The organism is Blautia sp. AM29-29, assembly GCF_003480555.1.
Taxonomy (GTDB): Bacteria; Bacillota; Clostridia; order Lachnospirales; family Lachnospiraceae; genus Fusicatenibacter; species Fusicatenibacter saccharivorans.
The window spans coordinates 420-115,762 of the sequence record NZ_QUJD01000006.1; the positions used below are offsets into that span (position 1 = coordinate 420).

The 115,343-nt window shown below is 48.3% G+C and carries 100 protein-coding genes, 1 riboswitch and 1 other annotated feature (1 of these 102 only partly in view); of the genes, 19 read left to right on the forward strand and 81 right to left on the reverse strand.

Features of this window, described 5'->3' with window-relative positions:
- The 4 genes from tnpA to DW769_RS05510 all read right to left on the reverse strand — a co-directional run.
- Positions 1 to 218 (reverse strand): IS200/IS605 family transposase (gene tnpA, locus DW769_RS05495; protein WP_243105419.1); only part of this gene is annotated, 218 nt, incomplete at its 3' end.
- A 185-nt stretch (positions 219 to 403) separates the two neighbouring features.
- Positions 404 to 778, reverse strand: a complete 375-nt coding sequence (gene rplL / locus DW769_RS05500) for a 50S ribosomal protein L7/L12 (protein ID WP_022462823.1) — start codon at positions 776 to 778, stop codon at positions 404 to 406.
- A 71-nt stretch (positions 779 to 849) separates the two neighbouring features.
- Positions 850 to 1,359: a 50S ribosomal protein L10 gene (rplJ, locus tag DW769_RS05505; RefSeq protein ID WP_055227784.1), complete on the reverse strand. Its 510-nt coding sequence runs from the start codon at positions 1,357 to 1,359 to the stop codon at positions 850 to 852.
- Positions 1,360 to 1,396: 37 nt separating this feature from the next.
- Positions 1,397 to 1,541, reverse strand: a sequence feature (ribosomal protein L10 leader region).
- A 566-nt stretch (positions 1,542 to 2,107) separates the two neighbouring features.
- Positions 2,108 to 3,664 carry a DUF5605 domain-containing protein gene (locus DW769_RS05510; protein WP_118750076.1) on the reverse strand — a complete coding sequence of 519 codons (1,557 nt, stop codon included), beginning with the start codon at positions 3,662 to 3,664 and terminating at the stop codon, positions 2,108 to 2,110.
- Positions 3,665 to 3,962: 298 nt separating this feature from the next.
- Between DW769_RS05510 and DW769_RS05520 the strand changes: the two genes are divergently transcribed.
- Positions 3,963 to 5,678 carry a sensor histidine kinase gene (locus tag DW769_RS05520; RefSeq protein ID WP_158579797.1) on the forward strand — a complete coding sequence of 572 codons (1,716 nt, stop codon included), beginning with the start codon at positions 3,963 to 3,965 and terminating at the stop codon, positions 5,676 to 5,678.
- A 35-nt stretch (positions 5,679 to 5,713) separates the two neighbouring features.
- The gene (locus tag DW769_RS05525; RefSeq protein WP_158579798.1) at positions 5,714 to 7,294 is read left to right on the forward strand and encodes a response regulator transcription factor; all 1,581 of its coding nucleotides are present in this window, start codon (positions 5,714 to 5,716) and stop codon (positions 7,292 to 7,294) included.
- A gap of 65 nt (positions 7,295 to 7,359) precedes the next feature.
- Here DW769_RS05525 and DW769_RS05530 read toward each other — a convergent pair whose 3' ends face one another.
- The 5 genes from DW769_RS05530 to DW769_RS05550 form a co-directional block, all read right to left on the reverse strand.
- Entirely contained in the window at positions 7,360 to 8,259 is a 900-nt protein-coding gene (locus DW769_RS05530) for a carbohydrate ABC transporter permease (RefSeq protein ID WP_055266923.1), read from the reverse strand.
- A 10-nt stretch (positions 8,260 to 8,269) separates the two neighbouring features.
- Positions 8,270 to 9,208, reverse strand: a complete 939-nt coding sequence (locus tag DW769_RS05535; protein ID WP_117510352.1) for an ABC transporter permease — start codon at positions 9,206 to 9,208, stop codon at positions 8,270 to 8,272.
- A gap of 136 nt (positions 9,209 to 9,344) precedes the next feature.
- On the reverse strand, positions 9,345 to 10,895 hold the full coding sequence (locus DW769_RS05540; RefSeq protein WP_158555026.1) for an ABC transporter substrate-binding protein: 1,551 nt from the start codon (positions 10,893 to 10,895) through the stop codon (positions 9,345 to 9,347).
- A gap of 175 nt (positions 10,896 to 11,070) precedes the next feature.
- Positions 11,071 to 12,684 (reverse strand): apiosidase-like domain-containing protein, encoded by a 1,614-nt coding sequence (locus tag DW769_RS05545; protein ID WP_118750080.1) that lies wholly within the window; start codon positions 12,682 to 12,684, stop codon positions 11,071 to 11,073.
- Between the two features lie 97 nt (positions 12,685 to 12,781).
- Positions 12,782 to 14,245 carry an alpha/beta hydrolase domain-containing protein gene (locus tag DW769_RS05550; protein ID WP_055266997.1) on the reverse strand — a complete coding sequence of 488 codons (1,464 nt, stop codon included), beginning with the start codon at positions 14,243 to 14,245 and terminating at the stop codon, positions 12,782 to 12,784.
- A 388-nt stretch (positions 14,246 to 14,633) separates the two neighbouring features.
- On the opposite strand from DW769_RS05550, the gene DW769_RS05555 reads away from it, so the two are divergent.
- Positions 14,634 to 15,905, forward strand: coding sequence for a prolyl oligopeptidase family serine peptidase (locus tag DW769_RS05555; protein WP_118750081.1), 1,272 nt, complete (start codon positions 14,634 to 14,636; stop codon positions 15,903 to 15,905).
- A 185-nt stretch (positions 15,906 to 16,090) separates the two neighbouring features.
- Here DW769_RS05555 and DW769_RS05560 read toward each other — a convergent pair whose 3' ends face one another.
- The 7 genes from DW769_RS05560 to trkA form a co-directional block, all read right to left on the reverse strand.
- Positions 16,091 to 17,878, reverse strand: a complete 1,788-nt coding sequence (locus DW769_RS05560) for a glycoside hydrolase family 2 protein (RefSeq protein ID WP_118750082.1) — start codon at positions 17,876 to 17,878, stop codon at positions 16,091 to 16,093.
- A gap of 195 nt (positions 17,879 to 18,073) precedes the next feature.
- Complete coding sequence (locus tag DW769_RS05565; protein ID WP_118750083.1) at positions 18,074 to 18,286, reverse strand: small, acid-soluble spore protein, alpha/beta type; 213 nt, start codon at positions 18,284 to 18,286, stop codon at positions 18,074 to 18,076.
- A gap of 306 nt (positions 18,287 to 18,592) precedes the next feature.
- The gene (locus tag DW769_RS05570; protein WP_055227790.1) at positions 18,593 to 18,877 is read right to left on the reverse strand and encodes an HPr family phosphocarrier protein; all 285 of its coding nucleotides are present in this window, start codon (positions 18,875 to 18,877) and stop codon (positions 18,593 to 18,595) included.
- A 175-nt stretch (positions 18,878 to 19,052) separates the two neighbouring features.
- Entirely contained in the window at positions 19,053 to 20,429 is a 1,377-nt protein-coding gene (locus tag DW769_RS05575; protein ID WP_117812991.1) for an MATE family efflux transporter, read from the reverse strand.
- A 160-nt stretch (positions 20,430 to 20,589) separates the two neighbouring features.
- Positions 20,590 to 21,669 (reverse strand): histidinol-phosphate transaminase, encoded by a 1,080-nt coding sequence (hisC, locus tag DW769_RS05580; RefSeq protein ID WP_055266909.1) that lies wholly within the window; start codon positions 21,667 to 21,669, stop codon positions 20,590 to 20,592.
- A 160-nt stretch (positions 21,670 to 21,829) separates the two neighbouring features.
- A complete protein-coding gene (locus tag DW769_RS05585; protein WP_118750084.1) occupies positions 21,830 to 23,272 on the reverse strand; it encodes a TrkH family potassium uptake protein in 1,443 nt (480 codons plus the stop codon).
- 15 nt (positions 23,273 to 23,287) lie between these two features.
- Positions 23,288 to 24,718 (reverse strand): Trk system potassium transporter TrkA, encoded by a 1,431-nt coding sequence (gene trkA, locus DW769_RS05590; protein ID WP_256359696.1) that lies wholly within the window; start codon positions 24,716 to 24,718, stop codon positions 23,288 to 23,290.
- A 114-nt stretch (positions 24,719 to 24,832) separates the two neighbouring features.
- Between trkA and DW769_RS05595 the strand changes: the two genes are divergently transcribed.
- Positions 24,833 to 26,656, forward strand: coding sequence for a S8 family peptidase (locus DW769_RS05595; RefSeq protein WP_118750085.1), 1,824 nt, complete (start codon positions 24,833 to 24,835; stop codon positions 26,654 to 26,656).
- Between the two features lie 209 nt (positions 26,657 to 26,865).
- Here the strand turns inward: DW769_RS05595 and DW769_RS05600 are convergent, their stop codons facing one another.
- The 4 genes from DW769_RS05600 to DW769_RS17245 all read right to left on the reverse strand — a co-directional run bounded on the left by DW769_RS05600 (position 26,866) and on the right by DW769_RS17245 (position 29,185).
- Complete coding sequence (locus tag DW769_RS05600) at positions 26,866 to 28,005, reverse strand: type II toxin-antitoxin system HipA family toxin (protein ID WP_055227801.1); 1,140 nt, start codon at positions 28,003 to 28,005, stop codon at positions 26,866 to 26,868.
- Positions 27,992 to 28,270: a helix-turn-helix domain-containing protein gene (locus DW769_RS05605; RefSeq protein WP_055227803.1), complete on the reverse strand. Its 279-nt coding sequence runs from the start codon at positions 28,268 to 28,270 to the stop codon at positions 27,992 to 27,994. The genes DW769_RS05600 and DW769_RS05605 overlap by 14 nt, the downstream gene beginning before the upstream one ends.
- Positions 28,271 to 28,628: 358 nt before the next feature.
- Positions 28,629 to 29,021 carry a VOC family protein gene (locus DW769_RS05610; protein WP_055227805.1) on the reverse strand — a complete coding sequence of 131 codons (393 nt, stop codon included), beginning with the start codon at positions 29,019 to 29,021 and terminating at the stop codon, positions 28,629 to 28,631.
- Positions 29,012 to 29,185 carry a DUF6783 domain-containing protein gene (locus DW769_RS17245; RefSeq protein WP_334294725.1) on the reverse strand — a complete coding sequence of 58 codons (174 nt, stop codon included), beginning with the start codon at positions 29,183 to 29,185 and terminating at the stop codon, positions 29,012 to 29,014. Before DW769_RS17245 ends, DW769_RS05610 begins: the two co-directional genes overlap by 10 nt.
- Between DW769_RS17245 and DW769_RS17250 the strand changes: the two genes are divergently transcribed.
- Positions 29,105 to 29,317 carry a DUF6783 domain-containing protein gene (locus tag DW769_RS17250; protein WP_334294724.1) on the forward strand — a complete coding sequence of 71 codons (213 nt, stop codon included), beginning with the start codon at positions 29,105 to 29,107 and terminating at the stop codon, positions 29,315 to 29,317. The two genes, DW769_RS17245 and DW769_RS17250, sit on opposite strands and share 81 nt — an antisense overlap.
- A gap of 39 nt (positions 29,318 to 29,356) precedes the next feature.
- On the opposite strand, the gene DW769_RS05620 is transcribed toward DW769_RS17250, so the two are convergent.
- The 4 genes from DW769_RS05620 to DW769_RS05635 all read right to left on the reverse strand — a co-directional run bounded on the left by DW769_RS05620 (position 29,357) and on the right by DW769_RS05635 (position 35,995).
- Positions 29,357 to 32,377, reverse strand: coding sequence for a YfhO family protein (locus DW769_RS05620; protein ID WP_118750086.1), 3,021 nt, complete (start codon positions 32,375 to 32,377; stop codon positions 29,357 to 29,359).
- Positions 32,374 to 33,465, reverse strand: coding sequence for a glycosyltransferase family 2 protein (locus DW769_RS05625; protein WP_118595911.1), 1,092 nt, complete (start codon positions 33,463 to 33,465; stop codon positions 32,374 to 32,376). Before DW769_RS05625 ends, DW769_RS05620 begins: the two co-directional genes overlap by 4 nt.
- A gap of 90 nt (positions 33,466 to 33,555) precedes the next feature.
- Positions 33,556 to 35,316 carry a sensor histidine kinase gene (locus tag DW769_RS05630; RefSeq protein ID WP_118595912.1) on the reverse strand — a complete coding sequence of 587 codons (1,761 nt, stop codon included), beginning with the start codon at positions 35,314 to 35,316 and terminating at the stop codon, positions 33,556 to 33,558.
- Positions 35,282 to 35,995: a response regulator transcription factor gene (locus DW769_RS05635; RefSeq protein ID WP_118595913.1), complete on the reverse strand. Its 714-nt coding sequence runs from the start codon at positions 35,993 to 35,995 to the stop codon at positions 35,282 to 35,284. Before DW769_RS05635 ends, DW769_RS05630 begins: the two co-directional genes overlap by 35 nt.
- Before the next feature lie 364 nt (positions 35,996 to 36,359).
- Here DW769_RS05635 and DW769_RS05640 point away from each other — a divergent pair, with 364 nt between their 5' ends.
- The 6 genes from DW769_RS05640 (at position 36,360) to DW769_RS05665 (ending at position 44,222) form a co-directional block, all read left to right on the forward strand.
- Complete coding sequence (locus tag DW769_RS05640; protein ID WP_118595914.1) at positions 36,360 to 37,295, forward strand: ABC transporter permease; 936 nt, start codon at positions 36,360 to 36,362, stop codon at positions 37,293 to 37,295.
- A 12-nt stretch (positions 37,296 to 37,307) separates the two neighbouring features.
- Positions 37,308 to 38,171 carry a carbohydrate ABC transporter permease gene (locus tag DW769_RS05645; protein ID WP_117510366.1) on the forward strand — a complete coding sequence of 288 codons (864 nt, stop codon included), beginning with the start codon at positions 37,308 to 37,310 and terminating at the stop codon, positions 38,169 to 38,171.
- 102 nt (positions 38,172 to 38,273) lie between these two features.
- Entirely contained in the window at positions 38,274 to 39,992 is a 1,719-nt protein-coding gene (locus tag DW769_RS05650) for an extracellular solute-binding protein (RefSeq protein WP_117804646.1), read from the forward strand.
- 203 nt (positions 39,993 to 40,195) lie between these two features.
- Complete coding sequence (locus DW769_RS05655) at positions 40,196 to 43,159, forward strand: beta-glucosidase (RefSeq protein WP_118750087.1); 2,964 nt, start codon at positions 40,196 to 40,198, stop codon at positions 43,157 to 43,159.
- Positions 43,160 to 43,237: 78 nt separating this feature from the next.
- Positions 43,238 to 43,366, forward strand: a riboswitch (FMN riboswitch).
- On the forward strand, positions 43,351 to 43,584 hold the full coding sequence (locus DW769_RS16380) for a hypothetical protein (protein ID WP_158579799.1): 234 nt from the start codon (positions 43,351 to 43,353) through the stop codon (positions 43,582 to 43,584). (Overlaps the previous riboswitch by 16 nt.)
- Complete coding sequence (locus tag DW769_RS05665; protein ID WP_022461231.1) at positions 43,581 to 44,222, forward strand: ECF transporter S component; 642 nt, start codon at positions 43,581 to 43,583, stop codon at positions 44,220 to 44,222. The genes DW769_RS16380 and DW769_RS05665 overlap by 4 nt, the downstream gene beginning before the upstream one ends.
- 288 nt (positions 44,223 to 44,510) lie before the next feature.
- On the opposite strand, the gene DW769_RS05675 is transcribed toward DW769_RS05665, so the two are convergent.
- The 15 genes from DW769_RS05675 to DW769_RS05750 all read right to left on the reverse strand — a co-directional run bounded on the left by DW769_RS05675 (position 44,511) and on the right by DW769_RS05750 (position 65,230).
- Positions 44,511 to 46,232 carry a putative ABC transporter permease subunit gene (locus DW769_RS05675; protein WP_118666711.1) on the reverse strand — a complete coding sequence of 574 codons (1,722 nt, stop codon included), beginning with the start codon at positions 46,230 to 46,232 and terminating at the stop codon, positions 44,511 to 44,513.
- Positions 46,225 to 46,950, reverse strand: coding sequence for an ABC transporter ATP-binding protein (locus tag DW769_RS05680; protein WP_055221955.1), 726 nt, complete (start codon positions 46,948 to 46,950; stop codon positions 46,225 to 46,227). The genes DW769_RS05675 and DW769_RS05680 overlap by 8 nt, the downstream gene beginning before the upstream one ends.
- Before the next feature lie 380 nt (positions 46,951 to 47,330).
- A complete protein-coding gene (locus DW769_RS05685; protein ID WP_118750089.1) occupies positions 47,331 to 48,638 on the reverse strand; it encodes an alpha-L-fucosidase in 1,308 nt (435 codons plus the stop codon).
- A gap of 117 nt (positions 48,639 to 48,755) precedes the next feature.
- Positions 48,756 to 50,126, reverse strand: a complete 1,371-nt coding sequence (locus tag DW769_RS05690; RefSeq protein ID WP_117812975.1) for an MATE family efflux transporter — start codon at positions 50,124 to 50,126, stop codon at positions 48,756 to 48,758.
- Positions 50,127 to 50,326: 200 nt separating this feature from the next.
- A complete protein-coding gene (gene bglX / locus DW769_RS05695; RefSeq protein ID WP_117812974.1) occupies positions 50,327 to 52,546 on the reverse strand; it encodes a beta-glucosidase BglX in 2,220 nt (739 codons plus the stop codon).
- 247 nt (positions 52,547 to 52,793) lie between these two features.
- Complete coding sequence (locus tag DW769_RS05700) at positions 52,794 to 54,389, reverse strand: response regulator transcription factor (RefSeq protein ID WP_118750090.1); 1,596 nt, start codon at positions 54,387 to 54,389, stop codon at positions 52,794 to 52,796.
- Complete coding sequence (locus tag DW769_RS05705; protein ID WP_118750139.1) at positions 54,367 to 56,109, reverse strand: sensor histidine kinase; 1,743 nt, start codon at positions 56,107 to 56,109, stop codon at positions 54,367 to 54,369. Before DW769_RS05705 ends, DW769_RS05700 begins: the two co-directional genes overlap by 23 nt.
- A gap of 191 nt (positions 56,110 to 56,300) precedes the next feature.
- Entirely contained in the window at positions 56,301 to 57,203 is a 903-nt protein-coding gene (locus DW769_RS05710) for a carbohydrate ABC transporter permease (protein ID WP_118750091.1), read from the reverse strand.
- Between the two features lie 12 nt (positions 57,204 to 57,215).
- On the reverse strand, positions 57,216 to 58,154 hold the full coding sequence (locus tag DW769_RS05715) for an ABC transporter permease (RefSeq protein WP_117804655.1): 939 nt from the start codon (positions 58,152 to 58,154) through the stop codon (positions 57,216 to 57,218).
- A 151-nt stretch (positions 58,155 to 58,305) separates the two neighbouring features.
- A complete protein-coding gene (locus DW769_RS05720) occupies positions 58,306 to 59,829 on the reverse strand; it encodes an ABC transporter substrate-binding protein (protein WP_117804656.1) in 1,524 nt (507 codons plus the stop codon).
- 142 nt (positions 59,830 to 59,971) lie between these two features.
- On the reverse strand, positions 59,972 to 61,762 hold the full coding sequence (locus tag DW769_RS05725) for an ABC transporter ATP-binding protein (protein ID WP_118640575.1): 1,791 nt from the start codon (positions 61,760 to 61,762) through the stop codon (positions 59,972 to 59,974).
- Entirely contained in the window at positions 61,734 to 63,050 is a 1,317-nt protein-coding gene (locus DW769_RS05730) for a nucleotidyltransferase domain-containing protein (RefSeq protein WP_118640576.1), read from the reverse strand. Before DW769_RS05730 ends, DW769_RS05725 begins: the two co-directional genes overlap by 29 nt.
- A complete protein-coding gene (locus tag DW769_RS05735) occupies positions 63,047 to 63,538 on the reverse strand; it encodes a S24/S26 family peptidase (protein ID WP_118640577.1) in 492 nt (163 codons plus the stop codon). The genes DW769_RS05730 and DW769_RS05735 overlap by 4 nt, the downstream gene beginning before the upstream one ends.
- Positions 63,535 to 64,458 carry a hypothetical protein gene (locus DW769_RS05740; protein ID WP_118640578.1) on the reverse strand — a complete coding sequence of 308 codons (924 nt, stop codon included), beginning with the start codon at positions 64,456 to 64,458 and terminating at the stop codon, positions 63,535 to 63,537. Before DW769_RS05740 ends, DW769_RS05735 begins: the two co-directional genes overlap by 4 nt.
- Positions 64,459 to 64,735: 277 nt before the next feature.
- Complete coding sequence (locus DW769_RS05750; RefSeq protein ID WP_256372477.1) at positions 64,736 to 65,230, reverse strand: AAA family ATPase; 495 nt, start codon at positions 65,228 to 65,230, stop codon at positions 64,736 to 64,738.
- A 205-nt stretch (positions 65,231 to 65,435) separates the two neighbouring features.
- Here DW769_RS05750 and DW769_RS05755 point away from each other — a divergent pair, with 205 nt between their 5' ends.
- The 3 genes from DW769_RS05755 to DW769_RS05765 all read left to right on the forward strand — a co-directional run bounded on the left by DW769_RS05755 (position 65,436) and on the right by DW769_RS05765 (position 67,420).
- A complete protein-coding gene (locus tag DW769_RS05755; protein ID WP_022462364.1) occupies positions 65,436 to 65,774 on the forward strand; it encodes a PqqD family protein in 339 nt (112 codons plus the stop codon).
- On the forward strand, positions 65,771 to 66,178 hold the full coding sequence (locus tag DW769_RS05760; protein ID WP_118640580.1) for a hypothetical protein: 408 nt from the start codon (positions 65,771 to 65,773) through the stop codon (positions 66,176 to 66,178). Before DW769_RS05755 ends, DW769_RS05760 begins: the two co-directional genes overlap by 4 nt.
- Positions 66,179 to 66,298: 120 nt before the next feature.
- A complete protein-coding gene (locus DW769_RS05765; protein WP_118640581.1) occupies positions 66,299 to 67,420 on the forward strand; it encodes a radical SAM protein in 1,122 nt (373 codons plus the stop codon).
- A gap of 63 nt (positions 67,421 to 67,483) precedes the next feature.
- Here the strand turns inward: DW769_RS05765 and DW769_RS05770 are convergent, their stop codons facing one another.
- The 19 genes from DW769_RS05770 to DW769_RS05855 form a co-directional block, all read right to left on the reverse strand.
- Entirely contained in the window at positions 67,484 to 68,041 is a 558-nt protein-coding gene (locus tag DW769_RS05770) for a glycoside hydrolase family 95-like protein (RefSeq protein ID WP_330425658.1), read from the reverse strand.
- Positions 68,042 to 68,132: 91 nt separating this feature from the next.
- Positions 68,133 to 70,310 (reverse strand): glycoside hydrolase family 3 C-terminal domain-containing protein, encoded by a 2,178-nt coding sequence (locus DW769_RS05775; protein ID WP_305764453.1) that lies wholly within the window; start codon positions 70,308 to 70,310, stop codon positions 68,133 to 68,135.
- Between the two features lie 199 nt (positions 70,311 to 70,509).
- On the reverse strand, positions 70,510 to 71,115 hold the full coding sequence (locus DW769_RS05780) for a type IV toxin-antitoxin system AbiEi family antitoxin domain-containing protein (RefSeq protein ID WP_022462444.1): 606 nt from the start codon (positions 71,113 to 71,115) through the stop codon (positions 70,510 to 70,512).
- 316 nt (positions 71,116 to 71,431) lie between these two features.
- On the reverse strand, positions 71,432 to 72,511 hold the full coding sequence (gene hisC / locus DW769_RS05785) for a histidinol-phosphate transaminase (RefSeq protein ID WP_158579800.1): 1,080 nt from the start codon (positions 72,509 to 72,511) through the stop codon (positions 71,432 to 71,434).
- A 122-nt stretch (positions 72,512 to 72,633) separates the two neighbouring features.
- Positions 72,634 to 74,298 carry a peptide ABC transporter substrate-binding protein gene (locus tag DW769_RS05790; protein WP_118640583.1) on the reverse strand — a complete coding sequence of 555 codons (1,665 nt, stop codon included), beginning with the start codon at positions 74,296 to 74,298 and terminating at the stop codon, positions 72,634 to 72,636.
- 92 nt (positions 74,299 to 74,390) lie between these two features.
- Positions 74,391 to 75,416 (reverse strand): ABC transporter ATP-binding protein, encoded by a 1,026-nt coding sequence (locus tag DW769_RS05795; RefSeq protein WP_118640584.1) that lies wholly within the window; start codon positions 75,414 to 75,416, stop codon positions 74,391 to 74,393.
- The gene (locus DW769_RS05800; protein WP_118640585.1) at positions 75,409 to 76,452 is read right to left on the reverse strand and encodes an ABC transporter ATP-binding protein; all 1,044 of its coding nucleotides are present in this window, start codon (positions 76,450 to 76,452) and stop codon (positions 75,409 to 75,411) included. The genes DW769_RS05795 and DW769_RS05800 overlap by 8 nt, the downstream gene beginning before the upstream one ends.
- Positions 76,453 to 76,457: 5 nt before the next feature.
- A complete protein-coding gene (locus DW769_RS16560; RefSeq protein WP_118601125.1) occupies positions 76,458 to 77,363 on the reverse strand; it encodes an ABC transporter permease in 906 nt (301 codons plus the stop codon).
- A 12-nt stretch (positions 77,364 to 77,375) separates the two neighbouring features.
- Positions 77,376 to 78,290 (reverse strand): ABC transporter permease, encoded by a 915-nt coding sequence (locus DW769_RS16565; protein ID WP_199688474.1) that lies wholly within the window; start codon positions 78,288 to 78,290, stop codon positions 77,376 to 77,378.
- A gap of 96 nt (positions 78,291 to 78,386) precedes the next feature.
- On the reverse strand, positions 78,387 to 78,725 hold the full coding sequence (locus DW769_RS05810; protein ID WP_118640586.1) for a P-II family nitrogen regulator: 339 nt from the start codon (positions 78,723 to 78,725) through the stop codon (positions 78,387 to 78,389).
- A gap of 30 nt (positions 78,726 to 78,755) precedes the next feature.
- Positions 78,756 to 79,970 (reverse strand): ammonium transporter, encoded by a 1,215-nt coding sequence (locus DW769_RS05815; protein WP_055227847.1) that lies wholly within the window; start codon positions 79,968 to 79,970, stop codon positions 78,756 to 78,758.
- 87 nt (positions 79,971 to 80,057) lie between these two features.
- The gene (locus tag DW769_RS05820; RefSeq protein WP_055221847.1) at positions 80,058 to 80,396 is read right to left on the reverse strand and encodes a P-II family nitrogen regulator; all 339 of its coding nucleotides are present in this window, start codon (positions 80,394 to 80,396) and stop codon (positions 80,058 to 80,060) included.
- A 226-nt stretch (positions 80,397 to 80,622) separates the two neighbouring features.
- Positions 80,623 to 81,657: a 2-hydroxyacid dehydrogenase gene (locus DW769_RS05825; protein ID WP_118750092.1), complete on the reverse strand. Its 1,035-nt coding sequence runs from the start codon at positions 81,655 to 81,657 to the stop codon at positions 80,623 to 80,625.
- Between the two features lie 88 nt (positions 81,658 to 81,745).
- Positions 81,746 to 83,119 (reverse strand): MATE family efflux transporter, encoded by a 1,374-nt coding sequence (locus DW769_RS05830; protein ID WP_118697341.1) that lies wholly within the window; start codon positions 83,117 to 83,119, stop codon positions 81,746 to 81,748.
- A 683-nt stretch (positions 83,120 to 83,802) separates the two neighbouring features.
- Positions 83,803 to 84,072, reverse strand: a complete 270-nt coding sequence (locus DW769_RS05835; RefSeq protein WP_022462435.1) for a hypothetical protein — start codon at positions 84,070 to 84,072, stop codon at positions 83,803 to 83,805.
- Positions 84,073 to 84,988: 916 nt separating this feature from the next.
- Positions 84,989 to 86,146: an FprA family A-type flavoprotein gene (locus DW769_RS05840; RefSeq protein ID WP_118640593.1), complete on the reverse strand. Its 1,158-nt coding sequence runs from the start codon at positions 86,144 to 86,146 to the stop codon at positions 84,989 to 84,991.
- A gap of 355 nt (positions 86,147 to 86,501) precedes the next feature.
- Entirely contained in the window at positions 86,502 to 87,569 is a 1,068-nt protein-coding gene (locus DW769_RS05845) for a helix-turn-helix domain-containing protein (protein WP_118697313.1), read from the reverse strand.
- A gap of 187 nt (positions 87,570 to 87,756) precedes the next feature.
- Positions 87,757 to 88,683 (reverse strand): YjiH family protein, encoded by a 927-nt coding sequence (locus DW769_RS05850; RefSeq protein WP_243105420.1) that lies wholly within the window; start codon positions 88,681 to 88,683, stop codon positions 87,757 to 87,759.
- 87 nt (positions 88,684 to 88,770) lie between these two features.
- Positions 88,771 to 89,013 carry a hypothetical protein gene (locus DW769_RS05855; protein WP_118750094.1) on the reverse strand — a complete coding sequence of 81 codons (243 nt, stop codon included), beginning with the start codon at positions 89,011 to 89,013 and terminating at the stop codon, positions 88,771 to 88,773.
- 12 nt (positions 89,014 to 89,025) lie between these two features.
- On the opposite strand from DW769_RS05855, the gene DW769_RS05860 reads away from it, so the two are divergent.
- Positions 89,026 to 89,331: a GyrI-like domain-containing protein gene (locus DW769_RS05860; RefSeq protein ID WP_118750095.1), complete on the forward strand. Its 306-nt coding sequence runs from the start codon at positions 89,026 to 89,028 to the stop codon at positions 89,329 to 89,331.
- A gap of 160 nt (positions 89,332 to 89,491) precedes the next feature.
- Here the strand turns inward: DW769_RS05860 and DW769_RS05865 are convergent, their stop codons facing one another.
- The 16 genes from DW769_RS05865 to DW769_RS05940 form a co-directional block, all read right to left on the reverse strand.
- The gene (locus tag DW769_RS05865; RefSeq protein ID WP_118750096.1) at positions 89,492 to 90,361 is read right to left on the reverse strand and encodes an aldo/keto reductase; all 870 of its coding nucleotides are present in this window, start codon (positions 90,359 to 90,361) and stop codon (positions 89,492 to 89,494) included.
- 72 nt (positions 90,362 to 90,433) lie between these two features.
- Positions 90,434 to 91,276 carry an aldo/keto reductase gene (locus tag DW769_RS05870; protein ID WP_330425653.1) on the reverse strand — a complete coding sequence of 281 codons (843 nt, stop codon included), beginning with the start codon at positions 91,274 to 91,276 and terminating at the stop codon, positions 90,434 to 90,436.
- 229 nt (positions 91,277 to 91,505) lie between these two features.
- Positions 91,506 to 93,092: an AAA family ATPase gene (locus DW769_RS05875; protein WP_117510976.1), complete on the reverse strand. Its 1,587-nt coding sequence runs from the start codon at positions 93,090 to 93,092 to the stop codon at positions 91,506 to 91,508.
- A 168-nt stretch (positions 93,093 to 93,260) separates the two neighbouring features.
- The gene (locus DW769_RS05880; RefSeq protein ID WP_118750098.1) at positions 93,261 to 94,103 is read right to left on the reverse strand and encodes an alpha/beta hydrolase; all 843 of its coding nucleotides are present in this window, start codon (positions 94,101 to 94,103) and stop codon (positions 93,261 to 93,263) included.
- A 72-nt stretch (positions 94,104 to 94,175) separates the two neighbouring features.
- Positions 94,176 to 94,784 carry a bifunctional phosphoserine phosphatase/homoserine phosphotransferase ThrH gene (thrH, locus tag DW769_RS05885; protein WP_055221182.1) on the reverse strand — a complete coding sequence of 203 codons (609 nt, stop codon included), beginning with the start codon at positions 94,782 to 94,784 and terminating at the stop codon, positions 94,176 to 94,178.
- A gap of 280 nt (positions 94,785 to 95,064) precedes the next feature.
- Positions 95,065 to 96,249 carry a MalY/PatB family protein gene (locus tag DW769_RS05890; RefSeq protein ID WP_118750099.1) on the reverse strand — a complete coding sequence of 395 codons (1,185 nt, stop codon included), beginning with the start codon at positions 96,247 to 96,249 and terminating at the stop codon, positions 95,065 to 95,067.
- Positions 96,230 to 97,408, reverse strand: a complete 1,179-nt coding sequence (locus tag DW769_RS05895) for a trans-sulfuration enzyme family protein (protein WP_118750100.1) — start codon at positions 97,406 to 97,408, stop codon at positions 96,230 to 96,232. The genes DW769_RS05890 and DW769_RS05895 overlap by 20 nt, the downstream gene beginning before the upstream one ends.
- 201 nt (positions 97,409 to 97,609) lie before the next feature.
- Positions 97,610 to 98,371: an endonuclease/exonuclease/phosphatase family protein gene (locus DW769_RS05900; RefSeq protein WP_118750101.1), complete on the reverse strand. Its 762-nt coding sequence runs from the start codon at positions 98,369 to 98,371 to the stop codon at positions 97,610 to 97,612.
- A 35-nt stretch (positions 98,372 to 98,406) separates the two neighbouring features.
- Positions 98,407 to 98,988, reverse strand: a complete 582-nt coding sequence (locus DW769_RS05905) for a hypothetical protein (protein ID WP_147398849.1) — start codon at positions 98,986 to 98,988, stop codon at positions 98,407 to 98,409.
- 171 nt (positions 98,989 to 99,159) lie between these two features.
- Positions 99,160 to 100,902 (reverse strand): dihydroxy-acid dehydratase, encoded by a 1,743-nt coding sequence (ilvD, locus tag DW769_RS05910; RefSeq protein ID WP_118750103.1) that lies wholly within the window; start codon positions 100,900 to 100,902, stop codon positions 99,160 to 99,162.
- Between the two features lie 139 nt (positions 100,903 to 101,041).
- Positions 101,042 to 101,935 carry an ABC transporter permease gene (locus tag DW769_RS05915; protein ID WP_118750104.1) on the reverse strand — a complete coding sequence of 298 codons (894 nt, stop codon included), beginning with the start codon at positions 101,933 to 101,935 and terminating at the stop codon, positions 101,042 to 101,044.
- A complete protein-coding gene (locus DW769_RS05920) occupies positions 101,932 to 102,939 on the reverse strand; it encodes an ABC transporter permease (protein WP_118750105.1) in 1,008 nt (335 codons plus the stop codon). The genes DW769_RS05915 and DW769_RS05920 overlap by 4 nt, the downstream gene beginning before the upstream one ends.
- A complete protein-coding gene (locus tag DW769_RS05925; RefSeq protein WP_117801889.1) occupies positions 102,936 to 103,841 on the reverse strand; it encodes an ATP-binding cassette domain-containing protein in 906 nt (301 codons plus the stop codon). The genes DW769_RS05920 and DW769_RS05925 overlap by 4 nt, the downstream gene beginning before the upstream one ends.
- Complete coding sequence (locus DW769_RS05930; protein ID WP_118750140.1) at positions 103,831 to 104,847, reverse strand: ABC transporter ATP-binding protein; 1,017 nt, start codon at positions 104,845 to 104,847, stop codon at positions 103,831 to 103,833. Before DW769_RS05930 ends, DW769_RS05925 begins: the two co-directional genes overlap by 11 nt.
- Before the next feature lie 64 nt (positions 104,848 to 104,911).
- Positions 104,912 to 106,513, reverse strand: coding sequence for an ABC transporter substrate-binding protein (locus DW769_RS05935; RefSeq protein WP_199688475.1), 1,602 nt, complete (start codon positions 106,511 to 106,513; stop codon positions 104,912 to 104,914).
- A gap of 219 nt (positions 106,514 to 106,732) precedes the next feature.
- The gene (locus DW769_RS05940) at positions 106,733 to 107,206 is read right to left on the reverse strand and encodes a hypothetical protein (protein WP_118750106.1); all 474 of its coding nucleotides are present in this window, start codon (positions 107,204 to 107,206) and stop codon (positions 106,733 to 106,735) included.
- Between the two features lie 226 nt (positions 107,207 to 107,432).
- Between DW769_RS05940 and DW769_RS17255 the strand changes: the two genes are divergently transcribed.
- The 3 genes from DW769_RS17255 (at position 107,433) to DW769_RS05955 (ending at position 108,507) form a co-directional block, all read left to right on the forward strand.
- Positions 107,433 to 107,615: a FeoA family protein gene (locus DW769_RS17255; protein WP_117801888.1), complete on the forward strand. Its 183-nt coding sequence runs from the start codon at positions 107,433 to 107,435 to the stop codon at positions 107,613 to 107,615.
- Positions 107,564 to 107,986 carry an EAL domain-containing protein gene (locus DW769_RS05950; RefSeq protein WP_279220880.1) on the forward strand — a complete coding sequence of 141 codons (423 nt, stop codon included), beginning with the start codon at positions 107,564 to 107,566 and terminating at the stop codon, positions 107,984 to 107,986. The genes DW769_RS17255 and DW769_RS05950 overlap by 52 nt, the downstream gene beginning before the upstream one ends.
- A gap of 101 nt (positions 107,987 to 108,087) precedes the next feature.
- Complete coding sequence (locus tag DW769_RS05955) at positions 108,088 to 108,507, forward strand: MerR family transcriptional regulator (protein ID WP_330421837.1); 420 nt, start codon at positions 108,088 to 108,090, stop codon at positions 108,505 to 108,507.
- 44 nt (positions 108,508 to 108,551) lie between these two features.
- Here DW769_RS05955 and DW769_RS05960 read toward each other — a convergent pair whose 3' ends face one another.
- From DW769_RS05960 to DW769_RS05980, 5 genes are all read right to left on the reverse strand, one after another.
- Positions 108,552 to 108,815, reverse strand: coding sequence for a hypothetical protein (locus DW769_RS05960; RefSeq protein WP_118697306.1), 264 nt, complete (start codon positions 108,813 to 108,815; stop codon positions 108,552 to 108,554).
- Positions 108,816 to 108,877: 62 nt separating this feature from the next.
- The gene (locus DW769_RS05965) at positions 108,878 to 109,783 is read right to left on the reverse strand and encodes an SIR2 family NAD-dependent protein deacylase (protein ID WP_243105428.1); all 906 of its coding nucleotides are present in this window, start codon (positions 109,781 to 109,783) and stop codon (positions 108,878 to 108,880) included.
- Positions 109,784 to 109,835: 52 nt separating this feature from the next.
- Complete coding sequence (locus DW769_RS05970; protein WP_118601282.1) at positions 109,836 to 110,618, reverse strand: protein-ADP-ribose hydrolase; 783 nt, start codon at positions 110,616 to 110,618, stop codon at positions 109,836 to 109,838.
- A gap of 79 nt (positions 110,619 to 110,697) precedes the next feature.
- Positions 110,698 to 111,309 (reverse strand): pyridoxamine 5'-phosphate oxidase family protein, encoded by a 612-nt coding sequence (locus tag DW769_RS05975; protein WP_117801883.1) that lies wholly within the window; start codon positions 111,307 to 111,309, stop codon positions 110,698 to 110,700.
- A 46-nt stretch (positions 111,310 to 111,355) separates the two neighbouring features.
- Entirely contained in the window at positions 111,356 to 111,751 is a 396-nt protein-coding gene (locus DW769_RS05980; protein WP_117801882.1) for a pyridoxamine 5'-phosphate oxidase family protein, read from the reverse strand.
- 338 nt (positions 111,752 to 112,089) lie between these two features.
- Here DW769_RS05980 and DW769_RS05990 point away from each other — a divergent pair, with 338 nt between their 5' ends.
- On the forward strand, positions 112,090 to 112,458 hold the full coding sequence (locus DW769_RS05990) for a winged helix-turn-helix transcriptional regulator (protein WP_118750108.1): 369 nt from the start codon (positions 112,090 to 112,092) through the stop codon (positions 112,456 to 112,458).
- 67 nt (positions 112,459 to 112,525) lie between these two features.
- Here DW769_RS05990 and DW769_RS05995 read toward each other — a convergent pair whose 3' ends face one another.
- Both DW769_RS05995 and DW769_RS06000 read right to left on the reverse strand, forming a co-directional pair.
- Positions 112,526 to 114,571, reverse strand: coding sequence for a beta-galactosidase (locus tag DW769_RS05995; RefSeq protein ID WP_118595793.1), 2,046 nt, complete (start codon positions 114,569 to 114,571; stop codon positions 112,526 to 112,528).
- An 18-nt stretch (positions 114,572 to 114,589) separates the two neighbouring features.
- Positions 114,590 to 115,343, reverse strand: the 3' portion of a protein-coding gene (locus DW769_RS06000) for a glycoside hydrolase family 2 TIM barrel-domain containing protein (RefSeq protein ID WP_118666674.1). It continues 2,285 nt past the right edge of the window; 754 of the gene's 3,039 nt are visible here — the last part of the coding sequence; the start codon falls outside the window, past its right edge; its stop codon occupies positions 114,590 to 114,592.

The following is a 115,343-nucleotide window of genomic DNA, read 5'->3' on the forward strand; positions in this document are numbered from 1 at the left end:
CAATCTACAAGCAGATGAATATGATCCGGCCTAACCTCCATGGCCAGGATTTGAAATTTATATTCCTGTGCAAGACTTTCCAGCATTTCTTTGCATTCCACATCAATTCCGTCTTTTAAAACCTTTTTTCTGTACTTTGTACACCAGACCAGATGATACTGCAGAGAGTACACATATCCTCTACCATAGGAAAGACCATTTTTATTAATTGTAAACATATCTTTCTTCATAAAAATAGTATACCATATGCATAGGAATATATCAAACATTTGTTCCTTTTTTTGGTGCGAATTTTGCGCGTCTAACTCATCACTGAAGTAACGAGAATGCGACGCGCAGTTTTCAAAAAAACGCACGGCAGGAAATCCCGCCGTGCGTCCATAGATTCTGATTTACGCTTAAATTATTTAAGAGTAACTTTAGCGCCTTCAGCCTCAAGTTTAGTTTTGAGCTCTTCAGCTTCTGCTTTGGAAGCACCCTCTTTGAGGACTTTCGGAGCACCGTCAACTACTTCTTTAGCTTCTTTCAGGCCAAGTCCTGTAGCTTCACGTACAACTTTGATAACTTTAACTTTGTTCGGGCCAACCTCTGTCAGCTCTACGTCGAACTCGTCTTTCTCCTCAGCTGCTGCTGCATCGCCTGCTGCTGCTGCAACTACAACGCCTGCTGCTGCGGATACGCCGAACTCTTCCTCACATGCTTTTACAAGATCGTTTAACTCTAATACAGATAACTCTTTGATAGCGTCAATAAACTCTGCGGTTGTTAACTTTGCCATTTTATTTTCCTCCTTGGATATTTTCTGAATAATGTTCTCAGGCTGCGTATTTCACGCTGCCCGCTTGAGGCTTAGGCCTCTGCTGCGCCACCTTTGGACTCTGCGATCTGGTTGAGGACGCGAGCCAGGTTTGCGATCGGGGACTGGATGCTTCCAAGCAGTTTGCCAAGAAGTTCTTCTCTTGACGGAACGTTTGCCAGTGCTTCCATTCCAGCTTTGTCGTAGTAGTTTCCTTCTACAACACCAGAAACCATCTCCAGCTTCGGAGCGGTTTTTGCAAATTTAGCGATGATTCTTGCCGGAGCTGTTGCATCGTCCTTGCTGATTGCGATAGCGTTTGTGCCATCCAGGTCTTTGGTAAGAGACTCGAAAGCAGTACCAGCGAATGCACGTTTCATCATTGTATTTTTGTATACTTTGTAATGAACGCCTGCTTCTCTTAACTCTTTACGCAGCTGAGTATCCTGAGCAACGGTTAATCCGCTGTAGTTTACCAGCAGCACGCACTGTGCGCCTTCTACCTGTGCGCTGATCTCTTCCAGGACCGGCTTCTTCAGATCGATTTTTGCATTGATTGCCATGATTGCACCTCCTTGTAGTATTTCGTACCTACGCTTTGGAAGTATAAAAAAAGCTCTTCGCGAAGATTGGCGAAGAGATCTCAAAATTCCATAACATGAACCTTGTGTAACTTCTCCTCGGCAGGCGTTTGAAACTTACGCCTTGCGGCACCTGCTGTCTTCGGCGTGATACAGATGGTATATTATCATATGTGATGAGGGTTGTCAAGATCAAAATAAACTTTTTTCATATTTGTGCAACTTCATCGTTACTGTTCACTCAGCAGTGAAACACCTGCTGTTTCGCTGCGTAAGAAAGTGATTCAGGAGTGAGCAGCCCTCCTTTTGCGAAGCAAAACTTTAAATGAGGGCTGCGAATGTTACAGTTCGCAGGGAATCTGTGAACTGTAACACTTCATCAAAATATACGTTCTGTTTTTTCAAACCGTTTCTACACATATCATGTTATACTTATTTTGTTGTCTCACCTACACCAAGGCAACTTGGAAAGGAGGTGACGTTGTTGGAGCCTATTACTTCGCTTATTGTTTCCGTTATGGCAGGTGTGATTTGCCACCTCATCTGCAAATGGTTGGACGAAAACGATTAGAAGGACAACCAGCCCAAAAGTTTAAGCCGCTTTACGGAATAGAAAAACCCGGAGACTGCCATCTCCGGGGTTTTCGTTGTTGAAACCTTTTAGCTTCGCTTTGCCTACGGCAAGTATATCATATGCAGAACCGAATTTCAAGATTCCTCTCCCACATTTTTATTTCACTTTCACCAGTCGCACAGCCATATACGGTCTTGACGGCATGTCGATCGTGAATTCTCCGCTGTGGCGGCCTGCCGGGGTGATGGTCATGTTCCAGGTGTCGATGACTTCCACATCAAACTCCTGGCCTTCCGGCATGTGGAACGGGCGACGGCATGGGCGGTTGGCTCCGAAATAGTACATGATACAGTCTTTTCTCGGATGGCTTGCGCCGTTCGTGCAGCAAGTCTCATCAAAGAATGCCGGAAGCGGCTCCATATAGCCCCCGTTTTCTTCCATAATATCCAGCAGGAACTGGATTCGCGCCGGGCTTCCGCCCTTCAGCTCTCCGCCGTGTGACCACCAGATCACACCGTTTTCATTTTCATACGTCTCGCCGTGCTGGCCATATCCACCTCTGGTATATGCCTCCCAGAACCGGCGTGTCATCTCCTCGCCGCTGATATTTCCCCAGCCGAACGGAAGATTTCCTTCATATGCAATCTCATCGAGTACGCACGGTTTTCCATACTGCGGGCGCCAGATTTCCACATTTTCTGCGGTACGGTACAGATCGATTCTCTGCAGACTGCAGTGCGTGATCCATCCCCTGGAATGATCGTACATGGTCATACAGTTGTGAATGGAGCGCAGATGGCGGTACGGATCCTGACGGCAGACGGTTTCTGCATTGGACTCCCACTCGGATACCGGTTTCCAGCGGAACAGGTCAAATTCATTTGCCATAGCCCACCATACATTGTGGTATGCACTGAAACGGTTGACAACGTATCTTAAATAAAAGTTCTGCTGCTCCAGATTCATGCGGGAATAGCCCCAGCGGTCGTACGGATGGAACAGAATCAGATCGGCCTGGATTCCCATGGTGCCAAGGCGTGCGATCGTGTTTTCAATGTGTTCAAAATAAGAAGGATTCGGACGGGTATAATCCCATACTTCATCCGGGTTTTCGATCATGGCATCAATGCCGCCGAACATATTGCGCGGCGCTTTTTCCAGCTTCTCTGTCCCAAAGTCAGACGGAGACCACGGAGAATTTTCACGAATTTCAAACGGATACTGTGCCGGCTCTTTTAAATTGTAGACATAGTGCTTCGGGAAAACGCAGAAGCGGATCTTATTAAACGGAGAAGCAGCAAGGCTTTCATACGTTTTCTCCTGAGTCTCCTTACTCTGCAGCTCCCACACATAGCAGGTCGTACCGCACGGGTAGTATTCCTTTCCGTCATCGTAAGCAAAATGGTAGGTGTTTGCTACCCGAACCGGACCGTGGCAGTTTTCATCGGCTGCGCTGACCTCCACCGTCACCTTCGCCTCATCGCCCCAGCTTGTTACTGCGGTAATCTCATACGTTCCTTCGCAGGATGGCATAAAGCGCAGTTTGTATACGCCGTTTCCATCATAAAAGCCCTCGGCACGCTTTTCCTCTGCCTGGCCTGCCATCGTTCCTTTCACCCACTGCTCCGCAAACGGATTTCCCTCGGACGGTCCCCGGAAAACCAGTTCTGCAATTCCATATCGTTTTACATATTCGGTATAAGACTGTAACATACGTTCCACCTTTCTAAAATAAGTATTGCTTCGTATCGTGATAATTTAATTTTACTAAATGTATTTTGAATAGTCAATCTTTTTAAATTAAATTTTTAAACAATAATTCAGTTATTTTTTTATCACTTTTGCCGATATCTATTTCTTTTTTCCTTGTATTTATTGACGTTTTTTCACTTTTATTGTAAACTTTCCCATAGAGTCTGCCGGACCTTTTGCTGAACAGTTCCGGCATTTTCTTTTTATCTGGCCCAAAATTCAGCATATATCTAACATGTACAGGAGAGGAGATGGTCCTTTGAAAAAACGCTTTTCCAAAATTTCCATACACTCACTTGGTTTTCGTATTTTTGTTCTGCTTGCAGTCATGATCGTCCTTTTTTGCGCGCTTGTCGCGTACAACAACACAGCCGCTTTCGGTCTGATGCTTGAGCGGATCCATGAGAACTCGGAAAATACACTGGTTCTGTACCAGAAAAGCCTGGATGAAAATCTTTCCCGCACGGAAACCTACCTCTATGTTTTCGCATTAAATGATGCCGATCTTCTTTCCCTCCGCGCAGCAGAACCACAGACAACCAACTGGTATATCACATTAAACCGAATCAAAAAAAGCTTTGAAAACGCAACGCCAAACTATACCGTAGACGGCTTTTTCTGCTATCAGGAAGCCACAGATGCCCTGGTCCTCTATGACCAGACCACCAACCCGACACCGTTCCTCTGGAACTATATCCGTGAAATCGCCAAAACAGAGGATCCGTCCTCTGTATGGAATCTCAACGAAATCAACGGGAAATATTACCTTGTCCGTATTCTGAGCCTGAACGGATATCTGCTCGGCGCGTACATTTCCACGGATACACTCCTTGGCACTCTGGTCGATACAAAAACGCAGGACAGTCTTCTGTATTTTTCCGATGGTCCCCTTCTTCTGCGCACCCCGTCAAACGATGTCTGCCTGGAGGCTCCCCGCTTGAAATGGCGACGATATCCTTCCTACGACATTGATGGAACCTCCTGGATGGCTGTTTCACATGAACTGAACGAAACACCGCTGTCGCTGACCCTGCTTTTAAAGGCTTCGGAATACACCAAATATCAGAGCAGCTTTTATCTTCTCGCCCTGATCGTTTCGCTCGGTCTGTTCGTAATCTGGCTGCTCCTGTCTGCTTCCCTGCACCGCTGGGTTCTTCACCCGGTTCACATGCTGACGCATGCGCTGGAACAGCTCCGCGGCGGTGATCTCAAGGTGCGGATTCCGGATGACGCTATGCTCGACGAATTCCGGAAAATGACGACCGCTTTCAACGATATGGTCGAAGAGATCGATGATCTGAAAATCGCGAATTACGAAAAACAGCTCGCCCGTCAGAAGCTGGAAGCGCTTTACCTGAAGCAGCAGATCACGCCGCATTTTATGATCAACTGCCTGAACACCATTTATCAGCTGACTGAAAATAACCATGCGGACCTGGCACGGCAGATGCTTCAGAACCTGAGTGTACATCTGCGCTATACGCTTTCCTCCGGCCAGACCGTCTCGCTTTTAGAAGAGCTAAACCTTGTAAAAAACTACGTGGAGCTTTCCTCCATCCGCTATCCCGGCGCGCTGCGCCTGCTCCCTTCCTGCGAAGAATCGCTGCACAATGCAACGGTTGTGCCGCTTATGCTCCTGAACTTTGTGGAAAACACGATCAAATATGAGGTCGTTATGGGGAAAGTGCTGAACATGCATATCGATATCACCGCGCAGGAAGAAAATCAGTGCACCCGTCTTCATATCTGTATCTGGGATACCGGACGCGGTTTTTCCGAGGATATACTTGCCGTGATGCAAAAGCTTGATACCTATGTAAACTCCGAGCAGGAACACATCGGCATCACAAATGTGGTGCTCCGCCTCCGCCAGATTTTTCCCGACGCGGCTTTTGCTTTTGGCAACCGCCCCGGCGCAGGCGCTCAGATTACCATTGATTTTCCTTACGTTCCCTTTTTCCGCATCGACGGATAACCGGAACAGCTAAAAATATGTTTTGGGAGGTTATTATGAACCTGTTAATTGTAGACGATGAATATTATACCGTCGAAAGCATCTCCAACAAAATCCGCACACTACGCCCGGACTTTTTTGAGATTTTCTGTGCCTACAATCTGACGCAGGCATTGGAAGCCTTTTCCGCGCATCCGATTGATCTGATGATCTGTGATATCGAGATGCCCGGCGGTTCCGGCCTCGAACTGCTGGACCAGATCCGCCAGGCACACTACGAAACCGTCTGCATTTTTCTGACCGCCTATGCAAAATTTGAATATATTTCCCGCGCTATGAAGCTTTCCAGCAGTGACTATCTGTTGAAGCCGCTGGACGACCATGCTCTTCTGGAAGCTCTTGACAAAGCCTGTGCGCAATGTGAAAAGCAGCAAAAGGACCGCGTCAACACCCTTCATGCCAATTACTGGAAGGAAAGTGAGCTCCCGCTTGCGGAACAGTTCTTCCTCGACCTGTTAAATGGCAGTATTTCCTCTGCTCCTTCCGAAGTGATGGATGAAATCCGCTATCGCCGTCTGAATGTCGAACTGATTCATCAGCCCTTCTGTCCGCTTCTGATCCAGACCGGACAAAAGAGTGTTTTTGCAGCATCTGATAACCGCACACTATATGAATTTGCCTTAAAAAATATTGCCCGGGAATATTTTTTCGAACCCGGCGAGCTGCCGCTGACGATCCGTGTGCTTGATGGTTTTTATCTTCTGCTTCTCCCGGCCTCCACACACTCTCGGGACGCCGTGATTGGCCGATGTCGTCAGGCCCTGACCGACTTTGTGACACACTTTCCGTTCTCGATCAACTTTTTCGTTGATCAGAAGGTCTGTCTCCCGGAAGACCTGCGAAAAGCTTTTCTTTCCATGAAAGCCTTCGCCGGAAAGAACGTCACCTACGAAAATCACGTTTTCGATCTTGCCGCTGAAACCGAAGCTCCTGTTCAGACGCCTTTTCAGCCGATTCCATCTGACCGCTGGTCCGATCTTCTCACATCCGGAAAAACGGAACAGCTTCAGATTGAGGTTTTCGCTTTCTTAAATCAGACGAAAAGCTCCGGCACTGCTACACGGGAATTTCTGACCGGCTTTTACTATCAGTTCCTGCAGCTGCTGTTCCGCCAGATGGATCATCCGGGCAGCGAAGACGAAGCCTTCCGCCGCCAGATTACCGTTGCTTCCCCGGAGCAGACCTTCTCCTCGTTTGGTGCTTTACGAGAATGGATTTCCAACAGTCTTCTGCTGTTCATACAAAGCCGTCAGGCAGCCGCTTCCCAGGACACGGCTGTTGCCACCGTGAAAGCATATATCGAATCGCACCTCTCCGACGAGCTGGATCGCGATACGCTTGCAGCCATGGTATACCTGAACGCCGATTATCTGTCCCATCTCTTCAAAAAAGACACGGGAAGTTCTCTCATCAACTACGTCATCGATCGCCGGATTGCGCGCTCCAAGGAGCTTCTCGCAAAGGGCGAAATGAGCATCCGCGACATTGCCATCACCTGCGGCTTTCAGAATATTTCGTACTTCTCCCGCCAGTTCAAAAAATCGACGGGCATGACACCGCGGCAGTTTAAAAATTAAAAAAATCCGGTTTTCCTTTTGCATATCGGAAAGCCGGATTTTTGGGAGTCACTCACATTTTTTTGTCAGCCCTTCACGCCGCCAAGGGTAATACCTTTTACAAAGTTTTTCTGAATGAACGGATAAATGATCATGATCGGCAGAATACCAAGAGCTGCCATCGCCATACGAACCGTTCCGGATGGAATCTGGGAGAGACCTTCGCCTGCCTGCGCCATGTTGTTGGCATTCTGCGTCAGTGCCTGAATATTCTGCATCAGACGGTTCAGCAGGTTCTGGATACTGTAAAGATCCGTTCTCTTTGTCAGATAGATATAACCATTGTTCCAGTCGTTCCAGTAAGCGATACCGGAGAACATGGCGACGGTGGTAATAATCGGCTTGGACAGCGGAATTGCGATCTTCCACATAGTCTGGAACTCGTTTGCACCGTCAATATAGGCAGCCTCGAGAATTTCATCCGGCACACCGGTGACAAAGTAGCTCTTCATCAGAAGAACGTTGAATGCGCTCATCATCAGAGACGGAACCAGCAGTCCGAAGAATGTATCTTTCACATGAAATACGGTTGTGTAGTTGATATAGGTCGGTACAAGGCCTCCGTTGAACAGCATGGTAAAGAACACCAGAAAGGTCAGGACATTTCGTCCCGGCAGACCTTTTTTCGAAAGACCGTAGGCCAGACAGGTTGTCAGGGCAAGGCTGCAGACAACGCCGGTTGCGGTCAGGATAAAGGACATTCCGTAGGCTTTGATTACCATGGAGCTGCTGGATGTGAATACCCACTCATAAGCGTAGGTACTCCACTTTTCCGGCAGGAAAGAGTAGCCATTCTGTAACAGGGTTGCATTGTCAGTCAATGAGGAAATGAACATCAGCAGAATCGGAATGATCGCGAGCAGTGTCAGGATTGTCATGATCAGATGGCCGAAAAAGCTATAAATTTTATCTTCTCTTGTTTTCATATCGTTCCTCCTAGATCAGCGCGCTGTCGCGGTCAATTTTACGTACCAGCAGGTTGGCGCCAAGCACCAGAATAAATCCTACGATCGACTGGTAAACCCCTGCTGCGGCAGACATCGAAACATTGCCCATCTGAAGCAGTCCGCGGTATACGTAGGTATCAATTGTGTTTGTTGTGGAATACAAAGCTCCCTGGTTCATCGGCACCTGATAAAAGAGACCGAAGTCAGAGTAGAAAATTCTTCCGATTGCCATCATGGTCAGCATGATAATGGTCGGACGCAAAAGCGGCAAGGTAATATATTTGATCTGCTGCCATCTCGTTGCACCATCGATCTTGGCTGACTCATAGAAGGATTTATCAAATCCCATCAGTGTTGCCAGATACACAATACAGTTGTAGCCAACCGACTTCCATGCACTGACAAAAACCAGGATAAACGGCCAGTATTTCGGTTCCGAATACCAGGAAACCGGATCTTTTCCCAGCGCCTTTAAAATCGTGTTGTTAATGAATCCGTTTTCTACACTGAAGAATGCAAAAACAAGATATCCGATGATAACGGTGGAAAGGAGGTTCGGAAGAAGGATTGCACTCTGGTAAACTTTCTTCCGTTTTCCTTCCAGTTCACTCAAGACAATAGCTACTGCGATTGCCAGTGTTGTATTGATTACAATGAAGGCTACGTTGTAGAGAATCGTATTTCGTGTAATAACAAAGGCATCGCTTGTCGTAAACAGATATTCAAAGTTTTTCAGTCCTACCCATGGACTTCCGTAGATGCCTTTTCCGGCATTGTACTGTTTGAATGCAATCACAAGACCCGGCAGAGGCATGTAATTGTTGATAAACAGATAAATGAGACCCGGCAGCATCAGAATATAGATCGGCAGAAAACGTACAAATGTTTTTCGTCTTTTCTGGCTCTTCTGACTTTTCACTCTTGCCATGTTTTTCCTTCTCCTTTTTTCTTATCCGCAGCCGGTCCCAAAGCGTTCCGGTTTTGACAGATTTTTCTCTTCTTACAACCTGCGCCGTCCTGTTTTTGGGACGGCGCAGTCATTTTTTGATCTAAATTCTTAAACTTTATTTGTTTGCTTCCTGCCACGCTGCAAGCTGTGCCTTTTTCTCGTCGATAATCTTCTGGAGGCCTGCAGTCATCATCTTATCATTCATTTCGGCAATTCCGGTCTCCGGGTCTACAAAGCCGTACTCTACGCTGGTCTGATACTCGTTGTATACGTTCTGTACTGCTGTGAGCTCGTTTGCCACATTTGTGCTGTCAAAGGAGAAACCGCTTGCTTTGGAAACCTTTGCATTGGTGTTAAACTCTTTCATCTCTGTCCACAGATCCGGATCATTTCCTTCCCATACATGGGTCAGGAACTGGTTCGGCATCATCCATCCCATAGAATGATTCCATCCGGAGTTGGATGCATCTACACCGTCTGCATAAGTAGCAAGTCCGTCATCGCCAATTTTATAATGTGTTCCCTCGATGCCCCATGCCAGAAGGTTTGCGATATCGGCATTTGTGTAGCACTCATTCAGGAATTTCATGGCTGCTTCTTTATGCTGTGCAGAGATCGGAATGGTCCAAGGCATACTAGCCACAGATGTGGAACTGATATAGTCATCCAGTGTCTGGAAGATGGTCATATCGCGACCGGTCAGTGTAGTCTCCTGCGCTTTGATGCCAGGCTTTCCGCCTGTGGTATAGCTCATCAGAGTTCCGGCTTTTACAAGCTCTCCGACTGCTGTTGTATCGGTCGATGCATCGGCACTGATATAGCCTTTCTGATTGTAGTCATACAGTCTTGCACAATAATCCTTGTAGAAATCGCTCTCAAAGAGATTTACAACATCAAGGTTCTGGCCATAGTCAAGCAGCACACCGAACACATTTCCTCCAAGGGAGTCTACGTTAGAGAACTGCGACATAGAACCTGTTGTCGGACGATAAACCTCTTTGTCCGGATACTTCTCATGCAGCTGTGCATAAATGTCATTTAATTCATCCAGACTGATTTTTACGATCTCATCGTCTGTGTTTGCTTCGTAGCCAATACCATCGAGATACTCGGTTGCGATCGCTGCGCATCCACGTCCCTGTGCAATGTCTCGGTTACTTGGAAGTCCATATAAAACTCCGTTTACACGGCAGGCATCTACATTTTCCTGTCCAACCGCATCAATAATTCCCTGTCCGTAAGTCTGAATCAGATCATTTTCTTCCAGGTCGGAGAGGTATCCCTGCTGAATTCCGGTTGCATATGGGAAACCTACACATGCAAGTACATCAATTTCCTCATTTGCGGAAAGCGCCAGCGTCGTGTTCTGGTTAAAGGAACCGTAATCAGTAATGGAAAGCTCAATTTCAACACCAATCTTATCTCTTGTGATATCATTGATGGCTTCCTGTACTTTCTCCGTATCTGCCGGAGCACCCGTCCAGGTCGGGAAGCTTACGATGATTTTTTCCACTTCTCCGCTTCCGTTCTCTGCTGTACTGGATGCGGTACTCTTATCCTTAGAATCTGTCTTTCCGGAATCTGAACTTCCGCCGCTGCTTCCGCATGCGGCCATGGAGCATGCCATAATGGATGCCATGAAAATCGCTGCTACTTTCTTTTTCATTCTTTCGTCCTCGCTTTTTATCTTTTTGTCTTGCTGCTTTATTTCGTTTCTGAGTTTCGGCCGTGACTCATTTGATGATCTTATTATATCTGCTTTCTTACCTCCAAAAAAGAACAATCCTGCGATGAATTTGCACTTTTCTGCGGTTTCTTTCCGCATTTTGTATAGTTTATGATCACTTTTCAGTTTTTTCTATGCATTCTGCTATCAGCACCCAGTCTCCCGCCGCTGGTTTCTTTGGCATAATGCACGACTTTCCACGCACTTCCACCTGGATTTCTGCTTTTTCTGTCTGTCCCGTTCTCGGATCAAACCAGGAAATTGCATAGATTCCGTCGCAAAGGCCCGCGAGCGGTGTACTCATGCCATCCATCTCTCCGTAATAAATCAGTGCTCTCGTTTTATCCCGGCTGATCGTGGCAGCCGCAAGCTTATTGGCAAACGGGCTGATACTCTCCTCTGCTTCTGCCAGATCGTAAGGCACCATCTCCTCAAAATGATGTTCTTCATAGAAACGTTTCAGATATCCCATCTGTGCGCCTCCGGGGCCGTCAATGGCTTTCGCCCAGGTGATGCCAAATTTGTTGAATGCATTAAAATCCGGGTTGATGTCACTTACCTCCCAGATATTATCCCAGATTCCCTGCGCACCGTACGTATAGCCGCAGCCGCCGGTCTGGACTGCCATATATGCCACGCGGCGCAGCATTGCATCGGTGCAGAGCCGGGTTCCGTTTTCTTCCAGTGTGGAACAGTATTCATACAGGGACTCGCCTTCGATGAATGGTTTTGTTCCGTGTTCCTTCCGATAGGCACGGTACCAGGACGGATTGATCGGGAAATCGCCGTGTCCGGCCTGATTCAGCACAAAATCAAACCACGATTCGTCATAATAGTAATCTGCAAACGGACGCTCATTCGTATAATGTGCGGTCTGCAGTGTTCCATATCCGTCCATTTTTTCCACATACTTTGCGACCTCGCGCCAGCCTTTGATGGCTGTTTCCCGCGGCTTTCCCGGGAAGTAGCCTGCCACTTCGCCTGACAGCGTCCACACAACCGGAAGGGCACCATAGCGGGCAATGATATAGCGTGCCAGATGTTTCTGGTGCTCCACGCCCTGCTCGATCGAGCCGGACCAGGCAAAACCGAGCGCGTTGATAAAGCCGAGGTCAGCGAGATACTGCATGCGGCGGTCGAGTTCGTTCTGGTAAAATGCCACATCTGGCACATCATCTGTGGCATCCGTTTTCCAGTAACGGCTCTTGTGCTCCTTCCAGCTGTCGCTTCGAAGGTTCGTCTGATAAACGTTATAACCCTGCTCCTTCCTGCGGTCCGCCATGCCGCGGAACATGCTCGTCATCTGCGGATGGTTCGACTCGTCCCACCGCTCACCAAAGGCAAATGCCCAGTGCGTATCACCGAGCCAGAAAAACGGTGTTCCGTCTGCATACGTCAGATATCTTCCTGATGGATGCACTTTCAGGAATCCGTGCCGATAAATGGCAAGATCTCCTTCGTATGGAATACATTCGATCGTTCCCTGCACTCCGGAAAGTCCCGTCTCCTCCGGTGCTTCCAGCCTATAACTCCACATTCCGGTTTCGGTCGGCGCAAAGGCAATCCGATAGGTATTTCCGCCGTCCCAGTATGCTTCTCTTCTGATCCTTCTTCCCGACGGTCCCGTAAAAATACTCCAAATGGAAACATCGAGGAATGGATTGTCGTATGTTTTCTTGCTCTCAAATGATAAAATAATTTGTCGCCACTGTTCTGCTTTCATCCCCATTTTATTTTCTCCTTTATCTGCGCAGAGCGCGCCCGGTTTTTTTCGGGCACGCTCCTCGAATCTGATTTTACCGTAACTGTTTATTGTTTATTGTTTTTTATTCCAGTCCGCGTTTCTTTGCAAGCTGCACGGCAATCTCAACCAGCTCCGCCGCATCCTCGCGGCAGACAAAGCCTTTCGTTACCTGCTCTTTCGTGTTTTTCTCCGCCATTTCCCGGTAATGTGCCAATGTTCCGTACAGCTCTTTTATCATTTCTTTCGAAAACGCCTGCTGATAACCGAACAATCCTTCCTTTTCCGATTCCGGATCCAGGAAATTCTGGCCTTTTTCAATGTCGCTGGTATTGCTGTATCTTCCGGTTGGGTAGTCAAGGAGGCAGGTACGCAGTCCACCGATCGTATTTCCGAACGCATCCTTTTTGTTTTCTCCGTCGCTGTCAACCGCAATCCGGTCACAGTGCGCCGGAGCTGCGCCTGTCCGTACCCAGGTAAAGAGATTCCGAAATGCTGCCGCAAAAAGAATCTGGGACGGATAGTCGTTTCCTTCCTCATTTTTTCCCATATAGAATGGCAGATGGTTGATCCGCACCAGATCCGGATCGTTCTGATAGTAATTCACGTAGCTATAGGAAGTGTCATGGCTTGCACCCGTCACATCATACTGGCGGAACAGGAACTCCGGATCATCGCTGTCCTGCTGGGCAATGCGCCATGCTTCCATTCTTCCGTTTTCACTCTCCGTCTGTACAGCGATAAACGGCTCGCGCGCCTTTTCCACACGTGTCAGACTGTAATGGTACGGAGTCATGGTTTCATACTGGTTGACCGGAATACCAAGGGAATGGACTCCTCCTCCGGAAAGGTAACCATTAAATACACACGCACCGCGTGCCACCTCCGGACGATACGCAAAGCTGTTCAGATAGCGGAACAGATACGAACCCGACTGTGACCAGCCCGTCAAATAGACGTATTCTCTCTTATATTCCCGAATCGGATTCTGCTCCTCATCGCCGCGCAGCAGCCACGCCAGGTCTGTCAGCATATCCCAGAAAAGACCCGTTTCGTAATCATGATTCAGATCGCCGAGTCCGCCTGTGACCTGCAGTCGCTCCGAGAACGGCACATCCGGCGTCGGGTTAGCCCAGGAAAGACAGCCGTAACGCTTTTCATCAAACTCTACCATTTTTGCGATCGTATTCGGTTTGCTTGTGATTCCCACATAGATATCTCCGTCCCGCACAAATTTCTTCCAGCCGAGAATCCACATGCGGTCAATCTCCATAAAACTCGTTGGATTGATGATCTCCACTACAACGTTTCCGCTGCATTTTGCAGTGTCCTGCGGTGCGCGGACAATGATGCGGTTTGTATACGGCGCATCCGCAGTGCGCACACGGACGCCGCCGCGCTCGTCGGCTGTCTCGTAGACATTTGCCGTTCCATACATATAATATTCCTTCTCCACATAGCCGCGCTCCGACAGCTTCAGGTAACGCTCCGCACTGGCAAACGGATAGCTTTCTTTCGTTACCGGAATCTCCTCTAGTCTTGTAATCATCTCGTAAAACCTCCCTTTTTCCTTGTATGATTTTATTATTCCATACGGCTCCAATACGAAAAACAACGATTCTGCTGTTTTTTGACACTTTTCTGCTGTTTCTGTTTCGATCAGACTTTTTCCGTTCCGGAAACAAAAACACAGAAAAAGCATCTCCGTGCAAATTTATCTCTGATTTGTACTTTTTCTTTCGGAATGTCTGTAGTAGACTGGTATTGTAGGGCAGAAAAAATCTATCATTCCCAATACCGTCTTTTCTGCCCATGCAAACAACTGTACTCTCAAGCTTTTTCTGTACCTGATTTTGTGAGATGATTTTTGTCAGTCGCAAAAGCAAGTGCAGAAAGACTCTGAGCGTACATTCCGTACCAAAGGAGGGTTTTTACAAATGAACGGAACTTATTATACCATTACCGAAGTTTTTGATTTCGGTCCGCATATTTCGAAAGTAATTCTGGATTATGGCAAAAGCATGAAGGGTGCGGTCCCATCTCCGGAGCAGTTTACGGTACACGTTACCCGCACTTCCACCGAGGGTGAGGACTTTGTCTGGCCGAATTTTATGGGCGACAAACCGGATGACTCGATGGACGGAACCCGCCGCGTTTCGAACGTTTACGTTTCTGACAAAACCGGTGCACCGTGCGAGGACGGCACCTGCCTGACGCTGGAGCTGCCGTGTTTTATCATGGAAGGAATCGGCTCGATCATCAAATTCAATGGTAATTTTAATGTATTTGTCAAAGTCGCTTACGATGTGACACAAGTCTCTGAAATTGCAACAGACGATGGTGCCATTTCTCCGCAGATGTTCGACGTAGACGGCGGAAACCGCGTCATCTACGGTGAATGGCTCAAAGAAGACCGCTACGAGGATCCGCAGATTCCGCTCTCTTACGTTTACTACGAGCCGGAAATGGATGCGGATGAGAAAATCCCGCTGATCATCTGGCTGCACGGCGCAGGTGAGGGCGGACAGGAACCGCCGATTGCAGCAATCGGAAATAAAGTTGTAAACCTAATTTCCCCAAAGGTTCAGAAAATTTTCGGCGGCAAGACCTACCTGCTCGCTCCACAGGCGCCAACCATGTGGATGGATGACGGAAGCGGAGAATATACCAAAGACGGTTCTTCCAAATATACCGAAGTTCTCGATGCCCTGATCGGTGCTTTCGTGGATGCCCATCCGCAGATCGACCGCTCCCGCATTTACATCGGCGGCTGCTCCAACGGCGGCTTTATGACCATGAAACAGATCATTTTCAACCCGTCCCGCTACGCTGCCGCATATCCGGTCTGCGAGGCTCTGGCGGATGCATTTATCTCCGATGAAGACATCCTGAAGCTCAAAGATCTGCCGATCTGGTTTACACACGCAAAAACCGACCCGGTTGTCGTTCCGGATGATTTTGTCGTTCCGACCTATGAACGTCTGGCAAAGGTCAATCCGAATGCACACTTCACCTACTGGGACAAGGTACTCGATCACACTGGAACACAGAAAAACGCGGATGGCACCCCATTCGAATACATCGGCCACTGGTCCTGGATTCCGATGCTGAACGATGAGTGTGTCCTCGATTACGACGGAAAACCGGTTATAACAGACGGAAAAGAGACTCCGATTCTGGAGTGGATGGCTGCACAGAAAAAAGCATAACACAGCACTTGCCGGATTCTCCGCCTACGGCGGATTGTTGCAGTGAAAAAAACAGATGGTATGAAATCGGACTTCAAAGCTGATTTCATACCATCTGTTTTTGTCTGTTCTTGTCTTTTTTTCTCTGTTCCGTTTGATATCATCAACCGTGCAAGTCGGCTGATCTTTTTGAAAAGCTCTTGCCCCTACTGTTCTTTTCTTTTCAGCTCTTCATAAAATTTCTGCAGCACATAAAATGCCGGTTTGCGGTACTTTTTGTCCTCAGAGAGCAGCCCCTTCCGGTTATAATATTTCTGGATCAGGCTTGTTCTGCGCGGGCAGCGGAAGTCGTAGAGAATCCAGGGGGTCATGCCCTTGATGTAGTCAATGTTCCGCAGCGTTGCAATCTGTTTTTCGTACACATCCGCCTGGCACTCCTCGGTTCCTTTGTCCGAGATGGTTCCATGGTGATGCGGCAGCGCGTCTGCGCCGAACTCCGTTACGATAACCGGCTTGTCCGGCTGGCTGTTTTCCATCAGTGCCGGCAGCATCGCAAAATCCGGGGTGTACCAGCCGCAGTACTCGTTGATGCCGATGATGTCAAGGTATTCCATCAGACGGTCCTCAATCTTATTTTTCGTAGCATTAACCAGGCAGGCCGCAGACACCATTCGCGTCTCATCCTCCCGATGCGCGCACTCTGCCAGTGCGCTCATGAATTTCAGCCGTTCATCCGTATCGGCATTCTCATTTCCGACAGACCAGATGATCACGCTCGCGCGGTTCCAGTCACGGTTGATGAGTTCGCGGAGCTGATTCTGGGCATCCTCATATGTTTTTTCACGTTCAAAACGAATTGCCCAGTAAACCGGAATTTCCTCCCACAAAAGAAGCCCAAGCTCGTCGGCGAGTTTTGCCATTTCTTCGTTATGCGGGTAATGTGCAAGGCGCATGAAGTTGCATCCCATTTCTTTCGCAATGCGGATATTTTCGATCCGTTCCTCTCTTGTCAGGCCTTTTCCGTTTTCCACGCTGTCTTCGTGGCAACTGATACCACGCAGGAAAACGGGCTCTCCGTTCAGCAGAATATCTCTGCCGTTCACGCGAATTTCACGAAAGCCGACCCGATCGCTGACGGTATCGGTTCCACAGGTTACTTTTACATCATACAGCTTCGGTTTTTCCGGTGTCCAAAGCTCCGGTTTTGCATCAAAAACAACTTCTCCGGCTCCGTTTTCCAGCTGGATTTCCCGGCTCACGCCAAGCTCCTCGATGACAAGCTCTGCCTTGGCTGTGATTTTTTCCGACAGTGTCACTTTCGCCATAACATGTCCAAATGTTCCGTCCGGCACAAGCGCAATTTTAAAAGTTTTGATATGGCATTTCGGAACACGGATCAGTGCGATATCGCGGTATACGCCGCAGTAGTTGAACCAGTCGGTATTCTCGGTCGGCACCTGCTCCGGCCGTCTCGTTCCGTCAACAGCAAGCACGATGCGGTTCTCCGCTTTCAGGTATTCTGTGATATTCCAGAACGCCGGTGTCGATCCGCCGCGATGCATACCGACGTATTTTCCGTTTAAGAAAACGCGGCACAGATAATTGGCTGCGCCCACCTTCAGAAAGACTGTTTCCTCTCTTTCTGCGATATAGGAAAATTTTCTCGTAAAGACCATGCTTCCCTCATACAGGAGATACATCGGATCGATGGTATTCCAGCTGCACGGAAGCTGCATCACCGGCCACTCGTCAAAGGAATAGTCGATTGGCACAGTGAAGCCTTTTTCGTCGCGGTATCTCTCTTTGTACCATTTCTGGCGCAGACAGGTATCGTACTGATCGACTGCATAATGCCAGCCGCCGTTCAGCAGCTCCTCTCTTCTTCCCCCTTCAAATATCATCGTGTCCACTGTGGCAAATCCCGTTTCGTACTGTTCGGTATAATCCTCGAGATGGATATCCGACATATACTTTTTCTCTTTTTTTGCTTCCATAAACTTTTCCCTCACTTCTCCAAACGATCCGAAACACGCTCTGCGAGTTTCTCAGGGTATCGCGGCAGTCGCCGGGTCTCATGCAGGCACGGACTTTGGCGCGGCACCACCCATTCCTTGTTTTTATTATAACGCTTTCACAGGAAAAATCTATGGTTAAAACTGTTGAGGATATTGCAAAAATTGCGGTACCGCTTATTTTTCTTCGTTTTCGTTCTTTCCTTCCGCCGCCATCTGCCGCTTTCTCCGTGTCACAAGGCCACCGATCCGTCCCGTTTCTTTTGCCGTGAGTGATCGCCAGCCGTCATTCAGCACGCGGTCTAAAAGACCCAGCTCGTCCGCAATTTCGTATTTCATTTTTTCCTTCTCCGTCATATGCTCCAGATCGATTTTTTTCTGCTTCGCCATTTTGTTCTACACTCCTTTTCTCTGCATTTTTGCTTTATCCAGAGTGTAGACACTTTTTTCCGGCCTTATACCTCCTGTTGTCAAACGGCTATGAGCAATCCGCTTCGCTGCTTGCTCATAGCCGAAGAGCTGCTTCGCAGCTTATCTTTTCATCCCTGCTTTCGAAATTCCCCCCCCCCGAAGGCAGGGATCTTTTATCTGCCGCCACAAAAAAACCTCGCTTTTTGAAATACGGTCCGGTTTCCCATTCCGTTTTTTCAAAAAGCGAGGTCCTTTTCTTTATTTCTATTCTATGTTCTTATCTCCTCACTCCGGCGTCTCTCCGAGCCCGCTTTTAATTGCGGCAACAGCCGCCCGAAGTGCCTCCTCTTCATCCTCCCCGCTGCTGCAGATCTCAATGGTTTCTCCCTGCTTGATTCCTGCAGCTACGATACTCAAAATACTCTTTAAATTAACCGTTCCCTGCATCCCGTTGTTTTCATAGGTAAACGACATGGAAGATTTGTACCGGCTTACACTGTTTGACAAATTTACCGCGTTTAAAAGATGCAGACCTGACGGATTGACAATCGTTACTTTTTCACTTACCATCTTACGTTCCACCTGTCTTTCCTTTGTAATCCGCTCATTTTTCTTTGAAAAATGGCTACTTACTCATTTTTTGCCGTGTCCCGAGTTCAAAAATCCTCCTGCATCGGTTTTTTGACCTTTTGACACTGATATTTTCATGATAGCACAGTTTTGTTAATACAGTTTGAACATTCTGTTAGATACTCCTCAATTCTTTCCTCTTACTCAGCTGACTGAAGAACAGGTAATAAATAAAGTACGCAATCGTTGTGATCACCCACGACAGCGGATAGCAGAAGGCCGCTCCTTTTAAGGAGTGGAAATGCGGCAAAACCGCCGTCATCCACACGATACGTACTCCGCAGATTCCTATTCCGGTGATAAACATCGGAATCCATGCATCTCCGACACCACGGAGTGCACCGGAAAGGATTTCGATGGAAATATAGGTGAAGAAGGTCGGAACCAGGAAATGGATCAGTCCGTGACAGATTTCACGCACCGCCGTATCTGTGGTAAACAGAGAAATCAGTGTATCACCGATAAACCACATAAACACAACCATCAGACCCGTCATCAGGAATGCCATGATCATGCTGGTGCGCACACCGCGGTGTACACGATCCATCTTTTTCGCACCGTAGTTCTGACCGACAAAGGTTGTCGCCGCAATACCGAGCGCATTGATCATCATCCAGAAAAGACCGTCCACCTTTCCGTAAGCCGCCCACGCAGCCACATTGTTGGTTCCCAGCGAGTTGACAGCAGACTGAATAATCACGTTCGATACCGAGTACAGAATTGACTGTACGCCTGCCGGAAAACCAATGCGGATAATCCGTTTGAGCATAATCCAGTCAATGCTGATTTTCCGCAGATGAAGCCGGTAAATGTCTCTGGTCCGCATCAGAGAGCCCATAACAAGAACCGCACTGATGATCTGAGACAGAATGGTCGCAAGCGCCGCGCCCATAACACCCATCTGCAAACCGACAACAAATAAAAAGTCAAGCGCGATATTGGTCATACAGCAGATGATCAGATACAGCAGCGGACGTTTCGAATCGCCGACCGCACGCAGAATACCGGAACCCATGTTGTAAATCAGGTTTCCGATGGTTCCAAGAAAATAAACACGCATATAAATCAGCGCATGATTTACAACATCATCCGGCGTGTTCATCAGATCGAGCATCCATCTCGAACAGCCAATGCCGACTACTGTCAGCACAATACCTCCGAGAATGGAAAAGGCAATGGAAGTGTGCACTGCCCACTGCACCTTGTCCTCTTTATTGGCTCCGTAATGCTGTGAAATAACAACCGTCGCACCACTCGAAAGGCCGACGAAAAATCCGACCAGCAGATTGATCAGCGTACCTGTCGTTCCGCCGACCGCCGCAAGTGCCTGTTTTCCGAGAAAGTGTCCGACAATCATGGCATCTGCCGTGTTGTAAAGCTGTTGGAAAAACGTTCCGAACAGAATCGGCAGGAAAAAGATCAGAATCTGCTGCCAGATAACACCTTCCGTAATCTGATTTACCTTTACTACTTCTTTCTTCTCTTTGTTCATACCCAAATACCTTCTAAAACTGCCGCCGGATCTCATGGCTGATTCCGACGGCAGTCCCCCTTTAAAATTTTCTTCTGCTCCTCTGCAGATACTCTTCTTCTGTTTTATATTTTCAGCTGCTTCATCCCTCTTGGCAAGCGGATATTTGCAATCCGCTTCGCTACTTGCTTGATTCGGTTAAGTAATCTTTCAAAAAATCAAACAGCGTCTGCATTTCTTCCCGCGTGCCAATCGTAATACGCAGATAATTGTCAATGCGGGGTTTCTCAAAATACCGCACATAAATATGGCGTTCCCGGAGTGCCTGAAAAATCTTCCCGGCCGGTACGCTTTTGTGTGTTGCGAAAATAAAGTTCGATTTCGAATCCTCGAAAGAAAATCCAAGCTTTTTCAGCTCCTCCTTCGACCATTCTCGCGTTTCCATCACTTTTTTCACCGTCTTGCGGAAATATTCCACATCGCGGATCGCTGCGGCTCCGGCGGCGATTGTGGTCTGATTCATGGTGTAGGAATTGAATGAATATTTCACATCGTTCAGATACGAAATCATCTTCTCATTTCCGATTGCATAGCCGATGCGCATGCCGGCAAGCGAACGGGATTTTGATGTTGTCTGCACAACCAGCAGATTTTCATATTTTTCCAGCAGCGGCTGCGCAGTGGCTGCTCCGAAATCCACATATGCCTCATCCACAATTACAACCACATCCGGGTTGTTCTGTAATATCGATTCGATCGCAGAAAGCGAAAGCTCCACACCCGTCGGTGCATTCGGGTTCGGGAACACAATTCCGCCATTTGGATGGTTCTCTGCAAAATACTGCTCCGGCACAATGCAGAAATTTTCATCGAGCGGAATCTGCTCGTACGGAATGCGGAATTCCTCCGCCCAGACATCGTAGAAGGAATACGTAATGTCCGGGAAAAGAATCGGTTTGTCAGAGTTAAAATACGTCATAAACGCCATCGCCAGAACATCATCCGAACCAACGCCGACAAAAACCTGCTTCGGGCTTACGTGGTAGACATCCGCAATCGCCTGCACCAGTTCTGCCGCGGTCGGATCCGGATAGAGACGGAGGGTATCCTCTTCTGCTACCCGTCTGATCGCCTCTGCGGCTTTTGGTGACGGCGGATACGGATTCTCATTCGTATTCAGCTTAATCATGTCAGCCTCATGCGGCTGTTCACCCGGTACATACGGCACAACTTTTCTTACATTCTTTTCCCAGTTACTCATAAGTTCCTTCCTTTCTGCCTGTGATCAGGAAATGCACCCTGACTTTATTCCGTCTTTCTGTTTTTTTGGAAACCCTGTGAATCGTAACCATTTTTTCTTTTCCTTCTGCCCCGGCAGTTCCCCGCCAATGCGAAGTCCCTTTTCTTCCCGGTGAACCGCTTTATCCTCTCTTCTTCCAAGTAGACGGATAGAAAAGGATCAGCATCGGAAACAGTTCCAGACGGCCTGCCAGCATATCGAAAATCAGAATCAGCTTGGAAACCGGACTGTATCCGAAAAAGTTACTGGTCGGTCCTACCTGGTCAAGACCAGGTCCGATGTTGTTCAGTGTTGCGGCAACTGCCGTGAAGTTTGTCTCGAAGGAAAATCCATCAATACTGATGATCAGCATGGAAAAGCTGTAGATCACCAGATAAACAATCAAAAATACGTTGATCGCCCGCAGAACCTCATGCTCTACCGGGTGATCGTCGAAACGGATGCGTTTGATACTGCGCGGATGTACGATCGAACCAAGCTCTTTTTTCACGGTTTTTAAGAGGATCAGGATTCGCGAAACCTTGATTCCGCCTCCCGTTGAACCGGCACAGGCTCCGATGAACATCAGCATCACCAGAATACATTTTGACAGCTCCGGCCAGAGGTCAAAGTCCGTCGTGGAATAACCCGTTGTCGTGATAATCGATCCGACCTGGAAAAAGGCGGTCCGTACTGTCTCACCGATGGAATGGTACATCGGATAGGTATTCCAGGAAATCACGCCTCCTGCCAGAAGGATAATCAGGAAATACGCTCTTACCTCCTGGGACGAAATGGCGGCCTTTCCCTTTTTGCAAAGCATCAGATAATAAAAGTTAAAATTCACACCGAACGCAATCATGGCGATTGTCAGAATCCACTGCTGCAGTGGTGTGTACACTGCACAACTGCTGTTCAACACGGCAAAACCTCCTGTTCCGGCAGCTCCCATGGCGAGTGTGACAGAATCAAATGTCTTCATGCCGGAAAGCAGCAGGGCAGCAATGGTAAAAAGTGTCATGCCAAGATAAATCTGATACAGAATTTTAGCGGTTCCGCGCACTCTCGGAACAAATTTGGAAACGGTCGGTCCCGGGCTCTCTGCCTTCATCAGGTTCATGACGGAACCGCCCTTCATCGGAAGCAATGCAAGAATGAACACAAGAACGCCCATACCGCCAATCCAGTGGGAAAAGCTTCTCCAGAACAGGCTGGCGTGTGAAAGGGCTTCCACATCACTCAAAATGCTGGCTCCTGTCGTTGTAAAACCGGAAACGATCTCAAACAGCGCATTGATATAAAACGGAATTTCCCCCGTAATTACAAACGGCACCGCTCCGAAAACACCAAGGACAACCCAGCTTAACGAAACGCAGACAAATCCGTCGCGGGAATAGATTTCCATATTGGACGGTTTTCTGAAGCAGAGGATCAGACCGGCCGCAATGCAGAGCAGTCCCCAGATAAGATACGCAAAGCCTGTCTTTTCCTGATACATGGCTCCGACCAGCGCCGGAAACAGCATCAGCATACCTTCCACTTTCAGCACCCAGCTGATGACAAAACGAATCATTTTATAGTTCATAATCCGCTTCCCCCGTTACTCTGCCAGAATCTCATGGATATCCTGAAGACCGGTTTCCGTTGTTACGATAATGACGGAATCTCCTGCCTCAAAGGAATCCTGTCCACCCGGAATGATGACCTTTCCCTGTCTGTTAATCGCTGCTACCAGAAGGTTTGGCCGTGTTTTCATATCCTGCAGACGGATGCCGATCATACGGCAATTCTGGTTCACGATAAACTCAAGAGCCTCCACACGGTCTTCCATCAGCTTATACAGCGTCTCAACGTTGCTTCCGATGGAGTTTTTCATTGCCCGGACATACTGCAGAATGTACTCTGCGGTGATGTGTTTCGGGTAGATCAGGCTGTCCAGGTTCAGGCTGTGGATAACATCATTAAATTCCAGATGGTTGATTTTCGTTACAACCTTTGAGGATACCTTCTCTTTCGCATACAGCGACAGAATGATGTTTTCCTCATCCATATCGGTGCAGGCCACAAAGGAATCCATATTCTGGATGCGCTCCTCTTTTAAGAGCTCCTGGTCACTTCCGTCACCGTAAATAACGGTTGCATCTGGCAGTGCTTCGCTTAAAACCTCACAGCGATCCTTATTTTTCTCGATAATCTTGACATCGACGTTCATATTTGCCAGTGATTTTGCGAGATAATACGTAATTTCACCGCCGCCAACAATCATCGTATTGTGTACCTTGTTTGTATGAACACCGATTTTCTTAAACAGGCTCTCTGCGTTCTGCGGTGTGGTAATGATGGAAAGGCTGTCTTTTGCCTGGATCACAAAATTTCCATCCGGTATGTAAACCTCGCCGTTTCGCTCAACAGCACAGACCAGCAGACTGTACTGAAGCGCTCCGGCCAGCTCACGCAGCGACATATGGACAATTTTCGATGTTTCCGGCACTTTAAAGCGCAGCATTTCGATTCTTCCGCGGGAAAAGCTGTCGATCTCAATCGCAGATGGGAACCGCAGCAGTCTTGCCATTTCCATGGCGGCCGCGTGCTCCGGGTTGATGATCATGGACAGACCCAGCTTTTTACGGATAAATTCTCTCTCCTCCCGATACATCGGATTTCGAACTCTGGCGATGGTGTGACAGTCTGCTGCCTGTTTGGCGATGACACAACAAAGCAGGTTCATTTCATCACTTTTGGTTACGGCAATCATCAGATCCGCATGCTCAATATCCGCCTCCTGAAGCACCTGATAGCTTGCTCCGTTTCCTACAATTCCCATAACGTCATAGGTGTTGGAGACGTTGCGGACGACAATACTGTCTGTGTCGATGACCGTCACAAGGTTGTCCTCGCGGCTCAGCTGGGCGGTCAGTGCGGCTCCGACTTTTCCGCAGCCCACAATGATAATTTTCATGTTCTCTCCCTTCAATGCAAAAGCATTTCGCGTAAAATAGTAAAGACCCGCCAGGCGGCATCGTAAAACCATTTTTCGATGCACTCCAAAAAGCAGATCTGTACCCCTATTGTACGATGGCGATTATATCATATTTCCAGGAAAAGCGGAATAGATTTTAACAACATTTTGGACGGAGTTTTTGTAATGATTGATCAAAAAAGGGAAAACCTGTTGAACCTTGCGCTGGCCGCAACGGAAGTCGAACGGCGGCGTGTGCCGGAGCTTTCGGCAGGTTATAACTCTTACAGCAAAACATGGGAAGTAATTGTACAGTATCAGGGAGACCTGGCTTTTCTGGAGGAGCAGGGAGTTCGTGTGACGCTGCTGCTGTTTTCGTATGCCATTCTTCTGGTTCCGGAGTCCCTGATGGATTACGTGACAGGACTGCCGCAGATTACCTATCTGGAGAAACCGAAATTACTTTATTTCGCAGATGCATTTGTGCGGAGCATATCCTGTATTACGCCTGTGCAGGAGGGGGTTATGGGTCTGTCTGGGAATGGGGTGCTGCTTGCATGCATTGATTCAGGCGTGGACTATGCGCATCCTGATTTCTGCGCACCGGACGGGACAAGCCGAATTGCAATTTTATGGGATCAGACGATTCCGGGGAATCCTCCGATGGGGTATGCTCTTGGGTCGGTATATACACGGCAGCAGATCAATGAGGCACTTGCATCTTCTACGCCGGAAGAACGGTTTGCCCTCGTGCCGTCCCGCGATGTGACGGGGCATGGGACAGCGGTGCTCGGAATCGCAGCGGGAAATGGGAGATCCTCGGCAGATGCGGCCATGCGGGGCGTGGCACCGGAAGCAACACTCGTGGTCGTAAAGCTTGGGAATCCTGATCCGGCGGATCTGCCGCGGACATCGCAATTGCTGCAGGCGGTAGATTTCTGCGTAAGATATGCACTTCTGGTGGAGCGGCCGCTTGTGATTAATTTGAGCTTCGGGAATAATTACGGTTCGCACAGCGGGGATTCCTTACTTGAAACGTATTTGAATGCAGTGTCAAATTTAGGGCAGAACGTGATCTGTATCGGGGCAGGAAATGAAGGGGATACCGGACGCCATTATACCGGGAACCTAAAGTCGGACCGCAAGTCGTCCGGTCAGACGCAAACAGTCCGTCCGACATCTGATCCGGCTGCGACGTCTGCGGTCTCGGCAACGGCTGACCGCGCTGTCTCCGTTGAATTTCAGGTCGGTGCTTATGAATCCTCGTTCAGTCTCCAGATCTGGAAGGTTTATGGGGATGAAATCTCGATCGAACTGATTTCCCCCGGCGGCATCCGCTCCGGCACGCTCTCTCCTGTCCTCGGCACGGCGCGTCTGACGCTTGGTCCGACAGAACTTCTCCTGTTTTATGGCATGCCATCCCCCTACAGCCAAGCGCAGGAAATTTACCTGACCTTTCAAGGCGCAGGAAACCATCTGTCCGTCGAAAACGGCATCTGGACCTTGCGTCTCACCCCCGGCCGCCTGATCTCCGGTTCCTTTGACCTCTGGCTTCCCGGCGGAAACGCCGTCGGTTCACAGACACGCTTCTTCTCCCCCACTGCCGACACCACACTCACCATCCCTTCCACCGCCCGCTCCGCCATCACGGTCGGTGCCTACGATCCCCGCCTTTCCTCCTATGCCAGCTTCTCCGGCCGCGGCTATACCCGTATTCTCCACGAAATTAAACCTGATCTCGCCGCCCCGGGTGTCAATATCCCAGCTCCCCGTTCCGGCGGCGGCTATGCTTCCTTCACCGGCACCTCGTTTGCCACGCCTTTTGTATCGGGAAGCGCCGCGCTTATGATGGAATGGGGCATTCTGCGCGGAAATGACCCGTTTTTATATGGCGAAAAACTGAAAGCTTATCTCATTGCAGGCGCAAAACCCATCGCATCCGAGAGCGAATACCCGAACCGGCGGGTGGGATGGGGACGACTTTGTTTAGAAAGTAGCCTGCCAGATTAAAGTTATTGAAGGATTCGATAGAAGAAATAAAAGCGCAATGTAAAGAGTTAAACGACAAATGAGACATATTTTTATCTCTGTACTATCTTGTACCTTGCTACGAAAATAAAACTCGTAGCAAGGTACTTATAGTGTTCATTTGTCGGGCAACTCTTTTTTATTTAACTGTTAATAACTTGCTGTTTAAAATTTTTTGAATGCAAAGAGAATCACTTACCCAAAAGATATTCTTCCAACATTTCCTTTACTTTTTTCTCAATTTCGTCTATGATCTCTTCACACCTTGTCTTTTTCATCCCTGCACCAGTTCCTACCGCCAGTAACTCTTTTCTGCCTGGATTTCTTCCATTTCCATCTACTGACGTAGTATGTTCGCCATAATACGTATTACTGTAAGTAAGATCATATGCCGGACTTAAATGCCATTTATCTTCGTCTGCTTCGTACAAATACGTGAAGTTCTTCGAATGATCATCTCTGTTATGTGCAAAAACATTGAAACACATTCGGCGGAACATATTTTCAACATCTTCATCGCAATTGCGTGTCATGATTTTTGTCAGTTTCATTAATCCATGATAGTCCAGACTTGGCTGCTCAAAATCCAATTCCAGAATTGCAGCTGTCGTCAACATGTGCACTTTCTTTTTCCCTTTCAAACAGTTTCTCCTGTCAAACCTTTTAGTTCCAAAATATCCTTTACATTTTTCTGATGGAAACAATCTCGTTTCACTCATCATAATTCCGCAGGCCTTGGCACAGCAGGAATAGTCATATTCCATTTTTCCTGCATCTTTTCCGTCCACATGCGCTGGAAATTTGATAATCCATTCTTCATTATCAATGGTTGTCATGATTTTAGGTCTTGCTCCGCCGCTGGTACCTCCCAGCAGATACAATTCGTCCAGTTTATCCGAATACTCTGTATTCAGTATCTTTTGACACTCTTCCGCCAGTTTGTCCAGATCTGCACTGCTCTGCTCCTCTGGAAAATTCTTTTCCGGGTGATATGTCAACGCTCCCATCCCCGATGTGCCCACAATCGCCAGACGATCCAGTACGGTCAGTTCATCCGGATTTTGTTTATGTGCCCGTAACAGGCGATCCAACAGTAATCTGCCCCAATGATCTGGAAGACTGTCCGCAAAAACCCCAAATAATCCTTCAAAATGATCCTTAACTGGAACAAATACCTGTTTTTGCAAAGGCAATGAAAATGGGTTGATCGAAAATCCGGTTTCCAGCCATTCATCACTGTACTGAAATGCCACTTTGTGGTCTGCCGTCATAGCTAATGTTCCCACCGTTTGATCCTCATAACACACCTGCAGTACTTTATCTTGTTTCATTGATAACCTCCTGAATATCTTTATACGGTACCTGCGTGAAAATATTTCTGAGCTCATCTGCAAGATCCAGTGCGATTGCAATTTTCGTTAAAGATAACAGGGAAATTTGTCCTGTCGTTTCGAATCTTTTGATTGAGCCGTAACTCACTCCGCTTATAGATGCTAATTTTTCCTGCGTAATTGAACGTCTCTTTCTGATTTTTCTCACTCGCTGCGCAAGTTTTTGATCCAGTTCTTCCGGAGTTTCCCATATAAATTGTTCCATTTTTTCCCCTTCTTGTTACAGATTATATGTTATCTAAAATATCCTGTTTTTATTCAAAACAGATTATATATTATCTATTCTATTTTACCACTCACGTGCAGAAAGCACAATGATTTCCTGCCCTGTTTCCATAAAAACTCCACCCCGTTTTTGTAACTGCAGATAAATTTTGCATCTCCTTTACTCTATAGGGATAATTTGCGCTTTTTTGACTATCCGGTAGTATTTGTTTCAGAGTAAGTAAAAAAGCCTCTGCCGGGCAAAAATTTTGCTTTCCGGCAGAGGCTTTGCTGGTCAAACGGATATTCATGCAAGCATGATTCGCGATTTTTCTTCCATTTCGCATGGCTTGGAATCGTTACAAATACTGGCTGAATTCCACTTTTTCTTTATTTGGTCCTTCGATCGTGAAGAAACGGACGCCATTTTCCCAGAACGGAAGGAAATGTACTTCATCCTGCGTCGTATTCAGACCGGCCCCGGTAATCATTTCGTGAACCTTTTCAATATTCTTTACGTCAATCGCCACATGGTCGATTGCTCCGGGTTTCAGTGCTGCAGCTTTGTTTTCGTACGTTTCGATCACAAGTGTTCCAAGCTTTAAGAATGCCACTTTCTCATCCGCCGCCTCATTTACGGTGCGGAATGCAATTTCAAATCCAAGCTTTTCATAAAACGCAATCGTCATCTCAATATCGTTGGTCGGAATACCGACATGCTGGATTCCATTTAACTGCTCTCTTAATTCCATTTCTTATCCCCCAGTCTTTTTTCTACCTGTGCCAGATCCGGCATGGCCGGAATAGAGCGTGTCTGAAAAAGGCTTTTCGTGAACTGCGAGTCCCAGTTCGTGGGAGATTTTATCCGAATAAGGGCGGCGTAGCGGGCTACGGCAACCGAATGAGGGTAAAATATACCGCAAAGTGGGGCTTGCAGATTGCGGAAATGATTTTTCAGACACGCTCTAGCACCTTTTTTCTCCACACAAAGGCTTGCAACGGCGTTTCCAAAACGGGCAAACGCTGCCAGTTCTTCCTGCGGCTGTAAAGATATGCTCCATTCCACCAAGCGTCACTACAACTATTTTTACACTCTGATGATATAATATTTCCGCTGTTTTTGCAACATTTTGCTCTCTCCTGCCCGTTCGCTGCCGTTTTGCTGTTTCTTTTTTTCACAGATCACAAGGATGAGTGCCAGCATTCCTCCCATCAGGCTGCACCAACTGCCAGCCGCCCGTCCGGGCGCATGGTACACAAGAACAACTTTGTGCTCGCCTGATGGGATTTTTGCGCCGAGAAATGCCGTGTTTGCGCGGAACAGCAGTGTTTCTTTCCCATCCACTTTCAGCACAAAATTTTCATCGTATGGAATGCTGGTGATGAGGTATCCGTCTCTTTCCGCGGAAACCACGCCTGTGATGCCGTCGCCGCCGTATGTTGCTGTTGTTCCGCCAATCAGGGTAACCGCCTGACTGTACAGCTGCTCCGTTTTTTCCAACGGCTGTGCCATACCAGTCCATGTCTCAAAATTTTTCAGGATATAATGGCCTTTTCCCATCCGAATGAATACGGTTCCATCTTCTTTCATCGTTACAAGATAGTTAAACTGTGTATTCCCATTGGCATACGTATGGTTGATGCCGGTCAGGCGGTTGGTCTGGCCGTTGATGCGGATAAACATATCATGACTCGCTTTCTGATTCTCCACCTCGAAAGAAACGGCGAGCAGCGTCGCTCCCTCTGCGGTACCCGGCAGCGTTGCTGAGACGGTCACGGATTTTTTCGTCTCAATCTCATATCCGTCCGCTGTCTTCTGAATGCGCAGATCTTCCTGATCAGTCTCTGGAATTTCAAGGTTCACTTTCTGAAAACAACTGTGAAACAGGGGTCCTACAGAACCATTCTTTGTATCTGAATCTGCAGCGGCTCTGAAATTATCCACAGATTCCGCCGATTTTTCCTGATCCGGGATTGCCGCTGTTGTCTTCCGCATTTCCTGATCCGGGATCACGGCTGCCGTCTCCAGTATTTCCTGGTTCCGCGGATAAGGTAATGATTTGTATTCCGTCTCGGAAACCACCTGGTCTGTCACGTAGGCAACCGGCGCTGCGGATATGGCACGATAAACCTGAAAGTCCCCGTAATCCCGGTACAGTTCATACCCCTCCGGCCGTGTTTCTGCCAGAATATATTTCACTCCCATGAGCTGCCAGAACAGCGGATCATCGGAAACCGTCTGCATCATGCGGTTGCGGAAGGCTTCATTAATCCCATACGTCTCGTCCCGGAATTTCTTATATTCTGCATTGTATGCCGAGGAATAAATCGTCGAAACATTCTGTCCAATATCCCATATCCGGTTGACGTTCGCAAGGTTCTGTCCGCCGTCTCCATACTGCTCCATACGGTACCAGCCGGGATCCTCCGCACGGATCTCGCGGATTGCCGCTGCAATCTTGCTGTCCGTCAGAGCTTCATACGTTTTACGCGGGATCATCACATGCTTTTCCTGATTGATTGCTTTTCCGGCAAATGCAAGAATCACAGCACTAAAGACGAGCGGCAGAAACGGAAGCTCTCTGCCCCGCAGCCGTTTTTTTGCCGGAAACCACCGCCATGCCAGATAGCACGCAGTCACACAAATCACATCCAGTATGCCGAGATGCCAGTATGGTTCAAAGTATGTCTCTTGCTTTGCATTCCACATCAGAATCAGAACTATGAGGTACGGAAGCAATTCTCGCAGCTCTGTCATGACTTTGCGCTTAAAATTCCCGGTGCTTCGATTTTTTCCACACTCCCGCTTCCGGACAAGCTGGTTTTCCACATAAAGCCCGACTTCTGCACAGAGGACCGGAAGAAACGGGATGAATACTTTATCTTTGCTGTACAGGCCGCCGTTCAGCAGATAGCCGAACAGGGGAATACAAAAGAATACCAGCAAAAGGAAGGACAACAGTTTCTCACGCAACCGGCTCTTTCCGATCACTCTGCCCAAAAGCGCCACCCCCGCAAATGCGGAGAGGCCAATGCCGTACGGCGTGTAGCAGAGACGCAGGATCAGAAACTGCGGTTTCCACATCGCCGGATCGGTAAAAAGTCCTGCGATGCCGCCCGCTGCGGTGCCGCGTCCGCCCTCGCCGCTGCCGCCGAACAAGGCGGCAGCCGATGGGATCAGCAGAATACCGGAAAGAAGGATTCCTGCGAGGACCGGAAGCGCAAAGCGGATTGCTGCGCCAAAAAAGCTCCGCAAACCCACCAAGGTTTCACCCGTTCCGGCAGATTTTTCACCTGCCCTCTGCTTTTTCTCTGCCCCGGCCTTTTGATTCCGCGACACTTTTCGATTCTCCTGTTCCGCTTCATACGCAGCATTTTCTGTACCGCATTTCAAATACTCCGTCACCGCATACGCCGTGAGCGCAAGCAGCCCGCCGACAGAAAAATAAAAGCTGGTCAGAATCATCCCAAGAACGGAAAGAATCAGAAGACCGCTCTTTCTCTTCTGAAAATGGCGGTCCACGCCCCGCAGAGCCAGCAGCAGAAACGGCATATAATCGACAAACATAAGCTGATTATAGGAATGATATAGAAGTGCGGTAGAACACGTAAAGAAAAGTGATGTAAAAAGACAGTTGCCGTAATGCAGACCCTTTTTGCTGATCCATTGATAAAAAAGCACTGCATCCGCCGCATACAGCAGCGCGGAGGAACCCATCACCCACAGGTCCATCGGGATGAACGGGAAAAGGTAGGATAACAGCATGGTCGGACTCAGCAGTCCGTAGTAGGCAAAATGGTAAATATTCTGACCTCCTCCCAGATTCCATGCGAAATCCGGGAAGAGGTTTCCGGTCGCGTAAAACCGCTTCCGGAAGTAATCGGCAAGGGTGCTGTGCTGGCTGATCCAGTCAATCGAGGAGCCGAATACGCCGTATTGCAGGACGAACAGCCGGCACAAAAGCAAAGAAAAGAAAAACAGACCAGCCGCCGTAAAATCCTTTCCGGTAAGACCTTCCAAGAAGCCGTTCCGCCGTCCTTTCGGCTGGCCTTTCTTTTTCCGTGATTTTCCCGGCTCTCTTATTTCCTTTAAGATTTCCTTTTTCATGCCCGGATTTCTCCTCTTTCAGACGCATGGCGTTTGTCGGCATACTCTGGAAAATACACGTTTTTCTTTTCTGCCGTATGGGTATCTTTTCTTCTCTTTGCAGCACTCTCCTGCTTTTTCACCGGCTGCACACTGTGCATCTTGACCGTCTCTTCACTCGTCTCCTTTAAGAGATAGATCGGACGGTGCTTTGTTTCAAGATATGTCTTGGAAAGATAAATGCCTACAATGCCCGTGCAGAAAAGCTGTACACCGCTCACCAGAAAAAGGATGCATGCCATCGACGGCCAGCCCGCAACGGGATCGCCAAACAGCAGCGTTCTTCCGATGATGAACACGATCAGAATCATAGAAATCAGGAAAAAAAGCACGCCCATGACAGATGCAAGTGACAGCGGGGCTACGGAAAAACCTGTGATGCCGTCGATTGAGTACGCGAGGAGCTTTCGAAGTGGCCACTTTGATGTTCCGGCGCAGCGGTCCTCGTGCTCAAATTCCAGCCATTCTGTGTGAAAACCGACCCATCCGAAAATCCCTTTGGAAAAGCGGTTGTACTCACTCATTTCCAGCACGGCATCCACCATTTTGCGGCTCATCAGACGGTAGTCCCGTGCACCGCTTACAATCTCTGTTCTGGAAAGGCGGTTGATCACACCGTAGAAGGCATTTGATAAGAAGGATTTGATTTTTCCCTCGCCCTCCCGTGAACTGCGGCGTGCCGCTACACAGTCACAGGTGCCGCTCTGCAGCATCGCGTACATTTTCGGAAGAAGGGACGGCGGATCCTGAAGGTCGACATCCATCACCGTTACGTAATCGCCTTTGGCCGCCTGCAGTCCGGCGTACATGGCTGCCTCTTTTCCGAAATTTCTCGAAAACGAGAGGTAACGGCAGCGCATATCCTTCTGCGCAAGCCGGCGCATCTCAAACAGGCTGTGATCCTTCGAGCCGTCGTCAACAAAGATCAGCTCGAACTGAACCTTCTGCTGTTCTTCCATCTCATCCATCTGACGTACCATCGTCTCGTAGTAAACCGGAATTGCTTCCTCTTCGTTGTAGCATGGTATGATAATACTGATTGTCTCCATTTTTTTCCTCCCGGGGATTACATACTCTCTCAGAATCCTTCTGCAGATCCTTCCTGCTGCAATCCCGCTTCTGTCTCATTCTTATGCAAGTCAGGTTTTTGTGGCTGTTTCTCCCGCTGCAGAATCCTCGCCTGCCTCCGGGAAACGCAGGATGACTTTAAACAGATCGCCGTCTGCCGCAAGCTCCATGCGGCCGCCCATGTTGGCCGTGTAGCTTGATGCAATCGCAAGGCCAAGGCCGTGCCCCTCGCTCGTCCGTGATTCGTCGCCGCGCACAAAGCGTTCCATCATTTCCTCCGCTTCAAAATTCATCTCATAGGCGGAAATGTTTTTCATCGTCACGAAAATCTCCCCTTTTTCCTTCCCTGCGTCAATGTAAACTCTCGTTCCGCCCAGGCTGTATTTCAGGATATTTTCCACGAGGTTTTGTATCACGCGGTACATTTTCCCATTATCCCCAAGGAACGGCAGTGGCTCATCTCCGAGCGCCGTGCGGAACGACAGATTGCTCTGCGCAATCGCATCGTCCATATCGGCGAGGGTCTGCTCGATCAACCGTTTCATATCCATTTTTTCCATCTGGAATTTTTCGGTTCCGCTTGTCGATTTGGAGAGCTCGAAGAGGCTTTGGATCATCTCCTTTAGCTGTTCCTGTTTCACAGAAATCACTTCGACGTAATCCTGTGCCGCCGGTGTCAGATCCTCTTTTTTCAGAAGATCCGTATAGCCGACCATCGAGGTGAGCGGTGTTTTCAGATCGTGCGATACATTGGTAATCAGGTCAATTTTGAGACGCTCCGCCTGCATCTGTTTTTCTACGCTCTTCTGCATAGCGCTCTCAATATTTTCCAGCTCTGCAAACGCCGGATACAGCAGGGATTTTTCGGATATTTCATGGATCCGGCTTTCCATGCTGCCTTCTGCCATCGTATGGATCTGTTCCATCAAAAGGCCCATCTCCCGGTTCAGGCGACTGCGGTATGTTTTCCAGGCAAACAGAATTAAAATCAGCGTGGTCAGCCCGAGAAGAATGACAAACAGCACCTCGCCATCCATTCCGTTTATCAGTCCGGTGATCATGGTAATCACGATTAGAAGTTCCGCAATCAGTGCCACACGGAACGGCCATTTACTCTGACCGGCAAGCTGCCGTTCCAGGCTGGTCCGATCTCTGTAACGCTTCCTTTCTCTGCAAAAAAAGGACATTTCTCTCAGTTGTTTCTTTTCATAGCGACAGACAAGAATGCCGGCACTGAGAAGGAAAACGCCACAGATTCCAAAAAACAGAAGACCTGTCTGCACACACTCTATTACAGTACCCCATTCGGCAACAATGCGGTATCTGGCATAGCTGTGCCGGAGCGGCTGAAGCCATCCGAAAAAAGCAAATCCTCCGACAAGAACCAGAAGCTCATTTGGCACCTTTTCGGATTTTTTCAGAAACAGCTGCTCTTTCTCTGCTTCCGCAGCGGCTCTTGCCTCAAACTGCATCTGCCGGGATTTTTCTATTTCATCTGTCTCGGACTTATCTGCGGCTGCCCCTTCGCTGCTTTTTGCTGTTTTTCCCGCTTTTTCCGGTTCGCTGCCGGCAAAAGCAGTCATTTTCGAGTTCCCGGTATTTTTTCGGAATTTCCATACCAGATACAAGGCTGCGGCTATGCCCAAAACGCCGACTACCGTCACTCCAATGCCGATACCCCATTCGATGTTGCGCCACATTCCCCATTCGAATTCACTGGCCCATTTCCGCAGAAGCCTTCCGCACAAAATCAGTACCATAGCAAGATCGAGAAGCATCCACAGCAGGATGCGTTTTTCAGTCTCCGTTAATTTTTTCAATTTTGTATCCAATTCCCCACACCACCTTTAAATATTTTGGATTTTTCGGCGTAATTTCGATTTTCTCACGAATGCGCCGGATATGAACCATGACGGTATTTTCTACGCTGTAAGCATCCTCCTGCCAGACCTGGCTGTAGATTTCTTCGGCTGAGAATACATAGCCGGGATGCTCCATCAGAAGCTCCATAATTTTGTACTCGGTTGCGGTCAGGCGAACAGGTTCACCGTCCACCAGGAGTTCTTTGGTGTTCCGGTTCAGCAGCAGACCGCCGTTTTTCAGGATATCCTGGCTTTGTGTGGTTCCGTTTGCGGCGCCTAAGGAGAAGTAACGGCGGAGCTGGGATTTAACACGGGCCATGAGTTCGGCGGTATTATACGGCTTTGTCACGTAATCATCGGCGCCCATCGAAAGTCCGATGACTTTATCGCTCTCTTCGGTTTTCGCGGAAAGCATGATAATCGGGATGTTGTTTTTTTCTCTTATTTTCATCAGGGCGGAAAGGCCGTTCATTTTGGGCATCATGACATCGAGCAGGATCAGATGGATCTGTTCGGTCATGAGGATGTCGAGTGCCTCCATGCCGTTGTAGGCTTTTTTTACCCTGTAGCCTTCCAGTTCTAATAGTTTGCCGAGAGATCTTACGATTTCCCGGTCGTCGTCTACGACTAATATGTTGTATTGGCTCATCTCGTTTTTCCCCTCTTGGTTCTATGGTGTTTATCATAGCAGAGAAAACGGAGATTATTTGGATAAAAAACTGACATTTTTCTTAAAATGTAATCCCCCATTACGTTTTCCTGCTTTTTTTACAAAAAAAAACACTGATTGGTAGAATTGTAAGCTGGTGTAAAAAATAAAAACAAACGCATATAAATTAGTAAAAATGCCTGCCATAGCAACTGAAAATGTGGAAAAAGATAAAAAAAGTCAATATAAGTGGACAAAATACACAATATCAAACGGGGATTTTATTTGATATAGTGTAAACATCACAAATAATCAAAGAAAATGCGTAATAAAAACGCACAAAACAACGGAAAGGATGGGGAGTATGGCGAAGGAAAAAATGAAAAAGAAAAAAGGAGAGAAAATTACCCCTGCAATCTTGTGGAAACAGCGTTGGCTGCTTGTGATGTCAGTACCATTTGTAGTCTGGCTGATTATCTTCAAGTACATTCCACTGTGGGGATGGACCATGGCATTTCAGGAGGTAAAACCTGCGACATTTGCACTTCCGATCTGGGAGAGAACCTGGGTTGGATTTCAAAATTTTACAGATGCATTCAAAGACCGTCTGTTCACACAGACATTAATCAACACATTGGGAGTAAGCTTCCTTGACATCGCGGTTGGAACGATCGCAGCAATCGCATTTGCGGTTCTTCTGAACGAGATGTTCTTTATGAAGTTCAAAAAAGTAACGCAGACCATTTCTTATCTGCCGCACTTTGTATCCTGGGTTATTATTGCAAGTATTGCAAAGAATATTTTCAACGACGGCGGTGTTGTTGACAGTATCTTCGGCAAGAACCTGCACCTGATGAGTTCCAACTCACCGCTTATCTGGGTAACCATTATCCTGATTAACTGCTGGAAAGAGGTTGGCTGGAACGCAATTATTTATCTGTCCGCCATGGCAGGTATTGATCCTGGTCTTTACGAGGCCGCTGATATGGACGGTGCAAGCCGTCTGCAGAAGATCTGGCACATCACTCTGCCGGGTATCCGACCGACCATCATCGTACTGCTGATTATGAGTATCGGTGGCGCCCTGAACGTAGGTATGGAGCGTCAGATGCTTCTTAGTAACCCGCTGGTTGAGGATCACACGATGGTACTTTCCTGGTTCTCTTATAAGAGAGGTATCGGAAACAGCAACTACGGTCTTGGTACCGCAATCGGTGTATTCCAGTCTGCAGTCAGCGTTACCCTGCTGCTGATCGCCAATAAGATTGCCGGTCTGGTAGGCGAAGATAAACTTATGTAGGAGGACGCGAATATGAACAAGAAAGCAAAAAAATTTGACTACGTACTGGCGGTAATCTTCGTATTCCTCGTCATCATCACCATTTATCCGTTCCTGAACGTACTGGCGATTTCGTTCAACGATTCTACGGATACCATTAAGAATGTAAACTTCATCATTCCGAGAAAGTTTACATTAAGCAACTATAAATATGTATTTAAAGACGGCGGCATTGCAATGCCGGCTGTGATTTCTGTAACAAGAACCATCATCGGAACAATCGTAGGTATTGTATGTACCTCGATGGTTGCTTACACATTAAGCCGCAGAGACTTCGTACTCCGCAAACCATTCCAGCTTCTGTTCGTTGTTACCATGTATGTCGGTGGCGGAATGATTCCGGAATACCTTCTGATTATCCGTACCTTAAAGCTGGGCAATAACTTCATGGTATACATTCTGCCTGGTCTGATGTGGGTTTATAATATGATTCTGGTCCGCTCTTATATCGACGGACTGCCGATGGCTCTGCAGGAGGCAGCAAAGCTCGACGGAGCAAACGATTTTCAGATCTGGTATAAAGTCGTTATGCCGCTTTGTAAACCGGTTATCGCAACCGTAGGTCTGTACTATGCAGTAGGTCAGTGGAACTCCTTCATGGATACTTACCTGTATGCGAAAAAACTCCCGACTCTGCAGTACAAACTGTATGAGATTATGAACCAGGCGACCATGAAAATGGACGTTCATGCAGGAACCAATGTACAGACGGCCGTAACACCAATGTCCGTACGTATGGCCGTAACGATTGTAGCAACTGTGCCGATCGTTATTGTATATCCGTTCCTTCAGAAATACTTTATCGGCGGTATGACACTTGGTTCTGTTAAAGACTGATAAAAAACAGTATTAAAAAATTTTTAGAAAAAGATGATGTTTATTCCTGCCAGGCGAAAGCAAGAGTGCAGGATGACATAAACCATTTTAAGGAGGGCTTTTATGAAAAGAAAAGTAGTATCACTCATGTTAGTATCTGCTATGGTGGCCGGAATGCTCGCAGGATGCGGTTCCGACAGTGGCAGCAGCAAGGGAGGATCCAGCACAGAGACTGGATCAGCGGCAGAGGCAAGTTCTTCAGGCGAGACAGCAGATGATGCAGATGACAAATCTCCGATTACCTTTGAGTATTTTAACGCTGATGGTAAAAACGGCAACTGGGATAACCCGGTAGCAAAAGCAATCACAGAGGCAACAGGCGTTACACTGGATGTTTCCTATCCGGTAGCATCCCAGGGTGATGCAAAAGAAGATATTGCGCTGATGATCGCAAATGATGAGTATCCGGACATGATTTATGCAAAAGGCTCAGCAACGGATTTGTATCAGGCAGGCGCGCTGATTGATATGACAGACCTGATTGAAAAATATGGTCCAAACATCAAAAAAATGTACGGAGCAGAGATGGAAAAACTGAAATGGAGCCAGGATGATCCTGGAATCTATCAGCTTTCCTACGCAGGTGTAAACCAGAAAACCCTGACAACAGGCGGAAGCTGCCAGATTCAGTGGGCTGCATTAAAAGAGAACGATTATAAATATCCGAAGACACTGGATGAGTATGAAAAAATGATCAAGAGCTATCTTGCAGCACATCCAAAAACAGAAGATGGTCTGGATATGATCGGTATCACCATGAGTGCTTCTGACTGGCACTGGATGATTACCCTTGGAAACCCGGCAGGACTGATCGCTGATGCATCCCCGGATAATGGACAGTGGATTATTGACGACGAGTACAACGTACATTACAAACATGTAACAGATGAAGAGAAAGAATACTTCAAATGGCTGTGCCGTATGTACAACGAAGGTATCCTGGATCCGAACTTTGCAACGCAGACAGATGATGACTATATTGCAAAAGTTGCCAGCGGCCGTGTTGTTGCCATCACCGATGCTGAGTGGCATTACAGCCAGTGCGAAGCTACTCTGGTAGCAGACGGAAAAGTAGATCAGACTTATGTTGGACTTCCTGTAACCTTAAGAGAAGATCAGGTAGAAAAAGCCCTTCTGTATCAGGGAACTACCGTTGGCTGGGGTATTGGAATTACCAAGAGCTGTGAAGATCCGGTTCGTGCCATCAAATTCCTTGACTATCTGTGCTCCGATGAAGGACAGATCCTGTATCACTGGGGTATTGAAGGCGAGAACTACTTCCTTGATGATGATGGACAGCCATATCGTACTGACGAAGAAGTAGCAAAAGCTCAGTCTGATCCGGATTATGCAAAGAACACCGGTATTGACAACTACACTGGATTCCCGATCTACGGAACAGGTTCCTACTCTGAAGACGGATTCCCATACACTCCAACTACCAAAGAGTCTGTTATTGCAAACTACAATACAGCAGAAAAAGAAGGATGCGAAGCGATGGGATTTGAAATGCTGACCGACATGTTTGCACAGCCGGAGGAGTTTGACCTTCTTCCATACTCTGCACTGTGGGCATATCAGCAGCCACAGGAACTGGCTGAGAAACAGACTATTCTGGATGAAATTGCATGGCCAGGACTGGTTAAGTGCGTAACTGGTACAGAAGATGAGTTTGATGCAAACTGGGAGAGCATGGTACAGGAGCTGACAGACAATGGTCTGGCAGATGCAGAAGAAGCTATGACAGAGTTCCTTGCTACCAAACTTGTTGATGTAGAGTAAGTAAAGCAAAAACATAAAAACATAAGGTTTTGCCGTTGAACGGAAGGCGGCACAAAAACATGGTCTGATATTATTAAATGTCAGGCCATGTTTTAAAATACAGCGACAGTAATGGGAAATGTGAAACATTGTAAAAAGATAACAGTATATGGAAAATCTGCAAACAATTTCATGAGACAAAATCATCGGGAGGTTTTTGGAAAATGACAGAAAAGAAGGAGTTTCAGGTAAACAAAAACACACCGTTCTGGGATGCATCACTGACGGATCAGGAAAGAATCGACTGGCTGTTAAAAGAAATGACGGTCGAAGAAAAACTGGGATACCTCGCCAGCTCTTCCCCGGATCTGCCGCGCCTTGGCATTCCGGGTGTCTCTGTGGGCGGTGAGGCGGCACACGGCGTTGAGGGCAGAAACGATCAGAACGGTCTTGGAAAACCGGATGTGACAACATCCTTCCCACAGCCGATCGGTATGAGTGCATCCTGGGATCCGGAGCTGATCAGACAGGCCGGTGAAATAACAGGAACCGAGGCGCGCGTCGTATGGCACCGCCATGAGGGCCATGGACTCAGCAGATGGGCTCCGACCGTTGATCTTGAGCGCGATCCGAGATGGGGAAGAAACGAAGAAGGTTACGGAGAGGATCCTGTGCTGACCGGAAAAATGGCCGGTGCTTATATCCGGGGAATGCAGGGCGATGATCCGAAGTATCTGCGCTGTGCAGCGACCTTAAAGCATTTCTATGGAAACAACACGGAGGTCGGCCGCGGATGGAAAAATTCTTCCATTGACCCGCGGAACAAATATGAGCTGTATCTGGAGCCATTCCGCAGATGTATTGAGGACGGCGGCGCAGAGGGCATTATGACGGCATATAACAAGATCAACGGAACGATCGGTATCCTGAATCCGGAAGTGACCGATATTCTGAAAAAACAGTACGGTCTCCGTCACGTTGTCAGCGACGGCGGTGCGATGGGACTTGTCGTGAATCTGCATCACTATTTCGGACAGCATGCGGAGACGATCGCAACGGCGCTGAAAGCCGGTGTGGATGCCATGTCTGACGATCCGCGTATGGTAGAGCAGGCGGCACGCGAGGCATATGAGCTTGGCATTCTGAAAGAAGAGGATATGGACCGCTCTATTCGCTGTATGATGGAGACGAAGCTTCGTCTCGGCGTTTATGATCGGGAAAATCTGAATCCGTATGACCGTGTGACCGAGGACGATATCGATTCCCCGAAGGCACGTGAAATCTGTAAAGAGCTGAGCCGCGAATCGATCGTACTTCTGAAAAATGAGAACGGAGCGCTGCCACTTGACAAAGCCCTGAAAGCAGAAGATATTGCCATTGTCGGACCGCTTGGTGATGCATGGTATCAGGACTGGTACGGCGGAACGGCACCATACCGCACAACCTTCCTGCAGGGGATGGAAGTACTGAAGCAGGAGAACATTACATTCGCGGATGGTCTGGATCGCGTTGTTTTCCGCTGTGATGGAAAAAGTCTTGCCGTAGCAGAAGACGGAACACTTCAGATGGCAGATGAGCCAGATGTGTTTATCAAGGAATACTGGGGTGAGGGAAGCTATACGTTCAAGAGTGTCCGTACCGGAAAATACCTCGGCGCAAGACTCTCAGAGTCGCAGGGAGAAAAGCCGAAAATGGGACAGATTGCGGCAGACCGGGAGGAAGCCTTCGACTGGTTCGTGATGGAGATTTTCCACGTGGAGCCACAGGAGGATGGCAGCGTTGTGCTGACCAACCGTTTCCATTACCCGGTTTATAAGGATGCAGAGGGATTTTTCTCCTTTGAGCAGACGGAGGGAATTCCGATTACGATGGAGGTTGTCGAAAACGGAATTGAAAAAGCAGTTGCTGCAGTCCGGGGCAAAAAGCAGGTTTTGCTTGCGCTCGGCTGTAACTCCGTGATCAATGCGAAAGAGGAGATCGACCGCAACACACTGGAGCTGCCAGAGGAGCAGGAGATGCTGCTTGACCGGATCGCAGAGGTCAATCCGAATACCGTTCTGGTGCTGTTTACGAATTATCCGTACACACTTCAGAAAGCGATGGAAAAACTGCCGGCGATCATCATGTCTGCAACGGGAAGCCAGGATATGGGAAGCGCAATGGCAGAGGCTGTGCTTGGAATCTATGCACCGGCCGGCCGTCTGAATATGACCTGGTATGAGAGTATCGATCAGCTGCCGGACATTGACGATTACGACATCATCAAAGGAAAAAGAACGTACCGCTATTTCGACGGGAAGGAATTGTATCCATTCGGCTATGGCCTGACGTATACCACATTTGCGTATGAGAACTATAAGATTTCCTTAAAAGATGACCGTCTGCTGCAGATCTCTCTCGATGTGAGAAATACGGGCGCTACCGCAAGCGACGAGGTCGTCCAGATCTACGGTTCCGCTCTGGAATCCTGCGTAAAGAAACCAATCTGCCAGCTGCTTGATTTTGTCCGTGTGAAAAACATTGCCCCGGGCGAGACGAGACACATCGCACTGGAAATCCCGGTGGAGGAGCTTCGCTTCTACGATGTCATCAGCCGCAGACTGATGGTAGAAGAAGGAACGTATGAAATCTATGCGGGCGCATCCTGCAAGGATAAAGCCGTTTCCGCAGAAATCTTTATTCCGGGCGGAAAAAGGGGAGTACGCGATCTGAGTGCATTTACCGCGGCAGACCACTACGATGATTACGAGAACATGTATCTGACGGAAGGCCACTTCAATTTCAAGGCAGTCCGCGTGCAGGATGAGACGAAAGAAGGTGTTCTCGTTTACCGTGACTGTGATCTTTCCGATGCTGCTGTTCTGGCGCTTCATGTGAAGAGTGAACGCGGCGGCAGTGTGGAAGCCTTTGTGGACGGTGTTTCGATGGGAAGCTTTACCGGTGACACAAGAACCTGTGAGTTCCGCAGCGCCCCGAAACTGGACCGCTATGCGGAGGAAGAAGTAAAAGAGCGCAACCGGTACCGCGAGCCGGTTTATGAGGATGTTGAAATTTCCCTCGCAGACAGACCGCAGACGGACGGCGTATCTGAGATCCGTCTTGTCCTGAAGGGAGATATGCGGATCTGCTATCTGCGTGTGCTGAAAAATAAGAGCACAGGAAAAATTCAGATGGGCGTAGCAAACTAACCAGATCATGTATTGTCTGAAAAAAGTATTGACAAATTGTGTGAATATGAATAAAATATTCCTGTAAAAACAAAATACGGAGATCTTCAGGGCAGGGTGTGATTCCCTACTGGCGGTATAGTCCGCGACCCGCTGCGATATCAAACAGCGGCTGACTCGGTGCAACTCCGGGACCAACAGTTAAAGTCTGGATGAAAGAAGACGAAATAAAGTTTATTTGCATGGAAATATTTTTTGGTGCCCTGAATTCAAGAAAAGGAATTCAGGGCACTTTTTTCGCGGGCAACGAGCCAAAGTCCGTGCTTGCACGAGACCTTGGCGACTGCCGCGAAAACGAGTTCAAATTCGTGGAGCGTATTTGGACTCGTTACTTCCGGCAGAACCGGTCAAGATCTCCAGAAAAAAAAGGAGAAATGCAGTTATGAATGCACAGACAACAGCAAAACAGACATCAAAGATGTCACAAATCGGAAAAACCCGTTACATGGTACAGGTGGCAATGCTCGGCGCAGCCGCAGTCGTATTGATGTTTTTTGACATCCCGCTTCCGTTTGCCCCGAGTTTCTACAAGATTGATTTAAGCGAAGTTCCGGTGCTGATCGGAGCCTTTGCGATGGGACCTCTTGCCGGAGCTGCGATTGAGCTGATTAAGATTCTGCTTAACCTTGTCATGAAAGGAAGTACCACCGCAGGTGTTGGCGAAGTGGCAAACTTCCTGATCGGCTGCGCGTATGTTATGCCGGCCGCATGGATCTACAAAACACAGAAAACAAAGAAAAATGCCATGATCGGTATGGCAGTCGGAACCGTATTTCTGGCAGCAGCCGGCGGTCTTCTGAACGCTTTTGTACTGCTTCCGGCTTATGCAGCAGCCTTTGGAATGCCGATGGATGCCCTTGTGGGAATGGGATCTGCAGTCAACAAAGCAATTACAAGCCTTCCGACCTTTGTTCTGTTTGCCGTTGTACCGTTTAATATCATCAAAGGTGTTGTGGTATCACTGGTAACCATGCTTCTGTACAAGCACATCAGCAGACTGCTGAAGGGTGAGGCGATGAATTAGTTCATCATTTCCGAAATCATTTCCGTAAACGGAGAATCCAATAAATACGTTGTAGAGAGACGGACAAAATGCAGAGAGAAATCCTCTGTTTTTTGTCCGTCTTTTAAAATTTTCGGGGAATGGCGGCAATGGATTGCCCACACAGGTCTTTTAGTAGTACAATGAAGCATAATCGATAAAAGAAAATACGCAGCGAAATTGGAAAGGAGCGCAAAAAAAAGAGATCCGCACATTGGCTGAAATCTCTTTTCTATCACATTTTAATATTGTTATTATGTCTCGAAACTGTTAAGCGCTTTCCAGATGTTCCATCACTTGAACGCCCCATTTAAAAAGGGCGGTTCGCATGGCAAAGGTCAGGACTGCGGTAAGCAGAATCATCACGCTCGTGGTGATGTGGATGTTGAGGTGAAGTTTTCCGTACAGCAGGTAGCCGGCTCCGATCAGGATTGCGCCGACGGTGAGGTCGATGAGGACGGAGATCAGGGAGCGGTTGTTGGATTTTATGGCGGCGGTTTCGTTTTCCCAGTTTAATTTCGGAAATGCAAGGTCAAAAAGGAGCTGTTCATAGTTTACGAACAGGGTAAATAAAACCGTGATCGCCGTGGTGTAAAGAAGGGTCGCCGGGTGCAGACCGAAAACGACCGCGATGATGTTGAAGACCAGAGCGTACGGCAAGGTGCCAAGGAGACTGATCAGGATGCCGCTTACCAGCATGGCACGGATCTGGTCGTGATAGCTCATCGGAATGCATTTCATATAGATGTATTCGCTGCCCTTTCGGGACATCGCTGTGGCGGAGATCACGCAGAACATGGACATCATGACGGCAATTCCGGCGGCGGTAAGGACGGCAACTGCGACAGGCAGTTCCCCTTTCAGGAGGCGGAATATGGTGCCATCGGCGACAAGCCGGGTCCAAAGGCCGGTGGTTTTAGCCATGCCAAGGCTGGAAATGACGGAAACGAGGGCAATGCCAAGCATGAAGACCGGCCAGATGAGAGGCATCAGAACACAATTCATAAACCAGGCCGGGGTTCGGTACAGTTTTTTCCATTCGATCATCGCGTAGGTGCGGACCGGATTTTTGCTTTTGACGGTTCGGGTCACTTCTTCTTTGGATAAAATGCGTTTTTCGCTGGTGGTCTCGCTCATGCCGAGGACAGCCGGGAGGTAGATTTTCCAGGCGAGGGCGAAAAAGACAGCAAGGATGACGGCTGTTGTAGCGATGTAGAGTATCATTTTGAGAAAGGATGCATCTGCAAGGCTTCCGGTCATCAGGGGCAGGTTCGGAAAAATGGTCCGGAAGGCGCGCAGAGTGCCCTTCTGGCTTTCCATCAGGTTCATGATATCCTGCATTTCAAAATTTCCGATACTGCGCGAAAATACGTTGATGCCGATCGCAAAAATCAGGGATGCGGCGAATCCGAGGTAGCTTAAGAAATCCTTGTTTCGGATATTTTTGAAAAGACGCATCACGAGCATCGTCAAAACTGCGGCGTAAACGAGCGGCACAACCGGGAAAATAAGGCAGGCGAGGATCATATTGATCCAGTAAAAAATGCCCATTTTGGCGCTGATCCCGTACCCTAACAGAAACGGAAAGAACAGCAGTACAATAAGATAGTATTCGTTCAGCAGACAGCAGAAGCCTTTCGCACCGACAATCTGCGCCGGGGTAAACGGCAGCGGCAAAAGCTTTACGAGGTCAGAGTCCATGTAATACTCGCTCAGAAACAGCGGCAGGCCATAGAAGAAAATGACCATCATGCCAATGGCACAGACGAACTCGATCAGCAGGGTTTCCAGCCCGAGCGGCTGCAGGAAGGTATAGCCGGAATATCCCAGAAGAAACAGTAAGACCGACACGGGAAGGAGGCAGACACCAAGCAGAAGGTATACAACGATACGTCCTCCGTCCGAAAATGCTTTCTTTTTTCCGCTCTTCTGATTGCTTTTTCCTGGTCCGCTTTTCAGAAGGAAACGGGTGAGAATCCATAAGTTACGCATGTTCGGTGATCTCCAAAAAGATATTTTCAAGTGTCTGATCCGGATAGGCCGCTTTTAATTCTTCCAGGGTACCCAGGTATACCTGGCGGCCGTGATGGATAATGGCGATGCGGTCGCAGAGTTTTTCCGCTACTTCCAGCACATGGGTGGAAAACAGCACGGCGTTTCCGGCATCGGCGTGTTCACGCATCATCTGTTTGAGCTCGTGCGCGGAGCGCGGGTCAAGGCCGGTCAGCGGCTCATCGAGAATCCAGACCGGCGGCTTGTGGATCAGTGCGCCCATCACCATGATTTTCTGACGCATGCCATGCGAGTAGCTCATGATACGGCTCGAAAGGTTCTCTTCCATCTCAAAGCGTTTTGCGGTTTCTTCGATAAAACGCTGACGTTCTTCCGTTCCGACACCGTAGATATCTGCCATAAAATTCAGATATTCAATTCCCCTGACGCGAAGAAACGCATCCGGGTCGTCGGGCACAAAACCGAACTGGCGCTTGGCTTCGAGCGGATCCTTCTGGATATCTTTTCCATTGATTTCAATCGTTCCCTCGGACGGTGCCAGGATGCCGGTGATCATTTTTAATGTTGTCGTTTTCCCGGCTCCGTTTGGGCCGATAAATCCGGTGATCTTTCCATCTTCGATATCCCAGGAAAGATCATCGACGGCTTTTTTGCTTCCATCGCCGTAAATTTTGCTGACGTGGTTCAGACGAATCATGTTTTATTCCCCCTCTTTTTTTCTTGTAAAACGAAACTGTGATTCTCTTGCTTCGTTTCTAAAAACAGACTGCCCTTTTCTCACTCCGAAAGCTCTTATCCTTCCCTGCGCAGGAAAAGGAGTCAGGCGGATCTTCGCAATCCGCTTCGCTACTTGCTTGATTCAGTTAAATTTCGAAGCACGGGCTGTGATCTTGTGTTTTTTTCAGTATGCATTCTTCTGCCAGAACTGTCAATCAGCGGAACGAAAAATACAGAATTTTGTAAGAACTTGTAAGACTTTTAGAGCGTGTCTGAAAAAAAAGATACCGCAAAGTGAAGCCTGCAGATTGCGGAAATGCTTTTTCAGACACGCTCCAGAATCAAATCCGATTTTACCCTCTACTTTTTCAGAATCACATTGATGACTGTATCGACTCCATCCGGCAATACCGGGTCTTCGCCGAGATCGGCGAATGCCATGGTCGGATAATCGCTGTGTACCCAGCTTGTGGAAACCGGGATTTCCGCGCCGGTTGCGACGTAGCGGATCGCCTGGATTTCTTCTTTTTTCACGCCGGGCAGCGGCAGCGGCCCAACGGTATTTTCATAGACATGAAAATACAGATGGTTTCCGTGGCGCGTCACACGGCCAAAGTCCGGTTTCTCAATACCGGCTTTTCCGCAGCCGTAAATGCTCTCTCCGTTTTTCTTCATCCACTTTCCAATCTCAGCCAGCCGTTCGATCGACTCCTCCGGGATATTTCCCCTGGCGTCCGGGCCGACATTCAAAAGCAGGTTTCCACCCTTCGATACGCACTCGACCAGCTTTTTGATCAGCATCGGTGCCGGTTTGAAGAAGTGGTCGTTGGCACAATAGCCCCAGTGATTGTTCATCGTAACGCAGGATTCCCAGGCGATATCGTTTCCATTTACATCCTGGATGCCATTCGGCGGAATCATCTGCTCCGGGCTCACAAAGTCGCCGTGGTACGGGGTCGGATTTCCGGCCGCCAGAGAACCGTAGCCCTCTCCGCTCACCTCGAGACGGTTGTCGATGATGACATCCGGCTGGAGCTTCCGCACCATATTGATCAGCTCCGTCGCTTTCCATGCTTCGCCGCGCAGCGTATCGTAGGAAAAGTCAAACCACAGCACATCGAGCTTTCCGTAGTTTGTGCAGATCTCGCGTACCTGATTGTGCATGTAGGTCAGGTAGCGGTCGAAATCGCGGTCATCGTTTTTGTATGCCGGGTTGTTCCGCATCGGGTGGTTCCGGTCGCCGTAATGTGGGAAATCGTCGTGGAACCAGTCGAGCAGGGAGAAATACAAACCGACCTTCAGTCCTTCTGCGCGGACGGCATCAACGTACTCTGCAACGAGGTCGCGGCCGCATTTCGTGTTGGTGGATTTGAAATCGGTATACTGGCTGTCAAACAGGCAGAATCCATCGTGATGCTTGGCAGTCAGAACCACGTATTTCATACCGGCCTCTTTCGCCGCCTTGGCCCATTTCCGCGGCTCGAAATCAACAGGATTGAACTCCTCAAAATATTTCATGTAATCTTCTTTTGGAATCTGCTCGGTACTCCGCACCCATTCTCCGCGCGCCGGGATGGCGTAAAGCCCCCAGTGGATAAACATGCCGAAACGGGCGTCGCGGTACCACTCCATCCGCCTGTCATAGGCTTCTCTGTCAAATTTGTACATCGTTTTGCTTCCTCCTGTTTTAGTTTTATATTGGTAATGATTCAGAGTACCATTTCGCATGGCTCTGAATCGTTACGTCAAGCGGATATTCGCAATCCGCTTCGCTGCTTGATTCGATTAAATCTTAATTTTCACCCATTTTCCCTGTTTGAATCGGATCGTCGCAAAGATAAACCGTGACATCTGATCCGCCAGCACGCCGAACCAGATTCCGACGATGCCAAGCCCCAGCGTGTAACCGCCGAGATACGAAACGATCGTACGAATAAATGTAACGCTGATCATAGATGCAACTGCCGTATAAAGCGTATCTCCCGCACCGCGCAGGCATCCCATGTAAATAACCTGACAGATCTGGAAAATGACGACGAAAATAATGACATGGATGATGCTGACACCGATTTCAATGATATGCTGTTCTTCGAAAAACAGACTGTACAGCCATCTTCCGCCGAAGAGATAAATCGCAACGAGGCATACTGCGATGCCCGCGCCGATCAGACGGCACGTTCTGCCGTACTCTTTCGCAAGATCCGGCTTTTTTGCGCCGAGGCTCCGGCCGATCAGTGCAACCGCTGCGGACTGGAGGCCGTCACCGAACGCAAACGAAAGCGACATAATATTCATGCCGACCTGGTGTGCCGCCATCGCATCGGTTCCCTGTTTGGCCGCCATGATCGCCGTCATCATAAAGCCGATCCGCATGAAAACCTGCTCGAAAAACACACTGTACCCGACCCTGACCAGGCTGATGAACGCTGCAATCGTCGGTTTAATTTTGTTCTTCAGAATATAGCCAAGATTCAGGAATCCGTCTTGCTTTGTGATGGAAAGGATGCTCATCACACATCCGACAATCGTTCCTGTGACGGTTGCCAGTGCCGCACCCTGAATGCCGAGTGCCGGGAACCCGAAATGGCCGTTGATCAGAAGATAATTCAGGATAATATTAATCGTATTTGATGTTACATTTGTGCGCATCGTGATTTTTGTATTGCCCGCACCGCGCTGTGCCGAGTTGATCCCCATCTGGATACAGTTAAAAATCATACCGCCCATGATGATACGGAAATATGTTACTGCGCCGTTATGCGTCTCCGCCGTTGAGCCGCACAGATGGATGATCGGACTTGCAAACGCCACAAATCCAACACTGAATGCAGCTGCCGCAAGGATAATAAATACAAGCGCAGTTACCAGAGTCTCATTCGCCGCACTCTGTCTTTGTTCCCCTCGCCGCCGCGCAACAAGGGCGGAAATCGACACATTCAGTGCAAAGAAAAACGCCAGGCCAAGCAGCTTCGGCTGTGTCGTCAGGCCGACCGCGGCAACTGCGTAAGAGCCAAGCGAGCTTACCATCAGCGAATCCACAAGACCCGCAAATGCAATAAAAAACGACTCCACGATCGCCGGCCACGCCATGTTGACGGCGGTCTGGAATGTGTCTTTGTGGTATTTCCCCTGTAACTTGTTTCCTAAGTACCCCATTTCTTTTCCTCTCTTTCGTCCCAATACCAATTTCTATTTTACTTTGTTTTAACAGAAGGGTCAATACGGTACCGGCAGAAAAAAGCCAGCCGCAAAAGCAAAATTCTTTTCGCTTTTTGTGGCTGGCTTTTCTTTTATCTTTCCGTAGCGATTCAGACCCCCATCTTGATTCCGCTTACGCTACATCCCAGGATTGCTTCTTATTTTTTCAGCACAAATTCTGCCTTATTCTCTGTCGTGCTGTCGCTTCCGATGAAGACTTCGAAAGCACCGTTTTCACTTTCTACACGCTCATTTTCTGTCAGGAAGCGAAGCTCTTCTTCTGTGATTTTGAAGATGACTTCGGTTTCTTCTCCCGGCTGAAGGGTTACCTTGCAGAAATCTTTCAGCTCTTTCACCGGGCGTACCACGGATGCGGCTACGTCGTGGATGTAAAGCTGTACGGTCTCGGTTCCCTTTGTATCGCCGGTGTTTTTCACGGTTACGGAGGCTTTAATCTCATCTTCCATGCCAAGCTCTGCCTTGTCCAGTTTCACATCTGAAATTGCAAAGCTGGTATAGCCAAGGCCATATCCGAACGGGAACAGTGGTGCGTTCGGGATGTCGAGGTATTTGGAACGGAAACGGTCTTTGTCCTTGCCCGGCACATGCGGTCTTCCGGTGGAATACTCGTTGTAGTGAACCGGCACCTGGCCTACAGAGTACGGGAAGCTCATGGTCAGCTTGCCGCTTGGAGCGTATGCACCAAAAACAACATCTGCGATTGCATTGGCACCCTCGGTACCCGGCATCCATACTTCAAGAACGGCTTTTGCTTTCGATACGACATCGCGCAGGTCGAGCGGACGGCCGTTGAAGAGAACAACGACAACGTTTTCATTAACTTCTGAAACGCGCTCAAGCAGTCTCTGCTGGATTTCCGGAATGCGGATGTTCGCGTTGCTGGTTGCCTCGCCGGACTGCAGACGGTCCTCACCGATCGCAAGAACGACAACCTCGGCCTCCTTTGCTGCGTTTACAGCCTCAAGAAGCATTGCCTCCTCTTCCTCCGGTGTATGGGACTGCTCCATCGCTTCACCGAAGCCCTCCAGACGGATGTCGGAGCCGAGCATCGGGGAACCTGCATGGAAGCTCATGTTTGTCGTATCTGCCTGCACTTTTACGGCCTCTTCCAGATTTGTCACATCCTTTGCATCTCCGATAAAGGACCAGGCGCCCATCAGGTTTCTGCTGTGGATATACGGTCCGACCCAGGCAATTTTTTTCTCCTTGCCAAGCGGCAGGATTTTCTCTTCGTTTTTCAGCAGTACAAACGATTTTCTTGCGGCTTCTCTTGCCAGATCGCGGTGCTCTTTGCAGAGAATGACCTCTTTTTCTTTCGTCTCGTCTGCGTCTTTATACGGATTTTCAAACAGTCCCAGTTTGTTTTTCAGTTCCAGAATACGCATGCAGGACTCGTCGATCAGATCCTCGGAAAGCTTACCCTCTCTTACAAGACGGCACAGGTTTTCGCAGTAAATGCCGGTCATCATATCAATGTCAACGCCTGCCTCGGCTGAGCGTACAGCTGCCTCCTCGCGGTCTGCGCAGTAGCCGTGGTAAATAATCTCCTCGATTGCCGCCCAGTCGGAAATCAGAACGCCGTCAAATCCCATTTCGTCACGCAGGATGCCGCGCATCAGTTTCTTGTTTCCGGTTGCCGGAACACCGTTTACCGTGTTGAAGGAAGTCATTACCATCGCTGCGCCTGCATCGATGCCGGCTTTGTAGGACGGCAGATAGAAGTCACGGAAGGTATGCTCGGAAAGCTCTACCGTATTGTAGTCTCTTCCTGCTGTCGGAGCACCATAGCCTGCGAAATGCTTCACACAGGAAGCAATCTTGTACGGCTCCTTCAGATCGTCTCCCTGGAATCCGCGCACCATTCCGGCACAGAACAGACCGTTCAGATACGGATCCTCACCGGTAGACTCCATGACACGGCCCCATCTTGCATCGCGGACCAGGTCGGTCATCGGTGCGAAGGTTACGTGAAGGCCGGAAACGGCTGCCTCTTTTGCAGCAACTGCCGCACACTTTTCGGACAGCTCCGGTTCAAACGTTGCGCCCTGTCCCAGCGGAATCGGGAAAATGGTCTTGAAGCCGTTGATGACATCCAGCATGAACAGCATCGGGATGTGATGCGGGTGCTGCTCCACAAAATCCTTCTGGATTTTCTTTAACGTTTCTGCGCCCATGCTGCCCAGGATGGAACCGGAAAGCGCTACATTTTCCGGCGTAAAGCCTTTATCCGCCATCGGTCCCATGGCTGTGATGTCCATATCTTTATTGAAGAAGGCACCCACCACCTGGCTCATCTGGTTCACTTTTTCTTCCAGCGTCATGTCGGCCAGAAGCTCTTTTAATTTCTGCTCGGTCATTTTTTCTCCTCCATACCTCGTTTTTGCTGTATCTGCTTCTTCAGAAACCCCTAAAATGTCAGAAAAATATCGTTTTTCCGTTTTTTCTGAATCTTATACTGAAATTTTACCACATCTGATCTGAAAAAAATATCCCCTGATCCGACCTTTTTCTTTCACTATTCTGACCTGTTTGCTGTTGTTCCGGTGCGTAAGAAAGTGATAAAATCCTCTGTTATTTCCCGGACATGTGAAGGGTGGCTTTCCGCTATTTTTCACTAAAGCTTCTTCGGTATTCCAGCGGTGCGTATCCCGTATTGTCCTTAAACATCTTCGTAAAGTACGAGAAATTGCTGTACCCCACATACAGCGACACCGTATTAATTGGCAGCGAACTCTGTGTCAGAAGCTTTTTCGCCTCCTCCACCCGCTTTTGAATAATATAATTGCTGATCGAAATACCCTTTTCTTTTTTAAAAATCCGGGGCAGATAATCGGTATTCAAAAAGACAAGCTCTCCAAGCTCCTCCCGGTGAATCTCCTCCCGGTAATGTGCATCAATGTATGCGCATACCTGGCTCGTAACCGAATCTGATTTGTTGATGTACTGTCTGTACTGCACTGCTTTCCGAACCAGTACCCCCGCATATTCTATCATCTCTTCTCTTCCGTAAAGAGAATTCCGATGCAGATTTTCCATATCCGCATCGGCAAACAGCGCGTACGCCTTGATCTCCCGTTCCGAAAGCCATGCATACACCACCTGGGTCAGATCGGTACGGAGCGCTACCAGAAATTCTCTGGTAATCATTCCTTCCCGTTCCGTCCGGTCAAGGTATTTCTGCAGCCGCTCCAGCAGCTCCTCCGGTTTTTCCTCCGAAAGCAGAGCTTTCCACACATCCAGCTCCCTATTTTCGTAGCTGGTCTGCGGAGCCCGAAACTCGTTCAGAAACAGCACCTCGTTCCGCACGGAAAGGCTTCCCTCCCGCATTTTCTGAAGATTCCGGCTCTGCTTTTGCATCCCCAGTACAGATTCCCACTGCCCGGCGCCGCACCACAGCTCCGGATAGATTTTTTCATTCATCCACATAACAAATTGCCGCAGAATTTCACCGTCCTGCCCGCCGTCCTGCGGGAACGCTTTTTCCCTTGACTGCGTAACAATCCAGTAGATGCCCGGTTCCTGGTAAAAAACAGTATCTACCGCAATATCCGTTTCCTCATACAGTTCCGACAGCACATTTTCGATCACAAATTCCATGGTCGCCGTATCCCACATTTCCCGCTTATTGCTCTTTGTTTCCGGCATCAGACAAATCAGCCGGAAATAGTGTCCCGGTCCGTATGGAAGCTGGCGCTGTGCTGCCGTTTCGCAGAATTTTTCCTCGGAGAAGCCGCTTTTCAGCACATTTTTCCAGATATCCTGCTGCAGAATTTTTCTGTTCCGGTTCCACTTGATGCTTTCCTGCCTGAGATCCTGTATTTTCTTTTCTTTCGCAACGGATTCCGCCGCACGCTGTACGGCCTCCTTCAGCTTTTCAAAATCAATGGGCTTCAGCAGATAATCGACACTGTTCAGCTGTATCGCTCTTCTGGCATAGTCAAACTCCGCATAGCTTGTCAGGAAGATGACCTGGACCTTCAGCTCCTCTTTCCTGACCCACTCCACAAAGTCGAATCCCGTTCCGCCCGGCATCACGATATCGCTGATTACAATATCAATGTCCACCATTCCCATGATGTTCTTCGCCTGCTGTACGGAAAACGCAGTGTACACCTCGCTCACCCCGGTCTCTGTAAGATCGAGATTTCTTTTGATACTTTCAATCACGTACTCTTCATCATCCACGAGCAATAGTTTCATGTTCTTCTCCCCCTGTCTTGTATGGAATATGGATATCTACAATCGCTCCGCCGAGCGGGCTGTTATCGAAATGAATCTCTCCTGTATCACCATAATAATAACGGAATCGTTTCAGGCAGTTTTCAATCCCGATATGCTTTCCATGCTCGGAAATATCTTCCCCTGCTTTCAGCCTTTGCAGCGTCTCCTCCGGGAAGCCGTTTCCGGTGTCCGAAATATAAATGTTGACATACTTTTCTTCGCCACGGTCCTCCGGGTAAACCGTCACGGAAATCAGCGGAACCGTCTCCAGCGTCAGGGCATGTTTTGCCGCATTCTCTACAAACACCTGAATCAGAAACGGGAAGATTACCGCGTCTTTCACTTCTTCATGGACTTCAAAATAATAGGTGAATTTTTCCGGATAGCGCAGCAGCAGAATTTTGAGGTAATTTTCGCAGTGGTTCGTCTCCGCCGTCACCGGCACCATCTCGCTTGTATTGCGGAAAATATAGGCGAGATAATCGGACGTAATACGGCTCATCGACTTTGCATGATCGTACTGTCCGAAGTCAATCATGCTGTAAATAAAGTTCAGACAGTTCATGTAAAAATGCGGACGAATCTGGATTTTGAGGTAATCCATCTCGATTTTCTGTTTTTCCAGCTCCTGCTCATACAGCGTGATCTTCAGACGTCGGATCTGATGAATCATGTTTCGGAATTTATCGTCAATCTGCTCCAGCTCTACCAGATTTCCTTCCGACATCTGATAGGTGAGATCCCCATTGTCATATTTTTGAAGATTTTCCGTAAACATAGCGACCGGCTTCAGGATTTTTGTCTTCAGATGGAACAGCAGCACGGAACCGGCAATCACCATCAGAAATGCAACGCCGAGAAGAGCAAACACACTTCCCGTCATCAGATTTAAGACTCCCGTCCAGGAGATTTTTGTACGAATTTCAAACGGTGCCTGTGAAAGCTCCTGCCGGAACGTATAATTGCCGGTATCAAGCTTCAAACCATCCGTTACAATTCCTTTTTCCGTCAGTGTTCCGATGCTTTTTCCGTTCTGGTCAACGAGACTGACATAGCCGCTCTTCCCAAGAGACAGCTCAGAGAACGGTTCCAAAATCGTCTTCAGATTGACGTAGCAGCCGAATCCGACGCCCTGACTCTGTGCTACCTTGAGCATATAAACCTCATTGCCCTGGCGCATCACGGTCCATTTTTTCTTGACTGCATACGTCTGCTGGGACAGACTCCTGATCCGGCGCTTCAGCGCTTCCTGCAGATACGGATCAATGGAATAACGCCCGTCGGAGGAAATGCTCAGCTGATATAAGCTCTCATCCTTCTGCGTATAGAGAAAAACATTGTAATCCGTTCCAAAATCCCACGCTGCAGATACATAGTTCCTTCGCAGCTGTGTGATGACATATTCCTCATACTGATCCTTCTCCATCAGATCCATATATTTCCAGAACGCAGAATCCGGGTTGGAGCTGTCCATTACAGTCGAGAACAGGTTTCGGCTGATTCGAAAAAAACGGTTATCCAGCTCATCCGTATACAGCTTTGAAATCTCTTCCAGCTGCTCATATACCTGCTGCTGCGTCCGGTTCAGAATAATCATGCTCCCAGCCAGAAAAAGCAGCAGCATACTCAGCAGGCAGATCAAAAGATAACGCCCCTGCTGCGCCAGTGTTGTTTTTTTCGTCTGTTTTGAAATACGCATGATATTTCCTCCTTTTTTCTGTTCCGGTACGCTCGAAATTTTTCCGTGTTTGATTTTACGAACTGATCTTTTTTTCTGAATATAATACAGCAGAAAAACAGTACACCTCATGTTTCCATGAGTCTGTACTGTTTTTCTGCTGTATGTCGGAAACACCGAAATGTTTCTCTTTTTTATTCCTGCATGGAAAATCATCCCTTTACCGCGCCAAGTGTGATACCTTCTGCGAAGTATTTCTGAAGGAACGGATAGATGATAAACAGCGGCAGCATGGCGATAAATGCGATTGCCATACGGATCGAGGTTGTCGGCAGCTTTGCCACCTCCGCGCCGATATTTCCGGTTACTTTTCCACTTGCCAGGTACTGAATATCGGTGATCATCTGATTCAGCAGGTTCTGGATACTGTAAAGCTTCTGACCGTCATTTCCTGATAAATAGTATAAACCATTTGTCCAGTCATTCCAATAGCCAAGTGCGGAAAACAGTCCCATGGTTACCAGAATCGGTTTTCCAAGCGGCAGTGTGATGCTGGTGAAAATCTTCATGTGTCCTGCGCCATCGATTTTGGCCGCCTCGAACAGCGCGTCCGGGATACTGGTGTTAAAGTAGCTTCGGATCATCAGCACGTTGTTTGCGCTTAACAGGAAGCCTGGAACAATCAATGCCCAGATCGTGTTTTTGATGTGAAAATACTTTACATACATCAAGTAGGTCGGCACCAGTCCGCCGTTGAACAGCATCGTGAAGAATACGAAAAAGGTAATTGCTCTGCGGTACGGCAGCTTTTTAATCGAAAGCGGATATGCCAACAGAGCGGACATCGCAAGGTTTGCAGCGGTACCGACGATGGTTACAAAAATGGTAATTCCGTATGCTCTCAGGATTTTCTCGCCCTGGCGGATGATATAGGAGTAAGCATAGAAGCTGAATTTCTCCGGGAAGAACGAATATCCGTTGCGGATCAGTGTGTTTTCATCGGTCAGTGAGGAAATAAATACGAGTACAAACGGCAGTATAATGGATAACGTAATCAGAATGAGTACTACATTAATCCAGAACTGGAAACGTTTTGCTTTTTTTGAATTTGTCATACTTCCATCCTCCTAGAATAATGCCTGGTCTTTGTCTACTTTGCGGACAATCCAGTTGCTCAACATTACGACACAGAAGCCTACCAGAGACTGGTATACACCGGCTGCAGATGACATACTGATATTTCCTTGTTCAATCAGGGCACGGTATACGTAGGTATCGATAACGTTTGTGGTCGGGAACAGAACACCGGAGTTCATCGGCACCTGATAGAACAGACCGAAATCGGAATAGAAAATTCTTCCGATGCTGAGGAGCAGCAGGGTGATGATGGTCGGAACGAGGCTCGGCAGTGTGATTTTCGTAATCTCCTGCCATTTGCTTGCACCGTCCAGTCTTGCAGCCTCATAGAAGGAAGGATCGATACCGATCAGGGATGCGATGTAAATCAGGCATCCGTATCCTACGCCCTTCCAGCAGTTCGCGATAATCAGGATCGCCGGCCAGTATTTCGGTTTCTGGTACCACTGAATCGGGTCAATGTGGAACAACGGAAGGATGGAGTTGTTGACAAGACCATTTTCTGCACTCAGAAGCGCATATACGATGTAGCTTAAGATAACCATGGACATCAGGAACGGAAGAAGAATCGCACTCTGATATATCTTTTTGAGCTTTGTGTTTCTTATCTCCGTAATCAGAATCGCAATGGCAATTCCGACTACCATGTTTACAAGAATAAATGCAATGTTATACAACAGCGTATTTCTTGTAATAATCCATGCATCCTTGGAAGCAAACAGGAATTTGAAATTTTTAAGTCCTGCCCACGGGCTTGCCCAGATACCTTTTGCAAAGTTCAGTTTTTTAAACGCAATCACCATACCTGCCATTGGGATATAGTTGTTAATCAGCAGATACAGAAGTGCCGGAAGCATCATCAGATAAAGCGGCCAGTATTCCTTCAGCGCGTTTTTCTTTTTTCCTTTTTTAACCTCTGCTTTTTTCATAAAGCGTCTCTCCTTTTATGAGGGCTGTTTTTTTCAGGTTCTTTCACAGAGAAAGCTCCACATCTTTTCTGGTAAGAGTGGAGCCTTCGGTTACTGTATCACACCGGATTTTTTTCCGCCCCGGTCGTGCTCTTTTTACAAATTATGGTGCCTATTTCTCTGCAAGAAATGCATCCAGCTGCTCCTGCTTTGCAGCAATGACATCGTCGATTCCCGCATCGTCCAGCGCCTCAAGGAACTGTGGAAGCAGTTCTTCCGGATCTCCGGAGCCGCTGCTAAGTGCGCCGTTGTACTGGCTGATTACGTTGTTCAGGGCTGATACCTGATCCGCATATTCGCTGTTATCAAAGACAAATCCCAGTGCTTTCGACTCGATACCGGAAGCGTTGAACTCCTGCATTTTGTCCCAGAGCTGCGGGTCAGATCCATCCCATTTGTATGCGATGAACTGGTTCGGAAGCTCCCATCCACAGTTAAAGCTGTAGCCTGCATTGTCTGCTGTTACACCGTCCGGGTAGTTGATGATTCCGTTTTCTTCATCTTCTACTACATAGTCGGTTCCCTCTTCGCCCCAGTTCAGAAGGTTCATGACCTCCGGGCTGCCATAGATATAATCGAGAACCTGCATTGCTTTTTCCGGATTTTCGGAGTTCTGTGCTACAGAGAAGATAATTCCGCCGTAAGAGGATGAGTTGATGATCGGCTGATCATAGAACGGTACGATTTCAAACTCATATCCTGTGGAGCTCTGGAACTCAACCGGGGTACCTGGATGATAAGCAAAGAACAAGGAGAAGAGATTTCCTGCTTTGCATACGGTTCTCCAGTTTTCTGTGTTTGTTCCGGCATCCTTGCTGATGTAGCCTTTCTGATACCAGTCATGCAGCATAGTTGCAGTCTCCTTGTACCAGTCGCTTGCAAAGTAGTTTTCTACGGTTGTGCTGTTGGTCTGATCCATCAGAGCGCCCGTGTTGGCATCGCCAAGTCCATCAGCGCGGGACAGACGGCTCAGAGGCGTATCACTGTTGTTGCTGGAGAACAGCATTGTCATATCAGGCTCGCCTGCCTGTACGGTCTCAAATACTTTCTCCATATCCTTCGGCTCTTTGATTTCATCGGTATTGATATTATACTTTTCTACCAGGTCTTTTCTCATGAAGATGGCTGGAATGCTGCCTCGTTCGATCTGGTTCGGAACGCCATAGACAAACCCATCAATCTGATTTGTTTTTGCAATATCCTCGCCATAGATATCTTTCAGGTTTGTGCCGTATTTGTCAATCAGTTCAGACATATCCATGATCTGGCCGGAATGCATATACTGTACAGCTGTTGTTGCATTTGTGTACAGAAGATCGATTTTCTCATCGCCGGAAAGCATCAGCTGTAACTGCTGAGATGCGCTTGCCCACGGAAGAACAACGATATCGAGCTTTGCATTCAGCTCCGGCTCCAGAATCTCGTTGATTTTTTCTTCGATTCTCTCTTCATCCTGCTGCTGGCTGCCCTGCAGTACCATAGTTACAGTGTACGGCTCGCCTTTTTCCTCTGTCTTTGCTGTGCTTCCGGAAGCTGCGGAGGAACCGGAATCAGAACTGGATCCTGTGCTTCCGCATGCTGCCATGGAAAATGCCATGGTTGCCGCAAGAATGCCTGCTAACACTTTTTTCTTCATACTTTTTCTCCTTTTCACGTATCGTGTTGTGTGACCTTTGATGGTTGTATTATAGCAGGATTTTGACTTGCAACTCTATAACTGATTTGACTTTGAAGTATCACTCTTCCGACCTTTGTGTCTTTTTTGTGTCTTTTTTCTGTCAAAAATCTTCCACCATCTTTGCCCCTTCTGCCCCATCGAGTTCGGTCACGGTTCCATTCATGACACGGTAAACTCTCTGGCAGAGGCTGAGGACACTCGGACGGTGCGTCGTAACGATACAGGTTTTGTTGGGACGCTGACGGATGATGTTTCGGAGGACGTTTCGTTCCGTCGTGACATCCAGTGCCGAGGTGGCTTCATCGAGAAGCAGCACCGGGGCATCGCGGAGGACGGCACGGGCGATGGCAAGCCGCTGGGACTGGCCTTCGGAGAAACCGCGGCCACGTTCCCCGACGCGGCTGTTGATGGTATCCGGCAGATGCTGGACGAAATCCCAGGCGCAGGAGATTTTGAGTGCCTCAATGATCTCCTCGTCGGTCGCATCCTCTTTTACCATACGCATATTTTCGGCGATTGTGCCGGAAAGGATCGTATTTCCCTGCGGAACATACGCGAAGAGATGACGCGTTTCAGCGTTCATGGGAACCGTCTTTCCGTTTGAGACAATGATCACGGTTTCCCCCTCCTGCGGGCGGATGAGACCGAGAATCAGGCGGATCATCGTTGTTTTTCCCTCGCCGGACGGGCCGACCAGCGCTACGATCTCGCCGGGAGCGGCCTGAAACTCCGATTTGGTGATTACTTTATTTCCTTCTATATAAGAAAATTCTACCCCGTGCATCTGTACCCGGAAGCCATCCTTTGCCAGCGGATCAAGCGCGGCACTCTCCGGGATATGGATTTCTTTTGGCAGCTCCACGAGCTCACGGATCCGGTGCGCCGAGACGGAGCTGTTGAGGAAGGACGGAATAATCGAAATCACGTTTCCAAACGCGCCGGAAAGGTTGCTCCGCTGCTGCAGGAACAACGTCATGGTTCCATAGGTAATGTCGTGCGTCCACAGACGGAACAGACAGTATCCGAATGCCGTAAACTCCACCGCACTCCCGAGAATGGACATTACAATATTGGTTTTAATCGTAAACAGATTATATTTCAGGCTGATGTCTTTGAAAAGTCCCTGCCACCAGCGCATCTTTTTGCTGTAATACGGCGCAATGCCAAACGATTTGATGGTATCAAAATTGTAGAATGCTTCTACCTCAAAGCTCATCAGGTTGCTGCTCATCTCGCGCACTTTTTTGCTGTATTCCCGCTGACGGCGGATCATAAACCGGGACATCAGAAGCAGGAACGGTGCGCTTAAAAAAGCAATCAGTGCCATGACCCAGTCATAATGCAGGATTACGAAAAAGGTGGCAATAAACCGATACACGGCAATGATAATCGTCGGGAGCCAGCTGATTGCGTTGCCGCTGACCGTTCCAATGTCGCCGTTGAAACGGTTGAGTACGTCACCGTTTGCGTATTTGCTGATTTCCAGCCAGTCCGCATCAACGATTTTGTCAAAAATATCCGCCTGGATGTCGTTGTTGATGGCGATACCAAGCTTCGTTGAAATGCGGTTGATGACACTCTCAAACCCAAGGCTGAACACGGTGCTTCCGATCATGATGCAAAGCAGCAGCGGGAGCTTCTGTATCTGGTATCCGGTGATGATATCGATCAGGTATTTTCCTGCCACGCTGCTGACAAGGCCAAGAGAAGTGCTTAAGATGCCGAGAATCGTGTAAAAAACGATCGCACCTTTATAGCGCGCACTGTAGCCAAAAATCCATTTCCAGTCATCGATGATTTCAGAGAACGTTCCATTTTTCCATCGCTCCGACAGGATGCGGATAGACTCAAAGGGAGCGTCTTTACTTTTCTCTTTGGATTCTTCCTGCATGCGCGCCTCCTCTCTTTTTCCCGTCTGCGGTGCGGATCATATCGTATTTCTTCAACAATTCGACACGTCCCGCACCCACTTCAATGCTCAATTTCTGTCCTTTTTCTCCCTGCCCCAGCCATTTCAGGATTCGCTCCACGTATGCAGCCGGGAGCAAAAACGGATACCTCGCCGCATAGGGATACTTGTTTTTCATATAGGAAGCTTCCGGAACCAGCGATTTCCAGATTCCCCCGGCTGTGTGCTTTTCCATTCCGGTTTCTGCCGCATACAGGGTAATGTTTGCACTGTGGATCCGTCCCGCGCTCGATTTTCCGAACGAACCGGCATCGAGAATATCGATCAGAAGCGCTTCGGAATCCGAGTGAAGCTTCTTTGCGGCACGGACTGCCCCACTTGCTTCATAGGAAAAGCCCAGATACCGCTCGCCGATATCCAGCAGATTGATACAGAAGCACGTCATATGATACTCTTCGCACAGCTGCCAGAACATTTCCCAGTCTATTTTTCTTCCATATATACGAATCATCTGTACCATATCACAGATCTGACGGATCCCGACGCCGCCGTGAAGAAAGTGCTTGAAGCTGTGACAGAGAAGATAGAAAAGATGATGCGTTTCTTCTAAGGTAAAGATACTCTGACCCTGCACTTCCACCCTGGATGGATGCGCAAAAACATCGGAAAATGCACGGTTCAGATAACCATAGGCAGAGGATTCTGTGCTGAACAGCCTGGTATGTATTTCATAGAAGACCCCTGTTTTCGGATGAATGTAGCCCATCTCTTCCGGGGCATCACCGTCTTTGGCACCATTTGGCATTGCGGTTTCTTTGTCCCGCACAAAGCCCTTCCTCATAAAACAGGCATCTACTGTTGCAAAATCCTTTGCCGAAATCAGAAGATCCTCATCCCCGGACGGGCGCAGATCCGGCTTCGGATAGAGACTTCTGCACACAATTCCTTTCATCACCAGCGGCTGCACGCCCAGATGCTCCAGCTCCTTTTCATCGGAAAGAAACAGCGCTGTACGCGAAACCTGCTGCAAAACACTCTGCATTGCCTGCGTTTTTACCTGTCTGCGAAGCTCGTCCGGAAGTTCTGCAAATTCCGGTGTTTTGCCCACAACATCGTAGACCGCTGACAGCAGCGAATGCTGTGCCGCTAGGACAAACAGATGATTCCATTGTTTTTCTGTCAGCGCCTGAATTTCCGCCGGCGATGCTTTTTCTTCTGTCAAAAACGCACAAATCACCGCAAGGAATGCGGTTTCTGTTTCTGTAATCATCTTCTTTTCCTTTCATTTTCTGTGCACGCATCATTTTTCTTTTTATCCACACCGAATAACCGGGCATATCCATGCATCAGAATCGGGCGAAGCGGGATGATGCGAATCCAGACCTGTGCAAAAAACTCCCACCAGAACGTTCCCGGTACAAGTATTTTTCCTTTTCGTTCCACTTTTGTCACCCGTGCAAAGATCTGCTTCCGTTGCACATGATGCTCGATTTCCGTCTGTGCATCCCCGATTATGTCATAACCGTCTGCATGAACGCGGCAGATCCGATGCACGACAAACTGTCCGCCCGGCCGCTCATAAAATACGATATCACCTCTCCGAAGTTCCCGCTCCGGCGCTCGGAAGAAAATACTGTCGCGTCCATGAATCAGAAACGGCGCCATGCTGCTCCCGGAAATCACCATACGCATTTCTCTGCCCTGCTCTACAAGTTCTTTCAGCATTCCGACATAGGCACGTGTATCCATCATTTTCATGCATGTTTCTCCCTTTTCTGAATCATGTTTTTGTGCAGTGCAGCTGCATATGTTTCACTTTCGAACGAACCGGCCCCGATCTCCTGCTCCAGCGTTTTCACCGCATCTTCTGAAATGTCGCACGCCAGATGATACACCGGAACTTTTCCAGCAAGCTGTTCGAGAAGGTCGAGACTGTGCACCATTCCCTCCCTGTCCCAGCGGTTCATGGTGATCTGTCCGTACAGACTCGTAAATGCCTCTGCCGGACGCAGCCGCCACGCCTGATTCGTCTTTGCCTGGCTCAGCATTACAATGCATCCGACCGGGAGCTTTTTGTTTTCGCAGACTCCTGATGTTCCGCAGACCGGCCAGCCGTTTGCTGTCCACGCTGTGCCATCATATTCCAGCAATGCCTTATCCCCATTTACGGTACGGCTTCCCCGGTACTGTTCCCAGAGTTCCGCCTGCGTGGTTTTGCCCGTTCCCGATGGTGCAGAAAAGAGCATTGCTTTCCCCTGATACTCCGTGTATGCACAGTGCAGAATCAGGCACGGCTGCTCTGCCAGACGGCGCTCCAAGGCAAGGAGGGAAAGAAAAACAACTTCATACTTTTCAACTTCTGCCAGATACCACCTGCCGACGAAAACCTCCGCACGATTTTGCGCAGTCTCACGGTAGAATGCATAAGGACGCGCTTCTCCTTTCACACCGATCCGGCGGCTCTCCAATCCTTCTTTTGTATGAAACACCTGCAGATCGACCCGATCCACAATCAGCTCTCCCTCCGCTTCCGGCAATATGTCGACGGCCGTAATGATATATGTATAATCTGCAGAATCCGTTTCCACCAAAAATTTTTCCATATCCACCGGAAGTACCAGCTCTTCCGGAAACTTCAGCCGGAAGGAAAAACTCCCTGTCTGAAATGTTTTTTCCATCAAAAACTCCTCTTTCTCCCCATGATCTTCCCTTCTCTCCGCCACGTATCACGATCCCTTTTTCCGCATTTATGATAACAAAAAAAAGAGTCTCCGTCAATCTTTGTGGCTTTTTTGTAATTAAATACGTAATTTTATTTTTGACTGATCTGCAGCGTTTTATAGTCATGCCGGAAATACAGGATCTCCGCCGCACTGGTAATTCTCCACGAAAAGATATACAGCAGATACAGTGACGTAATGGTATGGAAATACGCGAAAATCGTGTACACCCAGATCACACGGAACACACAGGAACCGAGAATAATGATAAAAATATTCTTCCACAGCGAGTTTTCATCGTTGTATTGCAGAATGGAAATCTGCTGATTGCGTTGATATACTCCTGGGATACTTCGCGGTTTGGAATGGATACGTTTTCTTTTTCGTTATCGTATGTCAGATCTTTCATTACCTGTACCAGATTCTTTTCATCACGGAAGCGCACCTGACTGTACTGCTCTCTGAGATCAAAAATCAGATAGTCGTTCAGCATGCGCAGCATTTCGTCAATGCCGCTTGTTGCGCTTAAAAATTCCTGCATATTGGTTTTTATTACATCATACTGATTCCGATGTTTTTTATATGTTTCACTTCTGCCGATTTTTAAATTCTGAAATAGTGCATCGGTGTCTGTGCTTCTGTCATAATAAGCCGCCAGCATATCCGCTGCCATAGATTTTCCAAATCGTCTCGGACGGCTCACGCACAGATACCGCTGGAGTGTCCGCACACAGCGATTTGTTTTTCGTTTTTGAGCAGATTACATTCCCATCTTTTTCCAGTTTTTACTTGACTTTTCCTAGTTCTTCTTCTATAATCTTTTTGTAATGATAAATGTAATTTATTTCTGCGAACATTCTACATATTTTTCTTGCTGACTGCAGAAATACTTTCTGCCTGAAAAGGCACAGCATTTTGCAAGAGGGGAGTTTGTGATGGAACCGATTGCTTCTCCGACCCGGTCGGATTTGTTACAAAAGATAAATGAAAAAAAATATCGTGTCAATTCCGATTATCTGCTGCGTGAAATTGCAGGGGAATATGCGATTATTCCCGTTGGGACTGCCTGTCAGATTTCGAATGCAGTGATGGTTCCAAACGATACCGCTGCATTTCTCTGGAATGCTTTTCAGCAGCCACGTACCATTTCGGAAGTCGTTGCACAGGCGTTAGAGGAATATGAGGCTGCGGAAGATACGATTCAAAATTCTGCTTTAAATTTTGTGCATGATACTTTAAGGTATGCATTATTAGAGGAGGTTATATCGTTATGAAGAAAGAGTGGATGGAACCTGTTGTTGAGGTTCAGGAATTTGCTGCAAATGAATATGTGGCGGCCTGCGGGGATAGCGGGAAAGTTTATAAATTTGTCTGCGATGCTGGACAATACGGTCATAATTATAATGTTTATTATTATGATGGATCTGGGCAAAAAAAATATATCGCAAAAGAAGACTCATGGGGAGGCTGGGGCTCTCAAGCTCAATTTTCTGGATATCATCCTTGTAACAAGACTCATGAAGCGGAATCTGACAGTGGATTTATCAGTGGTTTTATAGATGACCAGTCTACCCGCAATGATGAAGCAACCCCCGTTGTCATCTGGACCGAAAATGGTACAAACGTTCATTGTACTACCAGACTAGACATCAATACTTGGGAAACCGCCAAATCCTGATTTTTCCACTAAATAATAATTTTTCAAACCACAGCAAAAGGATCGAACCCACTCGTTTCGATCCTTTACTATACCTATTAATAATTGGTTCATCAAACCACTTTTTTCGGAGGAACCTTTATGAACTACATGGACGACGCTTCCACCTTCGAGCGTTCTTTTCTCCAGAAAGCGCGCCAGCAGCACATTCCTATTACCGGCGCGCTTGAACTTCTGCCACTCTGCAATATGAACTGCGACATGTGTTATGTCCGTCTGTCCCGTTCAGAAATGGAATGTCAGGGACAACTCCGCACAGTTGATGAATGGATTCTGCTTGCACAGCAGATGCAAAAAGCCGGTACACTTTTTCTTCTTCTGACCGGCGGTGAACCACTTCTCTTTCCTGATTTCAAAACACTATATCTTGAGCTTCGAAACATGGGTATGATTCTTACCATCAACACCAATGGAACCCTGCTGGGCGAATCCTGGGCTGATTTTTTTGCTGAGTACAGGCCGCGCCGCATTAACATCACGCTCTACGGTGCCGATGCCGCTTCCTATAACCGTCTCTGCCATTACCCCCAGGGCTTTGATCAGACCGTCCGCGCCATCCGTCTGCTCCGCGAACGAAACGTTGATGTCAAAATCAGCTGTAGCGTCACTAAAAAGAACGCGCATGATTTTCCAAAAATCTTTGTTCTCGGAGAAAAGCTTGAAGTCCCCGTTCATGCCGATCACTATATGATGCCCGCCGTCCGGGAACGCTCCCTTCCTTTTGATGCTCAGGTCCGCCTGAACCCGGAAGACGCCGCTGCGCTTGCCCTGCAGACACTGAAACTGCAGCTGACCAGCGATATTTTCCGGCAGTACGTTCATGAATCCATCCACCGCGTCAACAATCCGTCTTTTCCACGGGACAATGGTCATATCTCCTGTCTTGCCGGAAACTGCTCCTTCTTCATCAACTGGCAGGGCTTTCTTTTCCCCTGTGTGATGTTATCCGAAATCTCCGCCCCTGTTTTTGATCTTGGATTTATTTCCGCCTGGGAAAAAGTTTCCGCCGCTGCACAGAAGATTTCCCTAAGTTCCCAATGCTGTCAATGCCGTTTGCAACCGATATGCCGCACCTGCGTCGCAGCCGCGTTTTTAGAAACCAGTTCTTATCGGGGAATGCCTGGTTATCTCTGCCGCTATTCCGAGCATTACTATCACCTGCTGCTGGCAGAAGAAGCTTCTTTTTCCTCCATCGCCTTATAGTCTTTACATATGCTGAAAACGCCGGACAGATTTTTCTCTGCCCGGCATTTTCTATCTTCATGTTTATGATTCAAGCAGCTGCAATACCGCATCCAGCATAACTGTCTCACCTTTTTCCAGTTTTACCGCTTGACGCATCTCTCCATACACAACTTCCCCTTCATACGCCTGATCCGCCGTAACCGCACACCGTGTCAGTTTTCCATTCTCCCACGCAAGTGCAATCGATGCATTTCCAACCAGCCGCAGGCCTTTCACTTCTCCATGATCCCACGCCTTCGGCAGCGCCGGAAGGAGAATGATTTTGTGTTCTCTGCTCTGCGCCATCGCGCGCTCCAGCTTTTCGGTAATCTTCTCTGCCTCTTCGATCACCAGAGTATGACCCATGGTATACACACGGCCGCCCGTTGCTTTTGCCGACAGGCACATGGCCAATTCCAGGGCATTTTTTCCTAGGTTTCCGCTCAGATAAATCGTGTGATCGTTGACCTTTCCTGTACGGTCAAAATATTTTGCACGGTTCAGCATCACCTCAACCGACACTTTTCCCTTCGGTGCACGAAGATGCAGCACCATACAGTCCGCCGGTCTGGAAATGAAGCAGGTTCGGCAGATTTCCAGCGATCATCGCACCAAGCCGTCCATTCTGTCACCAAAAGAGGGAGGCAGACGATTCCACCTCCCTCTTCGTTTTTCAATTTCTATCTAATACTTAATACTCGACGTTCTCTTCATTTCCTTCTTTTCTGACCGTCAGAATCTCTGTCTCACGTCCTGTCAGCGCGCGGCTTCTTTCGCCCGGCTGCTGTCCGCCGATGGAGATTTCATACTCGCCCGGCCGTACGACACATCCGCCGTCCTCTGTGATAACAGCAAAATCTCTTGCATGCAGTGTCACGGAAACCTCTTTTTCTTCTCCTGCCTGCAGTTCCACGCACGCGATGCCTTTTAACTGGAAACCTGGCTCACCCGGCTGTGCGTTTTTGTATTTCACATAAACCTCTACGCTCTCATGCAGCGGATATGCACTCTCATTCTTCACCTTCGTGCACACGGTCACATCGTCGAGCACCGCGCTCGTCTCCTGCTCCGTTTTTGCGCCGCTGTAGGAAATTGTTCCATACGTCAGTCCATATCCAAATGGATACAGAATATTTTTATCAGTATAGCGGTAGGTTCGTCCTGCCATGCTGTAATCGGTGAACTCCGGCAGATTTTCTGTTCCCTGATAGAAAGTCACCGGCAGTTTTCCGTTCGGTGCATAATCGCCGAACAGCGCCTCGGCCACGGCTTTTCCGCCGCGCGCACCCGGATACCAGCTGTCAAGGATAGCCGGTACATGCTCCTCGGCCCAGGACAGGTCGATGGCACTTCCTGCCGAGAGAACGAGGACTACCGGTTTTCCAACCGCTGTGATTGTCTCAAGCAGTTCCTCCTGTAAGCCCGGCAGATTGAGGCCCAGCTTATCGCCGCTCGCGTATTCGTTTCCGGCATCGCCTTCCTCGCCCTCAACAGTTGCATCAAGTCCAAGGCACAGAACGACAACGTCTGCGTGCTCAGCGGCAATGACAGCCTCTTTGAAACGGTCTTTGTCCTCGCCGAGTCCTTCGACTTTATTTTTATACAGATGGCAGCCCTCTGCGTATGTCACTCTCACATCATCACCGACATACTGCTGAATTCCTTCCAGCGGTGTGATGTATCTGGACGATGTTCCCTGATAGTTTCCAACCAGCGCTGCTCTCGAGTTCGCGTTCGGTCCGATCACGGCGATACTGCGGATCTTCTTCACATCGAGCGGCAGCATGTTGTTTTCATTTTTCAGCAGAACCATACTTCTTCTCGCTGCCTCGACGGACAGATCAACATGCTCTTTGCACTCGACTAGATCGTAGGACAGATCTTCGTACGGTGACGGATAGTCTTTCATCATACCGAGGCGGATGCGGATTTCCATCAGGCGCTCAACTGCCGCGGTGATTGCCTCTTCGGATACCAGGCCATCCTCGTATGCTTTCGGCAGATGCAGGAAAGCAACGCCGCAGTTCAGGTCACAGCCGTTGTTGACGGCACGCGCTGCGGACTCCTCTACATTTTTGGTCACTCTGTGGTGCTCATGGAAATCTATGATTGCCCAGCAGTCGGAGACAACATGGCCTTCAAAGCCGAACTCATCGCGCAGGATGTCCTTTAACAATGTCTTGCTTCCGCATGCCGGTTCACCGTTGACACGGTTATACGCGCCCATGACTGCCTCGACTTTTGCATCCTTGACACAGCGTTTGAAGGCATACAGATAGGTGTCATACAGATCATGTTTGCTGACTCTTGCGTCAAACTCATGGCGGATCGCCTCTGGGCCGCTGTGGACGGCGAAATGTTTGGCACACGCCGCTGCCTTCGGGTGATCCGGGTCCGGTCCCTGTAATCCGCGGATGTAGGCGCATCCGAGCTCACCAGTCAGATACGGGTCCTCACCATATGTCTCATGGCCACGGCCCCATCTCGGATCACGGAAAATGTTGACGTTCGGTGCCCAGAAGGTCAGGCCTTTGTAGATGCCGCGGTCGCCTTTTCTCGAAAACTCGTTGAATTTTGCACGTCCCTCGGTAGAAACAACATCACCGATCTCCTGCAGCAGCTCTTTATCAAACGTTGCTGCAAGGCCAATAGCCTGCGGAAATACCGTTGCCACACCAGCTCTTGCCACGCCGTGCAGCGCTTCATTCCACCAGTTGTATGCCGGAATGCCAAGACGCTCGATCGCCGGTGACTGATAGACCATCTGGCTCATTTTTTCTTCCAGCGTCATCTGGGAAACCAGCTGTTTTGCATACTCTCTCGTCTCTTTACTCATAGGTAAAATCCTCCCGAAATTTGTTGCCTCTATTATATCGCCGCGTTTCCCGTTCGGCTAGTCAAGTATTGCTCTTTGCTTCTCATTTTATGCGATTTTTGCGAACAACACAGGGGAACATACGAGGAAATCGTGTATGCGTAACCATCTGATATACACGCAGAAACTCCCGGCAGAATTTCTCGTATAAGATCTTCCGTCGGGAGTTTCCCTTATCTATTCCTGTGAAATTTTATTTCTGATACTCTTCCTCGATATTTTTTACCGCACGGAGCTTGTTCGCGTATTCCAGAATCTCTTCTTTGGAATATTTCTGTTTCCGGCACCAGGTGAGGATTTCTTCTTTTACTTCCTCCGGCATCTTGTTGTTCATGCGCAGACAGTCACAGAAGGTTCTCTTCGGAGAATAATATTTGTAGGAACCAAACTCTGTCTTTTTCTCACAGATTTCACCCGGGACATCGGCATTCTGGAAATAAAAACGTCTGATTTCAAAATTTTCCAGATCCATTTTTTTTCGGTCTGTCCGTGCTGTTGCAACTGCAATCGTAGCCGGCTCTTCTTTCAGCATTCCGGCAAGCCATGCAGCACTGTCCATGCAGATGACTGCGCGTGGGTTTACTTTCGCAATTTCAATATATTGATAGTCTTCCGGTTTTTCATAACCACAGTCCTTGCACCAGTACCAGCCGCGTGCAAATCGTTCCAGACTTCCTTCCTCTTCCATTTCTGCCAGCTGCAGTACAGTCACCTGATGATCTCTGAGGTCTGCGAAGCTCATATATCCATGATGTTCTTTAAATAACGTCGTGATCTTCTGGTATGTTTTAAAAAGCATATTTTCTTTCCCCTTTCAGGATGTGATACATGTTTTTTCATCTATAGGCGTTTGCACATATAATATTCCAATTTTCATGGAATGGCAAGCACTAATTTGCAAAAACCATGTTTTTTCTCTGTTTTTTTCTTATTAGCTGCTGCTAACATATTTCTCTTTTTATCACTTATAAGTATACCTTTTTTACCTGAAATATGCAACCTGCTGATCCGCTTTTTCTGTTCTCATACCAGCAGAAAAAGACCGGATTTTTTACTTCTCATCCGGTCTTTTTCTCTTTCATTCTATCTTTTAACGTTTACCGTAAAACCTTTTTTCACTCTGCCGCTTCCAGAATTTCTTTTAATGCTTTGATATAAAGTTTACACTCCTCCATCGTTCCCACGCTCACACGGCTCATCTCAAAAGCGCCGATACGGATGCCCTTTTCCATCAGCTGTTCCTGAATCCAGGCAGGATCTTTTCCGGTATCGAAGTAGATGAAATTCGACTGGGACGGATAAACCCTGCAGCCAAGCGCTGCCATCTCTTTTTCCAGATATTCTCTTCCCTCCACGATTTTTGCTTTCTGCTCCTGATAATATTCCTGGTCTGCCAGGCCTGCCACTGCCGCTTTCTGGGCACAGACATTCAGGTTCCAGGAAGCGGAACATTTCCGCATGATTCCAATCAGCTCTTCGGAGCCCAGCGCATAGCCGACACGAAGGCCTGCCATCGCATAATATTTGGAAAAGGTACGGAGAACCAGAATCGGTTTTTCCGGATGCGCTTTCATATAATCAACCATACTGCAGCAGTCCGGCTCGGTGGCAAACTCCATGTATGCCTCATCCATCACCAGCAGCACGTCCTCCGGAAGAGTATCTGCGAATGCTTCCAGCTCCCCGATCGGCACATACGTTCCGGTCGGGTTATTCGGATTGCAGATCACCACGATTTTTGTTTTTTCACCGATTTTTTCTTTCATGGCAGGGAGATTAAATTTCTGCTCCTCGGTTACCGGTACGGAGACCGGCACACCGCCATTTAAATACGCCATGTCGGCAAATGCCCCGTAGGTCGGCGCGGAAAACAGCACCTCATCTCCCTCGTCCAGAAAGGTCAGTCCGATCATATCGATCATCGCACTCGATCCGGCGCCTGTCAGTACATTTTCTGCTTTTAATCCGTACTGCTCCGCTACCTTCTGTTTCAGCAGTACTGCCGCAAAATCAGGATAAAAATGGCTTCCCGCCATAGAGTCCTCCAGTGCCGCCACTGCCTTCGGTGACATTCCGTAATTGTTTTCGTTTAATCCCATATGGATCAGTTTTGAGGTGTCCTTCGCAAATGCCTTCTGACGTTTGCTCGGCGGCATGCTCTGTAATGCGTGGCTGATGATTTTATTTACTTCCATATTCATTTCCTCCTGTTTTCACGGCTTCTATTGTTTTTTTTCCGGAAAATTACCGTTTTACGGCTCCCCTCGAAACAGCTGCTAAGCCATCTGCAGAGCCTTCCCGTTTTCCGATTTTTTGCTTAAGACTCAGAAGAGCTGTCTCCCAATACCAGATATTTGGTACGGATCATGTTTCTGGACGGGTCGATCTCAAAGTTTGTGATATCGGTGCTTACCAGATAAATATTGGAAGAATTCAGTACCGGTACGCCGAAGCAGTAGTCGTTTACCAGTACGCTCTCAGCCTGGTGCAGCAGCTCAAATCTGGCGGTCGGATCGCTTTCCTCATTCGACTGTGCCATCAGTTCGTCATACTCCGGGCAGTTGGTCTTGTTATCGTTGTAGCTGTCGTTGGAACGGTACATGGAAAGGAAGGTGAACGGATCTGTAAAGTCTGCAGTCCATCTCATGCGGGCAAGCTGGAAATCACCGGATCTTCTCTCTGCTACCTGTACCTGCTGCTCCTCTGCCTGAAGCTCCACCTCGATGCCAAGGTTTGTTTTCCACTGTGCCTGCAGGGCCTGTGCCATATCGCTGTCGAGCTGGAGGTTCGGGTATTTGTAGGTGATGGCCGGGAAGCCTTCTCCATCCGGGTAACCGGCCTCTGCCAGAAGCTCTTTTGCCTTGTCCGGATCAAAGCCGATCGGATCTTCCTCTACTTCCTCTGCCCAGTCCTTGCCGCTTGCGGAGGATTTCAGATGTTTTGCTACGAAGAAATCACTTGCCTCATAAGAGGAACCGCACGCGGAAGCTACCTCATCGCGGTTGACTGCCATAGAGAACGCCTGGCGGACACGGACATCGTCAAACGGTGCTTCATTTACATTAAACAATACGTAGTAGCTTGTCATGGCCGGAGAAGTAATCAGCTCATCGCTGTCTTTATACTCGTCCATAACGGTATAATCTGCTGAGATAAAGTTCAGCTCACCGGATTTATACGCATTGATGATGGACTGTGTATCGTCCATAACCATCTTTTTGATCGTATCGGTTTTGATCCGGTCTGCCTGAACGTAATTTTCATTTTTCTTATAAACGCTGTACTGGTTCGGTACATACTCTGCGAGGTAGTACGGTCCGCAGCTTACCAGCGCATCCATGTCATTTCCCATTGCCCAGTCGCCGTTGGTTTCTGTCTGAAGCTCGCGATGCGTCGGCATATAAACCGGAAGTACAAAGAGCTGTTCGAAGTAAGCGCACGGCTCCTTTAAGTTGAATACGATGGTCTTATCATCGCTGGTGTCTACGCCAAGACCGCTCTCATCGCCGGTTCCGTTGTACATCTCCTCAGCTCCCACAATCGGGTAAAGCATTGAGGAATAACCACTCTTGCAGTTCGGATCCAGTGCGCGGACAATGGTATTTTTGAAATCGGCACTTGTCACATCGTCTCCGTTGCTCCATTTTGCATCGCTGCGGAGGTGAACGGTGTACTGTGTCATATCCTCATTGACATCAACGCTTTCTGCCAGAATGTAATCCCAGGAACCGTCCTCTTTCATTTCCATGATCGGCGCCATACACACATCATCGTAGGACCACCACCATAAACCGCTCTCTCCTGCACTGTCCAGGCTTCCGGCCTCGGTATACATCGTTGTCACAATCATATCGGAAGTACTGCCGCTTTTGCCTCCTCCGGAAGAGCTGCTGCTTCCTCCGCTGCTTCCGCATCCGGCAAGGGATCCTGCCAGAAGAACAGCCGCTGCCAGTGTCGCTGTTGCTTTCCATAATTTTCTCATAATGTTCTCCTCCTTTTGCTGCTGATGCTTTTTTGAAACACAACTCCGGTCCCCGGAACCTCTGTTCCCAAACCTGCCGCACCGGAATGGTTCTATTTTGCTCCGGCCAGCAGCGGTTCGATTGCCAGACCCTCCCTCTGTCTCAAATACCGCGGGGAATATAAGAAGCAAGCCACTTTCCTGCCCTCAATATCATACGTTGCCGGGCGGGCCTGGCTGCATTCTTCCATAGCGTAGGGGCACCTCGTGTGGAACGGGCATCCTTTCGGCGGATGGATCGGACTTGGGATTTCGCCTTCCAGCAGGATTCGTTTTCTGCTTCTTGCGGTCTTCGGATCCGGGATCGGCTCTGCAGAAAGCAGTGCCTTCGAATATGGGTGAAGCGGACGGCGGTAAACATCATTGGATTCTCCGATCTCTACCATGTGTCCCAGATACATGACACCGATCCGGTGGCTGATATGCTTTACCATGCCAAGATCGTGTGCGATAAAGAGATAGCTGATGCCCTCTTTTTTCTGAATATCCTCCAAAAGGTTGATGACCTGTGCCTGGATGGAAACGTCGAGCGCCGAAATCGGTTCGTCGCAGACGATAAAGTCTGGTTCGAGTGCCAGCGTTCTCGCAATTCCGATTCGCTGTCTCTGGCCGCCGGAAAATTCATGCGGATATCTCCGGATGTGGTCCGGTTTCAATCCAACCGTTTCCAGCAGCTCCTGCACGCGTTCTTTTCGCTTTTTTTCATCGTACATGTGATGAATCACCATCGGCTCCTCAATAATCTCACCGACGGTAAAACGGGGATTTAAGGATGCATACGGATCCTGGAAGATCATTTGCAGCTTCTGCCGGTAGGGAAGCATCTTTTTCCGGGAAAGCCTGGAGATATCTTCTCCCTCGAAAACGATTTCGCCCTTTGTCGGCTCATAGATCCGTAAAATCGTGCGGCCAAGTGTACTTTTTCCACAGCCGGATTCTCCGACCAGTCCGAAGGTTTCCCCTTTTTTTACCTCGAAGGAAATACCATCTACGGCGATGACCTTCTGTGCTCCCTTCATTCCTCTGTTCACATCAAAGTATTTACACAGGTTTTTTACTTCCAGTACATTTTTACTCATTGGCAGCCGCCTCCTCCCCGGAAACTGTAATCTTTGTTTCATCCATACATTCCAGCCAGCATCTGCAGCAGTGCGTCTCGCTGTAGGTTGTCACCGGAGAAGCCTGTACCTCACAGATCTTCATAGTGTAAGGACAGCGGCTCATAAATGCGCAGCCCTTCGGAAGCTTTAAGAGGTCCGGCGGTGTTCCCGGAATCGGAACGAGCGGTTCGTCGTTATCCTTTGCCGAATTGTTGATACTGTTCAGAAGACCTTTCGTGTACGGATGATGCGGTTCGTAGAAAATCTCATCGACGGTTCCCTCTTCTACGATCTGTCCTGCGTACATAATGGCGATCCGGTCGCACATAGAAGCGACAACGCCGAGGTCGTGGGTAATCATAATAACGGAGGTTCCTTTTTCCTTTGTCAGCTTTTTCAAAAGCTCCAGAATCTGTGCCTGTACAGTCACATCCAGTGCGGTTGTCGGCTCATCTGCGATAATCAGCTTCGGGTCACACGCCAGAGCCGTCGCAATGATGATTCTCTGCCGCATACCGCCGGAAAATTCAAATGGATACTGATCGAGCCGTTTTTCCGGACTTGGAATTCCGACCTGCCGCATCAGCTCAATGGCTTTCGCTTCCGCCTCTTTTTGGGAGCAATTCTGATGCTTTCGAATTCCCTCTGTCATCTGAATTCCGATTTTCAGGATCGGATTCAGAAATGTCATCGGATCCTGGAAAATCATGCCGATGCGGTTTCCGCGGATCTGCTGCATTTTCTTTTCATAAGCCCGTTTTTCTTTCCGGTCCTTCGTGTGCGGCGGAGAAATGTTTTCTCCGTCGAAAAGGATCTCTCCTTCTTCCACTCTGCCGTTCGATGCCAGAAGCCCCATCAGGGTCAGCATGCCGACACTTTTTCCGGAACCGGACTCGCCGACGATACCAAGTACCTCGCCCTCTTCCAGATGGTAGGAAACATCGCGGACTGCGCTGACGGTTCCCTGCTGCGTTTCAAATTTTGTTGTGAGATGGCTGATTTCGAGTAAACTCATACGCTTCACCCCCTGGTTTTCTTTGGATTAAAGGCATCGCCGATTCCCTCGCCGAGGAAGTTCAGGGAGAAAATGGTGATACAGATGCAGATGGTCGGCAAAAGCAGCTGTCCCGGGTGCATGGTAAGCACCTGACGGGCATCCTGTGCCATGGAACCCCAGCTTGCCATCGGAGCGGAAATGCCGATTCCGATGAAGCTTAAGAAGGCTTCGGTGAAAATGGCGTTCGGAACAAGGAAAGTAATCTGTACGATGATCGGCCCGATGGCATTGATCAGCAGATGGCGGAACAGAATTCTCGCATCGCTTGCTCCGATGACGAGTGCTGCCATGGAAAATTCCTGCTCCTTTAAGGCGATCAGCTGGCCTCTTACCTGACGCGCCATGCCGATCCAGCCCGGAATGCAGATACCGATCAAAATGCTTCGTACATTCGATCCGAGAACCATCATGATCAGAATAACGTAGATCATAGATGGCATTGCGTAGATGATATCCACAATACGCATCACAAAGTTATCAAATTTTCCACCAATGTAGCCGCACAGTCCACCGATCACCACACCGAGTACGGTGTTGATGACGGCTGCTCCAAAACCGATCGCCAGGCTGATACGGCCTCCGTAGCAGAGTCTTGTAAATACGTCACGGCCGAATTTGTCGGTTCCGAAAATATGCTGTGCCGAAAAGCCTGCGTACTGATTGGCTGCGTCCTGTGCATCGTATGCGTAGGGGCTGATCATCGGCCCGAAAATGGAAATCACCGCCAGAAGGAGGATGACGACCAGTCCGAGAACTGCCATTGGATTTTTCTTAAATCTTCCCCATGCCGCTTTCCAGAAGCTTTTGCTCTCCACGGCAATAAACTCGCTGTTCTTTTTGGATGGATCAATCGGTGAAAACCAGTCCATAACAGTCACCTCCTAGTTTGTCAGTTTGATTCTCGGGTCAATGAGGGAACAAATGATATCCACCGCCAGGTTTGCAACGGTGATAATCACACCGATGAAAACACTGAAGCCAAGGACTACGGTGTAATCACGGTTCGTGATCGCATTCGTAAATTCACGTCCGATTCCGGGAATGGAAAAAATAGATTCTACGACGAAGCTTCCTGTGATCAGAAATGCGATGGCCGGTCCGAAATAGGTGACAACCGGGATCAGTGCATTTTTAAGGACGTGACGCGCGGTGATGTACAGATTGCTAAGTCCCTTCGCTCTTGCCATCGTTACGTAATCCATCTGGATCGCCTCGGAATACGTACTCTTGGTCAGTCTGGCAATCGAAGCGATCTGTCCGAATGACTGTGCTGCCACCGGAAGAATGTAGTTGGCCGGAGAACCAAGACCGACGATCGGGAGTACCGGCCACCAGACACCGAAAATCATCATCAGCAGGATCGCTGTGACGAATCCCGGGATACTGACCCCCAGCGTCGCAATTCCAAGCAAGGTGTTTTTCACTGCCAGCCGCTTGCTCGTCGCCATCCAGATGCCCATCAGAATACCGATGAAAGCAGATACCGCGATAGAGAGAAGTCCGATGCTTAGCGTGTACGGAAATCCTCTTGCGATCAGTGTATTAACAGAAACGTTCTTTTTATAGGAAATGCCGAGATCCCCGTGCATCAGATTTTCCATGTAAAGGATATACTGTTTCCACATGGGTTCATCCAGCCCGTAGGTCGATTCAAGCTGCTCAATGGCGCTCTTGGAAAGATTGTCTGCCTCGAACGGGCTGCCCGGCATAATCCGAATCAGGAAAAAGGTAATGGTGATCAGCGCCCAGATCGTCACCACTCCAATGAATAAACGTTTTATGATATATCTTACCATGCAGCATTCCTCCCGTTCCGGCTTTTTTAGCTCAGAAGAGGCAGCCGAACGATCTGTTCTGGCTGCCTCTTTGCACCTTTTTACTGTCTTTTGTTTTTATAATGCTTCCTCGCCGCGCTGACCGGTACGAACCCGGATGACATCTGCCACTTTCTCGACAAAAATCTTTCCGTCTCCGATATTTCCGGTACACAGCTTCTTTTCCAGGAAGCCTTTTAATACTGCAATTGTCTTATCGTCACCGACGGTCTCGAATTTGCATTTCATCAGTACATTCGGTCCGCTCATGGTTCCGCGGTACATCACCCGGTAACCCTTCTGGTTTCCATATCCGGTGATATCCGTTTCCATCACGCCGTACACGGCACACGATTCCATGATGTCGATGACATCCTCCCGGTTCGCGGGTTTGACAATAACTGTCAGCTTTTTCATATCCGCACCACCTTTTTATTGATCCTTTTTTTATTTATCATTATGGAAGTGGAAGTTTGCATAAGCGCTGCATCCGTGCTCGTGCATATCCAGTCCGTCGATCTCTTCTTTCTCGGTTACGCGAAGTCCGATGGTCTTTTTCAGGACAAAGAACAGAATGAACGCCAGGATCAGGGTATATGCCGCAACTGCTACAAAACCGATCAGCTGGGTGATAAAGCTGCATCCCTCACCAAAAATGCCGGTGAATAAGGTTCCGAGTGCTCCACAGACACCATGTACACTGATTGCACCAACCGGGTCATCGATTTTTACGACTTTATCAAAGAATTCAACTGCAAATACAACGACAACACCTGCAACTGCTCCAATGAACAGTGCCTCGTAATCATTGACTACATCACAACTTGCTGTAATAGCTACCAGTCCGGCCAGTGCGCCGTTCATTGTCATACTGATATCCGGTTTTCCATAACGTACCCAGGTAACAATCAGGGTAACAAGCGTTGCTGCTGCTGCTGCGAGGTTTGTGGTCATGGCAATGTCGCCAAGGTTATAGGTTGCTGCTGTGGTCGATCCACAGTTAAATCCGAACCAGCAGAACCAGAGGATAAAGACACCAAGTGCTCCAAGCGGAAGGTTATGACCAGGAATAGCAACCGGTTTTCCCTCTTTTGTATATTTTCCGATACGAGGTCCGACCATTTTTGCACCGGCAAGGGCACACAGACCGCCGACCATATGAACTGCAGTAGATCCTGCAAAATCATGGAACCCGATCTGGCTTAACCAGCCGCCGCCCCAGATCCAGTGTCCGGTGATCGGATAAATGAAAACGCTGATGGCTGCGGAGTAAATCAAATAAGAGATGAATTTGGTTCTCTCTGCCATAGCACCTGATACAATCGTGGCCGATGTTGCACAGAACACGGTCTGGAAAATCATAAATACGCCGATCGGCAGGCCGTTGAACATACCATCTGCATCTGCCAGCGATTTCGGATGAAAGAAACCTGCTGTTCCGATAAAGGCATTGCTTCCTCCGAACATCAGCGCAAATCCGATGATAAAGAAGAAAATAGAGCCGAGCACGAAATCCATCATATTCTTCATCAGAATGTTTCCGGAGTTTTTCGCTCTTGTAAATCCTGTCTCCACCATGGCAAATCCGGCCTGCATAAAGTACACCAGAAAGGCTCCGACCATGGTCCATACGATATTGAGTAATACCTGTGTGTTTTCCATAATAAGTTCCTCCTCATTCCCATCTTACCTGTTCCCGTCTGCAGATCTTCTGAAACGGTCATCTTGAAACGGTAGCTTTCAGATTTTTTAAAGTGCCTGTTCGCCGTGCTCACCTGTCCGGATCCGCACTGCATCTTCGACATCGTAAACGAAAATTTTTCCATCGCCGTAGTTTCCGGTTGACAGGTTTTTTACAACAAAATCAACGATTTTCGGAACCTTGTCATCCTCCACAACGGTTTCCACTTTAACCTTCGGAAGCATTTTGGCCACGATTTCCGCTCCGCGGTACATCTGACGATATCCCTTCTGGTTTCCATATCCAAGGATATTCGTGATCATCATACCGTTTGCCTTCTGTTCCTCGAGGAGTAGCTCCAGATTTTCGAGACTCTCCGGACGAATTACAATTTCCAGCTTTTTCATGATTTTCCCTCCCTTTCCGAACCGGCTCCTGTACAAGCTTCCTACCTCCATTTACCGGCTCTGCTGCTTCTATATAGAAATCTGTTTTCTGACAGATTTTCTAACCTCTTCTTTCATGCCTGGACTGTTCCGCAGCTCTGCTGTTTTTACAATTGTTTTTATAGTTGTTTTTACAGTCGTTTTTTTGCAGCTGTTTTTTTGCAGCTGTTTTCACAATCCACTGTTTTTAATTAATCACACTCGTCGGCATTCCCTCCAGGTAAGACCGGAAGTTTTTCACCGCCAGATCGACTGCGCGGAGTCTTGCTGCCTTCGGCTGCCAGGCGATATGGGAAGTAATAAAGGTGTACGGCGACTGCATCAGCGGAATCTGATACTGCGGCGGCTCATTTGCGACAACATCGAGTCCTGCCATATAAACCTTTCTCGATTCCAGCGCCTCAAGAAGCGCCTCCTCATCGATGATGACTCCCCGTGCGGTGTTGATAATGATGACACCGTCCTTCATTTTGGCAAATGCTTCACGGTTCAGCAGGTTTTCTGTTTCCTTCGTATGCGGACAGTGAATGGAGATCACATCCGACCGTTCGAAAATTTCTTCCATGCTGACCTGCTCGATGCCGTCATACTGCGGCCCCGTCTTTTTGTGACGGCTGTTTGCGATGCCCTTCATGCCAAAGCCCTTTGCCATTCTTGCCGTCCAAAGACCGATTGCGCCAAGTCCGATGATTCCCATCGTTTTCTGGTAGAGCTCAATCTGCGGCACGAACAGTTGATTGTAGCTTGCCTGCGGATTCGTTTCTTTTTCTTTCCAGTACCCTGTTTTGGTGTAATCGCTCTGTACCGTCACGTTATGACAGATGTTCATGAGCAGTGCCATCGCATACTGGGCAATGGTGACATCACCGTAAATCGTATTCGTTATGGTCACGCCCCGGCGTCTTGTCATTTCCACATCGAAGTCTTCAAATCCATGTCCCAGCGTTGCGATATATTTCAGATTCGGATGCGCTTCAAAGAGCTTTTCGTTGATCACTCCTTTGTGGACCCAGATACCAAGTGCTGCGTCGGCGTTCCCGATCTGACTGCTGTAATCTTCGAAGGTGTACCTCTTTTTCTCCTGATGGATGATACGGAACTTTCCGATCTGTGGTACACTCTGCAGCATTTTGTTCCACTCTGCTTCTATTTCTTCGTACGTCAGATCGATGGTTCCCGGGTCTCCCTGAAAAACGACTACCTCATAGTTTTCTTCTTTCATACGCCTCGCCTCCTGTTGTACTTCTGTCTTTTTATGTTCCGATTTCAAGATGGATTTCCAGTATGCCGACAAGTTGATTCTTCTGTTTTTATTCTGTAAGAATTTCCTTTTCCTGTTGCCTTACAACGGATTTATTTTCCCATTTATGACCGAGATACCGGACAATGTAAAATCCTGCACGGACTACCCAGTCGAGGGTCTGTGCAATCCAGACACCAAGGAGTCCCACATGGAGGGAAACACCGATCAGATACGCCAGTGCAATTCGAACGAACCACATGGACAGGATGCTGACCGTCATCGTAAACTTGGCATCGCCGGCAGAACGCATCGTGTTCGGAAGGGTAAAGGCCAGCGGCCAGATCATCATACAGCAGATGCTGTGGTATCGGATCACAATCACTGCCATCCGGTAAGCGCCATCGGAAAGGTTATATGCTCCGGCGAACAGTGGTGCTGCTGCCAGAAGCAGGATATTCAGAATCCAAAGGAATGCGTAGGCTCCTGTGATCAGCTTCTTTGTATAGCTTCTCGCCTGCTTATAATCTCCCGCTCCGACACACTGGCCAACCACGGTTGTCATGGCAAGTCCCATCGCCGATCCCGGCATAAAAGCAAGCTGTTCCACGGTCATTGCACAGGCATTTGCTGCGATCGATGCTGTTCCAAATCCGGCAATCATGCTCTGGGTCAGCAGCTTTCCGATCTGGAACATACTGTTTTCCAACGCCTGCGGAACACCGATGAAAAAGATCTTTTTCAGCATCTCCTTGTCCCATCCGGCCAGGAACCATTTCGTACAGTGGATCTCGTATTTTTCCTGATGCAGCAGTACAAGAATCACAACACTGGCAAATGCTCTGGAAATCAGAGTGGAAAGTGCCACGCCTGCAACTCCCATGTCAAAGCCGAAAACAAAAACGGCATTTCCGATGATATTCAGCGCATTCATCACGATGGAAGTAACCATTGAAATGTTTGAGTTTCCCATAACCCGGAAAAGCGCTGCCCCGGCATTGTAGATGCCAAGGAACGGGAACGAAAGCGATGTAATGAAGAAGTATTCCACCGCATAGGCCATAACCTGCTCTTCCGCCGATCCGTAGACCACACGGAGAATCCAGCGGTTTCCGAAAAAGGAAATGCCGCAGATAACAAGTGCAATCAGTCCGCAGATCATCACGAGCTGTTCGGCTGCGTGACACGCTGTTTTCTTATCCCCGCTTCCGAGGAACTGTGCTCCAACAACGGAACCGCCGCTTGCCATCGATGTGAAAATCACGATCAACAGTACGCAGATCGTATTGACAAGTGAGATTCCGGAAACAGCCGTTTCACCGGCCCCGGATACCATCACCATATCTGCCATACCGACGGTAACGGCCAGCACCTGTTCCACAATCAAGGGAACGATCAGCCGGATCAGACGCTTTCGGTCGAATAAAACATTTGTGTTTTCCATCGGACTTTCTCCTTTCCGGTTCTGCATTTTTTCTGTCCTGTTTCTGACAAAATCAAATCTGGTTTTCAGAAGCAGTCCCTGATACCTTTGATAACAAAAAACGACCTGGAAGTCTTCCTTCCAGATCGCCCCGTTGCGAACTCTTTACTGACGTTTCTCCTTTGGATTGAAAAACGCGGCACGAAGCTTTCCCTTCGTACCGCGCCTTCGCGAATCCATTACTTATATGGAGTTTATCTTGAAAAACAGACAGATCATTTTCTGGTTTCCTGAGAGTGTTTTCCGGGAGAAATTTAAACCTGGGAGAAAGGGAAGAAATAAAAAAACGGAGAGATTCTTTTTTCAGAACCGCTCCGTTGCGTTGTCTTTATTTTGTTCCATTGCTCTGCTGTTTTTCAACATAGGCACATTCTAACGGAATTCCCGCTTTTTGTCAATCCTTAAATTTTTCGATGATTTCCGGTCTTTTGCGTCAGTTCTGTCAATTTTATACAATTTTGCCGATATTTTTTCAGTCATTTCTGAACATTTTTCTCATGAACCTTTGAAATTTCTTTGTTTTCTTTTAAAATCGCGGAAAAACTCCGGCAAAATTCTGTGAAAATTCAGAGCGAACGCCAGACTTTGCTTTCATCAAATATCCGCCACCTGTCCGGCGCCTGTTTGAAAAAGACTCCGGTATATCAGATCCAGTCAAAATCTCCGCCGGTAATCGCAAGACTTAAGAGTGCATCCATCTTTTCCACTTCCTCTTCGCCCTCAATTCTTTGCAGCAGCACTGCGGTATCCAGCACATCCTCCAAAGATTCGCCAGGTCCGATCTCATAATCCACCTCTGCCTCGCAGTCCGGGCATGGAATTTTTTCCATCGTCTGAAGGGATAAAAAGCGGTTGCCGCATTTCTTGCATTCATAATAACCACATGTTTTGGTTCCGTCTGGTACGTAATACATAGATTCTTATCCTCCTATCCATTTTCCGTTTCTTATTCTACCATACTTACCTTGCCAAAACCAGACATCTGAAAAAGAATCGTTTTTGCAAAAAACAACTCGTAAACACATGCGTACAAGTATTACACTGATTCTTGAAAGAAAAAGGACGCTGTATGCTCTCGTTTCTTTCGGGGCTGTAGCGTCTTTTCTGCTTTCACGGCTCGCGCAGACCGCAGGGCAGTCAAACAGATTTTTCAGCAGACATAGTTTAAGCCCGATCGATTCTTTTTTCTCTCGACCGGGCTTTTAATGAATTTCCAGTAATTTCATTTTATACACCTGCTGCTTTCATTGATTTCGGGGTATTTCGTTATGTTCCTTTTGGACCATACCTCCTGAATTTTTTTGTTTTTATTTTTTCCCTATGGGCCTCTGCCTTTCATTGGAATCATCTCCTTTAGGTTCTATATGTAAACTCTTCAGAGATTTTTTTGATGTTCAGATTAACTATGCCATTGGACTGTACCTCTTACTTTCTTAGATTTCGTTTTGATGTTTCTTTTTCGTCTTGATGTTTCTTTCTTGTTTTTATTTTTGTTCTCTTTTCTTTTGTTGATCTTATATTAACTCATCTTCTCTGTTTTGTCAATACTTTCTTTTAATTTATTTTGTATTTTATTATTTTCAGAATATTATGACATTAAAATCGAAAGATCAGAAACCTGATGCAGTCTCACTTACAAAGAGGCGGCCGCAGGCTTTCGCAAAATTCAACCCCCGGCTTTTTTTGACCCACCGCAGGGCGATCCTGCTCCCTCCGGAACTCCACAGAATCTTCTTTCCAAAAGAGTAGAACGAAAGACTCCGCTGTCTTTGCCTTTCGCAAAGTCCAGCGGAGCATTTTTCCCATATTCTTTCTTCTCTTCTTAATTTCTTATTTGCAGAGTTCCTCGGCCAGTGCCTCGATCTCTTTTACGTTCTCTTCCTTCACAGCGGACATTACTTTTACATTATTCTCTGTCCAGGTGATATTTTTGCTCTTCTCAAACATACCTTTCATCACTTTCGCTGCGGTCGGTGCCCAGCTTCCGTTTTCGATCAGACCGATGGTGCGGTTCTGGAAGCTGCGCTCTGTCAGACGGTTGATGAAATCCTGCATGAACGGGTAAATGCCTGCATTGTAGGTCAGGGTTGCGAGAACCAGCTTACTGTAACGGAAAGCATCCGCTACGGCAGCAGACATATCGTCTCTTGCCAGATCGTAAACAACGACCTTCGGGCATCCTTTTTCTTTCAGCTTATCTGCAAGCAATTCGGCAGCTTTTTTTGTATTGCCGTAAACAGAAGTATAGGCAACCACAACACCTTCTTCTTCCGGGCGGTAGGAAGACCAGATATCGTATTTTTCAATGTAGTGGCCAAGATTTTCCGTCAGAACCGGACCGTGCAGGGAACAGATTTTCCGGATATCCAGCGTACCTGCTACTTTCAGGAGCTTCTGTACCTGCAAACCGTATTTTCCGACAATACCGATAAAATAACGGCGTGCTTCGTCATCCCATGGTTCCTCGCGGTCGAGTGCACCGAATTTTCCAAAACCGTCTGCTGCGAACAGAACCTTGTCCGTGCTGTCGTATGTAACCATAACCTCCGGCCAGTGTACCATCGGAGCGAACACGAAGGTCAGAACGTGTTTTCCGAGCGTAAGGGACTCACCGTCCTTTACTTCCAGTTTCCTTCCGGCGAGATCCATCTTTGGGAAAAAGTTTTTCATCATGGCAAAGGTTTTTGTGTTTGCAACAACGGTTGCTTCCGGATATGCTTTTACGAAGTTTTCAATATTCGCAGAGTGATCCGGCTCCATATGCTGTACGATCAGGTAATCCGGTTTTCTGCCATCCAGTGCTTTCGCAACATTTGCCAGCCATTCATCCGCAAAGTTTGCATCTACGGTATCCATAACTGCCGTTTTTTCATCGAGAATTACGTAAGAATTATATGCCATGCCGTTCGGCACTTTGTACTGACCTTCAAACAGGTCTACCTGATGATCGTTAACTCCCGCGTAGATAATATCCTCTGTAATTTTCATAAAAATCCATATCCTTTCCATCTTGTTTTTTCCTGCCCGGAACCTGCTCCGAACCGTATATTTTTATATTATCCTATGATGGAGGAAAAAGCAAGGAAAAAGCAAGTAAAAATAGTAAAGATTACTATTTTTACTTGCTTTTCTCCGTTCACACACACGATATCCCTTTTCCACAGCTTGCAAATCATCACAATACTTCTATTTTACAGGCATGTTCTTTTGTTTCTTTATCATAACTGATTCCAACCGCCAGTCGCAAAAGCAAGTGCAGAAAGATTCCGAGCGTACATGCTGATACTATGAGTATAGTCTTTTTCTGTGGGAGGCGCAAGAATGGAATCCCGTTTCTCACTTCTTATTTATTTTCCGGGAAAACAATCTCTTTCTCTGGTACGCCTTCTGATTTGATGACGTAGCCGTCAACATCATCAAAATGAATCTTGTACTGATATTCGCTTTCACGTCCCTCTTTTGAGTCATCGGCATCAGCGTAATAGGTAAGGCGAATTTCGAAAGTATTTTTGTTTCCTTCGCGCCAGGACTCATCGCCGATCAGCCAGTCGTTTTCGAGGTTTTTGTTTCTTTTCAGCAGCACCTCGGCGTACTGCTGTGCGCCCCTCCAGATTCCTGTGTTTTTGTACCGGTTCTGCATGGTGTTCTGATACTGCCACAGTGTTACAAACATGATCGTCGCCATAATTGCCGTGAAAAGAACGGTTTTGTATTTCTTTTCTTTTTTCTGTCTCTGCCGGCGGATACATCGAATGGTTCCGATCATCATCATTGCCAGAACAAACAGATACCACAGGGTCCAGAAGATCTGCTCTTTTCGTTCCAGACCGCCGGGAATGAATTCTGCCAGCTGATCGCCCCAGACGAAATTTACCAGGGATGCCAGAATGCCGATAGACAGAATGGATGCTGACCCATAGACTTTCCGGCTTTCTTCATCATCGAGGTTCTGGAAGAAATACCACAGCGATACAAACGCTGCTGCCACCAGACCGCCTAGAATCAGGCCGCCGCCCACGTTTACGATCTTTGCCGCCCACGCTGCCGCTGCCACACCGATCACCAGAAATCCCGCGATCACGTTTGCGTTCCGGTCCTGTTTTTTCTGCTGCCTTGAAATGTCACCTGCGTTCTGCAGCATTTCGGCCACCTCCTTCTGAGTATACTGAATTTCCGGCGTTGCCTCTTCCTTCGCCTTCTCCTGCCGTTCGGAGCGCATCAGTTCCAGCACAGAAATCCCAAGTGCCTGAGCCAGCGGCTCAATCGTCTGGATATCGGGAAAGCCAAGTCCCCGCTCCCACCGGCTGACGGCTTTATCCGTCACATGAATCTTTTCCGCAAGCTCTGCCTGCGTCATCTTTTTCTCTTTTCGCATTCCGGCAATAAACCGCCCGAACTCTTTCGCTTCCACGTCGTGTCCCTTCCTCCTGCTGTTCCCGCACCGCCTCATGTTGCCCAGCGGAGCGTTTTTACAGTCTCAGAATAGGCGAAAATAGGCTGTTTTGTCAATCTACGAATCCTTTACCTGCGTTTTTACGCCAAAAAATCCCCGATTCAGCACAAAAGTGCCAAATCAGGGATCTTGTATTTTCCTGTATTTACAGCCCGATCATATTTGCAAACAATACGATCAGCGGAATGGCAATGATGGTTCTCTCCAGAAAGATCACCAGCAGTTTCCAGAAATTCAGTGGAATTTCACTTTTGATAATAATCGTTCCGACCTCGGTCAGATAGATGATCTGAATCAGGGATAAAACACCGATGACAAATTTTGTCTTTACGGATACAAGTCCAACCGACAGAAGCGCCGGGATAAACATATCGGTAAATCCAACGAGAGTTGCCGGTGCTGCCGCGAAGGCTTCCGGAACACCGAGGGCATTTAAGTAGTATCCGGCTTCTCTTTTTGTATAATATCCTTTCATATACTGTTCCCGGGTCAGAATGACAGCTGCATTCGATGCGCCGAACCAGGATGCAATCAGATCCACCGAGGCTCTTCCCGGCACATGGAACAGCAGACGGACAACCGGTCTTGCAAGGACTCCTAAAAATTCCATAATTCCGCAGTCGGTCAGAAATGGCATAATAAAGCTGAATGCAATGACAATGCTGAACAACGTTCCGCAAAGATCCACCATGGTTCCGCCGGTATCTGCGGAAATGATCTGCTCCGGTCCGATTTTAAATACGATCAGTACCGTAAAAATGGCTCCGACAATTTTGGATACCAGATACAGCGGAGTTGTAGAAAACGCTCTGCACAGATAGTGGTTCTTCCGGATCCAGTCCGGCTTGGCAATATAGTCATAAAGACTCATAATCGCTGACACAATCAGGATCACCATAATCAGGTATGACAGCCTGCCTCCGAAGAGTCCTTTGATCCAGCTCTTCAGAAAATCGAGCAGCGTCGTAAACGATTCTCCCTGTGGGATCGGTACGAGAAACATCAGAATACCGAACGCAGAACCCAGCAGAAACTTTAAAAGATTCCCGGTGGTTATATGTGATTTTTCCATTTTTTCTCTCCTCATGTTTATGATAAAGCGCGCATCACTTTCTTACGTGTCGAGACAGCAGGTGTTTTCCCTGCTGCGTGGACAGTTCTATAATGCTTCCACCTGACACATAGCCTCGTAGATCATGTCTTCCGTCACCTCGTATGGAATGTGTTCCATATCCGGACCGGTTACGGTTTCTTTCAGTACGGCAGACAGTGCCTCCCGCCCGGTCGGCGCTCCCATCTCGGCCAGTGTCGTGCGGATTCCGAGTTTCTGCAGAAAGTCTTTCATTTCTCCGGCTTTGTCTTTTTCTCCGTCCACCATCAGCTGGACAAGAACGCCGGACATCCTTACGGAGCCATGCTTGATGTCGCAGATCTTAGAACAAATCATCTGGATACGTATGCTTACTTTTTTACAAAGGTCATTCAAAAACCGGAACACTATCCCTTCCATATCAAACCCGCCGGGGATTACGCGGTCGCGTATCTGATGGGCGATTATTATGATTCAAAAGACACCTACAAAACCCTCTTCGACTGGATCGACCAGAACCATTTTTCGACGGGCCAGTATTCCTACAAAGAAGCAGTGATCGACGAACTGGCAACGGCGTCTGTGAAAGAATATGTGACGAAGATATCGGTACAGGTGTTTCGTACGTGAAACGTTTTTTATCAAGAAAAAAAAGCCAGAAGCAAACGATACACAGCGTTTCTGGCCTTTCTTATTTTTGACTTTTATTTCTGACCCAAAGGGTCCAGGAACGCAACGTCTGCCTGTGCGGAAACGATCTTACCGCAGTCGGAAAACGAACCGCCCTGCTTTATTCGTGGATTTTTCTGGTATTACACATTTTAACAAATTCCGGATCAAAATGTTTTACCGCAGTTCCCTGATAGCCGAGATCCAGTGAGCTGATTCTCTGCATTTCTTCTTCGGTCAGTGTAAAATCCCAGATCTGAAAATTCTCTTCGATTCTCGCCTTGTGAACCGATTTCGGAATGACCACAACGCCGCGCTGTACATTCCAGCGCAGAACAATCTGTCCTACGGTCTTTCCGTGTACGTCAGCGATTTCTTTTACCATCTCGTTTTCAAACGGATTGTGACGGCCTCCACCGAGCGGTGCCCATGCCTCTGGCACAATCTGATACTCTTCCATAACTTTTAACGCCGGCTCCTGCGTGAAGTACGGGTGCATTTCAATCTGATTTACCATAGGACGGATTGCTACTGTTTCGCAGAAGTTGGCCAGCACATGAGGATAAAAATTGGAAACACCGATGGCTCTTAACTTTCCTTCTTTGTACGCATCCTCCATAGCACGCCATGCACTGAAATAATCTTTCATTGCCTGGTGCAGCAAATAAAGATCAAGATATTCCACGCCAAGCGTCTCAATCGAATGATCGATGGCTTTCTTTGCCATTTCATAATTCTGCATATCCTGAACCCACATCTTGGATGTGATGAACAGTTCTTCGCGGGTGCAGATTCCTTCTGCAATCGCCTCACGGACGGCTTCCCCAACGGCATCTTCATTTGTATAAGAAGCCGCCGTGTCGATCAGACGATAGCCCGCCCGGATGGCATTTAATACAGATTCTTTGCACTCTTCTTTATCTCTTACCTGAAAAACCCCAAAACCCTCCATCGGCATTTTTATACCATTTGTCAATACTTTATATTCCATTTTTGTTTCCCTTTCTTATCAGATAAATGCAGTAAACACATGTTCTTCCATCTTTGGCAGGCCGTATTTATTTTATTTCTGGCTGTCCAAATCGATCTTCATCTTCGCATATGCTGCCAGTTTTTCCTCATCCGGGTAATAGTAACGCACGTTTTTATTCAGGCCTTCCATTTTCTTCATCTCTTCGTCGGTCAGTTTGAAACCGAAGATATCGAGGTTTGCCTTGATGTGCTCCGGATTCGTAGAACCCGGGATGACGATATTTCCAACCTGGGTGTGCCATCTTAAGATCACCTGCGCGGTGCTCTTTTCATATTTTTCCGCAAGTTCTTTGACAATCGGCTCCTCAAGCAGTGCATGATCACCGTGTCCCAACGGATACCATGCCATCACACGGCAGCCGCACGGAGCAAGTGCGGAAATAGTCTCCTCATCGCGGTAATACGGATGCGCTTCCATCTGGATCACATGCGGTTTGATTTCGCACTCTTCCAGCAGTTTTTTCAACTTTTCACCCTGGAAATTGGAAATACCGATAGCTTTGATTTTGCCCTCTTTGTACGCTTTTTCCAGTTTGCGGTAGCCTGCCATGAAGTCGCCTGCCGGCTGATGGATAAACATCAGATCGATGTAGTCGGTTCCAAGCAGTTCCAGGCTCTTTTCTACCGTTCCTTCTGTCAGATACTGGCTCGCCCAGATTTTGGTCGAGATGAAAATGTCCTCTCTTGCCACACCGGATCTTTTAATTCCGCGCCCAACTGCACGCTCGTTCATATAAGCCTGTGCAGTATCAATCATGCGGTATCCGCATGCTAATGCGTCCACAACCGCCTGCTCTGCCTGATCCGGTGTCATCATAAAAGTTCCGATTCCCACTGCCGGGATCTGCACCTGATTGCTTAATGTAAAATTCATCATCATAACCTCCCTGTTTTATTTTGATGTGTGATATTTTGTTATTTCCCTGTCTTTGTAGCTTTAGTTTATCACCCGGGAGTTGCTACCGATCAAGGACTTTTTTGAAAAAAATTCCTAAAATCTAATCGTTCATTCCTGTTTCGGATCGACTCAAATGTTTGCAAAAACGTCATACCATGAATCCCTCATCCATAGTATGACGTTTTTCTTCTCTGCATTTTGTTTTCTATTTTTTTATCTTTTCAATCCTGCATTCATGTTCTTTCGTCCTTTTATTATAGTTGATCCCCACAAGAAGAAGATCTCCTGTGTATTCCAGAATAGAATCCGGATATTTTTTGTCCCGGATCTGTTCCATAGCTGTATCTGTGCTTTTGTTCCACTTAAGTTCTACCAGCAGCGCCGGATAACTTGTTTTGTATTCCGGTTTCGGAAGATAAACAAAATCTGCAAAACCGCGCCCAGCCGGCAGCTCTCTTATCGGTTTGAAATAATACTGCATAGAGCTTAAATATGCTATCGTAAGCACGCTGCTCAGGGAATTTTCATCATTATATTGGATCACCGAACTGTACTCCTGATGAATTCTCTCTACGCCATCCGCTACCGCTTTTTCATCCATATCCAGGGTTGCATCCAGCAGATCTGTGGATTCCTTCTGAAAAGTAATCATTTCATTCCATTTGTTGCGTTTCACCGCATTGTTTAGTTCATGTCTGATTTCCTCATTCGGAATAAAAACCTGCTGCCTGTCCTGATCGTAAGCCAGATATCCGAGATGGATCAAATACGTCAGTATATCATCCCGGTTGGCAAAGCTTACAGTATCATTCTGGAAAGACGTCACATCCACATCCACGGCGGCCCCCGACATCATTTCTATGATAGCTGCCCTCAGTCCGTCGAAATTCATGTTAATCAGTGGCACGATTGCTTCATAGCTGCCGGTATTGGACCAGTAGCTTTTATATTTTCCGTTCAGCATCAGGCTGACAACGGCTTTGGGATTATATACCTGATACCCTTCCAGAGAATATCCATCATACCATGATTTCACCTGTTCATAGTTCTGTCCGTACCGGTCGCATAAATCATGCACTTCCGCTTCTGTAAAGCCAACATACGGTGCCATTCTTCCTGCATCCAGCATGGTGAATTCTTCGAAATTGTTGAGGGCGGACTGTGTCTTTAATTTCTTGATCGGCAGAATTCCTGTCAGATACGCCAGTGCAATATATTTTGACGGTTCCGATCCTTTGAACATGCCTCTTAAAAAATCAATATATTCTTCCTGCACTTTATGGTTCTGCGCTTCATCTCGGATCAGTACATCCCATTCATCGATGATGACAACAAATTTGTTTCCCGCAGCAGCCTTAATATAGGACATCGCCCCATAAACCGTCTTCACAGTATCCGGAATCAGTTCTCCGTATTTTTCCTTCAGTTCCTGCAGAATTCCGTTATTGATATATTCCACAACGCAATCCGCATTTCCGGCATCCATCATGCACCACTGGACATCAAAATGAATCACATCATACTGGTTCAGATGTTTTTCAAAGGACTCCGCCTTATGAATCGCATAGTCCGCAAACAGTTCTCTGGAATCACTGCCTTTGCTGTAATATGCCGACAGCATCTCCGCTGTGATTGACTTTCCGAAACGCCTCGGACGGCTGCTGCAGATAAATTTTGATGTAGTACTGATCACTCTGTTGGTATATTCCAGAAGCGGTGTTTTATCTACATAGATTTCTGAATGAATGACTTCCGAAAATGCTTCATTTCCCGGATTTAAAAATCTTCCCATGGCGGCCTCCTTCCTGTTCACATTGTGATCTTTCCTGTATTCATTATACACGGAAAGAACTCCGATGGGTAGACTTTATCCTGCAAAAAATGCTGCACCACAGATTCTCCCAAACAATCAAAAAACAGAGCGAAAATCTCCTGGACTTTCACTCTGCTTTTGCTTCTTTTACAGTTTTGCGCGGAAGAACGCACAGATTTCGTCCCACACTTCCTTCTGGAAGAAACGAAGATCTGCGTGGTCGGCATCCTCGATCGAAAGCAGTGTGACGTCACATCCCGCTTTTTCCAGTTCGTCGTGCAGTTCCTCTCCCTGTCCGAACGGAACGGTATGGTCATCCTCTCCGTGGATGATCAGAAACGGCGGTGCGGCTTTTGTCACGAAGCTGACCGGACAGCACGCGAGTGCTTCTTCCGGATGGCGCATCACGTTTTTGCCCATCAGAAGGGATTCCGGAGATGCCGCACACTGCTCCGGATCACTGTACGGGAATCCGCGGAAATCGGTCGGCGGGTACCACGGGCAGGCGGCCTGTACGGCACTGGAATATTCCAGATTTTCTCCCACATCATAAACGGGATCTGTCGCAAGCGCTGCCATGCAGGTCAGATAACCGCCCGCAGACTCTCCCATCACACCGATGCGGTCCGGATCAATGTTGAAACGTTCGGCATGTGCACGCAGATAACGGATTCCTGCTTTCACATCCTGCAGCGGTGCCGGAAATTTTGCCTCATTACTCGTGCGGTATTCTACCGATGCAACAACGAATCCCTGCTGTGCCAGTACGGACAGATAGGCAAGATGTGCCGAGCGGTCCATCTGGATCCAGGCCCCTCCGCAAATCCATACCACACACGGGTATTTTCTGGTGTTATCCCGCGGGTAAATCAAATCCAGCTTCAAATCCTGCACCGTGTTTCCAAACCAGGCATCCGCCTGTGCAAATGTAATTCCTGTTGTGACGCAGAACTGTGGTTTTTCTGCTTCTACCTGAATTCTTCTTCTCATGTAATAAAACCCCCATATTTCTGTTTTCCTGACCGTTCGTCGCAGCCTCCGGCCGGAAATCACCTTTTTTGTTTACTTCTCATCCATTGCTTTTTTGATCGCGCCAAGCAGCTCCTCATACGTCTCATACGCCGGGATCTGCGGATAGTCGGCTTTGATTTTATCGGTCGAGCGGAACAGAAAGCCTGCCTTACTTGCCTGAATCATGCCAAGGTCATTGTAGGAATCGCCGCTTGCGATCGTCTCAAATCCGATGGACTGCAGTGCTTTTACGGTGGTGAGCTTCGACTGCTCGACTCTCATTTTAAATCCTGTGATCTCGCCGTCGTCTGCGACTTCCAGAGAGTTGCAGAACAGCGTCGGATAGCCCAGTTTTTTCATCAGCGGCGCGGCAAACTCCGTGAAGGTATCGCTGATCAGGATCACCTGGGAGAAGGTGCGCAGCTCGTCAAGGAACTCTTTTGCACCCGGCAGCGGATCAATTTTTTCAATCGTAGCCTGAATTTCTTTCAGTCCAAGGCCATGCTCTTTTAAGATTCCAAGTCTCCATCTCATCAGTTTATCGTAATCCGGCTCGTCGCGTGTCGTTTTTTTGAGTTCCGGGATTCCGCTTGCCTCCGCAAACGCGATCCAGATTTCTGGTACCAGTACTCCTTCTACATCCAGACATGTAATATACATTGTTATGATCCCCTTTCCTGCGCTGCCCGCCTTGTTTAGCGACGGGATTTTTGTTTTTTTCACAGCATCACTTTACCACACTATATCACAGAATGTGCGTCTCTGCAATTTCTATTCTATAGCAAAAGCCAGAAAATCATGCAAAAGGCAACGCAGCAAAACCGCCCTCCCGGAATTCTTTTCTTCCGGCAAAAGCGGTTTCTTAGTTACTGTTCACTCAGCAGTGAAACACTTGCTGTTTCGCTGCGTAAGAAAATGATTCAGGTTTCTTATCGTATTTTTATCTGTTTTTCAGTGCATCCCGGATCCGGTCGAGTGCCTCCATCAGTGTTGCGCGCGGGCAGGCAATGTTGATCCGCTGGAAACCGCGTCCGCAGTCTCCGAAGATTTTGCCACTGTCAAGCCACAGCTTCGCCTTGTTGATAATCAGGTCTTCCAGTTCATCAACGGATAGCCCCGTCTCGCGAAAATCGAGCCATACGAGATATGTTCCCTCCAGGTCGATCATCTTCACGCCCGGAAGCTGCTCCTCCACATACTGCCTTGTAAATTCTGCATTTGCCTTCACATAGGAAAGCATTGCCTCATACCACTCCTCGCCCTTATTATATGCCGTCTCGCATGCCACCAGACCCATCACACCAAGCTGGCTCGTTCCGGCTGCATCGAGCTGTTTCCGGAATTTCGCACGGAGTTCCGGGTTGGCGATAAAGATGTTTGACATCATCATACTTGCCAGATTGAATGTCTTACTCGGCGCGGTGCAGGTGATCGTGATGTCCTCGTACTCTTTTTTGATCGCAGCAAACACCTGATGCTCGCCTTTAAAAATGAAATCTCCATGGATCTCATCACTTACAACGGTCACGCCGTACTGCACGCAGAGATCGCCGATCGCCGTCAGCTCCTCTTTCGTCCAGACTCTTCCGACCGGATTGTGCGGATTGCAGAGGAAAAAGAGCTTCACGTTTTCAGCTTTCAGCTTCTCCTCGAAATCCGCCACATCCATGTGATAGCGGTTATCATCGCCGAGCACCAGCGTGCTGCTGACAACTCTTCTGCCGTTATCCGCAATGACTTCCGAAAATGGATAGTAAACCGGTGACTGGATCAGCACGGCATCCCCAGGCGCGGTGTAAGCTTTGACTGCCATCGCAAGTGCAAACACAACGCCTGGCGTTTTGATCAGCCATTCTTCTTTCGGCTCCCAGTTGTGATGGTGTTTCATCCACCCCGCAACTGCCTCAAAATATGGAGTCTGCGCATCGCTGTAGCCGTAAATGCCCATTTTTACACGCTCCACCAGCGCATCCTCGATGTAGGAGGATGTCTCAAAGTCCATGTCCGCCACCCACAGCGGCAGCACGTCGGCTGGCATACCGCGTTTTACTGCGAAGTCATATTTTAAACAGTCTGTATTTTTTCGGTTGATGATTCTGTCAAAATCAAGATTTCTTTCCGTCATTTTTCTCTTCCTCAATTTCTGCAAAAACCTTCTCAAGCTCGCCGATCAGGTCCTCGATATTTTCAATTCCGACGGAGAAGCGAAGGGTGCTCTCCGTAATTCCGTTCCGCTCACGGATTTCCTTCGGCACATCGGCATGTGTCTGCGTCGTCGGATACGTAACGAGTGTCTCCACGCCGCCGAGGCTCTCTGCGAAACGGATCATTCTTACCTTCTCCAGAATGGCAAGGGCAAACTCTTTGCTCTCGAGCTGGATTGTCAGCATGGCACCGAAGCCTCTTGCCTGTTTTTTCATAATCTCATGACCCGGATGATCCGGCAGTCCCGGATAGATTACTTTCGTAACCGCCTTCTGTTTCTGCAGCCATGCAGCAATCTGTTCTGCATTCTCCTGAGATCTTTCCATGCGGATGCCTAAAGTTTTCATGCCGCGCAGCACCAGCCAGCAGTCAAACGGAGCAAGACCTGCACCTGTTGTCTTAATCAGGAAACGCAGTTTTTCCTGAATGTCTTCACGGTTTGTCACGATAAAGCCTGCCAGCGTATCGTTGTGGCCGCTTAAGTATTTCGTGCCGCTGTGGATGACAACATCCGCGCCGAGATCGAGCGGGTTCTGGAAGTACGGGGACATGAAGGTGTTGTCCACGATCAGAATCAGGTTGTAGCGTTTTGCAATATCCGCCATCTTTCGGATGTCGGTTACGTTCATCATCGGGTTCGTCGGAGTTTCGATGTAAATTGCTTTTGTATTTTCTTTCACATAGCTTTCCACATCATCACGGCAGCAGTCGATACCGGAAAATTCGACGCCGTTTTTCTCATTCACGTGGTGGAACAGACGAATGCTGCCGCCGTACAAATCGGAATCCGCAATGATGTGGTCTCCCGGGCGGAACAGCTCCATCAGAAGTGAGATCGCTGCCATGCCGGAGCTTAATGCAAACGCATCAATTCCGTTTTCCAGCACAGCCACCATTTTTTCCAAATGCTCTCTGGTCGGGTTCTGCAGTCTGCTGTAATCAAAGCCGGTGCTCTGTCCTACGCCCGGATGCGCATACGTTGCGGTCTGATAAATCGGGTAGCTGAGTGCGCCGTAGTGGCTACACTGTCCCTCGTCCTCTTCTAAATGGATACATTTTGTGTCAATTCCTCTTGCCATATGAATAATCTCCTGTTATTTCGTAATTTTTCTTTCTATACTGATCTGATAGGTTTTGTAACGTAACCTATCATAACAGAAAATGCGGCGTTTGTATATTCCCTTTTTTCTTTGACTTGTTATAAGTTTTTCCTATAACTATCGTAAAAAAACGCCGCCAGAAGATTTTTTCTCCCGGCGGCCGCCTCTTGCATCCATATTTTAAATAAGTTCCGCATAGATCGGATAATGATCAGAAAGGCACACACCGTCCTTCTGCTCCGTCCATTTTTCCACCTTTTTCAGTTCCCAGTCCCCTTTGAGAATGATGTAGTCAATCGAGCACTGCGGATCGTTCGGATCATCGCGATGATAGTTGTGGAAGGTAATGCCGATTCCTTCCGTCGCATTCACAAGACCGGCAGTTTCCCTCAGCGGTTTCATCTCTTCGCTGTCCGGCTCGGCATTGAAGTCGCCGCTAAGAATCACCGGCACATCGGCAAATGCTTTCTCTGCTCTCAGATGTGCGAGAATCTGCTCCAGGCCAAGCTTTCTCGCCCCGGCGCACTCGTGATCCAGATGGGTGTTGATGACGCGGAACACTTTTCCGGTCTCCATATCCTCAAATACCACATCCGTCGCAGTACGCGGGCACATACTCTGTACCGGATAGCGGGATCCAGGCACGTACGGTGTCGGTGACAGCCAGAAGGTTTCCAGGCTCACACTCTGAAAACGTTCTTTCCGATAGGCAATGATCATTGCCTCACCGGTCAGATCCTTTTCTCTTCCACATCCGGCAATGTAATATTCTGTCAGATTTTCCTTCAGCCAGGCAGCCACATGCGGCAGTACCTCCTGAAAACCGATGATATCCGGCTTTTCCTGTCTGATTTTTTCCAGAATCAGAGGTCTGCGGTAGATAAAATTATTGGCTCCATCCTGGCCAAAATCACAGCGAATATTAAATGTTACAAATTTCATCGTAAAATCCCTCTTTTCATTTGTTTTCCTAACCCTTATTTTTGCTGGAAAGCGCTATGCTTTCTCTCCTTTTTCTTCGTATTCACACGGCGCAGACACGCATAGCGCAGCTTCAGCCGCATTTTCCAGCTGCAGCCCGGTACCGGCTCCATCAGCTTTTCCAGAAAATGGTTCAGCGTACGTTCCTCATAAGGAGACAGCAGAATCTCACCGTAGATATGTTTCTCGATCAGATGGCAGACACGCGTATATTCGCCTGGCTCGACCGCCGGAAATCTGCGGGCGAGTTCTGCATCGGTTGCTGCTGTTTCCCAGCCAAGACCGGCATCTATGCCCCACAGACAAAGATACTGGTAAATTCTTGCTTCCGTTCTTCGGATCCGCCTGCCCGGCCGCTCCTTCTGCTGTTTCTTTGCCGCCGGTCCAAGGCAGATGATCCGCGCCGCCTCCGCCGCAATCACAAGCAGCGTCAGCAGAATCAGAAGCACGCCAAGCAGCCCGAGAAGAAACAGCGAAACACTGCGCAATACCGGAAGAACAGCTTCGCCTGCCTTGCTCTTTCGGTTTTCCACACCGGTAATCTGCTCCGCCGACAGCGAATTGTTCTCCAGCGCCACATTCTTCTGTACAGAATCTGGACTTCCGACCATTTTCTGAAGAGATGCAACATTATACAGGAACAGTTTGTTTTTTAGGTATTTTCTTTCACTTGTTTTTCTGTTGCTCCTTCCTCCATTTTTTGCTCTGCCTTAACTTCTAAAGACCATCCCAGAAAAACACAAGTATTTTTAGTACTCCAGATACGCCCCTTTCATCGGGCTTGCTGCGTGGAGGCTGAAAAGACGGAGTACGCCTTTTTTGTATTTCGGCTCGCGCGGTTTCCAGTTTTGGCGGCGTTCTTTTAAGATCGCATCGATTTCTTCCATGGACTTGCGCTCACCGGCGATTCCGATGATGTTAAGTTTTCGTTCCTTCACATCAATCTCAATCAAATCCCCTTCCTCGACGAGTGCGATCGGGCCGCCGTCTACAGCTTCGGGACTGCAGTGGCCGATGACCGGGCCGGTGGAGGCGCCGGAAAAACGGCCGTCGGTGATAAGCGCGATGCTCTTTCCAAGCTCTTTGTCGCTGCTGATTGCCTCGGAAGTATAGAACATCTCCGGCATACCGCTGCCTTTCGGGCCTTCGTAGCGGATGAAGACGGCGTCGCCTTTCTGAACCTTATGTTTCAGCACGGCATCGAGGCACTCCTCCTCGCTGTCGAACGGTCGGGCACGGAGGACGGCGTGGAACATTTCTTTTGGGCAGGCCGTGTGCTTGATGACGGCTCCCTCCGGCGCAAGGTTTCCGCGCAGAACAGCGATGCTGCCGTCCGTTCCGATCGCCTTGTCATACGGGCGGATAATATCTTCTTTTGTAATTGAAGTTCCATACCGCTCATTAAATTTTGCGAGCCATCCGCTGCACTTCTCATAAAATCCATTTTCACGAAGCTCCGCCAGATTTTCTCCGAGCGTCTTTCCAGTCACCGTCATCACATTGAGATGCAGATGATCTTTGATTTCTTCCATAATCGCCGGAACGCCGCCCGCATAATAGAAGCACTCTGCCGGCCATCTTCCTGCCGGGCGGACATCGAGCAGATATCTTGCATTGCGGTGCAGACGATCGAATGTGTCGCCGGTGATCTCGATACCGAACTCATGCGCAATGGCCGGGATGTGCAGCAGGCAGTTTGTGCTTCCCGAAATTGCCGCGTGGACAAGAATCGCATTCTCAAAACTCTCTTTCGTCACAAGATCGCTTGGCCGCATATGCTCCATCTGTGCCAGTTTTACCGCCTGGCGGCCTGCCTCCCGTGCATATGCCAGAAGATCCGGGCTTGTCGCCGGCATCAGAGCGCTTCCAGGCAGGGCAAGGCCGAGTGCCTCCGCCATGATCTGCATCGTGGATGCCGTTCCGATAAACGAACAGGCACCGCAGCTCGGGCAGGCATTGCATTTCGCCCAGTCGAGCTTCTCCTCGTCGATCTCACCGCGCTCAAATTTTGCGCTGTACATGCCAAGCTGCTCCAGTGTCAGCATCTCCGGTCCCGCATTCATCGTTCCGCCTGGCACAACAACCGCCGGAATATCGACACGCGCAAGGCCGATCAGATTGCCCGGCATACCCTTGTCGCAGCTCGACAGATAGACGCCGCCGTCAAACGGTGTCGCATTCGCGTGGATCTCGATCATATTGGCGATCATCTCGCGGCTCGCAAGACTGTAGTTGATGCCGTCCGTTCCCTGGCTCTCGCCGTCACAGATGTCGGTGCAGAAATACCGCGCCCCGAAGCCCCCCGCTTCCGCAACGCCTTTCCGCACTTCCTCGACCAGCAGATTTAAGTGGCCGCTTCCCGGGTGGCTGTCCCCATACGTACTCTCCACCATAATCTGCGGTTTTTCAAGATCCTCTTTTTTCCATCCTGTTCCAATCCGGAGCGGATCCATCTCCGGTGCAAGTTTCCGCATTTCCTGACTCTTCAGCATTTCCTTCTCCTCCCGCTGTTTTTTAGGTATTAAAAATACTCTTTCTGCTTTTCACTATAGCAATCCCTGTATTTGATTGCAAGACAAAAAAGCTGCAGTCTGCAGGGATTCCCCACAGACCGCAGCCTCTCTGAACAGCTCACAGATTTCTCTGTTTTCTGTTTGCCTGCTTCCGCAGATAATTTCCAATGCTTGTAAAACTAAGCAGCGTCACAATCAGAAAAACACCCGGGATCAGAATGATCCACCATGCCTTTGTCATCAGCGCTTTTTCCGAAAGTGACAGCATGCTGCCCCAGGAAATCACCTCCAGCGGAAGACCGATTCCCATAAAACTCAGTGTGGATTCTGCTACAATCGCACTTCGGATGTTCATAACCACCATAAACATAATAGACGAAAAAAAGTTCGGTGCCAGATGGTGCCATAAAATATAGAAAAAACTGCCTCCCATACAGCGCGACGCAATCACGTATTCACTGTTCCGGATCTGCCGTACTTCGGTCCGCACAACCTTTGCAATGCTTGTCCAGCTTGTCATTCCGATCACGGCAGAAATCGTAATCACATTGGATTTTCCCGCAGCGGCCAGAAGAAAAATGACAAGAAGAAGATTCGGCACCGACAAAAAGATCTCGGTCAGCCGCATCAGAAGCGCGTCCAGCCACGCCGGTGCACATCCGCTGACTGCGCCGAAGAGAACGGCAATCACAGGGGAAATCAGCGTAGAAAGCAGACCGATCGCCAGCGATATTCTGCCGCCGTACCAGATCATCGAGAAAATATCTCTTCCCATCGTATCGGTTCCAAACAGAAATTCCCGGCACGGCATGACGGAACAGTTTTTCAGATCCATATAGGAAGGATCCTTTGTCATGATCAGCTCGCAGAAAAGACAGCCAAGTACAAGAAGGCCCAGAAAAAGCCCTGCTGCCACCGGCCGGTCCTGATACCATTTTTTCTTTTTTTCTGCTTCTGTTTTTTCTGCAGGCCTCTCTCCTGCAAATTGAAATAATTGTGTTTTTTCTGTCACAGCATCATTACCTCCGATGTTTCTGCCGCTTCTTTCTCCCGCATCCGCGGATCAATTCTCTCGTTGATGATCTGTGCCGCCATATTGCACAGAATCACAACGATTCCGGACATCAGGCAAAGCAGCATCAGAAGATTGTAATCTTTGTACCGTGCGCTCTCATACGCCAGCGTTCCGATACCGGGATACGAGAAAACCGTTTCTACAATATAGGTTCCCCCCAGCACATGCGGAACAGAAATGGCCATGATGCCAAGATACGACGGAATCGTATTCCGCAGGCAATGCCGGAACAGAACCGTCTTTCGTTTCAGCCCCTTGGCTCTTGCCAGAAGCACATACTCTTCCCGCACTTCATCCAGAATTTTATTGCGGATCATGTATGCGTAATACCACAAATGACTCAGCACTACGACCGTCATCGGCAGGATCAGATGACAGACACGGTCAGAAAAATCTGCCTGTTTTCCAACAGCGTAGGCACCGGAACTCGGCAGCCATTTGAGCTGCATGGAAAAAACAAGAATCAGAAGCAGCGACAGCCAGAATTCCGGAATACATCCCGTGATGGTTCCCACCTTACAGATGATGCGGTCCAGCCATGTATCTTCCTTCCATGCACAGAGAATTCCAAGAAGCAGTGCGAGGGTGAAAATCAGCAGAAATCCAATGCCGCCAAGCACCAGCGTATTTCCAATTCTTCCCTCGATCACGCGCGTTACATCCATTTTATATTTGTACGAAATTCCGAAATCCCCATGCAGCGCATTGCCTGCCCAGCGGATATACTGTACGGAAATGGGATCCTTCAATCCCAATTTTTCTTCGGCCCACGCTCTTTCTTCGGGCGTCATTTTTTCCACGCGGTCTCCGTAATATGATACCAGCGGATCTCCCGGCGCAAGCCTTGAAATATAAAATACGAGCACAGACAGCAGCAGAACACTTGCCAGAAATGCCGCTGCTTTTTTTCCATAGTAAAGCACTCTGTTCCGGCTTTTCATCCTGCATCGCCTCCCTCCATCAGCACAAAATGATCTTTTTCCACTTCCCGCAGTGTTCCCGTCCGGGGAAATTCTGTATTGGAAAAATCCGGTACAGCTCGCGCTCTTTCCCTTCGCGGATCCGGAATCGGAATGGCCGCGATCAGTGCTTTCGTATACGGATGCAGCGGATTTTCAAACACGGCTCGCGCCGGGCCGGTCTCCACCAGTTTTCCATGGTACATCACACCTACTCTGTCACACAGAAATTCGACCATATCCAGATCATGCGCAATAAACAGGAACGAAAAACCGTGCTCCTTCTGCAGATGACGGAACAGATTCACAATCTGTGCCTGTATCGACGCGTCCAGCGATGCAATCGGTTCATCCGCCACCAGAAGCTCCGGCTCCATCGTCAGTGCCCGTGCAATCGCAACGCGCTGCCGCTGTCCGCCGGACAATTCTCCCGGATATTTTTTCAGATATTCCGGATCCAGCCCCACGTATTTCATCTGGAATCTGGCTTCCTCCTCATAGCTTCCCCGCAGCGGCCGGATTTTCTGCACGCGCATCGGCTCCTCAATAATGTCACGGACCTTCATCCTCTGATTCAGACTGGAACCGGAATCCTGAAAAATCATCTGGCGTGTCGTCTGCAGCATTTTTTTATTTTTCCGGAACTGGCCTCTGTCGCAGGTATCAATCCCTTTATAATAAATCTGGCCGGCATATGGCTGATAAATATTCATCACACAGCGTGCAGCGGTAGATTTTCCGGAACCGGATTCTCCTACCAGTCCAAAAATTTCTCCTCTTCGAATCTGAAACGATACATCATCGACTGCCTTGACTGCTGTTTTCCGGGACAGTGGAAAAATATGGGTCAGATGACGCACATCCAGCAAAATCTCATGTTCCATCTGTGTTTCCTCCTATCGGCGTCACAACCTTCGGTGCTCTCTCATCCAGCAGCCATGTTGCCGCATAATGGCTGTCTGTAACCCGGAACATCGGCGGCTCCTCCTCAAAATCAATTTCCAGCGCATAAGCATTGCGGCTGGCAAAGGCATCGCCCTTCGGCGGATGGAGAAGAGACGGCGGCATTCCCGGGATAGACGGCAGGCTTTCTTTTCCCCTCGAAAACGCCGGTATGGAACGCAGCAGTCCCCACGTATACGGATGACGGGGATCATAGAAAATCTCATCCACGGTTCCAATCTCTACTATTTTTCCCGCATACATGACCGCTACCCGGTCTGCGATCCGCGCTACAACGCCAAGGTCATGTGTGACAAAAACGGTTGCCGTTCCGAGTTTTTTCTGGATTTCCCGCAACAGATCCAGAATTTGTGCCTGAATCGTCACATCCAGCGCCGTTGTCGGTTCATCCGCAAACAAAATTTCCGGATTTCCCGCCAGTGCAATCGCCAGTACGATTCTCTGCCGCATTCCGCCGGAAAAATGGTACGGATATGCTTTTTTCCGCTCCTTCGCCTGCTCAATCCCCACCAGCTGCATCAGTTCTGTCACTCTTTGTTCCACTGCTTCTTTTCCCATGCCTTTTTGATGCACCCGTACTGCCTCTGCAATCTGCGCTCCGACGGTCATCGTCGGATTTAAGGAAGTCATCGGATTCTGGAAAACCATCGAGAACAGTTTTCCCCGCAGTTCCCGCATTCTTCGCTCCCCGTATCCTGCAATTTCTTCTCCATTGACCAGAATTTTTCCGTTTTTGATCTTTGCATTCTCCGGCAGCAGCTTCATAATGCTTTTGCAGAGCACACTTTTTCCGCAGCCTGACTCGCCTACAACAGCGAGCACCTCACCTGCATTCAGGGAAAAGCTGACATCGCGGACCGCCTGTACTTCCCCCTCATCCGTAAAAAAGCTGACGGAAAGATGTTCCACTTTTAATCGTTCCTTCATTCCGTTTTTCTCCTGTACAGACAAAAAGGAGGTAACCATACCTCCTTCGTCTGCTTTTTTGTTTTTATTCTTCGATTGTCCAGTCCTGAATATTCCAGAAAATACCAACGCCGTGGTGGCCCAGCACCGTGTCTTTGGAAATTCCCTGAATACCGGAATCTGCCACATAATTTGCATCAACATAACAGATGAATGCATAGGCCGGATCTTCTGCCAGTTCTTCCTGGAATTTTCCGTAATATTCTTTCCGCACTTCCGGATCGTCACTCTGGCGGGCAAGAGACAGATACTCATCTACTTTTTCATTGGAATAGCTCGAATAATTCGCCCCTTTGTCCGTGCCGAAAACCTTATATGTATGATCGTCCGCATCGAACGGGCTTCCCCAGCCGATCAGACAGGCCATCTGTCCGCCCCAGTCCATCTGTGCCGGAATTTCTACGGTACAGTTGATTCCGGTTTCCCGGAGCTGCTGTGCTGCTGCCTGGGCAATATCAATGCGGTCCTGCTCACCGGACATCACGCTGATGACAAAACCGATTTCTTCGCCGTCCCGCTCATAGAAACCATCGCTGTTTCTGGTGCATCCGGCCGCTTCCAGAATTTCCTGTGCTTTTTCCGGATTGTAATCATAGTGTTCTACATTTTCGTTATTATAAATGTTACGCTGCAGAGGACTGTATGCCGGCATTCCCTCGCCAAGAAGTACAGAATCAATGATCGCCTGACGGTCAATAGAATAGCATACCGCCGGAATGATGTCTCTGTTTTTCGTCCAGTAATCATTTGCAAAGTTAAATAAAATTCCGCGGTAATCTGCCGTTGTCATATCGTAGCAGGTAAAACCGTCTTTTTCTTTGAAATTCTGTGCATTTTTCGGGTCAAGCAGCGCCAGATCCAGTTCGCCGGATTCCAGCTGCATTGCCTGTGCATTATCATCCGGTACAATTTTGAAAATGACCTTGTCAATCTTTGGTGCACCGAGGTAATAATTTTCATTTTTTGTCAGAACGATCGACTGGCCTTCATCCCAGCTTTCCAGCTTGTACGGACCTGTTCCGACCGGTGCTCGGAAGAAATCCGACTCCTGCATATTTTCACCTTCCAGCAGGTGCTTCGGCAGGATGGCCATCGTCATGTATTCCAGGAAAGCCACGTTCGGCTCGGAAAGGCGGAAGGAAACGGTGCTGTCATCTATAACTGTAATCTCTTCTACATCCTCATAATTTGGTGCATTTTCAGATCCGTTTTCCGGATCCATGATCGCTTCGATGGTGAATTTCACATCATCCGCCGTAAATTTTTCTCCATCATGCCATTGGATGCCATCCCGGATATGAAAGGTGTAGGTGCAGGTTTCTGCATCGTACTCCCATTTTTCTGCCAGACCCGGAACAATGTTGTCATCCGCATCGTGTGCGGTCAGTCCGTTGAACAGCAGTAGATTAATTTCACCGTGCTCATCCATCGCCGGATTAATCCTGGTATAATCAGCAGAACCGTAAACCAGGGTCGTCTCTTCCTCCCCTGTCTGGCCGGAAGAAACTTCCGTCTCTGTTTTCGACAAATCTGTACTGTTGCTGTTTTTCCCGCTGTCCTGACCGCATGCCGCAAGGGATGCTGCAAGAGACACCATCAGCATCAAAGATAATATTTTCTTTTTCATCCTTTTCCTCCCATTTTCAGACCGTTTTTACCCGGACTGACCGCTTTTTTGCTTTGTACTCCCATGATCTGCGCGCCTGATCCATGTACTGTTCGTTCATTATATTTGATATTTCAGGCTCTCACAAGCCGGGTGGGGGGATATTTTTTTCTTTTCTTGTAAAGTTAATCGTCTCATGCAGAGGGAGTTGCCCGTTTCTTTTTTGTTATCCTATTTTCTTTACCCTATCACATCCGTAACCGCATTCACCGCTTTCGCCACAAAGCTGATCGTCTTTTCATTGAACACTTCCCCGTCTTTTGAGATCGAAACGTGTGCGAGTCCGATCTCATCTTTCTCGCTCGCTTCGGTGCTGCCCATGAGGGTTGTCCATTTGATATGGACATCGTCGGCAGTGATGGCGTGGTCGCATATTACGATGTACTGTGCTTCATCGAACAGCGGCGAATTGGATTCCGCATAGACGATGATGTCGTTGTTTTTTCCCTGATAGACGCGCACGGTATAATTTACCAGGTCTTTTTCATCCGTAATATAGTCCTTGTTCGGCGATACGGTTTCTTCGCAGATCAGGCTTGCATCTTTTGGAATGGTATTCTTCTCTTTCGTTTTGGTCATCCCGATCATCAACATACAGTTGCAGAGCGCTGCGATCAGAACTGCAAGCAGCAGGATTTTTATTCTATGTTTCATTGTTTTCTCTTCCTTTTCCCATGTCATAGTTTGTCACTGATGTTTCATTTCCATTATACATGATTCCCCCAAAATAAGAAACGTTAAAATACGTCCGTCCCCATAAAAGCTTTTTTGAAAAAATTTCTCAAAGAAAAAGTTTTCCATTTTGTTCCAAATATGTTATGCTATACTATCCGTTAGGCAATTCTAACTTGATGCACTCTCGCAATAAAGGAGGTCCTGCATGCCTTTAAATTTAACCGTTTTCAATCAGTTTTACGCCATCAATAAAATCTGCGGCCAGGAAAAGCAGCGTCATTATCTGGAGTCGCTTGGGTTTGTTCCCGGGGCCAGGATTTCGATTCTAAAGAAAAAATTTTTACGCTTCTCAATAACAGAAGCGAAGAAAAACAGTACGCCTTTCTGATGACGGATGTCGACAATTTTCATCTGCTCAACGATTACTGGGGTTATGAGACGGGTACGAACATTCTGAATTTCATCCTGAAAAAGCTGGAACTCTTTCCGCAGACACTCTTTGTGAACCGCTATCACTCCGATATCTTTGTCGGCATTATCGATATCACCTGGCAGGATCCGGCCGTGGTGCGGGAAAAGATTTCCGCCTATCACAAGCAGGCGATCCGCTTCTTCCACGATCGGAATATCCGCATTTCCATGGACGATTTCGGATCGGGGTATTCTTCTTTGAATTCGCTGAAGGATATTCTTTTTGATGAAGTCAAGATCGACAAACATTTCCTCTCGGCGGGCCTTTCCGAAAAAGGAAAAATTTGAAGAGCTGATCGCTTGACAAAGTCCGAATTCTATACTATGGTTATCTTACCCGGTAGTTACTACCGATTCAATTCTGTTATCAACTTTGTTGGGAGGTATGCATGATGTATTCCATGAAAGAAGCCTGCGTTCAGACAGGCATGTCGTATGAAACCCTGAAATTTTACTGCAAAGAAGGCCTCGTCCCGAACGTAAAACGCGACAGCCACAATTACCGCGTTTTCGACGACCGCGACATCAAATGGATCCAGAGCCTCGGCTGCCTGAAGCGCTGCGGCATGACGCTGGCGGAAATGAAAGAATATCTCGCCTACTGCCTCGAAGGTCCATCCTCCATTCCGGAGCGTAAAGAAATTCTCGCGGTAAAAAAAGAAGCGCTGCTCGCATCGATGGAAAAACTGCAGAAAGCCATCGATTATATCGACTGGAAACAGAATTTTTACGATGATGTCCTGTCGGGAAAAATCGAATATCACAGCAATCTGATTTCCGATGAAGAGATTGCACAGAAGGCACAGTAGTCCTTCCTATCCTATGCAAAAAACGGCGCCGATCTTTTTACAGATCAGTGCCGTTTTCTCATTTTTTCTCTTCTTTCCTCCACCGTCTCCATGCGTCGTCTGCGGAGCTGTTCATTTACTTCGGCTGCGGTCCGCATACTCTGTCCGAAATCGACGATGTGCCACAGGATTTTTGCTCCCAGGATAAAGGATCCGTAGATGGCTGCATCCAGCGGGCCGTACCAGAAATGCCAGTAATGTGCCAGCGGCAGCAATGTGATTTCCAGCAGGCAGGTATGCAACTCTGTTGAATTTATCTCGTCAATCATGTCATCATCTCGTCACGTAAGTGACGTGATTAATTTTCTCGAATATTATATGTTTTTCCGTCTCAGATCTGATCCAGCACTTCCCCAATATCCCCTTTAATGCACACCGCTCTGTCACGGATCAGATCCGGGACACGCATATCGCTGGTGTTGATGCAGACATAAAGATTATCTTTATCTTCTGCTGTCATGCTGAAAAATGGATATTTGATGATTCCCGGCGTGTTGTATCCCACGCCGAGTTCCAGATACAGGATATGGCCTCTGTTGTGACGAAGCAGAAAATCGATGCGTCGGCTGGATGCCTCATGCCAGCCTTTATCTTCCACAAACGTGTCATCCGCGCGCAGATTCATGCTCATCGGTTTTCCGCAGTGTGGGCAGTACGGCACCAGTTCGGATGGGATCCGCATGCTCAGGTTTCCGTTCTCCGGCGGAACAAGGCTTCCGTCTTCCAGGATCTGATACCCCTGGGCAAGCAGCATCTTTCGAATGATTTCTTCATTGTCATACTTTTCCTTGCAGCACGGCTCAGAGCACTGAAACAGGCCGTAATCTCCCTGCGTGTAAAACAAACGGTTTTTATCAAATCCGGCTTTCTGAAAGCAGTGGTCTACATTTGTGGTGATAACAAAATAGCTCTTATTTTTCATCAGGCTGAGCAGTTTCTGGTAAACCGGTTTTGGCGCGTCCTGATAACGGTTGATGTAAATGTATCTGCTCCAGTACGCCCAGTATTCTTCCAGCGTATCGTAAGGGTAGAAGCCGCCAGAATACATATCGTGGAAACCGTATTTCTGTTCAAAATCTGCAAAATATTTCCGGAACCGCTCACCGCTGTAGGTAAATCCGGCCGATGTCGAAAGCCCAGCCCCGGCTCCTATTAAAATCGTGTTTTTTTCCTGCAGTGCGGTGCGAAAACGCTCCATCTTTTTTTCAAATTCTCTTTCTTTCCAACTTTCAAACATCACAAATTCACCTCTTCTTTTCTTTCTGCTTTTGTTCCCCATTCTTCAGCGATTACTTTTCTCCCAGCAGCTCCTCATAAATCTCCCGGTCGCGGTCCTTGAACACGTTGAAAATGACCTTCTCCACGCTCGTCTCTTTCTGCGCCAGAAACTCTTTCACCGTCGCAACGGCAATCTCCGCTGCTTTCTCGTTCGGAAAATGAAATTCTCCAGTGGAAATGCAGCAGAACGCCACGCTTTTCAGTCCGTTCTCCGCCGCAAGTGACAGGCACGACCGATAGCAGTCCGCCAGCTGCCGGCAGTGTGTTTCCGTCAGATGGCCGCCCACAATCGGTCCAACCGTGTGGAGCACATAGCGGCACGGCAGATTATACGCCGGCGTGATTTTCGCCTGCCCCGTCGGCTCCGCATGGCCCTGCGCTTCCATCATCTCCTCGCAGTACAGCCGAAGCTGCACACCCGCAAACGTATGGATGCAGTTGTCAATGCACCGGTGATTCGGCACGTAACAGCCGGTCATCCCGCTGTTCGCCGCATTCACAATCGCATCGCACCGGAGCGCGGTGATATCGCCCTGCCAGAGATACAGCCCCTGCTGCACCGGCGTAAGGTCGTCGACATTCGTCACGCCCTTTTTTGCCGTCTCCTCCTGCAGATACGCATCCTGAATGTTCAGAAATTCTGCACTGCTCTTTTTCACCATGCGCACATTCATCAGCCCCCGCAGAAGCTGTCTCTGCCCGGTGCTGTCAGACGGAATCTGCATTCCGCGGTACTCCCGGCTCTCTTCCAGCAATGACTGGATCAGAAAATTTCTTCGTTCACTCTGGTTCATGTTATTCCCTCATTTCCATCGTTTCTATAGACTTTATCTTATCACTATTCCCATAAAATCTGTAGCTAAAATAAGGGGACTACTGCCCTCTTTTGCGAATCGTTCCTCTCGGACACGTCTCCGCGCATCGGCCGCAGTGCAGGCACTGGTGCTGGTCGATGACGGCCGGGATGCGGGTGATGTCGATGCATTTCTGCGGACAGACTGAAAAACAGAGCTTGCAGCCAATGCATTCGTTTCCCACCTCGTACCCAGCCATCGACTGCTCTGCGCCGCCGATCAGGATCGTGTCCCGCACGATATGCGACGGATCGCTGATGTCGAAGTATTCTCCCTCGGCCTCGTACACGCGGAACACCTCAAGTGCCGCGCGTGTATCGCCGGGATAAATTTTCTGCATGTATGGATTTTTTCCGAAAATTTCATCCAGCTTTTCACTGTGGATGTTCTGGATTCTGCCGCGGAGAGAGACTGCTTTTTTATCTTTCGTCGCAGAAATTGCCACATAGCCCTGCTCCATTAGCTGTGCATAAAAGGCTTTTCCTTTTGCCGTCAGAAAATACACTCCTTTCTTGTCCCACAGCATCATATCGATCACACGGGTCTGTGGATGACCGTCTGCACCGATCGTCGCCATCGTGGTTGAGTGCATCTCCTCTACTAACATCTTCAGATAATCATTTCTCTCCATAGCGGCAGATTCCTTTCTCTTTTTACTTCAAATTCATAGCGACAGATTAAAACTCGTACGGCGGGTTTCCGGAAAAGTCTGCGATTACACCGTGTGCATTGTTCAGATAGAATACCTCGAAAATCGGGTTGTCTGCGGTCTGGTACTGGCCCTTTACAATCGGATTTCCCATGCACATTTCTTTTGCAGCCATGTTGTTTTCAAATACAGCTTTTCCGTTCAGACGGATCCATGCATAGGATGGGCTGGAAGTGGAAATTTCAATTTCCGGATTTGCCAGCATATCTTTATAAACATCTTTGGTGTTGTTGGTACAAAACCACAGTTTTCCTTCCATTTCGCCAATAAACATAAACGGACGGCATTTTGCTTTTCCATCGCGTCCTACAGTTGCTAAATACTGTACCGGGTTTTCTTTTAAGAATTCTACTACTTTACTCATGATGATGTCCTCCATTTTCGTTTTTTGATTTTGTTTTTGAGCTTGTTTCTTATGATTTGCTTTCGGCCTTTTTCGAATGCGCTTCGGATCTTTTTCTCAAATGCGCTCAGACCTTTTTTCTCGAAAGAATTGCTTTTTTCTTTCGATAGTTTTATAATAAGCCCAAAGCGTCTTAACATAAAGTAAGCACAATATTGTGCTGTAGTCACCAAAAGGAAACTATTGTGTAAATGCAGGGTCTTCCGTGGATTTTTCATATATCCACAGAGTATTTCCTGCCGCAGGATTTTTTTCCACGCTTGCTTTTATGAGAAAATTTTACGAAATGGAGGTTTTCTATGTCGGTTCCCGAAAAAAGCACCATATCTTTAGCCGATCTCCCGGCCTGCCCGGTAGAGACTACCTTAACCTTAATCAGTGATAAATGGAAAGTCCTGATTCTCCGTGATCTGATGCCAGGCACCAAACGTTTTGGCGAATTAAAAAAATCCATCGGTCACGTTTCCCAGAAAGTTCTGACGAGCCAGCTCCGTCAGATGGAACAGAGCGGGCTCGTCAGCCGTAAAGTTTATGCAGAAGTTCCACCGCGGGTAGAATATACCCTCACCGACCTGGGCTACAGCCTACAGCCAATCATGGATGCCATGTGGAGCTGGGGAGAAAATTATAAGAAAAAACTCTCCGCCGAAGAATCCGAAACCGCCTGATATTCATTTGTTTTTTGCAAAAAAAATGTCTCAAAACCAGTCTTTTGTTTTGAGACATTTTTATTTTTTATTTTTCCCGGAAATTCGGACTGTTTTCTTTCAGCACCACTGTTTCCCAGCTTCCGATTGTTCCATCATACTGTCCGTTCCACACCGGATACTGTTCGACCGGAAGTTTGATTTCCACGGCATTCCGATTAAAGTTCTGTACGAACACATACCGGATTCCATTCTTTTCGCGCGTTGTAACCTCCACGCCATCCGGAATCTCTTTCACCACCGATGTGACACCTGCTTCTTCTGCCAGTTTTCCGCAGAGCTCATCGTACAGACCCTGTTCAAAACCGGCACAGATCTGATATGCTTTTCCTGCGCCATACTGGTTTTCTGTCAGTGCAGGCATTCCTGCATAAAAATCTTTTCCATAAGTCATCAGCACTTCTGCTGTCGATGGTTTCACCAGTTCACAGAGATTGCTGCACCGGTACGTCCGGGTCAGATGCAGACGGTTTTGCGGGACCGGAACTCCTTCGTTCCATTCCCCATCGTACAGGCCGTCAATCTCCATGCTCCGAAGTCCCATTACATCCAGCAGTCCGTGCGGCGTTCCGCCAAGGAAACAAAGATCCGTCTCATCTACAATTCCGGACCAGTACGTTGCCAGGAAAGTGCCGCCTCCGGCCACAAACTGCCGTACTTTTTCCACCCATCCTTCCCGCTGCAGATAAACCACAGGCGCTGCCACGATCTGATAGTCCGAAAGGCCCTGCGTTTCATCGATGACATCAACATCCAGGCCGAGTCTGCGGAAGGCGCGGTATGATTTTTCCACGGTTTCTTTGTAAAACAGGCCCTGATTCCGTGGCCCTGCCGCATCTTCCAGTGCCCACCGGTTTTCGGTGTCATAAATCACAGCCACTTTCGGACTGCAGATGGCACCGGAAAGTTCCTGCATCTGCGCCAGGGTTTCTCCTACCTTTGTCACTTCCCGGAATACACGGGTGTCATCTCCTCCATAATGGTCTATCACCGCTCCATGAAACTTTTCGGAAGCTCCACGACTCTGGCGCATCTGGAAATACAGGACGCTGTCTGATCCGTGCGCCACGGCCTGCATGGATGCGGCATGCAGCATGCCCGGCTTTTTCAGTTTGCTGACCGGCTGCCAGTTTGTTGCGGACGGACAGCTCTCCATCAGATAAAACGGCTTTTTCTGGATACTGCGCATGATATCATGCTGCATCGCCGTATCTGCTGCCGTAACTGCTTCCGCTTCTTTGTGCCAGGTCGGATAATTGTCCCAGGAAACAAAATCAACAATGTCGGCAAACTTGTGATAATCCAGTCCCTTGAAATCATACATCATATTGATGGTCGTAGGCTGTTTGGCACCGGCATCCCGCAGCGCGCTGATCTCCCATTTCACAAAATCGGCTGTCTGATCTGTTACAAATCGTTTCCAGTCCAGATTCAGTCCGTGCAGCGATGCGTCTCCTTTTGGCGACGGACTCTCCACCTGATCAAAACTCTGGTATGTATGACTCCAGAACGCCGTGTTCCATGCATGGTTTAAGGCCTGTAAACTGCCATATTTTTGTTTTACCCAGTTCCGAAATGCCTCCTGGCAGAGCGGACAATGGCACTCTCCGCCTAGTTCATTCGAAATATGCCATGCAATGACACCTGGATGATCCCTGAACGCTTCTGCCAGTTTTGTATTGATCTTTCTCGTTTTTTCCCGGTACACCGGCGAGGTATAGCAATGGTTATGACGCTCTCCGTACAGATTTCTCTGCCGCATCGCATCCATGCGGAGTACTTCCGGATATTTCTGTGCCATCCAGCGCGGTCTTGCCGCTGTCGGTGTAGCCATCATGACAGAAATTCCATTTTCATACAGGCGGTCTACCATTTTTTTGAGCCATTCCAGATCAAACACGCCTTCTTCCGGCTCCAGGAATGCCCAGGAAAAGATGCCGAGGGAAACTTCATTTATTTTCGCTTTTTTGAAATACGCAAGATCCTGTTCCAGAATTTCCGGATATTCCAGCCATTGTTCCGGATTGTAATCTCCGCCATGCAGAAGTTTTCCAAAATTTATATTCTGTCTCATGAAAATCTCCTTTTATTCTCAAATGCCTCGGAATGTAAAGGTAAATTCCAGTTTCTGGTCAACCGGAATCAGGTATTCCGGATGGGTCTGTGCACCCCAGCTGTCGTCTCCTCCGACACCCATCTGCTGTTTTGCCACGCGCACAACGGTGTAATGTACCTGCGGCAGTTCATACGGATGCATCGCATTTTCCAGCTCGTGCGGTGTGTACGGCAGTGCGGAAAATTCCATCTTGTCGCCGCTGAACATCATACCACGGCCCTTGCGGTTCGTCACGGTTGCCCAGCGTACACCAACCTTGTTGCCGCACTCCTGCGGAACGAGATATTTCGCCATATTGTCTTCGACTTTATTCTTATAAACGCCAAGCTTTGCTCCGGCGCAGCGGTCCACATACGTCTCCTCCGGTCCCATGCCATACCAGGTAACGTGGTCGTAATCGGCATCCAGCTTGAACATCACGCCGAATTCCGGCATATCGCCGAGCTCTTTCACCGGATCATACGTCAGCGTCGTCTGAATGCTTCCATCGCCGAAGACACGGTAGGTCAGACGGCACTCACTCGCCGGTGTGGTCGGCATTACATAGCGGTAGCTGACTTCTGCGCAGTCCTCGTGTACTTCGATTTCCGGCGCATACAGTCCCGGATAATGGCTGCCGTTCGGATATTTGTGGGACAGATACATCGAAGCAATCTTCCACTGGCTGTAACGCATCGGCATCAGGCTTCCGCAGTCATTGTCGATCGGCGCACGCCAGAAGTTCGGTTTC

Coding starts and splice junctions, on each gene's coding strand:
- rplL (WP_022462823.1), bottom strand. CDS start 778: ATGGCAAAGTTAACAACCGCAGAGTTTATTGACGCTATCAAAGAGTTA.
- rplJ (WP_055227784.1), bottom strand. CDS start 1,359: ATGGCAATCAATGCAAAAATCGATCTGAAGAAGCCGGTCCTGGAAGAG.
- DW769_RS05510 (WP_118750076.1), bottom strand. CDS start 3,664: ATGTTACAGTCTTATACCGAATATGTAAAACGATATGGAATTGCAGAA.
- DW769_RS05525 (WP_158579798.1), top strand. CDS start 5,714: ATGAACCTGTTAATTGTAGACGATGAATATTATACCGTCGAAAGCATC.
- DW769_RS05530 (WP_055266923.1), bottom strand. CDS start 8,259: ATGAAAACAAGAGAAGATAAAATTTATAGCTTTTTCGGCCATCTGATC.
- DW769_RS05535 (WP_117510352.1), bottom strand. CDS start 9,208: ATGGCAAGAGTGAAAAGTCAGAAGAGCCAGAAAAGACGAAAAACATTT.
- DW769_RS05540 (WP_158555026.1), bottom strand. CDS start 10,895: ATGAAAAAGAAAGTAGCAGCGATTTTCATGGCATCCATTATGGCATGC.
- DW769_RS05545 (WP_118750080.1), bottom strand. CDS start 12,684: ATGGGGATGAAAGCAGAACAGTGGCGACAAATTATTTTATCATTTGAG.
- DW769_RS05550 (WP_055266997.1), bottom strand. CDS start 14,245: ATGATTACAAGACTAGAGGAGATTCCGGTAACGAAAGAAAGCTATCCG.
- DW769_RS05555 (WP_118750081.1), top strand. CDS start 14,634: ATGAACGGAACTTATTATACCATTACCGAAGTTTTTGATTTCGGTCCG.
- DW769_RS05560 (WP_118750082.1), bottom strand. CDS start 17,878: ATGGAAGCAAAAAAAGAGAAAAAGTATATGTCGGATATCCATCTCGAG.
- DW769_RS05565 (WP_118750083.1), bottom strand. CDS start 18,286: ATGGCGAAGCAGAAAAAAATCGATCTGGAGCATATGACGGAGAAGGAA.
- DW769_RS05570 (WP_055227790.1), bottom strand. CDS start 18,877: ATGGTAAGTGAAAAAGTAACGATTGTCAATCCGTCAGGTCTGCATCTT.
- DW769_RS05575 (WP_117812991.1), bottom strand. CDS start 20,429: ATGAACAAAGAGAAGAAAGAAGTAGTAAAGGTAAATCAGATTACGGAA.
- hisC (WP_055266909.1), bottom strand. CDS start 21,669: ATGAGTAACTGGGAAAAGAATGTAAGAAAAGTTGTGCCGTATGTACCG.
- DW769_RS05585 (WP_118750084.1), bottom strand. CDS start 23,272: ATGAACTATAAAATGATTCGTTTTGTCATCAGCTGGGTGCTGAAAGTG.
- trkA (WP_256359696.1), bottom strand. CDS start 24,718: ATGGTTTTACGATGCCGCCTGGCGGGTCTTTACTATTTTACGCGAAAT.
- DW769_RS05595 (WP_118750085.1), top strand. CDS start 24,833: ATGATTGATCAAAAAAGGGAAAACCTGTTGAACCTTGCGCTGGCCGCA.
- DW769_RS05600 (WP_055227801.1), bottom strand. CDS start 28,005: ATGAAACAAGATAAAGTACTGCAGGTGTGTTATGAGGATCAAACGGTG.
- DW769_RS05605 (WP_055227803.1), bottom strand. CDS start 28,270: ATGGAACAATTTATATGGGAAACTCCGGAAGAACTGGATCAAAAACTT.
- DW769_RS05610 (WP_055227805.1), bottom strand. CDS start 29,021: ATGGAATTAAGAGAGCAGTTAAATGGAATCCAGCATGTCGGTATTCCG.
- DW769_RS05620 (WP_118750086.1), bottom strand. CDS start 32,377: ATGAAAAAGGAAATCTTAAAGGAAATAAGAGAGCCGGGAAAATCACGG.
- DW769_RS05625 (WP_118595911.1), bottom strand. CDS start 33,465: ATGGAGACAATCAGTATTATCATACCATGCTACAACGAAGAGGAAGCA.
- DW769_RS05635 (WP_118595913.1), bottom strand. CDS start 35,995: ATGAGCCAATACAACATATTAGTCGTAGACGACGACCGGGAAATCGTA.
- DW769_RS05640 (WP_118595914.1), top strand. CDS start 36,360: ATGGCGAAGGAAAAAATGAAAAAGAAAAAAGGAGAGAAAATTACCCCT.
- DW769_RS05645 (WP_117510366.1), top strand. CDS start 37,308: ATGAACAAGAAAGCAAAAAAATTTGACTACGTACTGGCGGTAATCTTC.
- DW769_RS05650 (WP_117804646.1), top strand. CDS start 38,274: ATGAAAAGAAAAGTAGTATCACTCATGTTAGTATCTGCTATGGTGGCC.
- DW769_RS05655 (WP_118750087.1), top strand. CDS start 40,196: ATGACAGAAAAGAAGGAGTTTCAGGTAAACAAAAACACACCGTTCTGG.
- DW769_RS16380 (WP_158579799.1), top strand. CDS start 43,351: ATGAAAGAAGACGAAATAAAGTTTATTTGCATGGAAATATTTTTTGGT.
- DW769_RS05665 (WP_022461231.1), top strand. CDS start 43,581: ATGAATGCACAGACAACAGCAAAACAGACATCAAAGATGTCACAAATC.
- DW769_RS05675 (WP_118666711.1), bottom strand. CDS start 46,232: ATGCGTAACTTATGGATTCTCACCCGTTTCCTTCTGAAAAGCGGACCA.
- DW769_RS05680 (WP_055221955.1), bottom strand. CDS start 46,950: ATGATTCGTCTGAACCACGTCAGCAAAATTTACGGCGATGGAAGCAAA.
- DW769_RS05685 (WP_118750089.1), bottom strand. CDS start 48,638: ATGTACAAATTTGACAGAGAAGCCTATGACAGGCGGATGGAGTGGTAC.
- DW769_RS05690 (WP_117812975.1), bottom strand. CDS start 50,126: ATGGGGTACTTAGGAAACAAGTTACAGGGGAAATACCACAAAGACACA.
- bglX (WP_117812974.1), bottom strand. CDS start 52,546: ATGACCGAGCAGAAATTAAAAGAGCTTCTGGCCGACATGACGCTGGAA.
- DW769_RS05700 (WP_118750090.1), bottom strand. CDS start 54,389: ATGAAACTATTGCTCGTGGATGATGAAGAGTACGTGATTGAAAGTATC.
- DW769_RS05705 (WP_118750139.1), bottom strand. CDS start 56,109: ATGCGTATTTCAAAACAGACGAAAAAAACAACACTGGCGCAGCAGGGG.
- DW769_RS05710 (WP_118750091.1), bottom strand. CDS start 57,203: ATGACAAATTCAAAAAAAGCAAAACGTTTCCAGTTCTGGATTAATGTA.
- DW769_RS05715 (WP_117804655.1), bottom strand. CDS start 58,154: ATGAAAAAAGCAGAGGTTAAAAAAGGAAAAAAGAAAAACGCGCTGAAG.
- DW769_RS05720 (WP_117804656.1), bottom strand. CDS start 59,829: ATGAAGAAAAAAGTGTTAGCAGGCATTCTTGCGGCAACCATGGCATTT.
- DW769_RS05725 (WP_118640575.1), bottom strand. CDS start 61,762: ATGCAGGAAGAATCCAAAGAGAAAAGTAAAGACGCTCCCTTTGAGTCT.
- DW769_RS05730 (WP_118640576.1), bottom strand. CDS start 63,050: ATGATTACAGAAACAGAAACCGCATTCCTTGCGGTGATTTGTGCGTTT.
- DW769_RS05735 (WP_118640577.1), bottom strand. CDS start 63,538: ATGAAAATGATGGATACACGTGCCTATGTCGGAATGCTGAAAGAACTT.
- DW769_RS05740 (WP_118640578.1), bottom strand. CDS start 64,458: ATGGAAAAAACATTTCAGACAGGGAGTTTTTCCTTCCGGCTGAAGTTT.
- DW769_RS05755 (WP_022462364.1), top strand. CDS start 65,436: ATGGAACCGATTGCTTCTCCGACCCGGTCGGATTTGTTACAAAAGATA.
- DW769_RS05760 (WP_118640580.1), top strand. CDS start 65,771: ATGAAGAAAGAGTGGATGGAACCTGTTGTTGAGGTTCAGGAATTTGCT.
- DW769_RS05765 (WP_118640581.1), top strand. CDS start 66,299: ATGAACTACATGGACGACGCTTCCACCTTCGAGCGTTCTTTTCTCCAG.
- DW769_RS05780 (WP_022462444.1), bottom strand. CDS start 71,115: ATGCTTTTTAAAACATACCAGAAGATCACGACGTTATTTAAAGAACAT.
- hisC (WP_158579800.1), bottom strand. CDS start 72,511: ATGGAAGTAAATAAAATCATCAGCCACGCATTACAGAGCATGCCGCCG.
- DW769_RS05790 (WP_118640583.1), bottom strand. CDS start 74,298: ATGAGAAAATTATGGAAAGCAACAGCGACACTGGCAGCGGCTGTTCTT.
- DW769_RS05795 (WP_118640584.1), bottom strand. CDS start 75,416: ATGAGTAAAAATGTACTGGAAGTAAAAAACCTGTGTAAATACTTTGAT.
- DW769_RS05800 (WP_118640585.1), bottom strand. CDS start 76,452: ATGAGTTTACTCGAAATCAGCCATCTCACAACAAAATTTGAAACGCAG.
- DW769_RS16560 (WP_118601125.1), bottom strand. CDS start 77,363: ATGGACTGGTTTTCACCGATTGATCCATCCAAAAAGAACAGCGAGTTT.
- DW769_RS16565 (WP_199688474.1), bottom strand. CDS start 78,290: ATGGTAAGATATATCATAAAACGTTTATTCATTGGAGTGGTGACGATC.
- DW769_RS05810 (WP_118640586.1), bottom strand. CDS start 78,725: ATGAAAAAGCTGACAGTTATTGTCAAACCCGCGAACCGGGAGGATGTC.
- DW769_RS05815 (WP_055227847.1), bottom strand. CDS start 79,970: ATGGAAAACACACAGGTATTACTCAATATCGTATGGACCATGGTCGGA.
- DW769_RS05820 (WP_055221847.1), bottom strand. CDS start 80,396: ATGAAAAAGCTGGAAATTGTAATTCGTCCGGAGAGTCTCGAAAATCTG.
- DW769_RS05825 (WP_118750092.1), bottom strand. CDS start 81,657: ATGAAAGAAGAAAACTATGAGGTAGTCGTTTTTCAGGGAGACCCGGGA.
- DW769_RS05830 (WP_118697341.1), bottom strand. CDS start 83,119: ATGGAAAACACAAATGTTTTATTCGACCGAAAGCGTCTGATCCGGCTG.
- DW769_RS05835 (WP_022462435.1), bottom strand. CDS start 84,072: ATGTATTACGTACCAGACGGAACCAAAACATGTGGTTATTATGAATGC.
- DW769_RS05840 (WP_118640593.1), bottom strand. CDS start 86,146: ATGAAAATTACAGAGGATATTATCTACGCGGGAGTTAACGATCATCAG.
- DW769_RS05850 (WP_243105420.1), bottom strand. CDS start 88,683: ATGGAAAAATCACATATAACCACCGGGAATCTTTTAAAGTTTCTGCTG.
- DW769_RS05855 (WP_118750094.1), bottom strand. CDS start 89,013: ATGTCCGGCGTTCTTGTCCAGCTGATGGTGGACGGAGAAAAAGACAAA.
- DW769_RS05860 (WP_118750095.1), top strand. CDS start 89,026: ATGCTTGATGTCGCAGATCTTAGAACAAATCATCTGGATACGTATGCT.
- DW769_RS05865 (WP_118750096.1), bottom strand. CDS start 90,361: ATGGAATATAAAGTATTGACAAATGGTATAAAAATGCCGATGGAGGGT.
- DW769_RS05870 (WP_330425653.1), bottom strand. CDS start 91,276: ATGAATTTTACATTAAGCAATCAGGTGCAGATCCCGGCAGTGGGAATC.
- DW769_RS05875 (WP_117510976.1), bottom strand. CDS start 93,092: ATGGGAAGATTTTTAAATCCGGGAAATGAAGCATTTTCGGAAGTCATT.
- DW769_RS05880 (WP_118750098.1), bottom strand. CDS start 94,103: ATGAGAAGAAGAATTCAGGTAGAAGCAGAAAAACCACAGTTCTGCGTC.
- thrH (WP_055221182.1), bottom strand. CDS start 94,784: ATGTATATTACATGTCTGGATGTAGAAGGAGTACTGGTACCAGAAATC.
- DW769_RS05890 (WP_118750099.1), bottom strand. CDS start 96,249: ATGACGGAAAGAAATCTTGATTTTGACAGAATCATCAACCGAAAAAAT.
- DW769_RS05895 (WP_118750100.1), bottom strand. CDS start 97,408: ATGGCAAGAGGAATTGACACAAAATGTATCCATTTAGAAGAGGACGAG.
- DW769_RS05900 (WP_118750101.1), bottom strand. CDS start 98,371: ATGAAATTTGTAACATTTAATATTCGCTGTGATTTTGGCCAGGATGGA.
- ilvD (WP_118750103.1), bottom strand. CDS start 100,902: ATGCTGAAGAGTCAGGAAATGCGGAAACTTGCACCGGAGATGGATCCG.
- DW769_RS05920 (WP_118750105.1), bottom strand. CDS start 102,939: ATGAAAAGCCGGAACAGAGTGCTTTACTATGGAAAAAAAGCAGCGGCA.
- DW769_RS05925 (WP_117801889.1), bottom strand. CDS start 103,841: ATGGAACATGAGATTTTGCTGGATGTGCGTCATCTGACCCATATTTTT.
- DW769_RS05930 (WP_118750140.1), bottom strand. CDS start 104,847: ATGAAGGAACGATTAAAAGTGGAACATCTTTCCGTCAGCTTTTTTACG.
- DW769_RS05935 (WP_199688475.1), bottom strand. CDS start 106,513: ATGAAAAAGAAAATATTATCTTTGATGCTGATGGTGTCTCTTGCAGCA.
- DW769_RS05940 (WP_118750106.1), bottom strand. CDS start 107,206: ATGAAACATAGAATAAAAATCCTGCTGCTTGCAGTTCTGATCGCAGCG.
- DW769_RS17255 (WP_117801888.1), top strand. CDS start 107,433: ATGCCTTTAAATTTAACCGTTTTCAATCAGTTTTACGCCATCAATAAA.
- DW769_RS05955 (WP_330421837.1), top strand. CDS start 108,088: ATGATGTATTCCATGAAAGAAGCCTGCGTTCAGACAGGCATGTCGTAT.
- DW769_RS05960 (WP_118697306.1), bottom strand. CDS start 108,815: ATGATTGACGAGATAAATTCAACAGAGTTGCATACCTGCCTGCTGGAA.
- DW769_RS05965 (WP_243105428.1), bottom strand. CDS start 109,783: ATGTTTGAAAGTTGGAAAGAAAGAGAATTTGAAAAAAAGATGGAGCGT.
- DW769_RS05970 (WP_118601282.1), bottom strand. CDS start 110,618: ATGAACCAGAGTGAACGAAGAAATTTTCTGATCCAGTCATTGCTGGAA.
- DW769_RS05975 (WP_117801883.1), bottom strand. CDS start 111,309: ATGGAGAGAAATGATTATCTGAAGATGTTAGTAGAGGAGATGCACTCA.
- DW769_RS05980 (WP_117801882.1), bottom strand. CDS start 111,751: ATGAGTAAAGTAGTAGAATTCTTAAAAGAAAACCCGGTACAGTATTTA.
- DW769_RS05990 (WP_118750108.1), top strand. CDS start 112,090: ATGTCGGTTCCCGAAAAAAGCACCATATCTTTAGCCGATCTCCCGGCC.
- DW769_RS05995 (WP_118595793.1), bottom strand. CDS start 114,571: ATGAGACAGAATATAAATTTTGGAAAACTTCTGCATGGCGGAGATTAC.